The 115343-nt window shown below is 61.9% G+C and carries 74 protein-coding genes and 3 rRNA genes (2 of these 77 cut by a window edge); 41 read left to right on the top strand and 36 right to left on the bottom strand.

Translation table 11 applies throughout. The annotated features are described in order from the left end of the window. Positions 1 to 606 carry the start of a DUF1501 domain-containing protein gene (locus BUS42_RS08180; protein WP_143206269.1) on the bottom strand. Its footprint begins 804 nt before the window's first position, so only the first 606 of its 1410 coding nucleotides appear in the window; the start codon lies at positions 604 to 606; its stop codon lies off the left edge, out of view. Between the two features lie 254 nt (positions 607 to 860). On the opposite strand from BUS42_RS08180, the gene BUS42_RS08175 reads away from it, so the two are divergent. After that, entirely contained in the window at positions 861 to 2174 is a 1314-nt protein-coding gene (locus tag BUS42_RS08175) for a B12-binding domain-containing radical SAM protein (protein ID WP_074306490.1), read from the top strand. 112 nt (positions 2175 to 2286) lie between these two features. On the opposite strand, the gene BUS42_RS08170 is transcribed toward BUS42_RS08175, so the two are convergent. The 4 genes from BUS42_RS08170 to BUS42_RS08155 all read right to left on the bottom strand — a co-directional run bounded on the left by BUS42_RS08170 (position 2287) and on the right by BUS42_RS08155 (position 7887). Then, the gene (locus BUS42_RS08170) at positions 2287 to 2940 is read right to left on the bottom strand and encodes a LutC/YkgG family protein (protein WP_074306489.1); all 654 of its coding nucleotides are present in this window, start codon (positions 2938 to 2940) and stop codon (positions 2287 to 2289) included. After that, on the bottom strand, positions 2937 to 4373 hold the full coding sequence (locus tag BUS42_RS08165) for a LutB/LldF family L-lactate oxidation iron-sulfur protein (protein WP_074306488.1): 1437 nt from the start codon (positions 4371 to 4373) through the stop codon (positions 2937 to 2939). The genes BUS42_RS08170 and BUS42_RS08165 overlap by 4 nt, the downstream gene beginning before the upstream one ends. Beyond that, positions 4370 to 5113, bottom strand: coding sequence for a (Fe-S)-binding protein (locus BUS42_RS08160; RefSeq protein WP_074306487.1), 744 nt, complete (start codon positions 5111 to 5113; stop codon positions 4370 to 4372). The genes BUS42_RS08165 and BUS42_RS08160 overlap by 4 nt, the downstream gene beginning before the upstream one ends. Before the next feature lie 314 nt (positions 5114 to 5427). Then, the gene (locus BUS42_RS08155) at positions 5428 to 7887 is read right to left on the bottom strand and encodes an alpha/beta hydrolase family protein (protein WP_074306486.1); all 2460 of its coding nucleotides are present in this window, start codon (positions 7885 to 7887) and stop codon (positions 5428 to 5430) included. A gap of 197 nt (positions 7888 to 8084) precedes the next feature. Here BUS42_RS08155 and BUS42_RS08150 point away from each other — a divergent pair, with 197 nt between their 5' ends. Further along, the gene (locus tag BUS42_RS08150) at positions 8085 to 9017 is read left to right on the top strand and encodes a GNAT family N-acetyltransferase (protein WP_074306485.1); all 933 of its coding nucleotides are present in this window, start codon (positions 8085 to 8087) and stop codon (positions 9015 to 9017) included. A 7-nt stretch (positions 9018 to 9024) separates the two neighbouring features. Here the strand turns inward: BUS42_RS08150 and BUS42_RS08145 are convergent, their stop codons facing one another. The 6 genes from BUS42_RS08145 to BUS42_RS08120 form a co-directional block, all read right to left on the bottom strand. Further along, positions 9025 to 10056, bottom strand: a complete 1032-nt coding sequence (locus BUS42_RS08145; RefSeq protein WP_074306484.1) for a hypothetical protein — start codon at positions 10054 to 10056, stop codon at positions 9025 to 9027. A 203-nt stretch (positions 10057 to 10259) separates the two neighbouring features. After that, positions 10260 to 11684: an MBOAT family O-acyltransferase gene (locus BUS42_RS08140; protein ID WP_074306483.1), complete on the bottom strand. Its 1425-nt coding sequence runs from the start codon at positions 11682 to 11684 to the stop codon at positions 10260 to 10262. Positions 11685 to 11859: 175 nt separating this feature from the next. Beyond that, positions 11860 to 12720: a metallophosphoesterase gene (locus BUS42_RS08135; RefSeq protein ID WP_074306482.1), complete on the bottom strand. Its 861-nt coding sequence runs from the start codon at positions 12718 to 12720 to the stop codon at positions 11860 to 11862. Between the two features lie 151 nt (positions 12721 to 12871). Further along, positions 12872 to 14782 carry an ABC-F family ATP-binding cassette domain-containing protein gene (locus BUS42_RS08130; protein WP_074306481.1) on the bottom strand — a complete coding sequence of 637 codons (1911 nt, stop codon included), beginning with the start codon at positions 14780 to 14782 and terminating at the stop codon, positions 12872 to 12874. Between the two features lie 187 nt (positions 14783 to 14969). Beyond that, the gene (locus tag BUS42_RS08125) at positions 14970 to 16337 is read right to left on the bottom strand and encodes an excinuclease ABC subunit UvrC (RefSeq protein ID WP_074306480.1); all 1368 of its coding nucleotides are present in this window, start codon (positions 16335 to 16337) and stop codon (positions 14970 to 14972) included. Between the two features lie 78 nt (positions 16338 to 16415). After that, positions 16416 to 18248: a phospho-sugar mutase gene (locus BUS42_RS08120; protein WP_074306479.1), complete on the bottom strand. Its 1833-nt coding sequence runs from the start codon at positions 18246 to 18248 to the stop codon at positions 16416 to 16418. 654 nt (positions 18249 to 18902) lie between these two features. On the opposite strand from BUS42_RS08120, the gene BUS42_RS08115 reads away from it, so the two are divergent. The 9 genes from BUS42_RS08115 to BUS42_RS08075 all read left to right on the top strand — a co-directional run bounded on the left by BUS42_RS08115 (position 18903) and on the right by BUS42_RS08075 (position 30439). Beyond that, positions 18903 to 20147: a CAP domain-containing protein gene (locus tag BUS42_RS08115; protein WP_074306478.1), complete on the top strand. Its 1245-nt coding sequence runs from the start codon at positions 18903 to 18905 to the stop codon at positions 20145 to 20147. A gap of 832 nt (positions 20148 to 20979) precedes the next feature. Further along, complete coding sequence (locus BUS42_RS08110) at positions 20980 to 21312, top strand: ArsR/SmtB family transcription factor (protein ID WP_074306477.1); 333 nt, start codon at positions 20980 to 20982, stop codon at positions 21310 to 21312. A gap of 13 nt (positions 21313 to 21325) precedes the next feature. Further along, positions 21326 to 21814 carry an SRPBCC family protein gene (locus BUS42_RS08105; RefSeq protein WP_074306476.1) on the top strand — a complete coding sequence of 163 codons (489 nt, stop codon included), beginning with the start codon at positions 21326 to 21328 and terminating at the stop codon, positions 21812 to 21814. Between the two features lie 69 nt (positions 21815 to 21883). After that, complete coding sequence (locus tag BUS42_RS08100; protein WP_074306475.1) at positions 21884 to 22348, top strand: GyrI-like domain-containing protein; 465 nt, start codon at positions 21884 to 21886, stop codon at positions 22346 to 22348. Between the two features lie 362 nt (positions 22349 to 22710). Then, complete coding sequence (locus BUS42_RS08095) at positions 22711 to 24012, top strand: esterase/lipase family protein (RefSeq protein WP_074306474.1); 1302 nt, start codon at positions 22711 to 22713, stop codon at positions 24010 to 24012. Between the two features lie 166 nt (positions 24013 to 24178). After that, entirely contained in the window at positions 24179 to 25768 is a 1590-nt protein-coding gene (locus BUS42_RS08090; RefSeq protein ID WP_074306473.1) for a peptide MFS transporter, read from the top strand. Positions 25769 to 25793: 25 nt separating this feature from the next. Beyond that, positions 25794 to 27872 (top strand): dipeptidyl-peptidase 5, encoded by a 2079-nt coding sequence (locus tag BUS42_RS08085; protein WP_074306472.1) that lies wholly within the window; start codon positions 25794 to 25796, stop codon positions 27870 to 27872. A 178-nt stretch (positions 27873 to 28050) separates the two neighbouring features. Beyond that, positions 28051 to 29700, top strand: a complete 1650-nt coding sequence (locus tag BUS42_RS08080; protein ID WP_074306471.1) for a formate--tetrahydrofolate ligase — start codon at positions 28051 to 28053, stop codon at positions 29698 to 29700. Positions 29701 to 29938: 238 nt separating this feature from the next. Beyond that, positions 29939 to 30439 carry a general stress protein gene (locus tag BUS42_RS08075; RefSeq protein WP_074306470.1) on the top strand — a complete coding sequence of 167 codons (501 nt, stop codon included), beginning with the start codon at positions 29939 to 29941 and terminating at the stop codon, positions 30437 to 30439. A gap of 129 nt (positions 30440 to 30568) precedes the next feature. On the opposite strand, the gene BUS42_RS08070 is transcribed toward BUS42_RS08075, so the two are convergent. The 3 genes from BUS42_RS08070 to BUS42_RS08055 all read right to left on the bottom strand — a co-directional run bounded on the left by BUS42_RS08070 (position 30569) and on the right by BUS42_RS08055 (position 37803). Continuing rightward, a complete protein-coding gene (locus BUS42_RS08070; RefSeq protein WP_254053380.1) occupies positions 30569 to 33337 on the bottom strand; it encodes a beta strand repeat-containing protein in 2769 nt (922 codons plus the stop codon). Positions 33338 to 34720: 1383 nt separating this feature from the next. Then, positions 34721 to 35743, bottom strand: coding sequence for an aldo/keto reductase (locus tag BUS42_RS08060; RefSeq protein ID WP_074306468.1), 1023 nt, complete (start codon positions 35741 to 35743; stop codon positions 34721 to 34723). A 149-nt stretch (positions 35744 to 35892) separates the two neighbouring features. Next, entirely contained in the window at positions 35893 to 37803 is a 1911-nt protein-coding gene (locus BUS42_RS08055; RefSeq protein ID WP_074306467.1) for an ABC transporter permease family protein, read from the bottom strand. Positions 37804 to 38300: 497 nt separating this feature from the next. Here BUS42_RS08055 and BUS42_RS08050 point away from each other — a divergent pair, with 497 nt between their 5' ends. From BUS42_RS08050 to BUS42_RS08015, 7 genes are all read left to right on the top strand, one after another. After that, positions 38301 to 39203 (top strand): cation diffusion facilitator family transporter, encoded by a 903-nt coding sequence (locus tag BUS42_RS08050; protein WP_074306466.1) that lies wholly within the window; start codon positions 38301 to 38303, stop codon positions 39201 to 39203. Positions 39204 to 39219: 16 nt separating this feature from the next. Then, complete coding sequence (locus BUS42_RS08045; protein WP_074306465.1) at positions 39220 to 40245, top strand: LIC_10091 family protein; 1026 nt, start codon at positions 39220 to 39222, stop codon at positions 40243 to 40245. A gap of 208 nt (positions 40246 to 40453) precedes the next feature. Next, positions 40454 to 42085 (top strand): DUF6599 family protein, encoded by a 1632-nt coding sequence (locus BUS42_RS08040; protein WP_074306464.1) that lies wholly within the window; start codon positions 40454 to 40456, stop codon positions 42083 to 42085. A gap of 57 nt (positions 42086 to 42142) precedes the next feature. After that, complete coding sequence (locus BUS42_RS08035; protein ID WP_074306463.1) at positions 42143 to 43252, top strand: DUF362 domain-containing protein; 1110 nt, start codon at positions 42143 to 42145, stop codon at positions 43250 to 43252. Positions 43253 to 43293: 41 nt separating this feature from the next. Next, positions 43294 to 44976, top strand: coding sequence for a 4Fe-4S binding protein (locus BUS42_RS08030; RefSeq protein WP_074306462.1), 1683 nt, complete (start codon positions 43294 to 43296; stop codon positions 44974 to 44976). A gap of 150 nt (positions 44977 to 45126) precedes the next feature. Beyond that, positions 45127 to 46803, top strand: a complete 1677-nt coding sequence (locus tag BUS42_RS08025; RefSeq protein ID WP_254053379.1) for a hypothetical protein — start codon at positions 45127 to 45129, stop codon at positions 46801 to 46803. Between the two features lie 1801 nt (positions 46804 to 48604). Continuing rightward, positions 48605 to 49825: a glycosyltransferase family 87 protein gene (locus BUS42_RS08015; RefSeq protein WP_074306460.1), complete on the top strand. Its 1221-nt coding sequence runs from the start codon at positions 48605 to 48607 to the stop codon at positions 49823 to 49825. 119 nt (positions 49826 to 49944) lie between these two features. On the opposite strand, the gene BUS42_RS08010 is transcribed toward BUS42_RS08015, so the two are convergent. Further along, complete coding sequence (locus tag BUS42_RS08010; protein ID WP_074306459.1) at positions 49945 to 52008, bottom strand: carboxy terminal-processing peptidase; 2064 nt, start codon at positions 52006 to 52008, stop codon at positions 49945 to 49947. Positions 52009 to 52364: 356 nt separating this feature from the next. Here BUS42_RS08010 and treZ point away from each other — a divergent pair, with 356 nt between their 5' ends. From treZ to BUS42_RS07980, 6 genes are all read left to right on the top strand, one after another. Further along, positions 52365 to 54209, top strand: coding sequence for a malto-oligosyltrehalose trehalohydrolase (gene treZ / locus BUS42_RS08005; protein ID WP_074306458.1), 1845 nt, complete (start codon positions 52365 to 52367; stop codon positions 54207 to 54209). Between the two features lie 285 nt (positions 54210 to 54494). Further along, entirely contained in the window at positions 54495 to 57146 is a 2652-nt protein-coding gene (gene treY / locus BUS42_RS08000) for a malto-oligosyltrehalose synthase (RefSeq protein WP_074306457.1), read from the top strand. 125 nt (positions 57147 to 57271) lie between these two features. Then, positions 57272 to 60589 (top strand): maltose alpha-D-glucosyltransferase, encoded by a 3318-nt coding sequence (gene treS / locus BUS42_RS07995; protein WP_074306456.1) that lies wholly within the window; start codon positions 57272 to 57274, stop codon positions 60587 to 60589. 64 nt (positions 60590 to 60653) lie between these two features. After that, complete coding sequence (locus BUS42_RS07990) at positions 60654 to 62642, top strand: alpha-1,4-glucan--maltose-1-phosphate maltosyltransferase (protein ID WP_410001700.1); 1989 nt, start codon at positions 60654 to 60656, stop codon at positions 62640 to 62642. A 135-nt stretch (positions 62643 to 62777) separates the two neighbouring features. Further along, the gene (locus BUS42_RS07985; RefSeq protein WP_074306455.1) at positions 62778 to 64367 is read left to right on the top strand and encodes a DUF2271 domain-containing protein; all 1590 of its coding nucleotides are present in this window, start codon (positions 62778 to 62780) and stop codon (positions 64365 to 64367) included. Continuing rightward, positions 64312 to 65040, top strand: a complete 729-nt coding sequence (locus BUS42_RS07980; protein ID WP_083670103.1) for a PepSY-associated TM helix domain-containing protein — start codon at positions 64312 to 64314, stop codon at positions 65038 to 65040. The genes BUS42_RS07985 and BUS42_RS07980 overlap by 56 nt, the downstream gene beginning before the upstream one ends. Before the next feature lie 374 nt (positions 65041 to 65414). Here BUS42_RS07980 and rrf read toward each other — a convergent pair. The 3 genes from rrf to BUS42_RS07965 all read right to left on the bottom strand — a co-directional run bounded on the left by rrf (position 65415) and on the right by BUS42_RS07965 (position 70722). Next, a 5S ribosomal RNA gene (rrf, locus tag BUS42_RS07975) occupies positions 65415 to 65523 on the bottom strand. A 251-nt stretch (positions 65524 to 65774) separates the two neighbouring features. Then, positions 65775 to 68586: ribosomal RNA gene (locus BUS42_RS07970) — 23S ribosomal RNA — on the bottom strand. 622 nt (positions 68587 to 69208) lie between these two features. Then, a 16S ribosomal RNA gene (locus tag BUS42_RS07965) occupies positions 69209 to 70722 on the bottom strand. The 16S, 23S and 5S rRNA genes sit together here, the layout of an rRNA operon. A gap of 818 nt (positions 70723 to 71540) precedes the next feature. Here BUS42_RS07965 and BUS42_RS07960 point away from each other — a divergent pair. Together BUS42_RS07960 and BUS42_RS07955 are read left to right on the top strand one after the other, a co-directional pair. Then, positions 71541 to 72254, top strand: coding sequence for a 7-cyano-7-deazaguanine synthase (locus BUS42_RS07960; protein ID WP_074306454.1), 714 nt, complete (start codon positions 71541 to 71543; stop codon positions 72252 to 72254). 24 nt (positions 72255 to 72278) lie between these two features. Beyond that, positions 72279 to 72686 (top strand): 6-pyruvoyl trahydropterin synthase family protein, encoded by a 408-nt coding sequence (locus tag BUS42_RS07955; protein ID WP_074306453.1) that lies wholly within the window; start codon positions 72279 to 72281, stop codon positions 72684 to 72686. A gap of 205 nt (positions 72687 to 72891) precedes the next feature. On the opposite strand, the gene BUS42_RS07950 is transcribed toward BUS42_RS07955, so the two are convergent. The 5 genes from BUS42_RS07950 to BUS42_RS07930 form a co-directional block, all read right to left on the bottom strand. Continuing rightward, the gene (locus tag BUS42_RS07950; protein ID WP_074306452.1) at positions 72892 to 73704 is read right to left on the bottom strand and encodes a DUF4190 domain-containing protein; all 813 of its coding nucleotides are present in this window, start codon (positions 73702 to 73704) and stop codon (positions 72892 to 72894) included. Between the two features lie 147 nt (positions 73705 to 73851). Then, positions 73852 to 74382, bottom strand: coding sequence for a hypothetical protein (locus tag BUS42_RS07945; RefSeq protein WP_074310833.1), 531 nt, complete (start codon positions 74380 to 74382; stop codon positions 73852 to 73854). A 196-nt stretch (positions 74383 to 74578) separates the two neighbouring features. Further along, positions 74579 to 74779 (bottom strand): hypothetical protein, encoded by a 201-nt coding sequence (locus BUS42_RS44900; RefSeq protein ID WP_254053377.1) that lies wholly within the window; start codon positions 74777 to 74779, stop codon positions 74579 to 74581. A 130-nt stretch (positions 74780 to 74909) separates the two neighbouring features. Further along, positions 74910 to 75944 carry an SMP-30/gluconolactonase/LRE family protein gene (locus BUS42_RS07935; protein ID WP_254053376.1) on the bottom strand — a complete coding sequence of 345 codons (1035 nt, stop codon included), beginning with the start codon at positions 75942 to 75944 and terminating at the stop codon, positions 74910 to 74912. Positions 75945 to 76136: 192 nt separating this feature from the next. Beyond that, positions 76137 to 78992: a tetratricopeptide repeat protein gene (locus BUS42_RS07930; RefSeq protein WP_254053375.1), complete on the bottom strand. Its 2856-nt coding sequence runs from the start codon at positions 78990 to 78992 to the stop codon at positions 76137 to 76139. Positions 78993 to 79217: 225 nt separating this feature from the next. Between BUS42_RS07930 and BUS42_RS07925 the strand changes: the two genes are divergently transcribed. Then, positions 79218 to 79763, top strand: a complete 546-nt coding sequence (locus BUS42_RS07925) for a peroxiredoxin family protein (RefSeq protein WP_074306451.1) — start codon at positions 79218 to 79220, stop codon at positions 79761 to 79763. A 49-nt stretch (positions 79764 to 79812) separates the two neighbouring features. Here the strand turns inward: BUS42_RS07925 and BUS42_RS07920 are convergent, their stop codons facing one another. Together BUS42_RS07920 and BUS42_RS07915 are read right to left on the bottom strand one after the other, a co-directional pair. Next, on the bottom strand, positions 79813 to 80361 hold the full coding sequence (locus BUS42_RS07920; protein WP_074306450.1) for a hypothetical protein: 549 nt from the start codon (positions 80359 to 80361) through the stop codon (positions 79813 to 79815). An 85-nt stretch (positions 80362 to 80446) separates the two neighbouring features. Next, entirely contained in the window at positions 80447 to 81196 is a 750-nt protein-coding gene (locus tag BUS42_RS07915; protein ID WP_254053374.1) for an SDR family NAD(P)-dependent oxidoreductase, read from the bottom strand. Positions 81197 to 81687: 491 nt separating this feature from the next. On the opposite strand from BUS42_RS07915, the gene BUS42_RS07910 reads away from it, so the two are divergent. Together BUS42_RS07910 and BUS42_RS07905 are read left to right on the top strand one after the other, a co-directional pair. After that, on the top strand, positions 81688 to 82296 hold the full coding sequence (locus BUS42_RS07910; RefSeq protein WP_254053373.1) for a sigma-70 family RNA polymerase sigma factor: 609 nt from the start codon (positions 81688 to 81690) through the stop codon (positions 82294 to 82296). A 71-nt stretch (positions 82297 to 82367) separates the two neighbouring features. Beyond that, positions 82368 to 83657, top strand: coding sequence for an anti-sigma factor family protein (locus BUS42_RS07905; RefSeq protein WP_254053372.1), 1290 nt, complete (start codon positions 82368 to 82370; stop codon positions 83655 to 83657). Between the two features lie 350 nt (positions 83658 to 84007). Here BUS42_RS07905 and BUS42_RS07900 read toward each other — a convergent pair whose 3' ends face one another. Both BUS42_RS07900 and BUS42_RS07895 read right to left on the bottom strand, forming a co-directional pair. Then, entirely contained in the window at positions 84008 to 85009 is a 1002-nt protein-coding gene (locus BUS42_RS07900) for a hypothetical protein (protein WP_074306448.1), read from the bottom strand. Positions 85010 to 85254: 245 nt separating this feature from the next. Then, a complete protein-coding gene (locus tag BUS42_RS07895; protein ID WP_074310823.1) occupies positions 85255 to 86673 on the bottom strand; it encodes an IS4 family transposase in 1419 nt (472 codons plus the stop codon). A 547-nt stretch (positions 86674 to 87220) separates the two neighbouring features. On the opposite strand from BUS42_RS07895, the gene BUS42_RS07890 reads away from it, so the two are divergent. Then, entirely contained in the window at positions 87221 to 88612 is a 1392-nt protein-coding gene (locus BUS42_RS07890; protein WP_074304409.1) for an IS701 family transposase, read from the top strand. A gap of 669 nt (positions 88613 to 89281) precedes the next feature. Next, on the top strand, positions 89282 to 90223 hold the full coding sequence (locus tag BUS42_RS07880) for an IS630 family transposase (protein WP_074306078.1): 942 nt from the start codon (positions 89282 to 89284) through the stop codon (positions 90221 to 90223). A gap of 90 nt (positions 90224 to 90313) precedes the next feature. Here the strand turns inward: BUS42_RS07880 and BUS42_RS44100 are convergent, their stop codons facing one another. The 4 genes from BUS42_RS44100 to BUS42_RS07860 form a co-directional block, all read right to left on the bottom strand. After that, complete coding sequence (locus tag BUS42_RS44100; protein WP_173878228.1) at positions 90314 to 90661, bottom strand: DUF7683 domain-containing protein; 348 nt, start codon at positions 90659 to 90661, stop codon at positions 90314 to 90316. Continuing rightward, positions 90573 to 90752, bottom strand: coding sequence for a colicin E3/pyocin S6 family cytotoxin (locus BUS42_RS46380; protein ID WP_074306445.1), 180 nt, complete (start codon positions 90750 to 90752; stop codon positions 90573 to 90575). Before BUS42_RS46380 ends, BUS42_RS44100 begins: the two co-directional genes overlap by 89 nt. Then, a complete protein-coding gene (locus BUS42_RS44895) occupies positions 90718 to 91956 on the bottom strand; it encodes a hypothetical protein (RefSeq protein ID WP_254053371.1) in 1239 nt (412 codons plus the stop codon). Before BUS42_RS44895 ends, BUS42_RS46380 begins: the two co-directional genes overlap by 35 nt. A gap of 276 nt (positions 91957 to 92232) precedes the next feature. Further along, positions 92233 to 93330 carry a S49 family peptidase gene (locus BUS42_RS07860; protein WP_074310819.1) on the bottom strand — a complete coding sequence of 366 codons (1098 nt, stop codon included), beginning with the start codon at positions 93328 to 93330 and terminating at the stop codon, positions 92233 to 92235. A 684-nt stretch (positions 93331 to 94014) separates the two neighbouring features. Between BUS42_RS07860 and BUS42_RS07855 the strand changes: the two genes are divergently transcribed. From BUS42_RS07855 to BUS42_RS07810, 10 genes are all read left to right on the top strand, one after another. Next, positions 94015 to 95757, top strand: coding sequence for a glycosyltransferase family 4 protein (locus BUS42_RS07855; protein ID WP_074306444.1), 1743 nt, complete (start codon positions 94015 to 94017; stop codon positions 95755 to 95757). Positions 95758 to 95781: 24 nt separating this feature from the next. Next, positions 95782 to 98025 (top strand): GumC family protein, encoded by a 2244-nt coding sequence (locus tag BUS42_RS07850; RefSeq protein WP_074306443.1) that lies wholly within the window; start codon positions 95782 to 95784, stop codon positions 98023 to 98025. A gap of 72 nt (positions 98026 to 98097) precedes the next feature. Continuing rightward, the gene (locus BUS42_RS07845; protein WP_254053370.1) at positions 98098 to 99609 is read left to right on the top strand and encodes an O-antigen ligase family protein; all 1512 of its coding nucleotides are present in this window, start codon (positions 98098 to 98100) and stop codon (positions 99607 to 99609) included. A 183-nt stretch (positions 99610 to 99792) separates the two neighbouring features. Next, entirely contained in the window at positions 99793 to 102855 is a 3063-nt protein-coding gene (locus BUS42_RS07840) for a tetratricopeptide repeat protein (RefSeq protein WP_254053369.1), read from the top strand. Positions 102856 to 102928: 73 nt separating this feature from the next. Next, the gene (locus BUS42_RS07835; protein WP_074306441.1) at positions 102929 to 103894 is read left to right on the top strand and encodes an exosortase/archaeosortase family protein; all 966 of its coding nucleotides are present in this window, start codon (positions 102929 to 102931) and stop codon (positions 103892 to 103894) included. Between the two features lie 82 nt (positions 103895 to 103976). Continuing rightward, positions 103977 to 104642: an EpsI family protein gene (locus tag BUS42_RS07830; RefSeq protein ID WP_254053368.1), complete on the top strand. Its 666-nt coding sequence runs from the start codon at positions 103977 to 103979 to the stop codon at positions 104640 to 104642. Between the two features lie 79 nt (positions 104643 to 104721). Next, positions 104722 to 105738, top strand: coding sequence for a GDP-mannose 4,6-dehydratase (gmd, locus tag BUS42_RS07825; protein ID WP_074306439.1), 1017 nt, complete (start codon positions 104722 to 104724; stop codon positions 105736 to 105738). Between the two features lie 189 nt (positions 105739 to 105927). Beyond that, the gene (locus BUS42_RS07820) at positions 105928 to 107358 is read left to right on the top strand and encodes an alkaline phosphatase family protein (protein ID WP_074306438.1); all 1431 of its coding nucleotides are present in this window, start codon (positions 105928 to 105930) and stop codon (positions 107356 to 107358) included. 50 nt (positions 107359 to 107408) lie between these two features. Continuing rightward, complete coding sequence (locus BUS42_RS07815) at positions 107409 to 108305, top strand: FkbM family methyltransferase (protein ID WP_410001681.1); 897 nt, start codon at positions 107409 to 107411, stop codon at positions 108303 to 108305. Positions 108306 to 108550: 245 nt separating this feature from the next. Beyond that, positions 108551 to 109663 (top strand): glycosyltransferase family 4 protein, encoded by a 1113-nt coding sequence (locus tag BUS42_RS07810; RefSeq protein ID WP_074306436.1) that lies wholly within the window; start codon positions 108551 to 108553, stop codon positions 109661 to 109663. Here BUS42_RS07810 and BUS42_RS07805 read toward each other — a convergent pair. The 5 genes from BUS42_RS07805 to BUS42_RS07785 form a co-directional block, all read right to left on the bottom strand. Next, positions 109636 to 110601 carry a glycosyltransferase family 2 protein gene (locus BUS42_RS07805; protein WP_074306435.1) on the bottom strand — a complete coding sequence of 322 codons (966 nt, stop codon included), beginning with the start codon at positions 110599 to 110601 and terminating at the stop codon, positions 109636 to 109638. The two genes, BUS42_RS07810 and BUS42_RS07805, sit on opposite strands and share 28 nt — an antisense overlap. A gap of 137 nt (positions 110602 to 110738) precedes the next feature. After that, positions 110739 to 111959, bottom strand: coding sequence for a glycosyltransferase (locus tag BUS42_RS07800; protein ID WP_074306434.1), 1221 nt, complete (start codon positions 111957 to 111959; stop codon positions 110739 to 110741). 73 nt (positions 111960 to 112032) lie between these two features. Then, positions 112033 to 113256: a glycosyltransferase family 4 protein gene (locus tag BUS42_RS07795; protein WP_074306433.1), complete on the bottom strand. Its 1224-nt coding sequence runs from the start codon at positions 113254 to 113256 to the stop codon at positions 112033 to 112035. A 58-nt stretch (positions 113257 to 113314) separates the two neighbouring features. Beyond that, positions 113315 to 114706 carry a hypothetical protein gene (locus BUS42_RS07790; RefSeq protein ID WP_254053367.1) on the bottom strand — a complete coding sequence of 464 codons (1392 nt, stop codon included), beginning with the start codon at positions 114704 to 114706 and terminating at the stop codon, positions 113315 to 113317. Continuing rightward, a protein-coding gene (locus tag BUS42_RS07785) for a glycosyltransferase family 4 protein (protein WP_254053366.1) crosses the window boundary here: on the bottom strand, positions 114684 to 115343 show its 3' portion. The gene runs 624 nt beyond the window's last position; only the last 660 of its 1284 coding nucleotides appear in the window; its start codon lies beyond the right edge, outside the window; the stop codon is at positions 114684 to 114686. The genes BUS42_RS07790 and BUS42_RS07785 overlap by 23 nt, the downstream gene beginning before the upstream one ends.

Raw genomic sequence — 115343 nt, 5'->3', positions numbered from 1 at the left:
CCCATGCTGGCCAGGTGCCTTGCCCCCCGGAGCGGCCGGGTGTGCCACCGACCAGGGCATCGTCACCGTTTGAGGCATCACCCCTTTGCTTGGCCGACACTTCGCCAGGATCGCGCCCAGGTGAGGCCAGTCGTTGGGCGACGGACCGGCCGCGTCGGAATAGGGGGTGGGTGCCAGATGGCCGGTCAGGAGTCGATGGGCCGTCGAAAGATGGGCGGGATCGTCGTGGCTCATCGAGCGGACGATCGCCAATCGGTGGGACTGAGCGGCGAGTAAGGGAAAGTGCTCGCTGATCCGGACACCCGGCGTTCGGGTGGCGATCGTACCGAACTCTCCCCGAATGTCCGCGGGCGCATCGGGCTTGGGATCCCAGGTGTCGAGCTGACTGGGACCGCCCCACTGAAAAATCAGGATGCACGATCGAGCGCGACCAAAGCCGTGGTTCGTCGCAACGGTCTGGGCTGCCGCCCGACGACGGAAGAGCTCCGGCAACCTGAGACCGGTCATCGTCAGGGCACCCGCTCGCAGAACCCCGCGCCTCGACATTCCCAACTGGCGAAAGCCTTCGCAGCCAAGTCGTCCCGTGGATCCCCGTTCAGCCTTCAAGACCCCACCTCCCTCAGTCAAACGGGACAAGCGACGTTGTTCAACTTTCGCTCAACAACCTGGTCCACTCTAGCGAATCGTGTGGTTGATGTCTACCCAGCGCAAAGGACCAAGGCCAGGCCAATGTTTGGGTTCAAGGGGGCTGGCCCCTTGATTTCCGAGGTGGCAGCGACGTTGATAAGTCAAGACGCACTCTGGTCCGTACCTCAGTCGGCCTCGAATTTGCTTCGAACGCCTCGCACGGAGGATCCACCATGAAAGTGTTGCTCGTTCAGCCGTCGCGCTTGGAGCCCGATGGATCGGTCTACCGCAACAAGACACGATGGTTGCTGGGGATGACGCTCCCCTACCTGGCGGCATTGACTCCGCCCGGGATCGACGTGGCGATCAAGGACGACCTTTACGAAGACATCGACTTCGGCGAACCGTGCGACCTTGTGGGCTTGACCTGCATGTCGCATCAGGCGTCACGCGCTTATCAGATTGCCGATGAATTTCGGAAGCGGGGCGTGCCCGTCGTCATCGGCGGCTTTCACGCGACGCTGGCGCCCGAGGAGGCGCTCCAGCATGCCGATGGCGTGGTCATCGGCGAAGCGGAGGGCGTCTGGCCCAAGGTGCTCGAGGATGCCGCGTCCGGCCAACTCAATGGGCGTTACCTCAGTTCCCAACTCTCCGACCTCCAAGGGTTGCCCACGCCGCGCTACGACCTCCTCGACCTGAGCCGATACCGGATCCCCAACCTGCCCGCCCAGACGACGCGAGGCTGCCCTTACGCCTGCAGTTATTGCGAGGTCACGCAAGTCTACGGCGCCCGGTTTCGCTACCGACCACCCGAGGAGGTGGTGGAAGAGGTCCGGGTCCTGATGTCGTTGGGCAAGCGTAAATTCGTCTACTTCGTGGACGATATTTTCAATGCCCATCGCAAGCATGCCTTCGCGGTGATGGAAGGCTTGCGTCCTCTGAACGTCGCCTGGACCTGCCTCTGCACGGCCAACGTGGGTGACGACGCGGAAATGCTCGACCTGATGCGGGCCAGCGGCTGCCGACACATCAACATCGGCATGGAGTCGGTCAGTCCGGAGAGTTTGAAGTCGGTCAACAAGAAGCAGAATCACGCCGACAAATATGCCGAGCAGTTCGCCGCGATCAGAAAACGGGGGATCGAGTTTTCCCTGAACGTGATGTTCGGACTCGATGGCGATACCAAGGATTCGTTCGATGCGACCGTAACAAAGTTGATTGAGTACCGGGCTCCACTCTCCTTTATGTTTATTCTTTCGCCGCGGGTCGGGCTGAAAATCCGCGACGAACTGATGGCCCAGGGGAGAATCGACCACAGCGATTGGGACCGCTATCACAGCTACGAGTGCGTCTTTGAGCCCAAGAATATGACGCGACAGGAGCTCGAAGATGGTTTTTGGCGCGCCCAGAGGCAATTCTACTCGTACGGCTCGATCGCCAAACGAATCCTGTTCCCGCCGAACCGGCACACGCTCCAGTCGCTGATTCCCAACCTGTTCTTCCGGTGGGGGGTGAACCGGAAGATTCATCCGCTTACTTATTATTGATAAGTGAAAGTGAGAATGCGAAGAGTTGGGCCGTGCCCACCCTACAAGACGGAGGAATGCTCTTGTAGGGTGGGCACGGCCCAACTGGGAATCTTGCGGCGACGCTGCTTTTTCAGCCGACGACAAGCACGTCGAGAGTCCGAGGGCCGTGAACCCCTTCCACGCGGTTCAGCTCGATGTCGGAGGTGGCCGAGGGACCCGAGATCCAGGTGAGCGGGTGACCTGGCGCTCGGACGGCCTCGTTGAGCTGAGCAACGGCTTCAGGCACGAGGCCGACGATCTGGTCGACGGTGATGACGCACAGGTGGTAGTCGGGGAGGAGCGTCAACGCCCGCCGCCCTTGACCGGGGCCGGCGTCGAGAACGATCGTCCCGGTCTGGGCGATCCCGAGGCGACAGGCGGTGAGGACACCGTCGCTGTTGTCGAGCTGTTGATTCGTTAATCCAGGGTCGCGCAGGACCTCGACAACGGCGGGAATCCAGGCTTCCGGCAGGTCGTTCGGCACCACCAGCCGGCGCACCTTTCGACCGGCGCAGGCCGCCGCGATTGCGTTTGACAAGTCTTGGGGCGCAACTCTTCGGACCGTGGCCTTGTATTCGGTCACCCGCTCGATGAACTGCTCGACCTGCTCCTCGTGCGGGGCCGGATCGGAGTGCAGATAGCCTTGCGGGGCGGTTCGTACCGGTACCCGGTCGGCGGCTCGGGGCGGAAGATCGCCGAGGGCCTGACGGATCCGATCGAGAATCTCCTCTTTGGCGGTCTTCATGATCGCGTCTTCCACCACTCGCGAAAGGTCTGGGGAGCCACCGGATAGATATCGCGCATCGCCGTCCAGCCACCGAGCTGGCCCGGAAGATGTTCGATATATCCTCCACGCATCAGAAAACGCTGGCCGAACCGGCCAAGCTTTTGGGAACGTTCATAGCGGCCGCGGTCGGCGAAGACGCCGGCGAGAAACTTCATCCCGAGGCTCTCGGGGTTTGACCAGGGACTTCCCTCTTCCAGATCCTGCTTATGGCGGACGACTTCACCGCGCAGATGGATCAGGACCTCGGGGATGTTGATCTTGACCGGACAGACCTCGTAACAGGCGCCACAGAGCGTGGACGCGTAGGGGAGCGACCCCGCGTTCTCGACTCCCGCAAGTTGCGGCGTCAGGATGGCGCCGATCGGCCCTGGGTAGACGGAATGATAGGCGTGACCCCCGGTGCGTTCGTAGACCGGGCAGATGTTCAAGCAAGCGCTGCAACGAATGCAGAAGAGTGCCTGTCTCCCGATCGGATCGGCCAGGACCCGGGTGCGGCCGTTGTCCAGGAGGATCAGGTGGAACTCTTGCGGGCCGTCTCCCTTGGTCACTCCCGTCCAGAACGAGGTATACGGGTTCATCCGCTCCCCGGTGGACGAGCGGGGGAGGAGCTGGAGAAAGACCTCGAAGTCATCCCAGTGGGGGACGATTTTTTCGATGCCCATGACCGAGATCAGGACGGGCGGCAGGGTCAGGCACATTCGCCCGTTCCCCTCGGACTCGACGATACAGACCGTCCCGGTGTCGGCGACGGCGAAATTGGCCCCGCTGACCGCGACCTTGGTTTCCAGGAACTTCTTGCGCAGGTGGGTTCGGGCCACGGCGGCCAGGGCGCTCGGTTCGTCGGACAGGGACTTCACGCCGAGCTTGCTCATGAAGAGGTCGCGAATCTCGGAGCGGTTCTTATGGATCGCGGGAACCAGGATATGGGACGAGCGTTCGCCGGCGAGTTGAATGATCAGTTCCGCCAGGTCGGTCTCGGTCGCCTCGATACCGGCCGCCGCGAGCGCCTCGTTCAGCGCGATCTCGTCGGTGGTCAAAGACTTGATCTTGACCACCTCGCGGGCGCCGTGCCCGGCGACGATCCCGGTGATGATCTGGTTCGCCTCGGCGGCGTCCCGCGCCCAGTGAACGTGTCCCCCCGCGCGCTGGACGGAGGCCTCGAGCTGGGTCAAATAGAATTCGAGATTTTCGAGCGTCTGTTCCTTGGTCGCGCGCCCGGCTTCGCGGAGCGCCTCCCAGTCGGGCAGTTCATTCACGACCGCCGCGCGTTTGCCGCGGATCGTCTGGGTGGCTTTGCCCATGTTGCGGCGAAGCTGGGTGTCCGCCAGGGCGACTCGCGCTGCGTCTTCGAACCGGATCGCGGGTCGTGTCGGGATTGGCTCGTGGCTCATCGGCTCACACTCGATTCCGTGGAGGCGAGAATTTCCGCGAGGTGGACCGTACCCACTCCAGCTCGCTGACGGTGCAAAGCGCCGCCGATGTGCATCAGGCACGAGGTATCGGCCGACGCGCAGAATTCCGCGCGGGTGTCGAGCACGCACCTCAGCTTGTCGCCCAGCATGGCCATCGACGTATCGGCATTTTTGACCGCGAACGTGCCGCCGAACCCACAGCACTCCTCCGCGCGTGGCAACTCGACCAGGTCGATGCCACGGACCGCGCGGAGCAGTTTCAGTGGGGCGTCGCCCACCCGGATCATTCGGAGCGAGTGACAGGTCGGGTGGTAGGTCACGCGGTGGGGGTAGTAGGCGCCGACATCTTCGACGCCTAGCTTCTTGACGAGGAACTCGGAGAGTTCGAAGACACGAGGGGCCAGGTCCGCCACCGCTTGTCCCAGTTGGTGGTCCTCCGCCAGCTCGGCCGCTCTGGGATAGAGGTCGCGGACCATCCCCACGCACGAAGCCGAGGGGGAGACGACGACCTCGGCATCGGCGAACACCTCGGTGAATCGCCTGACCATCGGAATCGCTTCGCGCTGATATCCCGTGTTGAAATGCATTTGCCCGCAGCACGTTTGCTCGAGCGGGAAATCCACGGTGTGGCCGAGTCGCTCGAGGAGCGTGACGACGGCCCGTCCGGTCTGGGGAAACAACGTATCATTAAAGCAGGTAATAAACAGAGAAACCCGCATCGCGCACTCCGCTCCCGTACTCCGACCCGCGTCCGCGTGTCCGCGTCACGCACTTCAAAAAGGCCCGCGTGCGGAGTCGACAGCGCGGCCAAACGGCCGTCGCGGCCCCGCTCGGGCCTTTGGCGACGACGAGCATCGTTCTGAACCGATCACCCTGAGGGCTCGGCCCTTGGGGGTAGGGCCTTTCGCCTCAAGATCTTACTCGATCGGGCCCTCGGCCGGCACCCCACCGGGGCCGATCTCGCTGGGAACCTCTCATTCCCAGATCGTCGATCGGGAACCGCGTCCCGCTCCCGATCGACAGGGACGCCCGATTATTTGCCGGTGTCGATCCAGGTCGCCAGCGCTTCCGGAGTGGCCGACTCAGGCGTCAGGCGGAGGACGTGGGCCACGTCGGCAAGTGCGTAGGCCTTCTCAGGCCAGCTCGCCTCAAACGATTTCCCGGCCCGCTGGATCCAGAGCGGAGCCGGTGCCGTCAATGCCGCGGCGGCCTTCAACCCGCCGAATTGAAGGAGCCCCGGCAAGTCGAGACTGGCCGGGAGATCGACGGATCCGTCCTTGGGGTCAAACCGGTTAAGGTCGACCGCGGTCCGGCTGACGCCTTCAAGGGCCGGCCGGGCGAGAAGCACCTGCGGACCCGCCTGACCGAGTCCGATCAGGCTGACCTCGCGGACATCGGGCTGAGACCGGGCCCAGGCGACCACGGTGGCCAGGTCCTGGATCTGGTCGCCGGCCAGGGCCGGGTTATAAGTCTCGTAGTGGTCGGTGTTGGGCCGATGGAACGCCGGGGACGCGGCATTGAACGACTCGCCGACGAAGAGCGGGTCATAGCCGACCACCTCCAGGCCACGTTCGAGGAGGGCTTTGACCAGCGGAATCGGCTCACCTCGGGGCGTGATGAGTCGCGCTTTGCCGTGGGCGGTCGCGATGACGGTGAGTCGGCCGCTCGACTGCGCGGGGCGGAACCGGACCACCGGGATCTGATCCCCGGCCGCCTTGCGACCGACGCGTGAATGGATGACCGTGAACTGTTCGCGGCTCGACTGGCGGACGGTCGTCGCCTCGAGTTCCGCGGGAGTCGGGTTTTTCAGGCCGACGCGGACCTTGAGCGCCTTGAGCAAGAGCGCTTTCGATGCCTCCCAGGCGGCTGAGCGGTCCGCGGGAGCCAGACCGTCGATCTGGCTGGCGAGCGTCTGCACCAGGGCCGCTTCCAGTTGCTCGGGACTTTTCCGATCGGAGGGGGCGGGGTGGCTCTCGTCGAAGGTCCAGAGCGCTTCGGGTTTCTCGGTTGTCTGCTTTCCTTCGCGCGTGCTTTCCGGATCGTGGATCCCAAGCAGCCAGCGACCCATAAACGCATAGACGGCGTTGCGGGTTGTCTGGTTGTAGTTGTGCGGGAAGTCGAAGACCTCGGCATGGACTCGGTCGGTCGACCCGACCAGGTCGTAGACGTCTCGGATCGCCGGATAGGCACGAGTCAGGGTGAGCTTGGTCCAGTCGCCCGATGCGCCGACGAGCTTGAGGGGGCGCGGGGCGGTCAAGGCGGCGAACTCGACGTTGTCGGTGCCGATTCGCAGCCCGGCGGCGTTTTCGCAGACGCAGCCCCCTTGAAACGAATCCGAGACCATCACGACGGGCGCAGAGACTTTGATCCGATCATCAATTGCCGTGAGCAAGAACGTTTGCGTCCCTCCGCCCGATTCACCGGTGCAGCCGACCCGCGCAGGATCGACGTCGGGGAGGCTGGTCAGCCAGTCGAGGGCGCGGATGCTGTTCCAGGTCTGGAGTGTAACGAGGCTCAGCCCCCAGCGGCGGAGCCGGTCGTTCAGGAAGCTGTGGCCGAATGCCTTACTGTCGTTGTATCCGACCATGTCGTAAAGGAAGACGACGGCGCCCAGCTTCGCCCACTGAATACAACGCTCCTGGACTTCGGGGTTCACTCGTCCGTCTTCCCAGTGGCCGTGCGGGCAGAGCACGATGGGAAGCTGGCCTGACTTCCCGCCGGGACGATAGAGGTTGCCGCTCAAGGTGAAGCCCGGCAACGTCTCGAGCACCACCTTCTCGATCGTATAGCCGTCACGCTCGAGCTTGCCGTAGACTTGCGGGTTGAGCGGAGTCTTGGGAGGCAACGGCCAGAGCCCCAGTGTCACCAGCAGGTGCTCGCAGACGGTCTGGGCCCGTTCCCGCCACTCGTGCGCCGAGTGAGGCGCATGGAAGTCGGCCCCTTCCTTGTTCGTGCGGACGCGGACGCTCCGGAGATCGAGCGGCGGTGCCGTCGAATCGATCCGGCCTCGGATCAGGTCGAGCGCGGGGGAGGGATCAAACTCGGGATCGGTCGTGAACACAATCGCCGCGGGAACCGGCTTCGAGATTGCCGTGCCGCCGTGCTTGGATTTGGAGGTTTTGGTCAGCGCGTTTTTCGCGTCGGGCAGTGGGACGAGCAGGCGAACGCGCCCATCGGCCTTGAGATCGACACTGCCGACGTTCTGCCAGCGTGGGGTTTCATCGGGGCCGTCGAGCTTGGCTTCGAGCGTCAGAGTTTGTCCGTCGACCGCGAGGCTCCAGGTCTGTTGGGCAGGGGCCCACACCTTCACCGTGTATTGGGCCTCGGGCGGGAGCTTGATTCCGCGCGCGAGTTGAGGGAGGTCGCTTGCGCTATAGAGGCGAACGACGGGAGGCACCGGCGCGGCAGCCACCACGTTCGGTAATCCAACGGCGGTGACGATGCCGAGTGCCGCCATCATCGACCAGGGAAAGAGCAGGGGGGGCATCGCCATCGTTCGGTATCTCCCAAAGGGCGGCAAGGCTTGTCATTGACCGTCGCCACTTATCGTACTCGTCGCGGAAGACATCTCAAGGACGAAGAGTCAACCGTCGCGGATCGATCGGCTGCGAGGCCTTGCAGCTTCACGGTCGGAGCAGGCATAGTGCGTTCGTGAGGTCCGCATGTCCCCATTTTTGGAGCGAGTCGAGCATGGTCATCCGCCCCTACCTGGCAGGCGACGAAGCGGCCCAGGCGCGTATCTATAACGCGGTGGCCGGTCCCCTTCCCAACTTCAAGTCGGCGACGTCGGCGGAGATCGCCCGCCGGCACCATGGCACCGACTCGTTGGCCGCCTCAACCTTCTACGCGGTCGAAGCGGGTGAGATCGTCGGCTACGCCGTGTTCGACCGCAACAATGGCCGGATCAGCTATCCGTGGTGCCTGCCCGGTCACGAATCGGCGCAGCGGCCACTGCTGGAGACGGTCCTCAACGCGATGAAGGGCCTCGGACTGTCCCAGGCCTGGGCGGCCTACCGGGCCGATTGGACCACGATTCTCGACGACCTTCGCGCGCAAGCGTTCCTCTCGACCCGGGAGATGATCAATTACGTGGCGGAACTGAGTGCGATTCCCCACGAACCGGTTCCTCCGGGCTTCTCGATAGGGAGCCTCCAACGTGACGAGAGTGCGCCGCTCCTCCGCTGGCTCGGGGGGATGGATTCACCCGCGAACCGCGCCTTCCTCGAGCACTTCTTCTGGGAAAACCCGTACTTCAGCCCCGAGAGCCTGTTCGCAGTCCGGCGGGAGGCCGACGGCCAGGTCGTCGGGGTCGCCCTAGTCGTCCAGCGAGACGGCTTTGCCGACCCGACCAAGCTTGACTCGGCGATGCCTTGCTTCCGGCTGGGCGCGTTTGGAGTCGAGCGGGAGCGTCACAAGCGGGTCAACGGCCTTTTTTCTTGTCTGAGCGATTCGCCCGAGGTGAGGACGATCCTCCTCGGCGAGGCGGTCCGTCGTCTCGAGCAGGCGGGGCTCAATCACATCGCCGCCCAGGCGTCGTCTGACCAGCCGGAGCTCGTGGCGTTCTATGATCGCATGTTCCAACGCCAGGGGTCGTTCCCGATCCTGTCCCGCCGCCTTGCGTGATCGAGGCTCATCTCCGGATCGGAGTGGGCGCCTCGGCCAGCAGCGGTTGAACGACGTCTTGGCCGAGGCGGCGGGTAAAGACGGCGGCCCCTTCGGGGAGGAGGTGATGACCGTCCATGAAGCCGTCGTCGCCCACCCAGTCGCGGGCGTCGACCACTTCGACCCGACAGTCGCGACGGATGCCTTCGAGGTAGGCCTTGACGTCGCGCAGTGCATTCTCCGGGTAGAGATCGCGAAAGACTTGGCCTTCCGGCAGGACGACCACCGTGGCCCTGATCTGCTCCCGTTGACAGAGCGCGATGATTTCCCGCAAGGCGCGGTCGGGAGTCTTCGCCACCTGATAGCGGCGCAGGCGGTGTTCGTAGACCCGGCGATAACGCTCGACCAGACGGCCTCGTTCTTCGGGAGCAACCGAGGTCATTGGGCTCCACCATCCGAGCCGATCGAGGTTCCGACACCTGCGGTCGGGCTCGCTTGGGTTCAAGACCCAGCTTGGAGCGAAGTGGCGAAGCAGTGGCTCGCGCTGGGTCACGAGTGGAAAAAGCTGCATGTTCCACCACTGGCGATCGAGCTTCCGCGGGCGAGAAACATATCCCCCGAGCAGCTTCAAGCTTTTCCAATCGAGGCAGCCGACGTTGATTTGGTCCATGAACTCCTTGAGCCCGCGCTCGGCTCCCCAGGTCGGCGGCCAGAACTCGAGGAAGACCCAGTCCGGCTGAATTCCCGCGTCGAGCAGTCGTTGCAAGCTGAGGTGAGCCATCTCCGGCCCTGAACCGACCTGGGCGAAGTTAAAGACGAGGGGGGCCTTTGTGGTGGGCGCCTCGTGGCGGGGCAGCGAGTCCGGGCGAAAGCCGGTGGCGACACGTGAGCTGCCGAGCATCAGCACAAGCGGCCGATCCGGCTGCGCGGCGACCGCCAGGCGGAGGTCGGCCAGCTTCCGGCCGAATTCCGCGTCGGCGATTTGGAGTTCGGATTGGAGGAGGGAGCGCAAGGCGACCTGGCTGGCGACGAACCAGACCAAGGCCCAGGCCAAGGTCATCCAAGCACGGCGGGACAGGCACGGCCAGCGCACATCAAATTGCCCATGTTTCCAGGGAAAAGTCGGCCGTTTGGCCTCAGAAGAAGCCGATTTTCTACGACAGAATTCGCAGAAAACCCTTGATTTCAAGCAATTTGATGTGCGCTGGCCGTGGCGGGACAGGGGAGACTGCGCTGTCATCTCGTCCTCCTGATCCCTTGACCTCAGAACTGGAAGTAGACGAATGGCTTCCCCGCGTCGGGAGCCAAGACGAGCGCCACCATCAAAATCGCGGCGTAGCCAAAGCCAAGGACCGGCGCGGGCAAGCGGTCCATCAACCGTGTCGTCAGCCCACGAACCGCCAAGATATGACAAACTACCACCACGAGAAGCGTGATCCAGAAGCTCGTTTCGGCCGCGGGTGTGCCGGCCCCACCGTGGGGGATGAAGAGGCGGCGGAGCATCGCGAGGGCGAGGCCGAACGAGGTGGCGCGGAAGATGACCCAGCCGACGCAAACCGTCAAGAACGTCAGACCGATGCGTGCCAACGTTCCCAAGGGGTGGTCAAACATCGCACGTACGGTCGGCCTGGCGTCGCAGAGGTCGCGGAAGAGGCGGTGACCGATCAGCAAGAACCCATGGAATGCGCCCCAGATGACGAACGTCCAGCTCGCTCCGTGCCAGAGCCCGCCCAACGTCATGGTCACGAGCAGGTTCAGGTAGGTCCGTCGCCGGCTTCTCAGGCTTCCGCCGAGTGGGATGAACAGGTAGTCACGGAGCCACGTGGACAAGGAAATATGCCAGCGCCGCCAGAACTCGGAAACGTTCCGTGATAGATAAGGAAGGTCGAAGTTGGCCGCGAGCTTGTAGCCGAGCAGGTGGGCGCAACCGATCGCCATATCGGTATAGCCCGAGAAGTCACAGTAGATCTGAACCGTGTACGCCAGCGCCGCGACCCAGACCGCATGAGTACTGTAGTCGCTGGGTTGGGCGAACACAGGATCCGCAAACGCAGCCATGCGATCGGCGATCGCCAGCTTTTTGAACAGGCCGAGCAGGAAGTATTGGGCACCAAGCTGCATTCGGGCCCAGTCCCACCGTTTGGTCTGGCGGAGTTGGGGCAAGAAGTCACGAGCGCGAACGATCGGTCCCGCCACCAGGTGAGGGAAGAACGTGATGAAGAGCAGGAAGTGGCCCAGGTTCCGTTCGGCCGGAACTCGCCTGCGATAGACGTCGACCGTGTAGTTGATCGCTTCAAACGTGTAGAACGAAATGCCGATCGGAAGCATCACGCGCAGGACCGGGAGCGAGGCTTCGGAACCGAGCGCCCGAAGCATGGCTTCCAAGGAACCGAGGAAAAAGTTCACATACTTGAAGTAAGCCAGGAGGCCGAGATTGGCCACGAGGCTCAACCCGAGCAGGAGCGACCGTTTACGAGCCGACCGGGAACGGTCGAGGCCGAGTCCCACGGCATAGTCAAACGTGGCGGAAAGCCCGATCAGGGCGGCAAGCCACCGGTTCCAGGACGCGTAAAAATAGAAGCTGGCGACGAGCAGGAGGCCAATCCGGGCGCGTGACCAGGGAAGAGCCCAGTAGGTGGCGAAGACGATCGCGAAGAAGAGCAGGAAGGCTTGCGAACAGAAGAGCATGGCATCCTGCCACCGGCACGCGGACTTGGCGTCATGAGTACGAGGCAGCACCGCGCCGGAATCGGCCCGGCTCGGCCCACCGCGAAGGCGGGCGAAGTGTACTCGTTGTCATGCCCGCGTCAAGGCCGGCTTGTCCAATGGCGGTCCGAGAAGTGACCGGCTCGGCCGAGCGCGGTCAGTCGATGACTCCGAAGACATGCACCCCCTTCAGGAGCGTTTCGATCGAGACCGGCGCGCGTGCGGGGAACAAGCAGTAAGTGGGGTAGGGGTCGGTACCGTCGATGATCAGCTGACGGTGATTGGCCTGGCGGAACCCCTCGTCGCACGGTTGGTGGCCGGTGATGAACCAGTCGGCGTCGACCATCCCGGCGAACTGGTCGATCGTTGCGGGGTCGGTATTTCGACCCCAGGTCATCGCATAGATGGTGCCATGCCGGGCCATCGCTTCGCGTGTCCAGGTGTTCGCCTTGAGTAACTCGAGGTCGAGGTGGTCGAGATCGACCGGGTCGGGAATCGTGTGGCAGAGGAAAACGCGATTGGGCGTCCTGACGGCGATCGGCAGAGCCGCGAAGAGTTCGAGATAGGCGCTGTAGACCTCGGCGTCGCGCGGGGCGTACGCGGTCGTAATCCCCTGGCGAAAGAGGGCGTTGAGCGCGATCCCGTTCTTGCCGATCATCCGGCCGGTGATTTCCGACAGTTCGTGGTTGCCCAGGATCAGGTGGACGCGATCGGGGAACTGACACTTGAGGGCGGACACGACGTCGACGAGTTGGTGCGATCGATCGCCGCCGTCATCGGGATAGCAGCGTATCCCATGAACGAGTTCTTGTAAAACCAGGTGTCGTGCCGGATTTGTGGTGAGTGCGGCGGCGTCGAGGACCTTGCGGAACGCCGGGATGTTGCCGTGCAAGTCGCCGACGACGAGGACTTCCTCGGCCGATTCCAGGGTGATAATGCCCCCAGATCGGCCCGGGGTCGCGCGGAATAGCTCGGTGGCGCGGCGGATGGTCTTGAGCAACTTCTCGGGATCGGGCATCGGCGGCGTACTCGCTGCAGGTCGGGCAAGCGGCGTGAGCCAACGTCGGGTCAGGGAGCCATAATTTAACAAGGAAGTCGCGGAATGGGGAGTCTGCGGGGATAATTCAATGGCAGCCGATCGAGGGTTGCCGGAGGTTTCCCCGCGGCGCTCAGGAGTTCAGCTCCAGGGCCTCCTCCCAGTGTTCGTAGAGGTTGGCAAGCGACACCTTGAGGTCGGCATGGCGGCGCTGGAGTTCGACGGCCTTGATCGCGTCGCGCCAGACACCCGGTTGGGCGAGGAGATCCTCGAGCCCGGCGACTTCCGTTTCAACGTCCGCGATTTCACGTTCGAGGTCCGCCGGCTTGCGATAGGGATATTTGCGTTTCTTGCGGTCGGAACGCTCGGAAGTGGGCGCCTCGGTCGAGGAGGAAGCGGGCAGGGGGGCGACGTTTCGAGCTTTCGCCGCGGCGGCCTCGGCCTCTTGTTGCGTGATCCGTTGGTACGTCTCGTAGTCGCCTTCGATGACCCGCGTCTTGCCGTCGCCCAGAACGATCAAGCGATCGGCCACCTGGTTGAGGAAGTAACGGTCGTGGCTGACGACGAGGACCGTCCCCTCGAATTCACGGATCGATCGTTCTAGAGCCTCACATGACCAGATATCAAGGTGGTTTGTTGGTTCGTCCATCACGAGCAGGTTGGCCCCGGTCGCCGAGAGCCGGGCGAGCGCTGCCTTGGCCTTCTCGCCGCCGGAGAGTTGCCCCACGTTTTGAAAGACGATTTCTCCGCTCAGGCCGAACCGAGCGAGCACGTCGCGCACGTCCCCTTGCACCCAATCAGGATCGTCGTCGGGCCAGACCGCGCGGACGACGGTGGTATCGGGGGCCAACGACTCGAGTCCTTGGTCGTGGTAGCCGACCTGGACCTTGTGCCCGAGCTTGACCTCGCCCGCATCCGGCTTCTCACGGCCGATCAAGGTTTTGATCAGGGTCGACTTTCCCGACCCATTCGGTCCCATGATCCCCACGCACTGACCGCGGAGAATCGACAGGTTGGAGTTTTGGAACAGCGGTTTGTCGAACGATTTGGAGAGGAGCCGCGCCTCGATCACGATGTCGCCCGAGCGATCGACCTCACCGAAGCCCATGACCGGGCCGACGATCTCGCGCATCGTTTCGACGCGTTCGATTCGCGCCAGTTTCTTCTCGCGGTCGTGCGCCTGCTTGGCCCGCTGCCCTGCGCCATACTTGCGGATATAGGCTTCGAGGTCGGCAATTTTCTCCTGCTGCCGCTCGGCCTGGCGTTCCATGACCTTGGCCTTCTCGCCCCGAAGCTTCCAGTAGTGGGAATAGTTTCCGGGGTAGGCACTGATCTGCCCTTCGTGGAGCTCCCAGATCTTGGTGACGACCTTGTCGAGGAAGTAGCGGTCGTGGCTGACGACCACCATGGCGACCGACTGTCGAGATAGGTAGCTCTCGAGCCAGGACGTCGTTTCGATGTCGAGGTGGTTCGACGGCTCGTCCAGGAGCATCAAGTCCGGGTTTTCCAGCAGCAGCTTGGCGAGCATGAGCCGCGACTGCTGGCCACCCGAGAAGGTGCGGGCCTGACGCCCGAAGTCGCTGGTCGGGAATCCGAGTCCGGTCAGGATCTCCTCGACACGATGGTCGACCGAGTAGGCGTCCTGATGCTCGAGCCGGTCGTGAATCTCCGCATAGCGGCGCGTCGCACGCTCGCGCTCGGCGTCATCCTCGGCCTCGCCCATCTCCTGTGCGGCCTCCTCCAACTCGGTCTGGAGTTCGAGCACCGAGGCGAGGCCCGAACGGGCGACGCTCATCAGCGTCTCGTCGGCCGTAAAATCGGGGTGCTGGCGGAGCAGGCTGATCCGGATTCCGGAACGTGAGTAAAGACTGCCATAGTCGGGCTTGTCTTGAGCGGCCAAGATCCGCATCAGCGTCGTCTTGCCAGCGCCGTTAGGGCCGACCAGACCGATCCGCTCCCCGGTCCGGACCTCGAACTTCAGTTCCGAGAAGACCGGGTCGCCCGCGAATTGTCGGCCCAAACCATTAGCGGATACAAGAATCATGAACTTAATCTTCTCTTTCCGTCACTCGTTGGCTTCACTGGCCTGTCGGACGCACGTCGAGTGGGCGTCGCCGCGACTGCTGGCAAACTTTGTGTCTCGGGTTCAAGCGACCGCCAGAGGCCCGTGATCGGCGGCTCCCATGGGGCGTTCCAAGCCAAAAGGCCGTCCGGCACCGCTGGCTCGCCCGTCATTTCGAGGAGTCTTTCGGTTTCTTCGGCGGCGGTGGAACGTCCTCTCCGAAGGTTCGCTTGTGGCGGAGCATATGGTGATAGTGTTGCGCGAAGCGGTGGGCCTCGTCACGGGCATATTGCAGCAGACGCAGCGCGAAGGAGCGACGGCTCAGGACGATCGGATCGGACCGCCCCGGGAGGTAGATTTCCTCCTCGCGCTTGGCCAGGGAAATCACCGTGGGAGGGACGACCTTCAGGGTCTCAAAGGCGTCGAGCGCCGCACTGAGTTGCCCCTTGCCGCCATCGATCAGGAAGATGTCGGGGAACGGCTCGTCGCGTTCTTGGAGCCCGATGATTCGTCGGCTCACAACCTCCCGGATCGAAGCGTAGTCGTCGACTCCTTTGACGCTCTTGATCTTATACCGGCGATACCCGGGCTTGAACGGGAGCCCGTCGATAAACGTGACCAGCGAGCCGACCGTTTCGGTCCCGCCCAGATGGGCGATGTCGACACAGTCGATCGTCCGCGGGATCGAATCCAGCTTAAGCACGTTCTTGAGACCCTTCAAGCCTTTCCGCGGGTCGACGTAAAAGACTTCCGGCTGAGCATGCTTGGCGAGGTCCCCTCGGAGGTTCAACGTCTCGAGCGCCTTGATCTCATCGCGCAGCCGCGCGGCCTTTTCGAACATGAGCGCCTTGCTTGCCTCGCGCATGTCGTCGCCCAGTTCCTTGAGGACGACATCTTTCTTGCCATCGAGGAAGAGCCGGAGCCGGCGAATGTCGGTGCGATAGGCGTCCTTGTCGATTTTGAGATTGCATGGGGCGGTACACTGGTCGATGGAGTGGAGCAGGCAGGGGCGAAACCAGCGCCACCGCGGGTCGCCTTCCTCGATCTCCAGCGAGCAGGTCCGAAACTTGAAAATCCGCTGCAAGACCTGGATCGCGCCTCGCAGGCTCTTGGCTCGCGGAAACGGGCCGTAGAGCTTGACGTTGCGGTCCTGCGGCTCGCGCGTGAAGTTGACCCGAGGGAAGTCCTCACCCGTCGTGATCTGGAGGTACGGAAACGACTTGTCGTCCTTCAGGTCCTGATTGTGCTTGGGCTGGATATCCTTGATGAGCCGCGCTTCGAGGAGCAGGGCGTCGACTTCGCTATCCGCGGCGAGGTAGTCGATGTCGACCACCTCGCCGATCCAGTCGCAGATCCGTTTATCGGTTTCGGCCGTTTTTTGGAAGTAGGAGCCTGCCCGACTTCTCAGGTTTTTGGCCTTACCGAGGTAGATGACACGCCCTTGCGCATCCTTCATGACATAGACGCCCGGCGTCGTCGGAAACGTGCGGACCTTCTCGGCCGGGCTGGCCGTCGCGGAACTCGGCTCTTCAGACATAGCGGCCTCGGGGATCCGACCCCTTCGATCTCCAAACGGGTCGGAGGGGATCAAGACCTGTGGCTTCCTCGCCCTTCTTTAGGTCTTAAGAACGTCCTGAATGTATTGTTCGATTGCCTTGGAGATTCCGTCAAGCCGCTGGAACGTCTTCTCCTTGATTCGCTCGAGCGGTTCCGTCCCCGAGGTCTCGGTCCGCGCGAAGAGATAGAACTTGATCTTGGGCTCCGTCCCCGAGGGACGAACGGCCACCCGCGTACCCGGTTCATCGGCGAGGAAGATCAGCAAATCGCCCGAAGGCTGGGGCAGGGGGCGTGGCGGCTCGGTCCCGGCGACCGACCGGATCTCGTGCAACTTGTAGTCGTAGACCTCGGTCAGTTCCACGCCCCCCAGTTGCTTGGGCGGATTTTCGCGGAAGGCCGTCATCAGGGTCTTGATCTGGGTGGCCCCTTCCCGACCCTCGAGCGTCTTATTGATGAGCTTCTCGGCGTAGTGGCCCACGTCGTGATAGAGGCCGTCGAGATACTCGAGGACCGTTTGCTTGCGGGCTTTCACCGTGGCCGCGAGTTCCGCGAAGAGAAGCGCCGCGACGGCCGCGTCCTTGTCGCGGACGTGATCGCCCTTCAAGTAACCGTGCGACTCCTCGAATCCGAAGAGGAAGCCGGCGGGACCGACTTCATCGATCCGCTGCCCGATCCATTTGAATCCGACGAGCAAGTCATCCTCGACGCGAACCCCCTCACGCTGGGCCAGGGCACGCGCCATCTGGGTGGTGACCATGGTCGTGACCAGATAGTGGTCCGCGCGAAGTTGCCCGTTCGCCTTCGTCTGCTTCATAACGAAGGCCGCGAGGAGGGCGCCGATCTTGTTGCCGTCGAGTGTGGTCCAGTCTCCCCTGGGATCGCCCGACACGGGGACGGCCACGCCGATCCGGTCGGCGTCGGGGTCGCTGCCCAGGACGAGGTCGGCCCCCGTCGCCTTGGCCTCCGCGATCGAGGCCTCGAGCGTCTTGGGGATCTCGGGGTTGGAGACGTGTCCGGGGATGTTGGGGAAGTCGCCGTCGGGCGTGCGTTGCGAGGCAAGGATGTTCACTTGCGTGAACCCTGCCTTGGTGAGGGCAGCCGCGACCGAGGTCTCGCCCACGCCATGCATGGGGGTATAGACGATCGAGAGGTCACGCGCCGGGCTGACCGACTCGCCGACGACGGCCGCGATGTAGCCGTCATCCACCTCGGCACCGGCCAGGACAATCGAGCCGTCGGCGATGGCCTCGTCGAACGGCTTCTCGGGAATCGCGCGGTCGGAGGCTTCTCGGACGCAGTCGATGATCCCTTCATCGTCGGGCGGGATCACTTGCCCCCCGTTCGAGGCATAACATTTGAAGCCATTATCCGAAGGCGCATTGTGCGACGCCGTGATCATGATGCCGGCATCGCACTTGAGGTGGCGGACGGCGAACGAGAGCAAAGGGGTCGAGCGTGGCTCGGAGAACAGGTAGACCTTGAAGCCGGCGGCTGCCAGGACTCGGGCACAGAGCTGGGCGAACTCCGGGGAGTTGTGCCGGGTGTCGCGTGCGATGGCACAGGAGTGAGGACGATCCGCCCCTTGGCGTTTCGCGATGTAGTCGGCCAACCCGCGCGCACTCTCGGCCATCGTCCGCTCATTGAGGACGTTAGTTCCGACCGGATACATCTTGCCGCGTCGGCCGCCGGTACCGAACTCGAGGACGGCGTAGAACGCGTCGTCGAGCGTCTTCCAGCGACCAGCTTCAATGTCTTCGAGGAGTCGAGGGCGGTATTTCTCGAACGGGGGCTCGGTCAACCAGCGGCGGATATTCGCGGCCGCCGATGCCGAGACGAGCCCTTGGGATTCGGCCTGGGCGATTCGCTCGAGAACATCATGGGCCGGCGGCATGAAACAGTCTCCGGATGCGGTGCGAGAGGTGATTCTCAGGAGTGGCTCGTAAGCGTCTTGGCGACGCCGCGGCCGGGTCATTCAGGGCACCCGGCCGAACCGGGTCTTCAAGCTATCTCGATTACGCCGAGGGTGCAAGTCAGGAGGGAGGCCCTGCCCGACTTGAGTCCTCCTGAACGGTGCCGACGCCCGATTTTATCGGCACAATCGAACGCGGTTTCCGGGCTCAACCGGTCGCCATAACCTGAATCTTTAGAAAACTTTCTGTAAATTTTCGTCGTGTGTGTTTCTTGTAAAAAGCGGCAGATTGTAAGTTCGGCAGGTCGGTCTTGGGAAAGAACTCCGCCGGCCCCTATAGAGAACGTCAAGAGGGTTTTTTCGGAATTATGGGCGATCGCGAACTCTAAGCCGATGTGTGAAGGCGACTTCCAGTTGGTGGGGACCGCCGGGGCGAAATGGGAAGTCGTGTTGGCACGTTGATTGCCTATAGACTCTTCGCCAAGCCGACAGCGACCGATACCCACCAAGAATTTTCTCCTCAAGTCGGAACGGCCCCAAATGCAGCCTTCTCCTCGGTGAGAGAAGGTCGTCATCAAGACCGAATGCCCCGCGATGGATAGGGGGGCATTTTCCGATAAGGCATGGAGGTCCGCTATGACTCGGCCCACGTTTCGTCGAACCCTGCGGCTTGAGAATCTGGAATCGCGAGAGCTTTTGACCGCTGGTGGGCCGACGTCGCAGCAGCAGTACATGCTCGAGCTCTTGAACCTCGCCCGTACCAATCCCGCCGCCATCGCCGACAAGGTCACCTCGAACCTGGATGCCAACGTTCAGGCGACGATCAAGCATTATCAGGTGGACCTGAACCAGGTCAAAGCGGCCATTTCGTCCGCCCCGGTCAAGCCTCCGCTCGCCTGGAACGCGGAACTCGCCACCGCCGCTCAAGACCACAGCCAGGATCAGGCCAACACGGGAGTGCAGTCGCACGCCGGTTCCGATGGGTCGACCATCACCGACCGGCTCGATCGCGTCGGCTATGACAATCGGACCACGGCCGGCGAGAATGCCTTCGCCTACTCCACCTCGGTTGACGAGGCGATGGAAGCGTTCATGATCGACTGGGGTGTGGACTCCGCCGGGCATCGTAGCAACATTCTTCAGCCTGAAACGCCGACGGACAACGCCTACCGCGACGTGGGAATCGGCATCGTCAAGACCCCGACGCCGTCAAGCGTCGGACCGATCGTCATCACGCAGAACTTCGGTGCCCAGGCCAATGCCAAAGCGCAGCTCCTTGGCGTTGCCTACAACGACCCGAACCACAAGGATTTTTACCAGCCGGGCCAGGGACGCGGTGACGTCACGGTCGAAGCCGTCAACGATGCCACGGGCCAAGCGGCCAGCGTTCAGACCTGGGATTCTGGCGGCTACCAAATCCCGCTCGACCCGGGCAGCTATACGGTAACCGCACGCGTCGGCGATCAGGTGGTCCGCTCGCAGGACGTGAAGATCGACAATGAGAATGTCAAAGTCGATTACGACCTCAGCAATCCCTGGCAGCTCACTCCCCCCGTCACGAAGCCGACTCCCGTCGCGGTTCCCGCGACCCCGCCTCCGGCCCAAGCCCACATCACCATGCTTCAGAGCACCGCGGCCGTGCCGGTACAGGCCGCGCCCGTCGACGCTCCGAAAACCGAGTCGGCTCCGGTCGTCGTGTTGAGTGCTCCGCCGACCAAGCCCGAAGTCGCGCCCGTCGCCACAGTCGCCTCTGATGCCTCGAAGACCGAGGTGGTTCAGGCCGACACCCAGCCGGATCACGCGCCGGTGGCTCCTCCGACCGCCGATGACTCGTTCAGCCTGAACTGGATCTCCTGGAAGGCCAAGAAGTCCGCGGCCTAAGTCGGTTTCGATCGCGACCCGTCTGTCGACCGAACAAACCCCGCTCGTGGCAGCCGGCCGCGAGTGGGGTTTGTTCGTTGCGCACCGCGAACTCGATCCCCGGCCAATTGGACCATGCGACATGGAGCACGCGTGCATGTACACGATTTTGGTTCGGGTTGGCGACCGTGGCAATCGGTCTCGTGTCGACTGGCTCGTGTCCCGCCGACATGAGTCGAGTCCGGCGGGTTTCACGCCCAGGCTCATGAGGACACGCGCCGCCCGCCGTTCAAGGCGCGTTCGTTGGGCGGGTCCAAGACCCGTGGTCCGTCTCCATTCTTTGTCAGGTTCCGGGTCGTCGGCGGTCGCAATGGATCTGACCGTCGGCCCTTCGGATTGGGGGCGCTCGTGTCCCGATGGAGGCCACGAGCGGGGTGGACATGGGAACGGTTCGGATTTTGACATTCACGGGGTCTGTAATGACCAGGTAGGGAGGCCGATGCCCTGAGTCGAACATAAGAACGATTATCAGACGCAGTATCTCGGTTCGGGCTCGCTCCTCCTCCCTGATCGACGAGCGACTCGGGATCGGCCGGCCCTCGGTGCGACGCAGCTTGGCCGCTGGCTGACGACCGGTCGGTGCTGCGCCCAGGTCGCCCGGGTGCCAAGAACGGCCTTCACCGCACACTTAGGGTAAGCCAGCAAATCGATCTCCTGGACCTCGCTTGACCCCCGGGCGGGGCCAGCCTGTCAGGCCCCGGTTACCGCTCGCAAATCTTCCAACACCGATTGACGGACCATCGATCCGGCGGTAAATTGCCTTTCGGCTATACAACCGCGAGGCTATGGACCGATGGTAACTGCAACGCTCGACTCCACGTTTGCGGCCCTGGCCGACCCGACCCGTCGGGCGATCCTCGCCCGGCTGGCCAAGGGCGAGGCCACGGTGAATGAGTTGGTCGCCCCATTCAAGCTGAGCCAGCCTGCGATCTCCAAACACCTCAAGGTTTTGGAGAAAGCAGGCCTGATCACCCGAGGCCGAGACGCCCAGAAGCGGCCGTGCCGGATCGCGGCCGAACCGCTCGCCGAGGCCAACGGATGGTTGGAGGACTACCGGAAGATCTGGGACACCAACTTCGACCGCCTCGACAACCTCCTGGATGAGCTAAAACCCAAGAAACCCTAGAGGAACCCTGCCGATGCGAAATGCGATGAAGGTCACGACGCCGACCGACCGCGAGATCGTCATCACCCGCGAGTTCAACGCCCCACGCGAGCTCGTCTGGGACACGATGTCCAAGCCCGAATTGCTGAAGCGGTGGCTGCTCGGGCCGCCCGGCTGGGAGATGACGATCTGCGAGGAGGACGCCCGCGTCGGCGGAAAGTTCCGCTGGGCCTGGAGCGGCCCGGAGGGGGCCTCGATGTCGATGCACGGCGTCTACCGGGAGGTCTCCCCGCCCGAACGATGCGTCCGCACCGAGGTGTTCGACATGGGGTGCGTCCCCGGCGGAGGAGGGCAACTGGCGACGCTCGTCCTCACCGCACTGGGCGAGAGGACGGCGCTGACGATCACTCTTCTCTACGATTCGAAGGAAGCCCGCGACGGGGCCGTCGCATCGGGAATGGAGCAAGGGATGGCCGCTGGCTACGAGCGACTGGACGAGATCCTCGAAGCTGCCGCGGTCTGATGTGAAGGGGGAGCGGGACCGACTCGCTCCCCTCCGGCTTGAAACTCACGTCCCCAGAAGGAGTTCCTCGTGCTCGACACGCCGCAGATCACGGTAACCGCCGATCAGTTGACCGCCTTCATCCCCTTGGTCGTCCCCCGGGCCGAAATTCAGTTGGTGATGGGTCCGAGCATCCGCGAGGTGTACGCCGCTCTCTCCGCCCAGGGGATCGCCCCGGACGGGCCGTGGTTCACCCACCACCGGCGGAGGCCCAATGAGACTTTCGACTTCGACGTCTGCGTGCCGGTCGCCACGCCAGTGGCCGCAGCGGGGCGGGTGAAGCCGGGCCTGCTTCCCGCCGCTCGGGTGGCCCGGACGGTCTACAGCGGGCCCTACGAGGGGCTAGGGGCCGCCTGGGGCGAGTTCTGCGCCTGGGTCTCGGCCAATGGGCTCACGCCGCGGGCGGACCTGTGGGAGCGATACGTCGTCGGCCCGGAGTCAGGTACCGATTCGAACGCCTATCGGACAGAGCTCAATTGCCCGTTGGTCGGCTAAGCGATTCCGAATGATTCGCGCGAATCGGAACACCCTCGCCGCGGACCGGCCCCAGGGAGCGCAAAATCGAGGGGGAGACGTTCTCCCGAACTCTCCCCTCTGGCCTACTTGCTCTTCGGGCCGTCACTAAGAGGGCATGCGCGACGACGCCCGCCCCATCACCCCTGAGACCCCTGCCGATCCTACGGCAACGTTGCCCAGTGATCCCGCCTTCCTTCAGCAGATGATCATCTGACTTGGTCCATCGCCACGGTGAATCGACGGTCAGAGTCACCCGGGGTTGTCGCCGCCTCTTCACGGGATCCGGTCCTCGCGATAGTCTTGAGATGAGTCAAGGAGCAGCACCCGCGATCGATTCGAGGATGGCCGTGGTCACTTTTCTCGCACTGATGGTGAGCGTCGCGACGGGCTTTGCCGCGGCCGCGGATCAAGAGCCGATCGAGATCCGGATTCCGCTCGCGAACTCGCGCGAGCTCGACGTCGGCGTGTTGGTCGCCAAGCTCTCGGCTCTGACAGGCGTCCGAGTTAAGCCGCCCGTGGGCAAGCTTTTCCTGCCGGTGGCCGGCGTCGGCGGCGGCTTGTCGCGGACGACACTCGCGACGATCCTTGGTGACGACATGCGGCTCGAGGTCGATCAAGGCGTCCTGATCGTCGAGGTCGAGCGGCGCGTGCTCGACCCGGATCGACTCCACGGGTGGACCGAGTCGGTTCAACGTCTCGCAGAGCATGTTGACCGCGAGGCAAAGCGCCGCGCCAAGTACGGGATGCGTGCCTTGAAGTCGTACCGGCCCAATGACCCGGGTCGGCCGACCGTCTGTCTCGTTCACGGCCTGAATTCCTCCTCGGGAGGATTCGTCCACATGATCACGCCGCTCGAGGAGGCGGGTTATGGGCTGGTCGTCTATGACTATCCGTTCAACCGGAGCCTGGCCGAGTCTTCCGCCCAATTTGCCCAGGACTGGCAGTCGTTTCGGCGGTCGGTGGGTGAGAAGCGTCCCTGGGCGATCGTCGCCCATTCCATGGGGGCGTTGGTGGCCCGGTCGTTTGTGGAAGACCCAGAGTCGCCGGTGAGTGACTTCTCAACCTTGATCATGGTCGCCCCGGTGAACCAGGGTTCGAGCCTGGCCAAGGCGCAGACGTTCTTGCAGCTCTTGAACGGCGTTCAGGCGATTCAGAACAAGAAGACGACCGAGGCGCTGGCCCACCTGGGGGACGGCCTTGGCGAAGCCGCTCAGGATTTGACGCCCGGCAGCGCGTTTCTGACGGCTCTCAACCGACGGCCCCGCCGCGAAGGCGTTTCCTATCATATTGTCGCGGGTGACGCTGGGATCGTGTCGTCCGAAGCCCGACGGACGGTTGAGGCGCGGATCAACGCAATGCGGAAAGAGGGGGGGCTCTTGGGGGGCCTGACCCGATTCGCCACGGCCGATCTCTCCACCCGACTCGACGAGGTGAGCGACGGGTTTGGCGATGGCTGTGTTTCCGTTGCGAGCAGCCGTCTCCCGGGGGTCACCGACCACGTCGTCCTTCATGCGAATCATGCGGAGCTCATTCGGGCCCCTTTGCTTTTCGCCGACCCAGGCCCGGTCGCTTGCATGCCCGACCTCCTGCGATGGCTCGACGCGAGTCGCATACCGACCAAGGGCGCAAACCAAGGTCGATGATCTCGGGGAAGAGCGCTCCGCCACTACCGACCGCCAGGGGCTTGGGAACCGCCCGACCATTCGTTACTCTTGTTCGACGGCCCAGTTTGGTACGGTCGCCGTCCTTGGCAAGCCCGTCGCGTGGTTTCCGATTCGCCCACCTTATTTCCAAGATCAGGTGTTTTGAATGACGACTACGGCCGACTTTGGAGCGACGGTAGGCGCCGCCAAGCGGGGGCATCCGACCGGACTCTACGTTTTGTTCGGCGCGGAGATGTGGGAGCGGTTCAGCTATTACGGGATGCGGGCCCTGCTCGTGCTTTACCTCACGAAGCACCTGCACTTCGAAGAGAATGATGCCTTGACGGTGTACGGGACCTACACGGGCCTCGTCTACTTGACTCCCTTGCTGGGAGGCTACCTGGCGGACCGGTTTCTCGGCCAGCGCAAGGCGATCTTGATCGGTGGTTCGTTGATGGCACTGGGCCACTTCGCCATGGCCATCGAGTCGTTGCTCACCCTGGCACTGGGTTTGATCATTCTGGGGAATGGGTTTTTCAAACCGAATATCTCCACGATGGTCGGTCAACTCTATCCGCAGAACGATCCGAGGCGCGATGGTGCCTACACGATCTTCTACATGGGAATCAACCTCGGGGCATTCTTCGCTCCCTTGGTTTGCGGCTCGCTGGGTGAAAGCAAGACATTCGGCTGGCACTACGGGTTCGCGGCCGCCGGCGTCGGGATGATCCTTGGCCTGATCACGTTCACGGTGAAACAGCGGGCGCTCGGAACGACCGGATACCCGCCGAATCGGTCGGTGAGTGGGGAGGATCGACTGGTCGCGATCGATTGGGTCCACGTCGCGGTGTTGACTCTCGTGGGGGCAGGTCTCGTCTACCTTGCCATCCTTCCCGCCAAGGCGATCGAGCATTCGATCCCCTCCCGTGGCTGGTGGCTCGTGCTCGGCTACTGGATCATGCTGGCGTTTGCCATGATCGGATTGACGGGACTCATCACCCGCCAGCGCCGATCCGGACCGCCGGCGCCAGAGAACGATGCGGAACGTGCGGACCTCCCTGCTCAAGGTTCGGGACGAGTCGCCGAAGTGATCCGACCCACCGAGCCGTTCACCAGCGTCGACATCCAACGCGTGCTCGTGATTGTGATCGTCGCTCTGTTCTCGATCCTCTTCTGGATGGGATTCGAGCAGGCCGGCGGGACATTCACGCTCTTCGCCGATAAGAAGACCGCGCGGGTGATCCTGGGGAATCCGTTTCCCGCATCCTGGTATCAGTCGATCAACCCTTTGTTGATTTTTATCCTGGCGCCACTCTTCTCGATCCTCTGGACCACCCTGGACCGGACCAAGTTGGCACTGGGCGCGACGGCCAAGATGGGCTTCGGCCTGATTTTCCTCGGGCTCGGATTCGTGGTGATGTCCAAGGCCGATCAGAGAGCGGTGGGCGGGAGCCTCGTCGGTCCTCAGTGGCTGGCGTTCGTTTATGCTCTGAATACGCTGGGCGAACTCTGCCTGTCCCCGATTGGTCTTTCACTGGTCAATAAGCTTGCGCCGGCGCGGATCGCCTCGTTGATGATGGCGGTCTGGTTCCTCTGCACGGCGGTTGCCAACTATCTCGCGGGCATGCTTCACCAGTGGATCGAGCAAACGGATGTGAATCTCTGGACGTTCCTGATCTACACGTCGATCATTCCCGGCATCATCTTGCTGGCATTGACTCCCGTCCTCAAGCGGATGGGCCATGGTCGGATCTGAACCGAGAATCGGAGGACAGTTCGTGATGCGACCTCTCCTGGGCACCCTGGCGATCCTGATGCTAACAACACCGCTGATGGCAGCAAGCCGGCCCATGACGATCGACGACCTTCTGGCCGTGAAGTCGGTCTCCGAACCTCAGGTTTCGCCGGACGGCCAATGGGTCGTCTACGTGGTCTCCGAGCTCGATCGAGCGACCGAGAAGACGAATAGCGACCTCTGGCTCGTCTCCACCAAGGGCGGCGAACCGAAGCGGCTGACCACCGCGCCCGGAGCCGACAACCACCCGCGCTGGAGTCCCGACGGCAAGACGATCGCGTTCACATCGACCCGAGGAGGCTCGTCCCAGGTCTGGCTCTTGCCCCTCGACGGTGGTGAGGCGCGGCCGCTCACCAAGCTGCCGATCGATGTCGCGGGCCCGATCTGGTCGCCGCGGGGCGATCTCATTGCCTTCGCCGCCGAGGTCTATCCCGGCAAGACTCCGGATGAGACGGCCGCAGCGGACAAGGAGAAAGAGGCGAACAAGAGCAAGGCTCTCGTGTTCGACCGCCTGATGATCCGCCACTGGAGTGCGTGGGACACCGGGAAACGGAACCATGTCTTTGTTGCCGACGTGAAGACGGGTGAGGCTGTTGACCTGACTCCGAAGCTCGAGGTCAACACCCCCCCTGGCCCGTTCGGCGGTTCGGAGGAGTATACGTTCTCACCCGATGGGACCGAGATTGCGTTTACCGCCGAGCCACTCAAGGATCATGCCTGGTCGACGAATACCGATATCTGGGTGGTTCCCACCCGCGGGGGCGAGCCGAAAAACCTGACGGCTGCGAATCCAGGCGGAGACGCTCAGCCTTCGTACTCCCCGGACGGAACGCGGATCGCCTATCTCAGCCAGGCTCGTGCTGGTTTCGAGTCCGACCTCTGGGTTCTCACCGTCCGCAACCGCGACGATGGGTCGGTTGACTATCAGAGCAAGGCACTCGATCAACCGGTGCTCTCCTATCGATGGGCGTCGGGTCGTTCCAACGAGCGGAAGTTCGAAGGCCGAATCTTCGCGGTGGTCGATGACCGAGGTACGGAGTCGATCCTCGAGTTTGCCTTCACCACACCTGCCAAAAATGAGCATCAGAGTCATGTGCGAGTCAAAGGAGGAATCAACACCTCCGTCCAGTTCGCTCAGCCCCAGGAAGAACTCGTCTTTCTCCGCGGCGATGCCGCCCACCCCAACGAGATCTACAAGGCGAATGCGAAGGCAAAGGCGGACGCCAATGGCCTGACCCAGCTCACGAACCATAACGCCCCCCTGCTCTCCTCGCTTGACCTGGCGACTGCCGAGCCGTTCCACTTTTCGGGTGCCGACGGCGATCAGGTCAGTGGCTGGCTGATCCGTCCCCCTGGCTTCGATCCGAACAAGAAATACCCGGTTCTGTTCCTGATCCACGGCGGCCCGCAAGGCTCGTGGCACGACGAATGGCATGCCCGCTGGAACTACGCGATGTTCGCAGCGCCCGGCTACGCGGTCGTGGCGGTCAACCCACGGGGATCGACCGGCTATGGTCAGAAATTCACCGATCAGATCAGTCAGGATTGGACCGGCCGGGTCTACGACGACCTGATGTTGGGGCTCGATCATATTCTTAAGAAGTATTCATTTCTCGACGCGTCATGGATCGCGGCGGCGGGCGGGTCCTATGGCGGCTTCATGGTCAACTGGATCGCCGGGCACTCCGATCGGTTCAAGGCCCTGATCAGTCATGCGGGGGTCTTCGACCTGACCAGCAAGTATGGCACGACCGAGGAACTCTGGTTTCCCGAGTGGGAGTTCGGCGGAACGCCTTGGGACAAGCCCGAACACTACCGCGATCGTTCTCCGAGCACGTTCGTGAAGAACTTCAAAACGCCGACCCTCGTGATCCACGGCGCACTCGACTACCGAGTCCCCGATGCCCAAGGACTCGGTATGTTCACCGCGTTGCAGCGTCGAGGTGTCGCCAGTCGCTATCTCTTCTTCCCGGACGAAGGACACTGGATCGTCAAACCGGCCAACCGCATCGTCTGGTGGCGCGAGGTCTATGGCTGGCTCGCCGAGCACCTGAAAAATCATTAACTGTTTGTGGATTGCTTCAGATGGTCTCAGTGCCTTGTGGCCCCGGGGGCGGCTGTTCGTCGCCGGGGACGCAAGCCTCGAGTCATCATGCTCAAGTAAGCTGTCTGCGATCCGTGGATGGATCCGGAACCAGAAGCCGCGGGCCTTACCCGCACTCTCAAGAGACGAGTCGAGATTGATGGCGAACACGCAAGCCGAACTTCGACCCATTGCCGATGTGGCCCGCGATCTTGGGATCGCCAGCGAGCACCTTGAACCTTACGGCAGCGACAAGGCCAAGATCCAACTGGAAGCGCTTGCCAGCGCGGAGCGTCCTCCGGGCAAGTTGATCCTCGTCTCCGCCATCACCCCGACTCCGGCGGGCGAGGGCAAGACGACCGTCTCCATTGGCCTGGCGCAAGGGTTGAGGAAGATCGGACGGCGCTCGGCCCTCGCGTTGCGACAGCCCTCGATGGGCCCGGTCTTCGGCCGAAAAGGGGGTGCGACGGGGGGCGGCGCCAGCCGTCTTGAGCCGTCGAACAAGATCAACCTTCAGTTCACCGGCGATTTTCACGCGATCACGGCCGCTCATAATCTCCTGGCCGCGGCGATCGACAATCGACTCCACTTCGAGGACTCGATGCTCGACCCCAGGAGCGTGCTCTGGAAGCGTGCGCTCGATGTCAACGACCGAAGCTTGCGGCGCATCATCCTGGGGATGGGGGGACCTGGTAACGGGGTTCCTCGTGAGTCGGGGTTCGACATCACGGCCGCCAGCGAGATCATGGCGATCCTCTGCCTGGCGGATTCACCGGCCGACCTTCGTGCCCGGCTCGACCGAATCCTGATCGGCTATACCGGAGAGGGCCGGCCCGTCCTGGCGGGCGAGATGGGGGTCACCGGCTCCCTGGCGGCGATCCTCAACGAGGCGATTCTTCCCAACCTGGTCCAGTCGCGTGAGGGGACTCCCGCGTTCGTGCACGGCGGTCCGTTCGCTAACATCGCCCACGGCTGCAACTCGATCCTCGCCACAAAGATGGCCCTCGCCTTCGCCGACTATGCGGTGACCGAAGCCGGCTTCGCGTTCGACCTCGGCGGCGAAAAGTTCTTCGACCTGAAGTGTCGCGTGGCCGGCCTGAATCCCTCGGCCATTGTCATCGTCGCCACGATCCGTGCGCTCAAGATGCACGGCGGACTCGCCTTAAACGCATTGACAGATCCCGATCCCTCGGCCGTCACGCGAGGGTTGGAGAACCTGGCCGCCCACCTCGATAGCGCGGCTCACTTTGGCAAGCCGACCATCGTCGCGATCAATCAGTTTGCCTCCGACTCGCGCGAGGAGCTCGAAGTGGTTCACGCGTTCTGTCGCGGCCGGAAGATCGCCAGCTCCACGGCCAATGTCTTCGGCGCGGGGGGGAACGGTGCCACTGAACTGGCCGAGTTTGTGGTCGAGGCCACCGAGGCGCCTGCGACGCCCTATCGGCCGCTCTATCCACTCGAGTGGTCCGCCGAACGGAAGATCGAGCGGATCGCGAAGGTCATGTACGGCGCGGACGGGGTCAACATCCTTCCCGGAGCCGAGGCCAAATTCCGCAAGGCGCGTAAGCTCGGTTACGGCTCACTTCCCCTCTGCATGGCGAAGACCCAGGATTCGCTTTCGGATAATCCCAAGCTGAGGGGCCGGCCCAAGGGTTTCACCCTCACCGTCCGCGACGTCGAAATCGCCGCCGGAGCCGGCTTCCTGGTCGCCTTGACCGGGGAGATCGTGCGGATGCCCGGTCTTCCGGAACGCCCCGCCGCGGAACGCATCGACGTCGATGACTCCGGGGAGATCACAGGGCTGGCCTGAGTAAAATCCGCTTTTGTTGCATCCCTATGCTGCGCCCGCAATTCGATGGAATTCAATCCCATGATTCCATCGAGTGTGGGCGGAGTGTCTTCTTGAAGATACGTCCTCGTTTGGCGCGGGGTTTGCCCTCTTGAGAGGACAATGGCATTGCCGGAGCCCAGGTTCCTGGCTTCCGGCGCGATGTCCTGAGCTTCGGCACCGGGTTATGCCGAGCCGCTCCCCCCATGAGGATTTTCCGATGAAAAACATCGTTGGTCTGTTCGAGTCGCGCGCTGAGGCCGAGAACGCGATCCAACGGTTGAAGACGACCGGGATTGGAATGGACTCGGTCAGTATCGCGATGCGCGATCGCCAAGAGGCGGCGGCACTCGTGGAGACGACGGGCGCGGAGGACTTGGGCGGTGAAGGGGTGACTGCCGGAGTCGTCTCTGGCGCGGCGGTCGGCACGCTGGTCGGGCTCGCCCTGGTCGGCAGTACCTTCGTGCTGCCCGGAATCGGCACGTTCCTGATCGGCGGTCCGCTCGCGGCGGCATTGGCCGGAGCGGGCATCGGCGCCGCGTCCGGTGGACTCCTTGGTGCCTTGATCGGGGCTGGAATTCCGGAAGCCGAAGCCCAGCACTATTCCTCGGGGATCGAGCAGGGACACATCCTCGTTTCCACCCAGGTTTCCGACGACTTGGCTCCCGCCGTCGCGCGCATGTTTGACGAAGAAGGCTCACGACGGACTCACATCGCCTAATTGCATTGCCGAGTCATCGTCCATTCCACCATGGGGAAACCGCCCCTTCCTCGAATTCGAAGAAGGGGCGGCCTGGAAGATGGCTGACCCGATCAGGAGTGCCACGTCCCGTTGCTTGACATCCTCTTTTTAGACGATGCTCGCCGTCGCCGTGGGCTCGGTCAATGTGTAATTCCCTGAATCCACTCCAGTGATGGTCAGCCCGGTGATGAGCACGAGCTTGTCATTCCCGATTTCCGGGGATTCAAAAACGCCGACGGCACGACTGACGTCGAGTGTCACGTCGTCCCCCGCCACGTAACCAACCAGGAGGGCGTTGGTGGTGTCGAGCGTGGCGTCGGTGGTGTCATCGTATGCCTTGTCGTTCGCCGTGATGCCACTGACGGTCAAGGTGGCGGCCGAGATATCCGCCGTCGTCGTGGGTTGAACCAGGACGTAGTTGGCCAAATCGGCGCCGCTCAGGGTCAGGCCCGCGACGGTCACCGTCTTGTCCGTACCGACATTCTTCGAGTCGAAGTTGCCCGCGGCATTGCTGACGTCGAGTGTCACGTCATCGCCGGTCACGAAACCAACGAGGAGGGCGTTGGTGGTGTCGAGCGTAGCGTCGGTGGTGCCGTCGTAGACCCTACCACCCGCCGTGATGCCGCTGACGGTCAAGGTGGCGGCCGAGATATCCGCCGTCGTCGTGGGTTGAACCAGGACGTAGTTGGCCAAATCGGCGCCGCTCAGGGTCAGGCCCGCGACGGTCACCGTCTTGTCCGTACCGACATTCTTCGAGTCGAAGTCGCCGGTGACGCTGCTGACGTCGAGTGTCACGTCATCGCCCGCCACGAAACCAACCAGGAGGGCGTTGGTGGTGTCGAGCGTGGCGTCGGTGGTACCATCGTAGAATTTGCTACCCGCCGTGATGCCACTGACGGTCAACGTGGCGGCCGTGATATCCGCTGTGATCGTCGGCAGGACAAGTGTGTATTTTCCGGCGTCTGCTCCGCCCAGGGTGAGCCCCGTGATCGTCACGGTCTTGCCCGTTCCCGCGTCCTTCGTATCGAAGCTGGCAGTCACGTTGCTGACGTCCAGCGTCACGTCATCTCCCGGCGCGATTCCCGACAAGGTGGCGCTGCCGGTATCAAGGATGACGTCGGTGGTGCCGTCGTAGACCTTGCCGCTCGCTGTGATCCCCGCGACCGTGATGGTGCCGATCGACGCGGTGGTCGTTGGCGCCACGAGCACGTAATTCCCAGCATCCGCTCCGCTCAGCGTCAAGCCGGAGATCGTTACGACCTTGCTCGGTCCGATGTCCGGTGAGTCGAACGTCCCCGTGACGCCGGTGAGGTCCAGCTCAACCTGGTCCCCCGCAATCCCGCCCACCAGCGCGGCATTGGTGATGTCGAGCGTCGCGTCGGTCGTGCCGTCGAACCCTTTATTGTTTGCCGTGATGCCGCTGACGGTCAGCGTTGCCGCCGCAATGCCCGCCGTCGTCGTGGGTTGAACCAGGACGTAGTTGGCGGCGTCGCTACCGCTCAGGTTCAGGCCCGCGACGGCCACCGTCTTGCCCGTGCCCACGTTCTTCGAGTCGAAGTTGCCCGTGGCGCTGCCGACGTCGAGTGCCACGTCATCGCCCGCCATGAAACCAACCAGGAGGGCGTTGGTGGTGTCGAGCGTGGCGTCGGTGTCGCCGTCGTAGACCTTGTCGTTCGCCGTGATGCCGCTGATGGTCAGCGTCACCGCGGCAATGTTCGCCGTTGTTGTGGGATGAACCAGGTCGTAGTTGGCCGCATCGGCCCCGCTCAAGCTCAGGCCCGCGACGGTCACCGTCTTGCCCATCCCTGCGTTCTTCGAGTCGAAAGTGCCGGTTGCTCCGTCCGACTTGAGTGCCAGATCGTCGCCAGGAACCACACCCGCCAGGGTAAGGTTGTTGAGATTTAGCGTCGCGACCGTTGTGCCATCGTACCCCTTGTGGCTCGCCGTGAGGCCATTGACCCCGATCTGAGCTTTGGCGATGTCAAGGTTGCCTGTCGCGACCCCGTGGTAGTTGGGGTTGGTGATCGTCGCGGTTGCGGTGTAGCGTCCCGCGGCCGTGGGACTCGTCACCGGATTGCCGTCCGCATCCATGTACGAGAGGGTATATGCCAGACCCGACGGATTGGTCGTGACGGTGATCGACTTGGCCGACCCGTCGTAGGTTTGGGTGCGATTCTCCAGATTCACCACCGCCTGTGCCTGACTGACCGTCAGGGGGCCACTGGCGGCGTTCCGCTGGAAGGTGACTCCACCCGCGTAGCTGGCCGTGACCGCGTTGGCATAAACCCCTGTGTTCAGGCCCGCCAGACCGACGTTTGCGAGGGTTGCGACCCCTTGATCATTGGTTGTGGCATTGCCAACGCTCTGGCCGTTGAGTTGGAAATTGACGGCCTGACCCGCCAATGGAGCGCCATTGGAGGTCAGCGTGGCCGTGAAATTGCCGTTGCCACCATATTCGCCGCTGGCGGACACGTTGCTCACGCTGGTCGCAAACCGGCTGACCGTCAGTCGACCTCGGCTGGAGCTCCGCTTTTGAGAAGCATCACCCATGAAGGTGGCGACAACTCCGCCCGCATAATCACCTGCCTTGACGCCCCTCAGATTCGCGTTGGGCAGGATGGCGACCCCCTGCTCGTTGGTCGTGGCTCTGCCGACGACACGGCCCCTGACCTGGAAGCGGACCTGCCTATCCGTCAGTGGATCGCCGGTGGAAGAGGTCAAGGTGGCTGTGAGCGTGACTGAGCCGTTCCGAACCCCACTCCCGGAAACGCTGGTGAGCTGAGTCGGGCTCTTCCTGAGCCGATAAACCTCCGCTCCAATGTCCGAATTCGGAACGCTTGCGGCGGCCGCCAACGAGGCGAGGTGGGTCGTGCTCAAGACAACACGCTCCTCCATCGGCTCCATTGATAAATGGGTTTTTGACCGATGACGTCGCGCCGCTGTCTCGGCCTGGGACGACCTTCGGAGCCGATTCCTTCCGGGGCCGGACTGCTGCCAGAACTGGAGCCATTCGTTGGCAATTTTAAGGAATCGAGACATCGGAATGATCTCCGGGAATGATGAATGTAAGTGTCTGAAGCTCGCACTGGCTGGAAAAATCGGGCAACTCCGCGCAGACCGCGATCGGTTCGGACCTTGTCAGGTCGTCGACCCCACGACGGTGCGGATTTGCCGTCCTGGCGGTTCTCGAATGATGTGTGACTCGTCGGAATCCAACAGCCATCGACCTCGATTGAGTTGCGTGAACTCGCCTGAGCCACGCGTCCATCGACCGGGGCGATCGGAGGGCGGTGCGGAAGCTTGGTGAATAGGCCCAACGAACTCCCCTGCAAGCTGCGGAAGCGGCGTGCCGGCGAACGGGTCGTGGAGCGTCAGATCAGGGAGTCAGGACCGTTGCGTCCGAGAAATTGCGGGAGTGATCGATCGCAGCACAGCGCCGTACCGCCACCAGGAAAGGTGCGAATCACCGACCGAATTTCGGTTCAAGAACGGGATGGCGCCGGTATCCCTTAACAAAGGAACCGGCAGAGTTGAGTGAGGAGGGAAGCACGACTGATGATGGGGAAATGCAATTCTTGAACGTGGCTGACAAGCCCCGGCCAAGGTAGAGCCATCCAAAAGAAGGTGTCCACGAAGGCAAGGCTCGACACGTTCGTCGGTGCCCGAACGGTGACCGTATCGTCGATCTCGGGGATTTCGTCGAGGTGCGACGGACCGTCGGGTCGCTCTGGCTGCGCGCCATTCCACCGTGACCGCTGAACTGGCGTGACGGTCGCGGTCGAGTCGATTGGGTCCCGATCTCCAGGATCAGCCGAAACGGGCTCCGGAGCATCGAGAGGCCGCAAAATCCGGTGAAGAATCAGCGTTGGGGCGAAGGGGTTGCAAAGGACGTCGAACTCCAGTCCCAACACCGCCAGGACGGCGATGATAAGATGCGGAAGCCGGCGCTTCTTGGCGTAAAACCACCCCATGAACGAGACCCCGGACCAATGAAATTGCACCTTGGATTCACCCAATCCCTCTTCCCGTAATTGGGTCGGAATCCGATGACTCCAAGATGCAATGAATTTCTTAGTTCAGGGACCATTCCGTCACCCGCGAGCCACCGGATCCTTCAACTCCATCGACTCCGCCGAGTGGCTTTACTCGACCCATGCCCTCGCTCCACTCATGTTTTCGCGAGTAACACCGATCTCGATCTTCGAGAACGGGGGGGATTCTCGGAAGTCGTCGAACCTCACGAGCCACTTGACCAGGTCATCAAGAAATAGCGGTGTCGAATCCATGCTGCTTGCGGTGCACGGGGCCGTCGAACATTTTTGATGACTTGAACAACTCGAATCGCCCGTCACCCGCGACCTCGATGGTCGACTGTTCGATTCGCGCCTTCTCCTCAGCGGAGAGCGGCTTGAATTCGCGGACGATCTTGAGGTTTTGGTCGAGGACCTGTTCCGAATCGATCCCCGAAACCAAGGTCGAGATCGGCAATGAGAGGACGTAGCGAAGGGCATCCTCGACCGAGACTCCGGCCTTGGTGACGATCGAGCCGGTGCCCCCGAGGCTTTTCATGGCGAGCACGCCGATCTGGCGCTGGAGGAGGACGGGCAGGACTTTCTTCTGGAAGCTGCGGTAATGGACATCCATCACATTCAGGGGCATCTGCACCGTGGCCCATTCGTAGGGCTTGCTGAGCATGTCGAGGTGGATGGACGGGTCTTTGTGTCCCGTGAAGCCGAGGTAGCGAACCTTCCCTGTTTTCACGGCTTGCAGGCCCGCGTGAATGGCGCCGTCGTCGGCGAAGACCCAGCTCGGGTCGCTGTCGTAGACGATCTCGTGGAATTGCCAGAGATCCAGGTGGTCGGTTTTGAGCCGACGGAGGCTTTCCTCGAGATTCGCCTGCGCGTCCTTGACGTTTCGGCCACAACACTTGGTCATGAGGAACGTTTTGTCACGTCGTCCCCCCGCGGCGAGGGCCTTGCCCATTCTTTCTTCGGCCACGCCGTTATGATAGTCCCAGCAGTTGTCCATGAAGGTGATCCCTTCATCGACGGCCCGCTGGATCAGTCGAAGGCTGTCCGCCTCGGACATCTTTTGGGGATTGGTACTGGCATGGCCCCCAAGGCAGAGGAGGCTGACCTTCTCGCCGGTCCGACCCAGGGGGCGGAGCGGAATGCCTCCGGGGTTGGTGGCGTCGGGGGCCGCGGCCCCTGAGAGAGCCGCCGCCGCGACACCCGCGGCACCCGTTTGCAGAAACTGACGACGACTCGAGGAGTGTGCACGCATCGGGATCGATCTCCAGCGAACCAACGGAGCGAACAGGGATCCACGGCGGAGCGCTCTTGTGGAAAGCAACTCCTGCGCCGCGGATCCCGGGTTCGCTTCGCCGCGCGGTGTCAATGCGCGCTTGCGAGTCGAGGTCGTCGCTGAGTTCGCTACCCTTGGATGGCGTTGGTCCGCCCGAGTGCGATATCGAAGTCGCTGACGGCGGGCACGAGCATCGCCAGGCAGGCGAAACCGTAGATCCCGACGCTGAAGAGAAAGGCGGCCAAGATGTCGCCGTTGAGGAGACTGATCACGCAGTAAAACGACCAGAATGGCGTCAAGAGCGCGACCAGGGCGATGGCCCGAGACGGGTTTCTCGCGCCGAGGGAACCGAAGAGCGCGACGCTCCCCGCGCCAATGAAGATGAGGAAGCTCAGCAGTTGTCGCCCGAACTCCCGGTCGCTCAGCAGGATCAAGCTGGCACAGACGAGGATCCCGACCATCAAGAAGAAGATCGTTCCCAGACTGTTCGCAACCGCGGTCCTGCTATTGGTGTATGTGATCGCCGCATGCAGGCCGAGCATCGCCGAGAAGTGGACGAGGAGCGCGAAGTCGATGACGACGTAAAAGGCGGATTCATACGTCATGGCGCCTGAGATCGCGAACCAGATGGTCAGGAGGATCGGGAGAACGACCATCTCCTTTGCGTTATAAAGGACGCCGTAGAGCTTGCCGTAGATGAACTGCTTGGGAGTCAGTTCGGTCACGAGCAAGAGGTCGAGGGCCCCCGTATCCCGTTCGCTGGTCAGGGCGGTCACACCCTGCGCGTTGATCAAGACGAGGCTCAGGATCGCTAACGGGATCAAGGTCTTGGCGGCCCGCCAGCTATCCTCGGCGACATCAGGGTTGCCGTAGTAGAAGGCCACACCAAAGGCAAAGGCCAAAGCATAGGCACCTTTGATAATGAGTGGCTTGGTCCCGTAGGCTCGAGTCATCAACTCGCGCCAGAGGATCGGCCACTCGCTCCAGGGCTGACGGTACGAGCCGGCCCGTTTCAGGATTCGCCGGTGGCTTCGCCTCGGGACGTGCAAGCCGGTCGTCGCTTCTCCGACCTCGGCGCCCGCTCGAGCCTGGCGATCCCGCGCGTCGGTCTGACCCGACTCGATGCCGGCGGCCATTGATGATGCTGCGGCGCCGACGAGGACCGGTTCGGCGATTTCCTCGATCGCGACCAGCGATCCGACTTGCTCGCCGCCCGCCTCCCCTTCGCGCTGTTCTCGCGGCTCGTTCTGGCCCGGATTCCAGACGCGTAACAGAAAGACGCCGGCCAGCAGAATGGCCGCGGCGATCGAAGTCGCAACGAACATGAAGACGAGACTTGGTCGGGCCAGGGCCTGCAACGACCCCTGATCCTTATAGAGGATCGAGAAGACCGCGCGGTAAGGGTTCAGTGCCGTTGCCAGCGGAACGCCGAACAGATGCAGGTTCGGGAAGAGATAGCCAATCGCCTCGACGCCCCCCAGGGAAAGGACGACGAGCAGGACGGTGAGCGCCAAGGATTGAAACGTCCGATCGCGTTCCAAGGCGACGAGGAGACCGAGAGCGCCGCCCGCCAGTCCGGCCGCGGCGGTCACACCGAGGATCTCGAAGATTTGCCCGGGCGCGATCCCGCCGAGAAGCATGCAGAGGAAGAAGACAGGCGCCGCAAGCGCCAGGAGTGTGCCAATCTGAAGGAGGCTGGCCACCAGCTTGCCGAGGACGATCTCCGTGTCTCTCAGATCGGTCATCAGGAGCAGGATGAATGTGCGCCTGTCCTTTTCGTGCGCGACCGCCGTGGCGGCCGAGAGCGGCGCGAAGAAGAGCATCAGGGTGAGCTGGATCAGCACAAAAAACTGGAATAAGATTCCGCTGAACCGGGCGAGAATGCCGAATTCATGGATTTCACGCCAACCGATCAGGGATTGCCAGACGGTCCACATCAGGACGAAGAGCAGCCCGACGTACGCGGCACGTGCGACGTAAAACCGAGCGGGGCGTGGAGCGGTGATGACCTCGCGAGCAATGATGGGTCCAGCGAACAAGAGCAAGCCTCCCAATGTCGACGGCGCGGACGTACCGACAAGAAACCCTCGACGAGCCCTGGCGGGGTTACGATCCCAATCGGAAAAATGTTCGGCCGCTCGCGAACGGCGACCGGAATCAACCACGCTCAAAGGCTCGACGCCTCGGGACGTCCAGGCACCTTAATCGGCGTGGCACGAGGCGGGTACTCCTCAACGGTTCCCACCATCGAGCTTACCAAACTTGGGGGACGATACCAAAGTCAAGCTCACTCTAAGTGGTTCGAAACGCATGCCCCACGGAATGATCCAGCGACCAATTCGGGGCGAGCGCTCCGAGTCGAGTTGCTTCGAGCTCGAGGAAATGACAGACTCGGTGCAGAGACAGGGCCGTTGACGACCGGCCCGAGTCACCATCGACGTCTTCGAGGAACGATCAAGGCGCCTCCGTCGTCACCTCCCTCGGACTGCACCGATCGAGTCCGGGTTCGAACCCGACCGGAAATCACTGAATCTTCATGGGCGACATCGCGAATCTCTATCAAAAGGCACGCCGGGCCGCCCTCTGGGGCGTGGCCGTGAACTCCGCCCTGGGCTTGATCAAGCTTCTGGGCGGGATGTATGGCCACTCGTTTGCGCTTGCGACCGATGGGGCTCACTCCCTGGTCGACGCCTTGATCTCGGCATCGCTGGTCGCCGCCTTGTTCTTCGCGCAGCGGCCCGCGGATCGCGAACATCCCTATGGTCACACCCGGGTGGAAGCCCTTGTCGGAGCCGGTGTGGGCCTGCTCTTGATCTTGCTGGCGCTGGCCTTGGGCTGGGAGGCCTGGACCACGAGGAAGCTCGCTCATCCGGCCCCGCACGCGTTCACCTTGGTCGTTGCCGGGTTCGGCGCGATTTGCCAAGAAATGCTCTCGCGGTATGCGATCAAGACCGCAAAACGCACCGGTTCAGGTGCCCTTCTGGCGACGGCCTGGGACTACCGCCTCGACGTCTTCGGCTCGCTCCTGGTCCTGTTCGGCGTTGCCCTGACGAAGTGGGGCGGACCGCCTTGGCAAATGGCCGATCGGATCGCCGCGGGGCTGGTGGCAACCTTGATTATCTGGGTCGCATCCAAGCTCCTCTGGGAAAATGTCCAGGACCTCATGGACCGACAGGCCAACCCCTTGGTGCTCCACGATGTCAGACACGAAGCGCTAGCCGTGGCGGGCGTCCAGGGCGTTGAGAAGCTCAGGATCCGCAAGGCGGGGCTCGAATACCTGGTCGACATCCACGTCGAGGTCGATCCCGATCTGACCGTTCGGGAAGGTCACGATATCGCCCACGCCGTCAAGGACCAGGTGATCACCCACGTGGATCCGATCCGGGATGTCCTCGTCCATATCGAGCCGTCCCGGATGCAACCGCCATTGCCCGATTGACAAAAGGGGCCGAACGATGTCCTCCCCCCCTACCCTCGCCGACTTGCTCTTCCCCGCCCGTGACGCAACCTTTGCGTCGATCATTCGCGAACTCTCGGAGCGCGAGACCGGGCCCGCCGCCGATAACCTCGTCAGCAACGAGGACTCCTATCCTCGGGTGACCGCCGAGGTGGCCCGGCTTTGTCCGCCGGGTCAGGTCTATCTTGGGGTCGGTCCGGATCAGAATTTCACGATCCTCGCTCAGGCCAAGCCACGCCTCGCCTTCGTGATGGACTTTCGCCGCCGCAACCTCCTGCTTCATCTGGTCCATAAAGCGCTCTTCACACTTGCCGCCAACCGCGTTGCCTACCTCACGCGACTCACTGCGCGAAGTCCCGGCCCCTTGGGTCCCGATCCCAGCGCCGACGAGCTCGTCACGGCGTTCTCCGAAGCGAAATTCGACCGCGAACGGCTTGAGGAGTCCATCGTCGAGGTGGCAACGATCCTCCAGCCGCTCGGAGTGGTTGCTGAACCTGAGTGGAAGGCGCTCGCGACGATCCAGGCGAAGCTCGCCGGGCCGGGGATGAATGCACGCTTTCTTGCCCTCCCGATGTATCCCACGTTGGGCCAACTCGTCCGAACTCGCGATCGGCGAGGAGCCCCGGCGCACCTGCTCGCCAGCGAGGCGGGTTACCAATTCGTTCGCGAACTCCAGCAGGGCGATCGGCTCATCCCCTTGGTCGGTGACTTTAGCCGCCCTCCCAGCTTGTCCAGGCTGGGTGACTGGCTGCGGGCCCACTCGCTTCGGCTCTCCCTGCTTTACGTGTCGGACGTTGAATTCTTCTTGATCCGCGCGGGGCGATTCGCCCGTTATGTCGAGAGCCTGGCGGGCCTTCCCTGGCACGAGGGAGCCCAGGTGGTCCGCACGAGCACTCGTGAGATTACCCATCCCGACCGCGCGCCCGGCGATAGCGCAACGACGGTTTTGCAACCGGTCGCCACGTTCCTCAGATCGGCCCTTGCAGGAAAGATCAAGACGGTCGAGGACCTGTTTCAACCCTGAAAATGTGGCACGGTGCGCTGAACAAACGAGCCGTCCTTGGCGGAAAAAACGCTCTTCTCCGAGGGGAAATCCTCCAATCGAATCGAAGGAATTCGATCTCTGTTAAACAGGGCGATTGCTGATTTCCCGTGGGATTGGTTATAATTCGCTTTAAGTCGGACATTCCTAATCAGAGGACAACTCCTCTGCGTCTGAGGCTCTTCGCACGATGAATTCCACGGCGACCGCAGCCCGGCTTCGAGACTACTTCCTGAGTGATCCGCTGATGGCGACCGCGGTCGCCGCCGCGCTTTTCGCTCTGGCGACGACCCCCTTGGCGTTCGCGATCCTGGGCCGGCTGAGCTGGTTCAAGGCGCGGCGGGGCCGGGTGATGCAGCGCCCGGAGTTTTCCTCGATCGTTTGTGCCATGCTCCTGGTAATGGGAATTCCGGCCATTTTCATGGCCTTGGTGGTCAAGAGTCAGCACTTCGACGAGGATCGCTACGAATTCGACCCGAATAAGACCTGGTCGGTCCTGGAGCAGGGTCGCGGCTATCACACCGTGAAAGAGGCCGACGAAGCGGTCAAACGTGAAGCCACGCGGCTCGCGGAAGTTCGCAAGAATCTGGTCGAGAGCGTCAAGAAGCTCGACGAGTCGATGCTGGCTCTTCGCGCTGTCGCGGGCACATCCCCCGCCGTGGCTCAGGCCATTCCCACGGTGCTTCAGCGCTTGGCCAAGATTCACGAGAGCATCGGGCTCGACGGTCCCCAGCAACTGATGGATTTCACCGCCCCGCCGGTCGCCATCGCCGCCATTCCCGCTTCGTCTCCGTCACAAGGGCCCGTGGCCAATCTGGCCCCGGCTCCCGCCCTCGTGGCCCCAGCGGCCGTGACCGGGTTGACGAAGGCCCAGGTCGATGCGGAACTCGCGGCCGTGCCGGAGCCGCAACGGCCCCTGGCGGCCATGCTTCCGCTGAGCGACTTGCCCGCGGAATGGACGGTCGGCAAGCTGGGCGATCGCCATCTCGAGAGCTTCAACGCGGACAACCTCTTCGAAAAGATCGACGGTCGGGCCGAGAGCTTCCTCCAGTACAACGTCAAGGGAATGGCCTACGCAAACCTTCATCCCACCGGGGATGAATCCAACGAGCTGCAAGTCTACATCTTCGAGATGAGCGACCCGCTCAAGGCGCTCGGGAAATATGGCTCCGAGAAGTCGGATGATGCGAAGCCGTTGACGATCGGTTCCGAAGGCTACACCGCGGCGGGAAGCACCCTGTTCTACTCGGGCCGCTATTACACGCAGATCGTATCGACGACCGACGACCCGAAGTTCTCGGCTTTCGCCGTCGAGCTGGCCAAGCGGATCGCCGAGAAGCAGAAGCCGGATGCTTCCGGACTGGCTCCCGCCGAAGATCCGTCGAAGGCCCAATCCACGCCTGACAGCCTGTTCGCGCTCCTGCCCAGTGGCTCGGGCCGGGCGACGCCCAAGTATGCGGCCCAGGACGTTTTCGGGTACAGCTTCCTCTCCGACGTCTTTATGGCCGATTATCAGGAGGGCGGGATCACCTGGCAGGGCTTCCTCCGGCCCTACAAAGATGCCAAGGAGGCGCAGGCCGTTTTCGACAAGTATGTCGAAGGCGCCAAGCGGGACGAGGCGGAGGTCAAGACGATCGATGCGGAAGGGGCCGATCGGATGATCGTCAGTTCCAATATCGGCCTGGTCGATGTCCTCTTTCTGAAGGGTAACGTGGTCGGCGGGGCCAACGGTGCCACCGAAACCAAACCTGCCGAAGCGTTCGCTCGGGCCTTCGTGAAAAGCTTGCCCAAGACTGTGCCCGCGATCGCAACGGGTCCGTGACGAGATCCCCCTCAACGCGTCGAGCCTCCGGTCTTCTTGCCCAACGAGAGGATAGCGATGAGCGAAAAGCTGACCCGAACTCAGCTCAAGAATCTGGAACGGCTCGGCGGCGTCAATCCGGCCGATGAGTCGTTTTCACGGAGGCAGTTCCTCACCCAAGCCGGTGGGACTGGCCTGGTGATCGGTGGTGCCGTGGCGGGCGGCCTGCTCGCTCGTGATCAGTGGGGCATGGAAGGGGTCAAGCCACCGCCCCCGGTCCGCCTCAAGGACTATTCGGTGGTCCTGTCGCCGAGCAAGCCGAGCCTCGTCGTGGTCCGTTCCAGCCCCCCACGCGCGGAGAATTATGCGTCTCGCGAAGAAGAGCTCCATGCTCGCGAGGAACAGGCCTTCACCATGGTCAAGGCCGCCCTCGAAGCGATGGGGGGCGATCGAGGCGTCTCGGCGTTCATCAGCAAGGGTGACGTGGTCGTCATCAAGCCCAACGTCGCGTTCGACAAGAACCCGGACCTCGCCGCCACGACCCAGCCCGATACGGTCTCCGCGGTCGTCAAGCTCTGCTTTGGCGCGGGGGCGCGGAAGGTGATCGTCGCCGATAATCCGATCAATAACCCCGAAAGCTGCTTCTTCAAAACCAAAGTCGGCGAGGCCGCGATCCGCGCGGGGGCCGAGCTCATGATGCCGCAGGATAGCTACTTCGAGCAGCTCTACGTCGGTGGCGAGACCATCACCGGCACCTGGAAGATGTTCTATCGCCCCTTCCGCGAGGCGACCAAGGTCATCGGGATCTCACCGGTGAAGGACCACAACCTCTGCAAAGCGACCGTGACCATGAAGAATTGGTACGGCCTGCTGGGCAATCCGCGCAACCAATTCCATCAGAATATCCACGGAATCATTTCTGACTTCGCCTTGATGATGAAGCCGACGTTCGTGATCGCCGACGGCCGCAAGCTCTTGATGCGCAACGGACCGACCGGTGGCAGCCTCAACGACGTCAAGAAGGGCGACACCATGGTGATCGGCACCGATTGCACGGCGGTCGATAGCTGGTGCGTCAAAGAACTCCTGGGTAAGCAACGACACGAGATTCTCTACCTCGATAAGGTCATCAGTCGTGGTTTGGGCAAGGACTGGCGTCCGCAGTGGACCCGCGAAATCACGGTCTGATTCCACGAAGAACACCCTTTTTCGTCACCGAGGCAGGACTGATGGTCAAGATCCGACGCGCCTATGAGGCCCTGTTTCTCGGTCTCTTCCTGTTCTTCTTGCTCATCACCGACCTTCGCTATTTGAAGGGTTGGCCCGTCTCGCTGTTCCTCGAAGCGACGCCCCTGGTCGCGGTCTCGACCGCCCTGACGACGCACACCCTCTATCGCAACCTCACCTGGGGCCTCCTGATTATCGCGATCACGATGATCGTCGGACGCGTCTGGTGCAATTGGATGTGCCCGTTCGGGATCTTGCACCACATCTTCGGGGTGATCGGCAACCGGCGCAACACCAAGCAGATGATCGAGGTGAACCGCTACCGCAAGATCTATGCCCTGAAGTACTACATCCTCGCCGCCATGCTCGCGATGGCCAGTCTCTGGATCATCCCGACGACACTCTCCTCCCCGGGCCGGATCTATGCGGCCTACGCGGGGAAAGAGCTGCCTCAGAAGGGGATCGCCCGCATTTTCGCGGCCGTCACGACCGGGGTTGCCGAGGCGGCGGAAGAACACAAGACGGGCAACAGCACGCTCCAAATCGGGTTGCTCGACCCGATCGCGCTCACGGTCCGGTCGATGACGACCAGCGTGCTCCCGACGGCTCAGAAGGCGACTGAGAGTATCTACACCGAGCCTCGCGAATACTGGCAGGCCTGGATCGTCGGCCTGATCTTTATTGGTCTGCTCGTCGCCAACTGGTGGATCCCTCGATTCTTCTGCCGAGCGCTCTGTCCGCTCGGTGCGCTGCTCGGCGTGTTCAGCCGGTTTTCGCTCTGGCGAATCGATCGCGATCCGGTGCGGTGCACCGACTGCGACCTCTGTCTCAAGAGCTGCGAAGGGGCCTCCGACCCGCATACCGACCTGCGCAAGAGCGAGTGCTTCGTCTGTCTCAACTGCATTGAGGACTGTCCGCACGATGCGCTCTCGTTCCGCTTCTTGCCGCGGAAGGCGAGCGAGGTCACCTATCCGGCTGTCGGCCGTCGGCAACTCATCCTGGCCGGGCTCTTCGGCGTCTTCTTCTTCCCGATGGCCCGGCTCTCGGGCGGGGTTCGCAAGAACTTCAACAAGGCGGTGATCCGACCTCCGGGCTCGGTGGCCGAAGACGAGTTCCTGCGGCGTTGCATCAAGTGCGATCAGTGCATCCGGGTTTGCCCGACCAACGTCTTGCAACCAAGCCTGTTCGAGGCTGGGGTGGAGGGACTCTGGACCCCCATCATGATCTCGAAGATGGGTTGGTGCGAGCTGAACTGCACCCTCTGCAGTCAGGTCTGCCCCACGGGCGCGATCCGCGAAATCTCAATCGCCGAGAAGCTGGGTGTCGGGCCGTTCGAGAGCAAGGGACCGATCAAGACGGGCACGGCGTTCTACAACCAAGGGCGCTGTCTTCCTTGGGCGATGGATACCGATTGCGTCGTCTGCGAAGAGGTTTGCCCTGTCAGCCCCAAGGCCATCTTCACGCGGAACGTCGAGGTGACCGATCGCTGGGGCGGGAAGCTCGAGCTCAAGCGACCGTTCATCGACCCGAACCGGTGCATCGGCTGCGGGATCTGCGAGCACGAGTGCCCCGTCAAAGACGATCCGGCCGTCTACGTCACGGCGATCGGTGAAACGCGGGATAAGTCGCGCTCACTGCTTCTCTCCTTGGTCGAGGACAACGCGCAAGACCTGGTCTCGATCTGAGCGTCGAACCGACAACCGCAAGCTCTGAATGACGGCCGGGCCAGAATCACCAGGCCCGGCCGTCCTTCCTTCGGGTTCCCGACATCCAGAGGGGCTTATGGCACTCGATCCCAGGACGAGTGCTTTCGCGTTCTCGCAACGGAGTGCGGGTTGGCTCTACCGATCAACCAATGGCGATCTTGGGGGCTCATCCGGGGCTTGCTGGTGAGCCTCTTTGTCTGTCGGGGGCTCGTCTATCTCGGCGTCATGCCGATCTTTGAAGGCTGGGATGAATACCAGCACCTGGGCTATGTTGTCCATGTCCTCGAGACCGGACAACCCGCGGTACTTGGCCGGACGAACTTCCCTCAATCCCTCTTGCGGGAACTGGTCAGGTATCCTGTTCCCAGGCGTGTGGCCGCACTCCAACTCGGCCCCTTCGGCGCAGTCGACTACAAGACGTATTGGAGTGGCGAGCCTCTTCCCCCACCGCGTCCCGGTGCATTACTTCTCTATGAGGCGCAACACTCCTGGTGGTACTACCGCCTGGTTGCGCCCCTGTTCTCATGGCTGGGCGGAGTCCCGAAACTGCCCGTGGCTGTGGGGGGCCTTCGGCTCTTGAATCTCGGATTCGTTGCGGCCGCGGTCTGGCTTGCGCTGGGGGTCGTCGGACGAGTGGTTCGAACGCGGGGTGATGCGCTTCTGATTGGCCTCGTGATCGCCGTCCACCCCTTGTTCTTGATCAACGGCGTGCGGGTTGCGAACGATGCCCTCGGGGTCTTGTTGGCCACCGCGGCAATCGCCCTCGCGTTTTCCTCGAGTGGCTCGCAGGGGATCGGACGCGGTGCCACGATCGGATTGGTCACCGGTTTGGCGATCCTCGTGAAGGCCGTGAACTTCGGCCTGTTGCCGTTCGTGGCATTGGCCTGGATCCGTTCAGCCGCTCATGATCGCCGTGCCATCCTTCGCGCGATTCCAGGGGGCGCGGCGCTTTTCCTGACCCTGCTGTTGGTCATCCAAGGCGAAGTCCGTTCCAACCTCAGGCTCTACGGTGGTCTGACGACGATGCAGGAGGCCGTCCGCAACCGGCACGAGGGGCGAACCAACGCCGAGTTGATCCAAGCCGCCCGATCATTCCGTTGGGAGCTGCGGATCCGTCGGCTCTGGCTCTCAGAGTCATTCCTGGTCGGCGGGTGGAGTCGCCAGGGACCTGGCAAAATCTGGGTTAATGCTTATGCCTGGATCGTGGCCGCGGGACTTTTGGGAGCGGTCCTTGCGATAGCCGGATGCTTCAAACGGACTGAGCCCGTGCTTCACTCCCGGCTCACGGTTCTCCTCTGCGGCTTACTCTGCTCCAGCTTTACGGGTGCATTGGCTTATCATATGGTCCAGTCAAAGCTCGCCTGGGGCGAGCCGACCACCTGTTCCTGGTACGCCAGTGCCGCGTTTCCGTGGTTCCTGATCGTCGTCGCGGCCGGCGGCCTTTCCTGGCCGGCCCCTCAGCTTCGACTCGTTGTGCCCCTCGCTTTGACGGCGACCTGCCTCGGGGCAGAGTGGCTCGTGATCTGGAGTCGAATGCTCCCGACCTACTCCGGGGGGGCGACGGGCCAACTCGCCTTACACCGCCTTGCGAGTCTCCAAGCTCCCCTCTTCGGCTCGGCGACGATCATCGTCGCCGAGGTCGGTGTGGTGCTCCTCGCAACGCTCCTTGTCGGGATCGCCCTCAGAATCCGCTGTCCTCAAGCGCTGTCGCCCACGTCATCGGTTGCGACCTTGGCGGAACGGTCCGGTTCACTGGGGAAGGCTCGGGGCGATCGAGCCGGGCCGATGAAACGCACTCTGGCTTGAGCCCGGCCTCACGTCGGAAGAGGATCGAAACTGCGTCGCGATGAAGGATCTTCCAGTCCGGATGACCGGTCAGGAGGCGCGCCAAGCCGCGAGTGGGTCGGACCCAGACAAGTTCGATCCGTTCACGATCGCGGATGGCCTCCCAGACGGGCCCACCATGCAACGCGTCAGCATACTGTAAGACTTCGGCCTTGCCGAACAATTCGAAACGGTCATCAATGAACGAGCGTCGGGGAGGCCGACATTCCGATGCGATCATGCCACCCCAGTCCTGCTCGTGGAACAGGCGAGTCTGGAGCCGTTGGCGATTCAGGCTCGCGACCGCGTCGATTGGCCAGACCGTGGGATCGAAGTCGCCGAACCGGGCGCCGAACCCGGCCATCAGGACGACGGCCAAAGCCATCGCGACTGGCCAGACCGACCAGGTCATCCGATCCTGCCAGGTCGATCGCAACTCCGCCGACAAGCCGTCGAGCAATTGGACCAAACCTGGAGCCATCGCCAGCGCGAAGATTGGCGCGTACCTGACCGAGGCCAGCGCCAGGTGCAGCCAGACCAGAGTTTGCACCAGGTTGTAGCGGTCCATTCGCCTGGTCGTGAAGCAGGGCAACGCGATGAGCGCCATGAGGACCCACTCAACGACGCGGGCTTGGCCACTTCCGAACTGGATCGGCTGGAATTCGACGATCAATGTCGTGACACCGCTGGTGAACAACAGGTTGGCCACATGCCGGTAGAGGCCGATCCCGTATGGGTTCGCCAGAGGAGTGAGCAAGCTCAGAACCAAGACCGCTGCATACTTTTCGAGATTGCGTTGTCGGGCTTTGTCCCAAGGGCCGGAGAACGCATGTCCGAACGCGGCCGTCAGGACGATGAAGGGACCCGCTAAGAAGCCGCCGTGGACGTTCGCCCATCCCACCATCAAAAGAGGCACGATCGCGATCGCCCAGCCGCCTCGGTCGTGTTGCGCGCGGCAGGCCCGCATGGTCCACCACGCGAAGGCGAACGTCAGGAGGTGGGGACGGACCAGGAAGTGTATTGTCCCGATCAAGAAGACCGGGATGATCACGACCACCGCGATCATCGGCGAGGCGCCCTCACGCACCAGGCCGCGGATCACCGTGGCATAGAACGTAGCCAGGCCGAGGGCGGTCGCCGCGACCGCTGCCGACCAGCCCCAGCGATCGACGACCGCCGCGAGGAGGAGATCAAACCCCCACGACTGATCCACCCAGGCGACGTGGTCGCGGGTGTAGGTCAGCGTATCCACGCGCGGAACCGCGCCGGTGCTCGCGATCTCGCGGCCGAGTCGGGCGTGCCAGAACGTACCGGGGTCATTCAGAAGCCCTTGACTCCGGATCAGGATCGTAACCAGGACGAGTCCGAACACCAGGTCCGGAACCCCAAGCCTGATTCGCCGCGACCATGCCATGCAGTCCCCCGTCGTCGACTCCCGCGAGATCCCCTGTGAGTTTGCCTGCTGAAAGCTAGGACACGAACGCAAGATTGCAATTCCGCACAAACTCCGAGGCTCCCGGATCTTACCGCTTCGTCCGAACCGTTCGCCAATCCGTCCTGACAGTTCAACAGCCTGAAATTGAGGAATTCGACCTCGCTCACTATACGCATTTCGGCCGCTCGGCTGGGGCGATCCGATGAGTGGATCGCACGCTTGCCCCCACGTTAGAGAGCGCGGAGCAGGCGCACTCATGATCTATGCTGTACTTGGCGGCCGAAACGACAACGGGCGTCGTGGCTGTTACTTCGTTGGAGCGATCTCGTCGTTCCGGAGCCTCTCCGCATGGACTTGCCGCTCGACCCTCGCGTTCTCGCTCGCCCGCGCCCGCGCTGGGAGCTGATCCGACGCTTCGCGATCCGTCTTTTGTCCCTCGTTTTGCCCGCGGTTTTGCTGACCGTTCACGCCGTCGGAAGCCGTGCCGGGCACGACTACATCGAGTTCCATGCAGCGGCCCGGCTGCTCGCGAAGGGGGAAAACCCTTATGGAATCGAAGAGCAGATCCGCGCTCAGCGACCGTTCCGCTCGGGCCCGATCCGGGCGGATGCCGATTCAAGCGATTACTTGCAGAAATATGGCTATCTCCCGTATTTCTATCCACCCTGGCTTGCTCTGGCCTGTCTGCCTTTGGGGGCGCTGAGCTTCCCGGTCGCCAAGGCGACCTGGATCTATCTCGGTTCTCAAAGCCTGGTGCTGTCCGGCTACGGGTTGCGCCAAGCCTCGAGACGTTTGCCAGCGGCCGTGTTCATTGCCATGTCTTTGATGTTTATGCCGTCGTATGACGCGATCATGGTGGGGCAGACGCCACCCTTCATCTTACTGTTGCTGGTCACGAGTTGGTGGACACTCGTACGCGACTGGGATTGGGGGGCTGGGGTCGTACTCGGTTTGCTCACCTTCAAGCCCCAACTGACCGTCGTGGTCATTCCAGCGGCCTTGCTCTGGAGCGTCAGGCGGGGCCGGTGGCGGGTTGCCGTCGGCTTCGCGGCCACGCTCGCGCTCCTCTGCCTCGTTTGTGGACTACTCGTTCCCTCCTGGCCTTTGGAGATGCTCCTGGCAACTCGGCGCACCCCGATCCCGATCGCGATCAATCCTGCGGTCGGCGTGACCTGGCTCTCCTTGTTACGAAGCCTGGGCATGACGGGCTGGCCCCTGGCTTTGGGCTATGCGCTGGCAGCCGTGCCGGCGGTGGCGCTCACCCTTTCACTGGCCTGGGATCGAAAACGTTCCCTTGCTCAGGCGATGAGTTTGGGTATTGTCGCCGCCTTTTTCGTTTCGCCCTACGCGCTTTGCTACGACCTGACCGTCTTGCTATTCCCCTTGCTGCTCCTCGCGCCGCGGCTCACGGAACGGGCGGCCCTTGGGTTCCTTGGCGTCGTGGTCGTCGGCTCTTATCTTCACCTCGCCGCGATCGTCGGGGGCGTCCCACAGGTCACCTTGTTCTGGATGCCGGCGGGGTTGGCGCTGCTCTTGGTTCGTCCGAAGGCGCCTGAGAGTCCTGGTTGAGAATGGCTTGGGTGGCGAGGATCGACCGGCGCGGACTTCGAAATGAAACGAGGGCGAAGCTTACGCTTCGCCCTCGTTTCCTGATCGCTAAGTGAGGCAAGGTGGGATGCCCAGCTAGCTCACCGACTGTTGGTCACGGGACCGGTCGTGGTCGTGGTCAGGACCTTTGATCCAAGCGTGAGATAGTCGGCAACGATGCTGGCGACCTCGTCGTTGTAGTAGTCGGACTCCCAGGCGGGATGCTCCGTGAACTTCTTCTTGGCCTTATCCTTCTTCGGCTTGTCCTCGTCCTTCGTGATGTCCTCATCGGGCACGAATTCCGAGCGGAACTTCTCTTCGTTGAGCGAGATCGAGTGCCGAGCTTTTCGCTCCACGAACTTGGCGATCCGCTCTTCCTGCTTCTGGAACTTCACGTTGGCCTTGCGGCGGTCGAGTGACCGGGTTTCGAGCTCGCGGACCAAGGAGGGATTCACCTGCTTGAGGCCGGCAATCGGCAACGCATTGACCTTATCGAACTTCAGGGCGTTGTCCATCTTCCCCTCGCCGAAGTCGGCCTTATCACGGATCGAGGGGATGTGGATGTGCGGGGTGACTCCCAGGACTTGCGTGCTCTCGCCGTTCACCCGGTAGAACTGCTGGATCGTCAGCTTCAGCGCACCGAGGTTCGCGTCGTCACGACGGCGAAGCTGCTCGTTGATCGGGACGATGCTCTGGACCGTTCCCTTGCCGAAGGTGCTGGAATCACCAATGATCAAGCCACGATCATAGTCTTTGATGACCCCCGCGAAAATCTCGGAGGCACTCGCACTCAGGTGATCGATGAGGACCACGAGCGGGCCGGTCCAGGCCGCCCCTTCGTCCTTGTCATCAATGTGCTTGACGCCGGAGGCATCCTTGACCTGAACGATCGGTCCGCGATCGATGAACAGGCCGGAGAGCGTTCGCGCCTCTTCCAAGAGACCGCCGCCGTTGCCACGGAGGTCGAGGATCAGGGCGTTGATGCCCTTCTGCTTGAAGCTGTTGATCAGCTTTTTGGTATCCACGGTGGCGCTGACGGCGTCGGGGTCCTGAGCCATGACCGCCTGGGTATCACCGTAGAAGGCGGGCAGGTTGATGACTCCCACCTTGTAGACCTTGTTTTCAGGGTCCTTGACGTCGATGATCTGACCCTTGGCGTGCTGCTCGACCAGCTCGATCTTCTGGCGAGTCAACTCGTAGATCTTCCGATCCTTGGTGCCGGTGGGCTGCACGATCAAGCGAACCTTGGTCCCGCGAGGGCCTCGGATAAAGCGGACGACATCGCTGAGCTTCTTCTCGACGAGGTCGGTCTCGGATCCATCCTCATTCTGGATGCCGATGATCTTGTCCTCGGGCTGCAGTCGGCCATCCTTGTCGGCCGCCATCCCGGGGACGACTTCTTTGACGACCGCATAGCCGTTCTCGGACTGGAGCGACGCCCCGATGCCCTCGAGCGAGAGGTGCAGCGTCTGGCCGATCGTGTCCTCGAGCGTCTTGGCGCTCATGTAGCTCGAATGCGGGTCGAAGGTCCGGGTCAGGCTGCTGAGATAGACTTCAAGCAGTTCCGACATGTCGAACTGGTGAAAGAGTCGATTCCGGTCCTTGTAGCGAATCTTGACCTTATCGACGGCTTCCTTGTCTTCGGTCTTGTCGACCTTAAGCTGGAGCAGGTCGAGCTTGATCCGCTTCCTCCAGCGTTCCTTGGCTTCACCCTCGGTCGCCGGGTAGTCGATCAAGTCCGGATCGTCATCGATCGCCTCGTCCACCGTGAAGTCGGGCTTCTGGTCGAGGTATTCGAGGGCCGTTTTCAGGCGCTCGTCGGTCCGCTCGAGGAACCGAGCGAAGACCTTCTTGGGAAAGTCGAGGTTACCCTCCTTGATCTTGTCATCAAGAGTCGTGGCCTCGGCCATGAACTCATCGATATCCGCCTTCAAGAAGTAGTATTTCTGGGGATCGAGGTCCTTGAGGAAGTTGTGACACCACTTCTTGGCGATTTCGTCGTCAATCTTGGGCTTGGCCATGTGGCCGAGTTCGAGCAGATTCACGACGACCCGAGCCGTGTCCTCGTCCAACGGTTTGGACGTCGGCGTTTGGGCACCCACGACTGCCGCGATGAAGCCCATGATCGCGATCAGCGCCAGGGGACGGAATGCGAGTCGAGGCATGAGAGTTGGTTCCGAAGGGCTAGATGGGTCGTCGTGCGGAACGCATGGTTCAACACCTTGCCATCATATCCGTCGATTGAGTCAACGACAAGGCCGACACTGAGGGTTGAACGATCTGGATGGGGCGGTGCTCGTCGCGACGTTCAATCATCGAGATCGAGGGCCGGTTCACGTCATCTGGACTGTGACTACGAAGTCAGTCAGACGTTGGTTCGCCTCGGCTATCCACGGTGGATCTGGTCATTCACTCGACGCGAATCGTCGTTCTCTTGAGTCTCAGGCGCGGGGATTGCTCTACAGCCTCCCTCAAGCTTCTCTTGGGCGTGGAAAAGTGACGGGCTTGAGGATTCTCCAACGTGATTGATGACCCCGAAATTCCGTCGACCGGTATTTCATCGGTCGCTGAAAACCAGACAAGCTGGCGAGTTTGGGCTCCGAAGGCCGATCGAGTGGAGCTCGTCCTGGGTCTGGGCAGCGACGCCCAGCGATTCCCCATGGAATCGATCGGTCGGGGCTTTTTTGAATGCGTTACCGCACACATCGAAACAGGTGTGCGCTATGCCTACCGGCTCGATGGCGGTCCCCCCCTGCCCGACCCTGGTTCGCGATCGCAGCCCGATGGAGTCAACGCGGCTTCGGCGGTCTGGTATCCTGAAACGTTCCGATGGAACGAAGGCGCCTGGGGCGGGGTCGATCGATCGCGGCTCGTCGTTTACGAACTCCACGTGGGCACGTTTACCCCCGAGGGGACCTTCGACGCCCTGATTCCGCGGGTTGAGACCTTGCTCGAGCTCGGGATCACGGCCATCGAACTAATGCCGGTCGGCCAATTCCCAGGGACGAGAAACTGGGGTTACGACGGTGTCTTCCCGTTCGCCCCCCAGAACAGCTACGGGGGCCCTGATGCGCTCCAGCGGTTGGTCGACGCCTGTCATCGGTTGGGGATGGCCGTCTTTCTTGACGTCATCTACAACCATTTCGGTCCGGAAGGGAACGTGTTTCCGCAGTTCGGCGACTACCTGACCGACCGCTACAAAACCGCCTGGGGACCCGCCCTCAACTTCGACGGGCAGGGGAGCGACGCCGTCCGCGCCTTGGTCCTCGAAAACGCCCGGCAGTGGATCCGCGACTATCATTTCGATGGTCTGAGACTCGATGCGGCCGACCAGATTTTCGACCGAAGCCCGCGCCCCATCCTCGAGGAGATCGTCGAGGTCGTTCACCGCGAGGCGGCTCGACTTGGTCGTCCGGCTCACGTGTTCGCCGAGACCGACCTCAATGACGCGCCTCGGTTCCTTCTTCCCCGCGATCGCGGAGGGTACTCACTCGATGGCCAATGGAATGACGACTTCCATCACGCGGCGCACGTAGTATTGACCGGCGAGACGAACGGATACTATGCCGACTTTGCCAACGGGCCGGCCGCACTCGCCAAGGCCTACGAATGCGTGTTCGTCAATGATGGAAATTACAGTCCGTTCCGGGGGCGGCGCCACGGCACAACGGCGACCGAGTTCCGCGGCGATCGCTTCCTCGCGTTCACGCAGAATCACGACCAAATCGGGAATCGGCTGAAATCGGACCGGTACGCGTCATCGCTCGCCCCGTCCGCCGTTCGCCTGGCCGCGGGGATCCTCCTGCTTGCGCCCCGGATTCCGCTTCTTTTCATGGGGGAGGAATACGGCGAGACTCGCCCCTTTCCGTTCTTCTGCGACTTCCAGGAGCCAGGGATCATCCAGGCCCTCCGCGATGGGAGGAAAGCCGAGTTTGCCTACTTGGGCTGGGAAGCCGAAATCCCCGACCCGTTTGCGCCCTCAACGCGCGACGCGGCCGTCCTGAGCTGGTCCTGGGACACAGCGCAACGGCTTGGCCTGCGCAACCTCTACCGCGACCTGCTCCGACTGCGACGCGAACTGCCGGCCCTGGCGGACTTTTCTCATCCCCGAACGCGGCTGATCGAGGGCGGTGATCCCAACTCGGTCCTTGCCGTCCTCCGGGGCGGATCCAATCCCGAAACGTCTCCTGAAGTTCGGATTTATTTCAACCTGGGCCCGGATGAACAGCCCCCACTTGAAGACTGGATGACTCAACCGCTGCTCTTTCGGTCGGAAATCGAACGATACGGCGGCCCCGGATCCGAACCGAATTCCTGGGACGGCCGCCTTCGACCTCATGAATTTGTCCTCCTGGGGGCTGGGTGACCGCTTCGGTCCGCCCTGGAACGTGAGCCGCGTGCCTTGAGAGTCTCGGCGGCATTGTTTTTGCAACCTTGCCGTTACTTCGTCCAGGGAATTGGCGGGTCGGCTGGTTGCGGAAGCACGGGCTTCCGCATACTGTTGCGGTTGGGCGATCGACCGAGGTGGTTCTTGACCCATGAAACGGTGGAGGATCCGGGTCGGACAATTGGCTCTTCGTGCGTGCAAAGGTTGATCGGTCCGCCCCTGCCCTGTTATTGAAACATTAATATAACCGATTTGGTGAGCCTAATGCCGGTCCCCTTGGCCACGTATCGTGTCCAGATGCATGCGGAGTTCGGATTTGAGGCGGCGGCGGCGATCGCCGACTACCTGAGTGCCCTGGGGGTGAGCCACCTTTACGCCTCGCCTTACCTTCAGGCGAATCAAGGGAGTACGCATGGCTATGACATTCTCGACCATAGCCGGGTGAGTGAAGAAATTGGTGGGGCGGACGCACACGCCAAGCTTTGCGAGACGCTCGGGCGGAACAATCTCGGGCAGATCCTCGACGTGGTCCCGAACCACATGAGCATTTCGAGCCGGGACAACGTCTGGTGGTGGGATGTCCTCGAGAACGGTCAATCGAGTCTGTACGCGCAGTACTTTGACGTCGACTGGCAGCCTCCCGAACAAAAGCTCCACGACACGGTCTTGCTGCCGATTCTCGGCGACCACTACGGGCGGATCGTCGACGCCGGGGAAATCCAGCTTCAGTACCACAACGGCAGTTTTACCTTCCATTATCACGATCATGTGATGCCGGTGGCCCCTCGTTCGCTCAACGAGCTGCTAGAACGGGCGGCGCGCCGAAGCGATTCTCCCGACCTTGCCTTCATCGCCGACTCGTTCGGCAACTTGCCCCACTCCACCGCCACCGACGGGCCGAGCGTGACGCGGAGGCACCGCGATAAGGAAGTGTTGCGCAGGCAACTCGCCCGCCTCTGCGCCGAGAACCCGGCGATCGCCTCGGCGATCGACAACCTGGTCGAGGAGACCAACGTTTCGCCGAACGAGATCGACCTCTTGCTCGACCGGCAGAATTACCGGCTCGCCTATTGGCGATCGGCCGGTCAGGAGCTCGACTATCGCCGTTTTTTTGATATTAATACACTGGTAAGCATGAAAGTTGAGGATGAGCGTGTTTTTTCCGACATGCACGTTCTCGTTCTGAAATGGGTTCGCCAGGGGGTGCTCGACGGCTTGCGGGTCGATCACCCGGACGGCTTGCGCGACCCTGCCCAGTATTTTCAGCGGCTCACGCAAGCGGTGCCTCACGGTTGGATCGTCGTCGAAAAGATTCTCGAGCCCGGAGAGACACTTCCCGAAGACTGGCCAGTGGCCGGCACGACCGGGTACGACTTCCTCAATCGCCTGGGAAGCCTCCTGGTCGACCAGGAGGGTGAGAGACCGATCAGCGAGTTCTACACCCGGTTCACCGGGGTGTCGACCGACTACTTGAGGATGGTCCACCAGAAGAAGCACTACGTGCTGAAAAAGCTTTTCGGGAGCGACATCAATCGGCTGACGTTTCTGCTCGCCAAGGTCTGCGAGCGCCAGAAACGCTATCGCGACTACTCGCGCCGTGAACTGAACGCGATGCTCCGGGAAGTCATCGCCTGTTTCCCGGTCTATCGGACTTACGTCCGAGCCGAAGCGGGGCAAGTCAGCGACCGCGATACCCTCTACGTCACCCAGGCGATTGAATCGGCGAAGCGACACCGGCCGGATATTGATGAAGACCTCCTCGACTTCTTGCGCGACTTGCTGTTGTTGCGAGTGCGCGGGACGCTCGAATCGGAACTGGTGATGCGGTTCCAGCAGCACACCGGCCCGGTGATGGCCAAGGGGATCGAAGACACCGTCTTCTACAACTACAACCGGCTCGTCGCGCTCAATGAGGTGGGGGGAGATCCCGGGCGTTTCGGCCTGTCGCTCGACCAGTTTCACGCGGACTGCCTCGAAACCCAGAAACGGTGGTCGCAGTCGATGATCGCGACCACGACCCACGACACCAAGCGAAGCGAAGATGTCCGCGCTCGAATCTCCCTGCTCGCCGAGATTCCCGACCGCTGGGCCGAGACGGTCGAGCGCTGGGCGGCGCACAATGAATCGTCCAAGACCGGCGGGTATCCCGACCGCAACATCGAGTATCTCCTCTACCAGACGCTCGTCGGGGCCTGGCCGATCGATACCGCTCGCACCTTGGAATATGTGCAAAAGGTGGCGCGCGAGGCCAAGGCCTATACGTCCTGGACCGACCCGGATAGGGACTACGAAGCAGCGCTCCGCTCCTTCGTGGTGGCGCTTCTCGCCAATCCCGAGTTCGTGGCGGACTTGACCGGATTCGTCACGCCCTTGATCGAGCCCGGTCGGATCAACTCGTTGGCCCAGGTCCTCATCAAATTGACCGCTCCGGGGGTCCCCGACATTTACCAAGGGAACGAGCTCTGGGACCTCAGTCTGGTCGATCCGGACAACCGACGCCCGGTGGACTACGTCGTTCGCCGCCGCCTCCTCGACGCCTTGCGAACCGCGACCGCCGAGGAGGTGCTCGCCCGGTCCGATGAGGGGTTGCCCAAGATGTGGGTTACGAAGCAGGCTCTCGGCGTTCGAAAACGACGGCCCGCCCTTTTCGGACCGAACGGGGAATATCGCCCGATTCGTGCCGCGGGAGCCCGCGCCGATCATGTCGTGGCGTATTCACGCGGCCCCGGTTGTGTCGTCGTCGCTCCTCGACTCCCGCTTCGGCTCGACGGTCGCTGGGAGGAGACTTCGCTCCCCCTCCCCGACGGAGAATGGTACAACGAGCTCACGGCCGACGTGGTCTCAGGCGGCGTAACTCCGTTGAAAACGCTCCTGAAGCGGTTTCCCGTCGCCCTGTTGACACGACTCGATCGCTGAGAGCGGAGAATTGGGACGGCTGGGCGGGTCGCCTTGATCGCGATGACGACTCGGGTTCGTCGAAGCTTGGAAAGGTTTGGAACGAATGATGGATCATACCAAAGCGGAAGAATCAGGAGATCTTCATGGCCGAGTCTGACCCGCTCTGGTACAAAGACGCAATCATCTACGAACTGCACGTGAAGGCGTTTTTCGACAGCAACGAGAACGGCCTGGGCGACTTCGCCGGCCTGATGCAGAAACTCGACTACCTGCAAGACCTCGGGGTGACTTGCCTCTGGCTCCTTCCCTTCTACCCTTCACCGTTGCGTGACGACGGCTACGATATCGCCGACTACTTCAGCGTTCACCCTGAATACGGCACGGTGAAAGACTTTCGCCAGTTGGTCCGCGAGGCGCACCGGCGCGGGATTCGCGTCGTCACCGAGTTGGTGATCAATCACACCTCCGACCAACACCCCTGGTTCCAGGAGGCGAGGAATGCTCCGCCAGGCTCGGCGAAGCGGAACTTCTATGTCTGGAGCGACAGTCCCAAGAAGTACGCGGCCGCTCGAATCATTTTCACGGATACGGAGACGTCGAACTGGACCTGGGACCCGGTGGCAAAGGCCTACTACTGGCATCGGTTCTTTCACCACCAGCCCGACCTCAACTTTGACAATCCCCAAGTCCTCCGCGCCGTGTTCAAGGTGATGCGGTTCTGGCTCGACATGGGGGTCGACGGTATGCGGTTGGATGCCATCCCCTACCTCATCGAACGCGAGGGGACGAACTGCGAAAACCTGCCCGAAAGCCACGACATCCTCAAGAAGTTCCGCAAGGAGATGGACGAGCACTATAGCGACCGGATGCTGCTCGCCGAGGCCAACCAATGGCCCGCCGACGTGCTCGACTACTTCGGCGACGGCGATGAGTGCCACATGGCGTTCCACTTCCCGCTCATGCCACGCATCTTCATGGCGCTTCGGCAAGAGGATCGCCATCCGATTGTGGAAATCATGCGGCAGACGCCGGACATCCCCCCGGACTGCCAATGGGTCACGTTTCTCCGGAACCATGACGAGCTCACGCTCGAAATGGTTACCGATGATGAACGTGACTACATGTATCGTGAGTATGCGGCCGACCCGCGAATGCGCCTCAACCTGGGAATCCGCCGCCGCCTGGCCCCTTTGATGGGAAACAACAGGCGCAGTATTGAACTGATGAATAGCCTGCTCTTCTCGCTCGTCGGCACCCCGGTCATCTACTACGGCGACGAGATCGGCATGGGGGACAACATCTATCTGGGAGATCGCGACGGCGTTAGGACTCCCATGCAGTGGACCGGCGACCGCAACGCGGGATTTTCGAGGGCCGACTTCGCCAGGCTCTACGCCCCACCGATCATCGACCCTGTCTTTGGCTATCAGAGCATCAACGTGGAGGCCCAGCAGCGCGAAGCCTCCTCGCTGCTCAACTGGATGAAACGGCTGATCACACTCAGGAAGCGATTCCAGGCGTTCGGGCGGGGAACTCTCGAGTTTCTCCACCCCCGGAATCGCCAGGTCCTGGCCTACATCCGGAGCTACGGTGATGAACAGATTCTCGCCGTGGCCAATGTCTCTCGTTTCGTCCAGCCGTTCTCACTCGACCTCGAGCGATTCCAGGGCTATACACCGGTGGAACTCTTCGGCGGAGTCGAGTTTCCGACGATCGGCGAGGCGCCCTATTTCCTTTCGCTCGGCCCTTATGCCTTCATGTGGTTTCGGCTCGATCGATTGACCCATTCGATCGATCGCGGCGTCGTTCGGGCGCCGGCGCTGGCCGCTGAGGCACTCCCGAGCCTCACCCTGGCGGGGGGATGGGACACCTTGATGGAAGGGAAGGCACGGGCCACGCTCGAACGAACGGTCTTGCCCAACTATCTCTTGCGCCAGCGCTGGTTCGGGGCCAAATCGCGGACCCTTGAAACCGTGAGCATCCGCGATTGGGTGACCGTGAGTGGGGCCACCTCCCCTGCCCTGCTCGTTTTCATTCGCGCCTATTACAGCGATGGGCACTCGGATAAGTATTCTGTGCCGCTTGCAATCGCCGAGGGGGTCGCGGCCGAGTCGCTGCTACTGAACCAGCCGGCGATGGCCTTGGCCTTCGTCGCGGCGGGAGACTTGGCGGGGGTTCTCTACGACGCGGTCGCGAACGATGAGTTTTGCGAACGCTTGCTCCAGACGATCGAGGGGCCGAGCACGATCAAGACCCGCTCGGGAATGATCCAGGGAATCAGGACCTCGGCCTTCGACCAGATCGAAGGGGCACCCACACCGCTCCAGCGCGGCTCGGCCGAGCAAAGCAATTCCACCGTATTCTACGGCAGACGCTTCTTGATGAAGCTCTTCCGGAGACTCGATAGCGGCGTGAACCCCGACCTGGAAATTGGCCGTTTCCTTACGGAAAAGGCGGAATTCCCGAGAATTCCCAAGACGACCGGGGCCCTGGAATATCGCGCGAGTCGCGCCGAACCCATCACGATCGCGCTCTTGCAAGAGTATGTGTCGAACCAGGGCCAGGGGTGGCAACTGGCTCTCGACGTCCTCGGTCGTTATTACGAACATGTCAGCACCCAGGAACATCGGCTCTTCAAGATCGAGATCGATCATCGCTCGGTGCTTGAACTCGGTTCCATGGAGCCGCCCCCGGTAGTCTTCGAGGTCGTCGGCGCAGCTCTGAACACGGCGGGAGTGCTCGGCAAACGGACCGCGGAAATGCACCTGGCCTTGGCCAGCGACGGCGAGGATCCCAACTTTGCGCCCGAACCGCTCGAGCAGGACGAGCTTGCCGAGATGGTCAAGTCGCTCCAGGTGCAAGTTCGGATGTCGCTGACCCTGCTTCGCGAGAAGCTTGATTCGCTGCCGGCGTCACTTCAACCCCTGGCGCACGAGATTCTCGACACGGGGGCGGGGATCGCCGCGCGCTTCAAGCCGCTGGCCGAGGGCGTCGGCCCCTTGGTCAAGATCCGCTGCCACGGCGACTATCATCTTGGCCAGGTGCTCTGGCATGAAAACGACTTCATTATCCTCGACTTTGAAGGGGAGCCCGGCCGACCCGTCACCGAGCGGAGGGCGAAGAAGTCCCCGCTCCGCGACGTGGCCGGAATGCTCCGCTCGCTCGACTACGCGGTTTACAGCAAGCTGATTAGCGTCAGCCGCGACCAGCCGGAGAGTTTCGATCGCCTCGAGCCCTGGGCCAAGGTCTGGAAGAACTGGACGTCCGCCGCCTATTTGCGAGAATACCGCGTGACGGCCGCCTCGTTGCTGCCCGACGATGAGGCCCTGATGTCGCTCCTGCTTGAATTCTTCATGCTGGAGAAGACCCTCTTTGAATTTCAGTATGAACTCAACTATCGTCCCGACTGGGTTCGGATTCCCATGCTGGGCATCCTCCACTTGATGAAGCCTGGCGGTTGATCCCGTTCCGACGACGGCAAGAGTGAGCCTTGAGGAGTTTTCAGTCGTGAAGTCAGCGCAGAGCATGGTGGTGAAAGGGCAGACACAGCCGGTCCACGTGAAGGAGAAGCCGGTGCCTCCTCCTCCTCGGGTTGTGATCGAAGGGGTCCAGCCCGAGATCAATCACGGCAAGTTTCCGATCAAGCGGACCGTCGGCGAGGATGTGGTCGTCACGGCCGACATTTTCGCCGAAGGCCATGACCTGGTCGCGGCCGTCCTTCGTCATGGCCCGATCGGTGGCGCGGACTGGACCGAAGTGCCCCTGTCGGACCTGGGCAACGATCGTTGGAGCGGAACGTTCACCGTGACCACCCAGGGGCGTTACGGGTATACGCTCCAGGCGTGGGTCGACGCTTTCGCGACCTGGCGGCGGGACCTTTCCAAAAAGGTCGATGCCGGCCTGAACGTCTCGAGTGAGCTTCTGGAAGGTGCGGAACTCGTCAAGCAGGCGGCGCAGCGGGCCGGCGGAGTCGATGCCGAGCGACTTCGCTTTCAGGCCGACGTGCTGGGCCATGGCGGTGATAGCGGTGCCCGCGTCAAGCTCGCCCTCGACCCTGAACTGACCTCGTTGATGACGCGTTACGTCGATCGCAGCGGAGCGACCACGTATGAGCGGACACTTGCCGTCACGGTCGAGCGTGAACGGGCGCGGTATGGCGCCTGGTATGAGATGTTTCCCCGTTCGAGCTCGCCCGATCCGGGTCGACACGGGACGTTCAAGGACGTTGAGGCGAGGCTCCCTTACGTCGTCGGAATGGGGTTTGACGTTCTCTATCTGCCCCCGATCCATCCGATCGGCCTGAGCTTTCGCAAAGGGCCGAACAATACCCTCACCCCTGGGCCGAACGATCCGGGAAGCCCCTGGGCGATCGGCTCCCCCGAAGGGGGGCACAAGGCCGTCTTGCCGGAGCTCGGCACCTTGGAGGACTTCGATCATCTCGTCGCCCGGGCCCGGGAACTCGGCCTCGAGCTTGCGCTCGACATCGCCTACCAGTGCTCGCCCGACCACCCCTACGTCAAAGAGCACCCGGAGTGGTTCCGCCACCGACCCGACGGCTCGATCAAGTACGCGGAGAATCCCCCCAAGAAGTACCAGGATATTTATCCGATCGACTTCGAGTCGAGCGATTGGCAGACGCTTTGGGAAGAACTTCGGGATGTCGTGCTCTTCTGGGTCTCCCACGGTGTCACGATCTTCCGGGTCGATAACCCGCACACCAAGGCCTTTCCGTTCTGGGAGTGGATGATCCGCGAGGTCTGGGATCGCCATCCCGACACGATCTTCCTCGCCGAGGCATTCACCCGACCGAAGGTGATGAAGTACCTGGCCAAGTCGGGCTTCTCTCAGTCGTACAGCTACTTCACCTGGCGGACGACGAGGGAGGGCCTGACCGAGTACTTCACCGAGCTGACCCAGACCGAAGTGGCCGAATACATGCGGCCGAACCTGTTCGCGAACACCCCGGATATTCTCCACGAGTCGCTCCAACACGGGGGCCGACCCGCGTTCCAGGCCCGGCTCGTCCTGGCGGCGACTCTGGGGGCGACCTATGGCATTTACGGCCCGCCGTTCGAGCACTGTGACGGCACGCCGGTGCGCCCCGGGTCGGAAGAATACCTCGACTCGGAAAAGTACCAATGTCGCTATTGGAACCTTGATGAGCCGGGAACGCTTCGGTACTTCGTGAGCCGGGTGAACACGATCCGCCGCGACAATCCGGCCCTCCACTTCGATCGCAACCTGCGCTTCTTCTCCACCAGCAACTCGGAGTTGATCGCCTATGCCAAGACCACACCCGACCACTCCGACATCATCCTGGTCGTTGTGAACCTCGACCCGTTCCATGTCCAGGAAGGCTCGATCCAATTTCCATTCTGGGAGTTTGGACTGAACGATTCCTATCAGGTCCACGACCTGCTCTCGGACGCACGGTACGACTGGCGAGGGGACTGGAATTTCGTCCGGCTCGACCCGCATGTCTGCCCGGCGCACATCTTCCGCGTCTGGCGATGAGCTGCGCGACCGCGGCGGAGGATTTTTCCGAGACTCAACGACGCTCGCATGCGATGATGACGCGACCCGGGGCCCAACGGCCCCGACCTTCGATTGCTCTCGATAACGTCGGGGTTGTCCCTCGGAGATCGCGTCATGAGCCCCTGTTCATCCCTTGGACTCCCGGCCCTTGTGGTCTGGGGGTCCCTTCTTTGTATTCTCAATCCCGCAATTGCGGAAGAGTTCACGTTCTATCACGAGAACGTGTTGGGAACCTCGCTCGAGTTGCGCACCAAGGCCGACACGGCCGAGGCAGCGTCCTGGGCCGAGGAACGGGTCTTACGGGAAATCGATCGCCTTTCGGCGATTTTCAGTGGATATGACCCGAACAGCGAGTTCAGTCGTTGGCAAGCGACGGCCAACGTCGCGATCAAGGTCTCGCCGGAGCTCTTTGCGGTTCTTCAGGCGTGCGATGAATGGGCCGCTCGCACGGGAGGAGCGTTCGACCCACGCGTGGAGGCGCTGACGCAGCTCTGGTCGAAATGCGCCAAGCAGAATCGGATTCCGACCGCCGCCGAACTGTCCGCGACCAAGACGCTGATGAGTCGACCCGCTTGGCAACTGGACGTCCAGGCCCGGACTGCGGAACGGTTGGGCGCTTGCCCACTGAGCCTCAACGCGATTGCCAAGGGGTCTATCGTCGAATTGGCCTGCAATGTGGCGCTGGACCGAGGTCGAGGGATTCGTGGGATTCTGCTTAATATCGGCGGCGACTTACGGGTTTGTGGTGACTTGGGGACATCGATCGCCATCGTGAATCCAGCGAGCGACTCCGAGGGGGCGGAACCGCTGTCTCAGGTGGAAATCAAGGCGCGTTCGGTCGCTACCAGTGGGAATACGCAGCGCGGGTATCGAATCGGAGGTCAGTGGTACTCGCATATTTTTGATCCCAGAACCGGGCGACCCGTTGAGCAGATCACGAGCGCCACCGTCATCGCAGATCGAGCCGACGTGGCTGATGCGCTCGCGACAAGTTTCAATGTTCTGCCGGTCGCGGAGAGTCTTCGCCTGGCCAACGCGCTTCCGGACGTCGAATGTCTCCTGGTCGAGCGTGACGGGAGCACCCACCGGAGCAACGGCTGGCCGGAGGAAGCCAAGTCTGTGACGCGATCCACCGCGATCGCCGCGCCCTTGGCCATCGAATTGAGCGGCCCAGCCAAGGAGCGGGCGGAGCCGAAGAAGCCCGGGTCGGGCCGGTTGTGGAATGAGGATTTCGAGTTGCTCGTCGCGTTCGAGATCCAGAAACCGGAGGGGGCCCCGGGACGATATCGCCGCCCCTATGTCGCGGTCTGGATCGAGGATAAGGACGGCGCGTCGGTTCGCACCCTGATCTTGTGGGCTCAGAAGAATGCGCGATCGCAGTGGGTCGCTGACCTGCGACGCTGGTATCACGGCGACCAGGCTCGCCGGCTTGTGGACGGGTTCGACCTTCGCAAGTCGTTGTCCCGGGCAACACGCCCGCCTGGCAAGTATGATGTGGTCTGGGACGGGAAAGATGACCAAGGCCGTCGACTTCCCGCCGGCGACTATACGGTCAGCATCGAAGCCGCCCGCGAACATGGCACGTATCAGAGTATCCGCAAACGCGTGACCATCGCTGACACGCCGTTCGTCGAGGACCTCAAGGGTAATGTCGAGATCAAATCCGCCACGCTCGCCTATCGTCGAAAAGGTCAGGAACGCTAGCGCACTGGCCGGGCTGACGGCCTCACCGGATCAACGCTCGTTTCGACGAACGTTCAGTATCCGGCTCGCGGCCTCCATCCGTTGGCTCCACATCTACCTGTCCATGTTCGGACTGGCGGCCGTTCTCTTCTTCAGCGTGACCGGGCTCACGCTGAATCACCCCGACTGGTTTTACGGCGAAACCGAGCGTTCGGTCCAGTTTCAGGGACAGTTGAGCCTGACCTGGCTTCGCCCCAAGACGACGGAGCACGAGAACAAAGGCGATCTCGCGACGGAGCCGCAAGTCAACAAGCTTGAAATTGTCGAATTTTTGCGGTCGTCACACGGGATTCGTGGTGCTCTGGCCGATTTCAAGGTGGATGAGAGCGAGTGTGCGGTCACCTTCAAAGGGCCAGGTTATTCGGCTGACGCCTTCATCGATCGTGAGACAGGTCATTACGAATTGACCGAGACTTCCCATGGTCTCATTGCAATTATGAACGACCTGCACAAAGGACGGGATTCGGGAGCGGTCTGGTCGGTCCTGATCGATGTCTCCGCCGTGCTGATGACCTTGATTTCGCTCACAGGTCTCGTCTTGCTGTTCTATCTGAAACGGCGACGCATCCCCGGCTTGGTCGTTTCGGTGGTCGGCGCGATCGTCGTCGTTGTTGTTTATATGTTTTTTCAATGAGACGAGTCGAGAGCGTAAGCTCTCCCATGAATTCGCTCGTCCGTAAGGTGAGCGGGGAGCGGATCGCTCCCTGTCCCCCTCCGCAAAACCATTCCCTATGATTTCCAGCCAGGAGCTCCCTGGAACCGTGGGCGTCCCGCCCGCTCTTCGATCAATTCCCCTGGGACCACGGGCGACCCGCCCGCTCTTGTATTGAATTGAAAGATCAAATTGAATTGCGGGCGGGTCGCCCGCGGTCCCAGGGGGGGCGATCGCTGACCTGCGGGCGGGATTCGCTCACCTGGGGAAGGCGAGCGAAAGCTTCACGCAAGCTAGCGCGCAATAAAAAACGCCCCGACCCTTCGATGAAGAGGGATCGGGGCGTTGCTGAAGGATTCCGGCGATCACCGACTTTCGCGCCAAAGGCACTATCATGGGCCTGACGGGCTTAACGGCCGTGTTCGGAATGGGAACGGGTGGGACCCCGTCAGTATGTTCGCCGGAAAAGCACTCGGCAAGCGATCAAGCCTGCCGAGCACGTGTCGGTCGTTCAGGTTCGTGTGGTCATCACGCAAGCTCAAACCGCGCGTTTCGATGGGCATGACCAACCGTCTTCGAGTCTCTTCACGACGCGTGGTCCCCGTATTGGATGGGATCCGTCGCCGTGTGATCGATCGAATGCGATCGGTGAATGATGCAACCCTGATTCCTGTCCGATTCGAGTCCCGATCAAGGGAGCCGGCGGACGGATCGGGGTGGTCAAGCGATCGGCTGTTAGGACCGGTCGGCTGCGGCGATCACTCGCCGTGCACTCCCGGCCTATCGACCTGGTCGTCTTCCAGGAGCCTTCGCACTTGCGTGCTGGAAACCTCGTCTTGAAGAGGGCTTCGCGCTTAGATGCCTTCAGCGCTTATCCTTTCCCGACCTAGCTACCCGGCGATGCCCCGAGCGGAACAGCCGGTACACCAGAGGTCGGTCCTCCCCAATCCTCTCGTACTAGGGGAGACCCTTCGCAAGTTTCCTACGCCCACGGCAGATAGGGACCGACCTGTCTCACGACGGTCTGAACCCAGCTCGCGTACCGCTTTCATTGGCGAACAGCCAAACCCTTGGGACCTTCTCCAGCCCCAGGATGCGATGAGCCGACATCGAGGTGCCAAACCTCCCCGCCGCTATGGACGCTCGGGGGAGATCAGCCTGTTATCCCCGGAGTACCTTTTATCTGTTGAGCGACGGCCTTTCCATCCAGCACCGCCGGATCACTAACGCCGACTTTCGTCCCTGCTCGACTGATGGGTCTCGCAGTCAGGCACCCTTCTACGTTTGCGCTCATGTTGCCAGATTGCCGACCTGGCCGAGGGTACCATTGCACTCCTCCGTTACTCTTTGGGAGGAGACCGCCCCAGTCAAACTGCCCGATGAGCATGGTCCCGGTCCGGGCTACGGACCGGTGAGGATCAGAGTCATTTCAGGGTGGTATTTCACCGATGGCTCCCCGACGGCTGGCGCCGCCGGATCACGGCCTCCCACCTATGCTACACAGAAAGGACGCTGACCCAATGCCAACCTGCAGTAAAGGTTCACGGGGTCTTTCCGTCTGACCGCGGGTACGTGGCATCTTCACCACGGCTACAGTTTCACCGGGTCCCTCGTGGAGACAGTGCTCCAGTCGTTACGCCATTCATGCAGGTCGGAACTTACCCGACAAGGAACTTCGCTACCTTAGGACCGTCATAGTTACGGCCGCCGTTTATCGGGGCTTCGGTCGCCAACTTCAGCTTACGCCTCATCGGCTCCCTTAACCTACCGACACCGAGCAGGCGTCAGACTCTATACGTCCTCTTGCGAGTTGGCAGAGTCCTGTGTTTTTGATAAACAGTCGCTAGAGCCGATTCTCTGCGGCTCTCCTTACGGAGAGCACCCCTTATACCGAAGGTACGGGGTCATTTTGCCGAGTTCCTTCACGAGGGTTCTCCCGAACGCCTTCGGATACTCGCCTAGCACACCTGTGTCGGATTGCGGTACGGGCCGGATGGTTCGTCCCGACAGGGCTTTTCGTGGCCGGCTTGGCATCAGGCTTCCAGATCGAATGCTGTCGGCCTTGCGGCACGGAGTATTCTAGCACCCCGACCTGACTGAAACCGGCGTCCTCTGTCGTTCAACCTTACCATCGGGTGGCGGAATATTAACCGTCTGTCCATCGGCTACGCCCTTGGGCCTCGCCTTAGGTCCCGACTGACCCTGGGCGGATTGACCTTCCCCAGGAAACCTTGTGCTTTCGGCGGACAGGCTTCCCACCTGTCTTGTCGTTACTCGTTCCGGCATTCGCACTCGCCCACGCTCCACAGATCGTTTCCATTCTGCTTCGTTGCGGTGGGCGACGCTCTCCTACCATCAGTTTTTAACCTGATCCGCGACTGCGGCACGACGCTTAGTCCCCGTCATTTTCGGCGCGGGATGGCTCGACCGGTAAGCTGTTACGCACTTTTGAAATGATGGCTGCTTCTAAGCCAACATCCCGGCTGTCACCGCGATCCCACTTCCTTTGCCACTGAGCGTCGATTTGGGGGCCTTGGTCGGCGGTCTGGGTTGTTTCCCTTTTGAACGTGAAGCTTATCCCCCACGTTCTGACTCCCGGGGTCCGTCACGCGGTATTCGGAGTTGGGTTTCGGAGGGTAGGCGGGAAGCCCCCCTACCGAATTCCGTCGCTCTACCCCCGCGTGATATGTCCCGAGGCTGGCCCTAAAGCCATTTCGGAGAGAACGAGCTATCTCCAGGTTTGATAAGACTTTCACTCCTCCCCACGGGTCCTCCCCCAGTTTTTCAACACTGGTGGGTTCGGTCCTCCACGACCGGTTAGGGTCGCTTCAACCTGCCCATGGGTAGTTCACCTGGTTTCGCGTCTACTGCACCCGACTATGGCGCCCGATGAAGACTCGCTTTCGCTACGGCTCCCCCCCTGAAGGGGTTAACCTGGGGCCGGATACAGTAACTCGCCGGATCATTATGCAAAAGGCACGCGGTCACGCGGTCTCCGAAGAGACATCGCGCTCCCACCGCTTGTAGGCACGGGGTTTCAGGTTCAGTCTCCTCCCCTAATCGGGGTTCTTCCCACCGTTCGGTCGCCCTACTGGGTTCGCTATCGGTCGTCATCGAGTGCTTAGCCTTGCGGGATGGTCCCCGCCGATTCAGGCCGGGTTTCACGTGCCCGACCCTACTCGGGTACCGAAGAGGGGAGGTCGCATCGTCGCTTACGGGGCTATCACCCGCTCTGGCGCTCCGTTCCAGGAGACTTCAGCTGACGCTCACTCATCCCATGTTATCGGCCCCACGACCCCGAGTGGTGTCCCACTCGGTTTAGGCTGATCCCCGTTCGCTCGCCGCTACTGAGGGAGTCTCGGTTGATTTCCTTTCCTCCGGGTACTGAGATGTTTCAGTTCCCCGGGTCTCTACAGGCATTCCAGGATCGACGTTCGTTAGGCAACTCCCCTGGACTTATCGCAGCCTTCCACGCCTGTCTCTCTGATGACGCCTAGGCATCCCCCCCGTGCCCTTAGGAGCTTGACCACGCCGATCCGGACGCCGCGGTTTCCCGAAAGAAACTCGACTGCCGAACTGGCGAGGGGTCAGTCCCCGATCTCTCTTCGATCGAGTGCCCAGCGTCTCGCGACGCAGGAGTCACTCTCACTTGGGTAACGATCCCAATGTGAGGTCGGTTGCCTCGCGGCAAGCGACTCTCACGCATCCGTAAGGGTTCCACTGTATTGTGGAGAGATTCTTCTACTTTGGTCTGCCACGACCACTTCGTTTGCGGTTCTCACTTGCGTGATCTAACCACCGAATTGAAAAAGAGCTGACCGAACTCCCACGACGGACCCGCAAGGCCGAAGCCTTGAAGTTCCCTCCTGAGAATCCGCACTGGCCGCTGGCCAGGGGGCGAGACCGCGTACGGTCCCGCCCCGCACCCAGCAGTGCAACGCAAACGGAAGAAAGCGAAAGGACCCCTCGGATGAGGGGTCCCCTCTCTGGTCGATCGTGTACGTGTGGTTTGAGAACCTTCGTGGGAAGCCGGCGTAAATACCATCTGATCAAGGAGACGGTGCCGATGCGGCCCTTCTTGAATCGGTTCCATCGCCGAAGCGATGTTCCACGATCCTCAGAGCCGAGATTTTCTAAGAAAAATCCTTAGAAAGGAGGTGATCCAACCGCAGGTTCCCCTACGGTTACCTTGTTACGACTTAGTCCCCATCACGGGTTTCATCTTCGGCGCCTGCCTTGCGGCTCCGGCGACTTCGGATGCCCCCCGCTTTGGTGGCTTGACGGGCGGTGTGTACAAGGCTCAGGAACACATTCACCGCGGCATGCTGATCCGCGATTACTAGCGATTCCAGCTTCATGCGGGCGGGTTGCAGCCCGCAATCCGAACTGAGGAACGGTTTTTGCGATTAGCGTGACTTTGCAGCCTAGCAACGCTCTGTCCGCCCCATTGTAGTACGTGTGCAGCCCCAAGCATAAGGGCCATGAGGACTTGACGTCATCCCCGCCTTCCTCCGGCTTAACGCCGGCGGTCTGTCTAGAGTTCCCACCATAACGTGCTGGCAACTAGACACAGGGGTTTCGCTCGTTAGGGGACTTAACCCAACACCTCACGGCACGAGCTGACGACAGCCATGCAGCACCTGTGCACGTTGTACCTTGCGGCCTCACCGACGTTTCCGCCGGCTAATCCGTGCATGTCAAGCCTGGGATAAGGTTTTGCGCGTAGCCTCGAATTAAGCCACATACTCCACCGCTTGTGTGAGCCCCCGTCAATTCCTTTGAGTTTCAGCCTTGCGACCATACTCCCCAGGCGGGGTACTTCACGGTTTCCCTACGACAGGGAGCCCATCGGCGAGCCCCCTATCCAGTACCCATCGTTTACGGCCAGGACTACCGGGGTATCTAATCCCGTTCGCTCCCCTGGCTTTCGCGTCTCAGCGTCAGTAGGCATCCAGGACCTCGCTTTCGCCACGGGCGTTCCTTCCGATCTCAACGCATTTCACCGCTCCACCGGAAGTTCCAGGTCCCCCTATGCCCCTCCAGACTCGTCGTATCCGCGCCCCTTCCCCGGTTGAGCCGGGGGATTTCAGCGACAGACGCACGAACCCGCCTACACGCGCTTTAAGCCCAATGATTCCGAATAACGTTCGCACGGTTCGTCTTACCGCGGCTGCTGGCACGAACTTAGCCCGTGCTTCCTCCAGGGATCAATCAAGGCCTTTCGACCCTTTTTCCCCCTCGACAGGAGTTTACAACCCGAAGGCCTTCATCCTCCACGCGGCGTCGCTCGGTCAGGCTTGCGCCCATTGCCGAAGATTCTCGACTGCAGCCTCCCGTAGGAGTCTGGGCAGTGTCTCAGTCCCAGTGTGCCGGGCCACGCTCGCACGCCCGGTAGGCATCGCAGCCTTGGTGGGCCATTACCCCGCCAACAAGCTAATACCACGACAGCCCGTCCCAAGACGCCGAAGCTTTGGCAAAACACCGATGCCGGTGTCGTTGCGTCGCTGGGGATTACCCGCGGTTTCCCGCGGCTATACCCAATCTTGGGGTTGGTTACCGTCGCCTTACTCACCCTTGCGCCACTGGCCTTGCGGCCCGTTCGACTTGCATGCCTAATCCACGCCGCCAACGTTCATTCTGAGCCAGGATCAAACCCTTCGAGATTGGTCGTCTCCCTTGCTCCGAAAAGCAAGAGATCCGGTCCTCACCTTCTAGGGTTGAGGAATTTGCTAACTGGTCGCAGCTCGAGGGCACCGGGGCAAGCCCCTGCTCCCTCGTGCTGTTGGCTGTTGGATCCGTCTCCGTCGCCATTCGACCTCCAACCAAACGGGGTCGAGACGACTCAAACGGCTCCACGCCGGCTTCCCTCAAAGGTTCTCTGTTAACCACAGAACCACGATCGACCGGATTGTCAAAGAACGAAGTTGCTATCGATGCGATTGGCCGGAGCGACTTGCCTGTGAAGGCGTGTCACGCCGGCCGACCCTACCGACAACATCGCGGCCCGCTGTCTTGGTCGTCGGTTTCCCGCAGCCAGGTCAGCCGGCCGTTTCGTTGTCACCCGTGGTGACACAGGCGACAAGGGAGATAATAGCAGGTTGGCTCCGAAGGTCAACAGTCGAGTGGTCCCCGAGCGGCCGTTTTTAAAAATCCAAAAATGAAGACGTGAATGGGTGGTCTTGCGCAGGAACGTTGAATCATGACATCACGGACCTTGTGGCGGCTTACTCCCCTCTCTGCCGGGATGGTGTTCCGAGCGATTTTCTCCGTCCGCTTCTCGTCTGGGGAGGCCTGGTCGTGCGAGTTGGGCGGGCTCTGCGTGGTTTGGAGACGAAGGCCGTTCGGTCAACCGGATTGCGTCGTGGTCCACTATCCCTCGGGATGAGGGCGTCTTAAAATGCTTCGGTTGGTCTGATGCGTGGTCCGTTCGTGTCGGACGTAGGTCGCATTTGACGTCAAGACCGGCAGGCAGGTTACAGACGATGTCCGAATTAGACGCGATCCCTGAAGTCGCTGTGCTAGTCAGCGGCGGCTTGGAGAGCGCGATCCTCTGCGTCGATTTGCTCCGGCAGTTCCGTCGGGTCCGCCCGCTCTACTTTCGGTTTGGGCTCCACTGGGAAGAGGTTGAGCTGGGCTGTTTGCGGCGTTACCTCCAGGCTGTCGAGCACCCGGGGCTCTTCCCTCTCGAGATTCTGGACGAGCCGGTCGCCAATGTTTATGGCCGGCATTGGAGCGTGGAGGGAATTGCTGTTCCCGACGCGACCTCGCCTGACGAGGCGGTTTACTTGCCCGGTCGCAACTTGCTGTTCATTTCCAAAGCGGCGGTGTGGTGCCGGCTGCGGAATGTCGAGCATCTTGCCTTGGGCAGTCTTGGCACCAATCCGTTCCCGGACAGTACGCCGACGTTCTTTGAACAGATCGAGGCGGCCGTGAACCAGGCGATGGACGGCCGGCTCCGAATTTTGCGACCGTTTGACCGGATGCATAAGGACGAGGTGTTGAAGCGAGGCCGCGACCTCCCCTTGCAGTTTACGTTTTCCTGCCTGAGTCCGGTGGACGGCCAGCACTGCGGACGGTGCAATAAGTGCGAGGAGCGTCGCAACGGATTTCGCGATGCGCGCTTTCCCGATCCAACGAATTACGCCGCGACTTCTCCTGACGGCCCGAATGGAACGGCCGCGGGAACTGACCTTTAGACTTTAGACGAGACGAATCCCACGATGTACCGAGTGACGCGCGAGATCGCTTTCTGCTATGGGCATCGCTTGCTCAATTACGAGGGGAAGTGCAAGCATCTTCACGGCCACAATGGCCGAGCGGTGATCGTGCTCGAGGCCAATGCACTCGACTCACGGGGCATGCTCGTCGACTTTGTTGAGATCAAGCAGAAAGTTCAGCGCTGGATCGACGAGAACCTCGATCACAACATGCTCCTCTGCCGCGACGACCCGATTCTGCCTGTCCTGATCGAGCAAGGTGAGCGCGTCTTCGTGATGGACGCGAATCCAACGGCCGAGAACATCGCTCGACTGATCTTCGAACGCACCGCGGACGAGGGGCTTCCGGTGGTCGAGGTCATCCTTTGGGAGACGGAGAAGTGCTATGCGGCCTACTCGGCCTCCGGCTGAGCTTCGGCATCAGTGACGTTCCGTTGAATCGGCTTTCGAGTGTATGACACGTTGAAGTCGACCTGATACGGAAAGAGGTGGTGGGTTGTCCCCACCACCTCTTCGGAATCATCGGCTTGCTTGGTCGTTCGCGGGAGCGCTCGTTGAATTTCAAGCAAGGGATAGGGCCATTGGGTCGTGCTGGGTCCCTCCACCCACTGGTGAGTTAGTGAGCGTGACCCTGCCCCTGTCCTTCTTCGGTGGTTGATTTTTGTTTGTGCACGTAGGAAGCAGGTTCATACGGGAATTTCGAGTTCTCGACCCACCACTGCGTCCGCCCCTTGATCGTCGCCCCCTTGATAAAGATCAAGGCGTACTGCTCTTTCTCGGGGAATTTCTGGTTTCCGGGGCCTTGAAGCCGGTAGAGGGCGGAGGCGTACGGATTCATGCCGTCGAGGCCGTGCCCTTCCAGTCTTTCGAAGACGATGGCTTCGCCAGGCCCGCTGGACAGACGGTCCTGAAGATTCCGCAACGCGGCAAGCTGTTCGTTAGGCATGCCGGGTTGGGCCTGGGCGGAGATTTCTTTGTAGATCTCGGCCGGCTTCTTTCCCTCGCGAGCGAGCGGCGAGACCGTATAGAACACGGCGTCCTCGATACTTCCCTTTTTCAAGACGTCGGCATATTGCGATGCAAAGTGTCCCGCGCCTCGCGAGCGGAGGAAATCTTGGACCAGGGTGCTCGTCACCGCGGCCAGACCGAAGACGAGGCCGAGTGCCATTCCGGCTTGGGCCATCTTTCGGCCCGTCCAGATCTCGGGATCGCGACGAATCCGCCGTTCGGCGCTCAGGCCCAGAACGATCGCGGCAACCGTGAACGCGAGAAAGAACCAGCTGGTGAAGCAGAGGACGGCCACTAACCCGCAGAGCAAGCTCAGAATCGCTGCCGGGCTGATCGCTCGGTAAGCGGCAATTTCGTTATCAATGCCCGAGATCGGCGCTGATATTGATACGGATGGCTTCTGATCTTGATCGAGCGCCACGTTCAAAACTCCTGCGGCGGGGAAACGGTCCGGTCTGGATTGGGCTCGACCCGGTGCGGGAAGAAAAGCTCCGACAACAAATCCGCGAACCGGCCGACGGACCTGACGTCTTTGAGGCTAATCAGACCTGAGTTAAGCGTCAAGTGTTCAGCGCGACGCGAGGCCCGGGAATCGAGCGGGCATGAAGGTCGAAAAGGCCATGGCCACCCAGAAGAGCCCGAGGATCCACCCGGTGACGTTGGTCCAGGACCAAGAACGACTCCCCAGGCGGCATCGCCAACCGGCGAGGAGCACCGCGAGCATGGTCATGCCCATCGCTTCGTATCCGAGCGGCGTCGCCCAGGCTTCCATCCGCCAGGAACCGCGGGCCATCGCCGTGGCGTTGAACACCCAGAGCAAGAGACCGCCGGTCATCCAGAGCAATTCCCCGAGTCCGCGCTCGCCGGAATCGACTCGGGCCAGCACGACGGGGCCCACCAGCGCGAGACAGCCCGCGAGCGTATAGATACCGGCGAGCAAGTCATGAGGGGGCCAACTGACCCTCCCTCGCTGAACGAGAATGTAGAGGCCATAGCTGACGGCCACGCTCAGCAGGACGGCATTGACGAGTTGCGGCGACGTGGAGTTTCCCGCGGGCGAATTCGCGGTCGCCTTGGTCCCGGTACGTTTCGGAGGCATCGGTGGTCGGCTTCCCATCGGCGAGGTGGTCGTGCGCAGGACGAACCCCGACTCAACCCAGTTGAGGAACAATTGGCTGCCGACTCTTTCCTTCGACGTCGGGAGAAGGCCGCGATCAGTCGAAATCGGCGATTTGGCCCACCCCCGCGCGGGCTTGGTCGGTCCTTCGCCCGTTGCGGGTTGCGACGATTGTCACTCATTGCGGAAAGAGCGGTTCCGCGCGATCATGCCTCGACTCGCCAGCCGTTGTTCGGCGAATCGAGGATGCGTTCGTGTCGTCGACCCCCCAGGGCCCCGAGGTGTCGAGAGCGGAGTGAGCGCGTTGGAGTTCGACCTCCAACGCGTCACGCTGAAATTGCGGTTGGCGTCTGGATCCCGGGAAACGACGGACATCCACAACCAGGCTGATCGACGACGCCTCAAGGAGCCCGAGAAAGACGCCGAACTCCCGATTCGAGTCGAGTGGCCAATCGTTCAGATTTCCCGGGTTATCCCTTTCTTAACGCAGGCCTTGGAGTCTCGTTCGCTCAGAACCCGAGTCCCTTGGTCGTCAAGCGGATCCGGGCGAGATACATATCGGCGTTCACATAGAGCGTCGAGCCATCGTCACCCCAGGCGCAGTTGCCGTTGGCCTCGCCCGTGGCAAGTGTTCCGAGGTGGGTGCCGTCGGGGCTGAAGATGAAAACGCCTCCCGGAGCTGTGGCGAAAAGATTCCCCGCTTGATCGACTTTCAGACCGTCGGGCAATCCTTTCAAGGCCTTGTTCTTGGCCAACGACGTGGCGTCGAAAAAGACTTTTCCTTGGCCGAGCGTGCCGTCCTGCTTGACGTCATAGGCCATCCAAAGGGCTTGATCTGGGTCGGAGTTCGCCACGTACAACGTCTTCTCATCAGGGGAAAAGGCGATCCCGTTGGGATAGGTCATCTTGTCGGTCAGGAGGGTGACCTTACCGTCCTTGGAAAGGCGGAAGACGCCGTTGAACCCCAACTCCTTCTTCGGATCGTCGTTCTTCCCGAGCAGACCGTAGGGGGGATCGGTGAAATAGAGGTCGCCATTCGACTTGAAGACGGCGTCGTTGGGGCTGTTAAATCGTTTCCCCTCGTAGCGATCGGCGAGGACTTTGAACTTACCATCGGGTTCAAGCCGAGCGATGCAACGGTCGCCATGCTGGCAGAGAACGAGCCGGCCCTGGGCATCCATGGTCAACCCGTTGGAGCCCGGTTCACCGCCTCGCGGGACGGAACCGGTGTATCCGCTCGGCTTGAGGAAGACGCTGGCCCCCTCCCCTTCCTTCCAGCGGTAGACGATGTTCTGGGGGACGTCGGAGAACAGAAGAAACCGACCTTGCCGGTCCCAGACGGGTCCCTCGGACCAGTCGTAGCCGTCGGCGAGCCGTTCGATCTTCGCCTCGCTCGGGACCAAGCGATCGAGACGTGGATCCTTTCGCTCGATCGTGCCAAGGGAAGGGTATTCCTTCTTCTCCTCCGCCGGCGCGTCCCGGCACATAAGTCCGATCGCGGTCCAGGCCGAGAGAGCAATGATTTGCAGCCGGATTGCATTCATGAGCATACCACTCCGCGGGAAGAGCCGGGTCGCGAAGACCGATTTGTGAGGGCCGAGGCCTGAACTTAGCCCTCCCGGAAGTCGCTGACAATCATCTCCCGAGCCAACGGCTGGTTTTCGCGTGGGTGTTGAGCCGTGGAATTGCACGGAGCTCGGTCATCGTTACAACCCGTCCTGAAGTCGGGCAGAATCTCAGAGCTCGGCAAAAGGAAGGGTTTCGCCCACGATCGTTTGGGCGGCCGCCTTGGCGACATTATTCCCCTTCGGTGCATGGTCGGCCGCCATGCGAGCATGGCGGAGGGCTTCGGTCGCGCGGCCCGCGTCCTGCTCGAGAATGGCCAGGCCGTAGTGGGCCTCGAAGAGGTCGGCGTCGTCGCGCAGTGCCTCCTGATAATGCCGACGAGCCTCATCGAACACGCCTTCCACCAAGTAACTCACCGCGACCCGGGCCGAGCGGATCGCGGGCTGCGATGGATTGCTCGCCTTCTGCCAGAGGACGCGGGCGCGTTCGGCTTCTCCGAGGTGGAGTCGGAGGGTTGCGATGCGATCGGTAATCTCCCAGGGCCTCGTCTCGCTTGGGTAGGCCCGCTCGAGGAGATCGGCCGCCGGTTCGGCCCGACCCGAGTCGAGCATCGATGCAACGATCCGGTCGAGTTCGCTCAGGTTCTCCCAGGTCGTACCGATCTCCGGCCCTAACTGTTCGCGAAGCTTCGCGAGCTCATTGGCGGACTTGGCCTGGGTTTCGCTCTGATTCGGGTTGATCGGTCGCAGTCCAATAAGACGCTCGTGCAACGGGGCGGCCGCCTCGTTCATGAGCCGATCCTGGTATTGCTGGCTCAAGAGAAGGAGTGTGAGAAAATCGTTCGGTGCGGCCAGATGAGCACGTCTGAGCGCATAGGTCGCACGGACCGCAGAGAGGTCGAAGACCGGATCGAAAGGGAGCCGGTATCGCTGAACACGATGCTTCGGCTCGATCGCAGCCTCGCGGGCCGACTCGAGCTCACCGATCAACTTCCAACCGTTCGGCGACTCAAGGTCGGCCTGATGAATCCGCCGGGCGTAGTCGAGGCCCAGGAGAACCATCGGCCTGGCCAGGTCGGGTCGCTGATGCGCTTGCAAGACGCCAGCGTAGGCCCAGATGGCTTTGGCCGAGGCGATTAACGCATCAATCCCTTGAGGGATCGTTGCCGAACTTGGTTGAAAATGGCGCGCGGCGAAATTGACCTGAGCGGTGCGGACGACCTCCGCATTCGAATCGTGAACGAAAAGCGCCACGATGGGATCGAACCAGACGCAGCGCCAGTGCGGTGTGGTCATGAGATTCGCGCCGATCATCGAATTGGCGGCATGTCCCACCAGGATGACGGGCCGACCGATCTCGTCGAGCTGGGCAGGCCAGTTCGACGATTCTTTCAAGCCCGCGATCTCGCTCTGAAGGTTGAGATAACGCTCATATAACTCGGGTCCGACCACCTCGAGTCGAGCGTCGACGAACACCTTCCGTTCGAGGCCGGGAGTTCGCTCCGCGCCGTGGTAGTAGTCATAAAGTGCGGCGTAGCCGTCGTGAAAACTGAGGAAGCGATTGGGCATCCCCGGTTTCCCGGCGAACTTGACCGCCTCGTGCGGGAACCAGAGCGGTTCCTCTCCCAGTCCGATCCGTCGGTCCTCGCCGGTCCAGGCGTAAAGTCGGCCGGTGGCGACGATCGCGAACACAAATGCGATGCAGCCGAGCGTGGCCAACCGTGGGAGGATGAACGGAGCGAGCGACTCGCCCTCGATTCTGGGCCGGCGCCGGCGGATGGCGGCCGCCCACTCCGCGAGATTCCAGGCGGTGATCGTGCCCACCACGGCCGCGAACTGATGGCTATTTCGGGTGGCCTGCCAGCTCAACCGACAGAAGGCGGCGAACAGCAAAAACCGGAAGAGCGTCATCGACCAGTCTCGCACTCGTTCCTGCGAAGGCTCTTGGGCCGGCTTCGTCCGTTTCGCCGACTTCCGTTTCGGCTTGGACGCGTCTTTCGTGGAAGTTCCTTGAGCTGACGGGTCGACTTGCGGATCGATCGGCGGGGATGAGGCCGGAGTACGCGCCGCGACCGACCAGAGGATCGGAACAACGAAGCTCAAGGCGCCCAGGATGATGGTGAGAAGTTGGAGGCAGAGCGGCAGGTTGTACCAACCCACATTCCGTCTGATGAACTCCGGGATTGGGGTCAACTCGGCAATCGACTTCGAGAAGATCGGATTCCCCATCGTCTGCAAGAGCTGGAGGGGGTAAATCGCTCCCATCAGCCCATACGGATTGAGCAGGCAGGCCGCGCCCGTCAAGAGTGTTGCAATTCCGACGGTGCGCCACCAGCGCGTTCGCGACGGAGCAAACGCACCCGGTCGAAAAATCGCGGCGATGAGGGCAAACCCAATCAGAATCGGGCCGAGAACGAAGAGTCCTTGCGAGTTGACCCACGCCACCTGAACGATCGGCAGCAGAAACGCAAGCCTGGGGTGTTTGTCCCAACGAAACAGAATCGCCAGGTCCGCGCACAGGTAAAGGAGGGTAAACGTCTCCGGCCGTACATACATTCGACCGCTGAGGACGAGCAAGGCGGGCAGCCAAGCCAGGAGCATGACCCAGACCGGCCAGTCCCGTTTCTTGGTGGTGATGACCAGAAGGAGTGCGATGCAGGTGATCACGCACTTGGCCAGGTTCAAGGCCACGACCCCGCCGTGCGCGTAACCCCAACTCAGAGCGACTTGAAATCCCCAGTGCAAGTCGATCCAAGGATGGTCGGGCACCGTGAACGTATAGAGGTCGGAGACGGGAACGGTGTGGTGCTCGCGAATCCAGTCACCGGTCCGGAGGTGCCACCAGAAGTCGGTATCTTTGAGCGGGAAGATGCCCAGGAGGAACGTGAGCGCCAGGAAGGACGCGATCAGGATCCAGTCGAGCACGCGAAGAGTGGCCGGGAGCGGAGGGTGTTCGTCGATGAGCGGGGGGGAACCTAGGGCCGGCTTGGACCTCGGCTTTCGCGCCGGCGGACTCTCCGAAGACATCGGCGAACCTCGAGAGGGAAACAGGGGAACGGGGGATTGGCCCCCGCCAGTTTAACCGAGTCGGAGGTCCAGGGTCGAGTCGTTACGTGACGTTTGATGCGACTGGCGAACCGAACATGTCGTTGAATTCTCAGGTTCCCGCTGCTACGCTCGACACCCTTCCCAGGCGCCACCGGGCGTTGGGGAATGGGCCCACCATCCACTCACACCTTCGAGGAGGTCGTCATGAGTCGTTTTATCGGAAGCGTTCCCGCCCTGGGATTGGCCTTGGCCATGTCGTTGGCAGGCGCGGCCGCGGTGCAGGCCGAGGACCTGAAGGTTGGCGACAAGGCCCCTGATTTCTCGCTCCAGGGGACCGACGGCAAGACCTACTCGCTCGATCAATTCAAAGGCAAGAAGGCGATCGTGATCGCCTGGTTCCCCAAGGCTGACACCCCCGGTTGCACCATCGAGTGCAAGTCCCTGAAAGAGAACGGTGACGCCCTCAAACCCTTGAACGTGGCTTACTTCACCGCCAGCGTCGATACCCCCGAGGACAACAAGAAGTTTGCCGAGAAGCTCGGCCTCGATTACCCGATTCTGAGCGATCCCACCAAGAGTGTGGCGCAAGCCTACGGGGTCATCAACCCGGCGAATGGGGTCGCAAGTCGGTGGACCTACTACATCGACAAAGAGGGCAAGATCAAGGAGATCGACAAGAAGATCACCACCAAGAGCGCGGGCCAAGACGTGGCCGCGAAGGTCAAATCGCTCGGTCTTTCGTCCAAGTAATTGGATTCGGAAACCAGGGCGTCGACCATCGTCTCAAATCCGTCGGTGATCAATCGCTACGGCGCTGGAGCTCAGCCCAGCGCCACTTCAAATCACCGAGGATCTTCCAGAAGAGTCGACTGTGCATCCGGCCCGGAACCCGGCCGCAAGCGGCGGCATGGTACGAGTCGGGTTCGGTGTACTCGATGTGGTGCGCCATCTCGTGCAAGTAGGTGTCGAAGAGCTCGTCGAGGGGTCGGCGGCCGAGTTGGCGATCATGCGAATAGATTCGCACAAGCTTGCGCGTCTTGTAGTAGCCACCCAGGACGCGAGTGGTCGGCCTGATGTTGATCTCGAGCTCGTAGTCAGACTGGCAGCAATAGATCTTGGCGAACCGGTCGCAAAAGAGCGGTCCAAGGGCCGAGATCGGCGGCTCGAACCGCCGCGGTGGTGCGGCGATTGAAGGTTCCGCGTTGGCTTCGCGGTACGAGTCGGGTTCGACGATCAGACGCCCGCCAATCTCTTGGACCTGTTCGGCCAGGCGCTCGACGTCGAACTGGCGCGGGTCGATCAGTTGACGGCCCCCATTAGGATGGACGAGCCAATATCGCTCCGACATTCGACGTCCCTTGCGCGTTCAGGTCGAATCGTCCTGCCGTCTCGTCGTTTCCGGAGACGGCAGGCGCGGTCAGTCAGTCGGTCAATTAATAGGTCGCTCGACCGCCGCTAATATCGTAACACTGCCCGGTGGTATAGCTCGCTTCCGAGCTCACCAAGAAATGAACCAGGGCGGCGACTTCCTCGATGGTCCCGGTACGGCCCATCGGGATCTTGGAAAGCATATAGTCAACCGTGCTCTGCGCCATTCCCGCCAGGATCGGCGTTCGGATGACGGCCGGAGCGATCGCGTTGACTGTCAGGTCGCCTCGACCCACCAGTTCCTTGGCGAGCGACTTGGTCATCGCGATGACCGCGGCCTTCGAGGCGGAGTAAGGAAGCAAGGTGGGGTTCCCTTCCTTGCCCGCGATCGAGGCGACGTTCAGGATCCGACCGTACCTCCGCTCAATCATGCCCGGCGCAACCGCCTTGCAGAAGAGGAACGGCCCGAGGACGTTCACATCAAGGACTCGTCGAACGTCCTCGAGGGCGAGGTTCCAACTCACGTCAGTCGGTCCGGTGATCCCGGCGTTGTTCACCAAGATCGAAACGGGGCCGAGTTCGTCCCGGACACGTCCGACCGCGCGGGCCACGTCGGCCTCGGAGGTGACGTCGCCCACGACCGCAACGCCTCCGAGGGAGTCCGCGACCTGGGAAGCGTGATTCGCGTCGACATCGAAAACGGCGATTCGAGCGCCGGCCTGATGAAGACGGCGGGCCATCCCTTCACCGATCCCCTGCCCCGCCCCCGTGACCAAGGCAACCTGACCCGAGAGATCAAAGAAATCCGCCATCATTTCGTCTCTTCAAGAGGATCTGCGGAGAGTGAGTCGCGAGGTCCGTTCGACCCGACAAAACGACTCTCCGTTCATCAGGAATCATGGGTTGAGCACAGTCGGTATGCCACGCTGTGCCATCGGGAAGTGCAGTCACCATAGCACGCCGGAGGATCGCCGGCCACATCGTCTTGAACGAAACCTTCGGAGCGGGTTTTGCCGAAAAATGGAAAACCAACACGCCGTACCGCCGCTCCGCGGCCGGAGAACCAACAGGCCGCCAGGAACGTATTGAGGTGGTTCTCGAGAACCGGCATGATCTGATAAGATCAAAGGGGACAAGTCCAGGGGATCGGTGTGGGCCAATGGTGTGGGGAGTTCACCGCGGGTCGACCTGGGCAACTTGGGAGGATGCTCCCACTTTTTCATGCCGAATCTCGCCTCGGATCCAGTGTTTCCAGCAAATCGCGCTTTCTTTTGGAACTCTCTCGACCTCACGGCGTCCAAGGATAATGATGTCCGGGTGTGACGACGACAAGTCCCTTATTGACGCTTGTCGCGCGGGAAATACGGAGGCGTTTGGCGTCCTGGTTACCCGTTACCAGGATCGACTTTACCCCACCATTTTCCGCCTGACCGGCTGCGCGGATGAAGCTCGTGACCTGTTGCAGGACGCATTCCTGCGTGCCTTCGAAAAGCTTGATCGTTTCCAGGGTGAGAGTTCGTTTTACACGTGGATTTATCGGATCGCGGTCAACCTGGCCTTATCTGGCCGTCGGCGTCGAAGGCCGGTACTTCGGCTCAATCTCGACTCGGGTTCCGCGCCGATCGACCCGCCGTACGACGTGGCTGAGAGCGACCCTTCGGCCCCTCTGCAACGGGCTGAGCGCGATCGGCTGATCCAGGACGCTCTGAACGCATTAGCCGCCGACCATCGGGCGGTTGTGGTCATGAAGGAGTTCGACGGACTTCAGTATGAAGAGATTGCCGCGATGTTGGAGGTTCCCATTGGGACGGTCCGGAGTCGGTTGCACCGGGCTCGTTGCGAATTGCGCGATCGGCTCCGAAGCCTCGTCGATGAGGATGTGCACCTTCGCCAATCTTCGCAACATTCGCCATGAGCGTGAGACTGACGAGACGTGATGGGGGGCACGAGGCCCATGCCCGATTGGCCCTGACCCGCCGAGTGACCATGAAGACCGAAGACGAAATTTTCCTGTCCGCTTATCTCGACGGCGAGCTCGACCCAGAGCAGCGATCCAGCGTCGAGTCGGCGTTGCTTGCCAACCCGGCCCTGGCCGAACGCCTCCGTCAGTTGACCGTGGTCCGCGATCTCGTCGCGAACTTGCCGCGATTGGCGCTTCACGAGGATCTCGCCTCGGCGATCGTGGCGCGGACCCGTTCCCAAGGGCGGGGCTCACTTGTGTCGCGCCTCCGACGCTTGCCGATCGTGAGGATCGGTCTGGCCGCGGCGGCTTTGGCCGTCCTGTCCGTCGGCCTCGGTCTGCTCACGGGCCGAGCCCGACCGACCCCCGCGACTTCGGCTCCAGCCCATCAGCCCATGGCGGTCGCGACCACCAGGCCGGCGAAGGTTGACTCCACCCTCCACCGTCCGCTCGAGGCGGTTCCCTCGAGCACGAGTGTGGTCAGTCGATCCGATGCGCCCACGGTCTCCCCGCGCCATCGCCTGGTTGGGTCGGAACGCAACGAAACCGAGCTCCAAACCGACCGCGAGCAAACGCGGATTCGCCAACTTCTCGACAGCCCCGACCTCAAGCACGTTTTCGTCGTGGTTGATGAGTTTGGTGGTGACATGCCCGGCCGGGTCGAAGGTCTCGTTCGCGGCATCCCGCGCCTCGATCCGCTTTTCGGTAAGATCACGGTAAGTCAGGGGATCGTGATCGATCCCAAGCACCCCAATCAGGCGACCGTTTTCGCGCTCGTGATGGATCAGGACGAGGTTGAACAATTCCGCAATCGTTTGAAACTTGATTTTCCGGCCGAGTTTGAAGAAATCGTACCTGATCCCATGGTGGTGACTCAACTTTCCGGTATCGGACAGGTCGCCGTCTCGACTGGGGCTCGAGCGACCGCGCTGTCGCCGCCACCGGCGAAAGAGGATCTGAAGTCCGCGATCCGGGCTCGGGCCCTCCCCAAGAATCAGGCGGTCGTCTATCGCCGAAGTCCCGAATTCGATGGGATTCCAGTTCCCGAAGTTTCGCCCAGGCCCCCCGTCTCATCCGACGATTTGGCAGACGCGAAACCGGCCAACGAACGGGACGCGACCGGTCTTCAAACCTCCACCGCCAAGTCGATGGATTCAACCGAGTCACTGACCGTGGCGCAGGCAGGCGCCGCGACGGTGACGTCACCTGAGAATTCAGCGAACTTGGAGGCGCGGGACAAGGCTCGTCAGCGGCCGACTTCGGTCGTCCTGGTTTGGGTGACGACGCGCGATCCCGTTCAGACAGGCCGGCGATGACTTGTCAGCGACTCATTTGATACTCTCACGCTCAAAACGGAGCTCAGGACTCAGAAGAGACCGCCATATAGGAATCGGGCGGACTCAGAAAAGGGGTCAGGAGCGAAGGGTACGAGGATAAGGATTCCGTACAATACCTTTTCAGGCTCCTGCACACTGTTTTTGCGACGAAAACCAGTGCACACCCGCTCTTAACCTCGTGTCCTTCGCTCCTGACCCCTTTTCCTCTCCCGTGAGAAGCGAACCGCCGGCATTGGCCCGACGTTACTGGATTGCGTACCATCGAGGTGACTGGGGCCGACTTCGGACCCCAGCCACCCGGCTCACGACGTAGCCGGACGAAGACCGCTCTAGCCCATCGGGCTGCCGTCTATCGCCGTGGTTCTCGACCGTTTCAAGGAGCGCCACCCTGCAACGCTGACCAGAGCGAACCAGCAGGCCATCGAGGCTGGCTCGGGGACCGGTTGCGGCCAGTCAAGCCCCGACTCAAAAGTGGCGCTGTAGCCCGCATCGACGACCGAGGTACCGTCCGATAGGACGAGGTCATCCAAAGAGACTGTGATTGCGCCGAGGCCTATATATGACCACGAGTTGCTTTCGAGTCCGGTGGCGGCGATGGCTTTGAGGCTCAGGTCGAAGGGATCGCTCCATCCTTGGTGATCAATCGCGAGGTCCACGAACGCCTTGGCGTGAAAGTAAATGGAGTCCGGTGCGACTCGCTCGGCCGAGTCGAAACCAAGTTGGACGAGCTGGGAGGAAATGTCATCCCTGGGCGAGTCACGGCGGAAACCCCCGCCGACGCTGAGGAGTCGGTCGCCCAATTTCAGGTCGATGTTGCCAACCCCGACTCCGTACCCACTTGCCTCAAGCCATGGATTCGGTAGCTCAAGCATCACCCCAAGGCGAACATGTTCGGGTATGACCCCATCTGGGCCTGGTGCGATATGGATTCTATCGCCTACCCAGGATGCTTCAGCGGATGCGTACGCAGGCGGATCGCTGTGACCGAATAAGGGATATGTTCCGGGATTGTCATTCCTGTGGGTGACGCCGACGCGTAGCAGGGCGTCGCGCGTGCCAATGGCTTCCGCCTTGGCGGTGCTTCGCGCTTCAACACTCCAGGCGTCGGGCTCGTATTGCGCATTCGATGAGGTGTAATAGATACGAGTCTTGCCCGTGGCGCTGGCTTCCGCGACCGCTCCTTGCTGTGACGCTTCCGTGCCACTGGCATAGACCTGAGCTTTAGCACCTTGCCACGTTTCGATAGGTTCAGCGAGAAGTATTGGGCTGCTCAGGAAAGCGATGCAGAAGGCGGGGTAGGATAAGCGTTGAGGATTTATTTTCCAGTCCATGGAAATCCCTTCTCTACGGAGAATGTGAGCGTTATAGGTGGATAATGCCGTGTGATCGGCACTGACGCTTGTCCCATATCTTGTTCATTGTGTCAATCCTACGATGCTTGGGTGGAGCATGCCGGGCTGGCCGAGCTCCAGCCCTGGGCTCAGAAAAGGGGTCAGGAGCGAATGGCACGAGGATAGCGTAAACACTGTTTTGCAAAAAGCTTACGTCGACTAATTGCTAGTGTGCTTAGGCGATTTTATGCTTTGTTGTATGGGATCATCCCTCGTTTTATCAGACGCCTGGCTGCCCACCGCGGCATCCTCAACAGCGGCTTGGGCTTGGGCCGCTGCTTCGCCACCCGCGGCTCACACCGGTCCGGACGATCTGCCAACTGCTTCTCGCCAATCAACTCCAACAGTCGCGGCAAATCCGCTTCGATCCACGTGGGATCGTACAGATGACTTTCCTCGAATGCGCACGTCGTGTGGACCGCTCCCATAAAGCTCAGCGTCCGCGGCTTCGCCTGCTCGACCCGCGCCGCCTCGGCCATCAGCCCACGGATCAAGTTGTACGCCAGCAGATGCGCTCCGATCTCCTTGCGGACCATCTCCGGACTCTTGGTCCGCAGCATCTCCATGTTCATGTGAGTTTTCAACGCGCGTAAATCTAATTCTGCGTGCCACCGTTGGCGGAACAGGTCCCCCAACTCCTTGGCCGAGTAGGTTTTGGCATCCGAGAGGGTCGAAACGACGACCAGTTGGCGAACCCGCTTGGTCTTGTCCCTGACCTGGACACGCAGTTCCCGGATCGTCAATTCGGCGGGCATCGCCTCGTACTCGGCTCGACTCATCCAGTCGGGTATCGCCTTGAGCTTTGACCAGGTGACGACGTGGTCTTCCCGGCCCAGTCGACGGCCGCGGCGAAAGTCCGCCGAGCGACACTGATGGAGCCGCACCACCACATCGACGCCACGCTTCTGAAAGTCTGCGATTACCCAGTAAGAACAGAAGAATCGGTCGCCCAGCAGGATATCGCCGCTCTGGAATTGGCCGGCGATCTGGCGGAGCAAGGCCAACTCACTGGTCTCCTTGCCCTGATAAGGACCGACCGCGGCATCGAGCACCGTCCCCACGGCCAGGCTGAAGATCACCAGGATGCGGGCGATCGGAAACCCCAAGCCGGGCGCCTGGGAGTTCGGCTGGGGATAAGCCTTTTGGTTGCTCGGAGTGTCCGGCATCACGACAGACGAGCCGTCGGCGATCTTGACGGCTCGTCCGTGAAAGAGCCAGGACGGTTTCGCCTTCTGGAGGATCGAGGCCCCGGTCCGTCGGACCAGTTCACCGATGAGTTCCTCGGGCAAGCGCTGGCGGGCCTCGCAGTAGCTGGTGGTGTCGGTAGCGACCTTGGGCAGTTTCTGATCGTAGCGGCATTTTTGAAATCGATCGATCGCCTGATCGCACGACTGTTCCGCGGCGAGGACCTGGGACAGGAAGAGGCTCAGGGTGATCCAAGGCGTGTAAATCCGGTCGCGCCATCGATGGCTGAGGTGACAGCAAGTGGCCGCGACCATGGGTTGGGAGAGGAGTCTGAGGAAGGCGAGACCTTCCGCTTGGGCGAGTTGATTGCGGACCGAATCGAATTGGCGAGTCGGGGACGAGGGGGTAGACTGATCCACAGTGACCTCCTTGGTGCGGTAGCCGGTGGAGTTGTTCGAACCACCAGGATACCCGCCGAGGAGGTCACTCTCGTTCCGGAGACTGCGCACGCGTGAACAATGCAAGTCAACGCGAGCATAAATACCAATCATGACGCCATGCTTGACGTTAGTGATCGTGCTGATTTAAAATATTGCTAATTAGAGAGTTAGGCTATCCTCGTGCCATTCGCTCCTGACCCCCTTTGAATTCTCCCAAGCTTGGCATGTTGACACGCCACCCTTCGCCACACATTATCAAGGCATTGCCGTTAGAGAATCACAAGTTAGGCGGAAGGCCATCGTCATGCTGGACAATCCGTATGAGGCCCCCGCGACATCGGACCGTCCTAGCGGAGGAAGCCTCGATCATATTGAGGCCACGTCGTCATTGCGCCCACCCGCCATAGCGTTGATCGTGCTTGCCGTTCTGGCGATGATTCTAGTACTACAGCGCCAAGTTGTACCGTCTTGATCCGCCAGCCATTGCGAAAGTATGCTCGCCTTCATGGTTTATGGAGGGACGAGTATGGATATCCCACAGATCCGCAAGCTCAAACCCGCGCTGAACAAGTTCCTCAAGCGGTTCGATGACTGCTTCCCGCGCAAGGACACGCGGTCCCATTTGCCGGTGTACGTCTCCGGGCAACTCTCGGACATCCCCGAAAAGAGTGTCGAGCCGATCGCCATCAATGCCGGCGTCCCCGTCAGGACCCTGCAGGAGTTCCTCAGCCAGCACTGCTGGGACCAGGACCGGGCGCGCGACCGGCTCCAGCACATCGTCCGCGACGAGCACGCCGGCCCCAACGCGATCGGCGTCTTCGACGAGACCAGCGACGTCAAGAAGGGGAACAAGACCCCCGGCGTGCAGCGGCAGTGGTGCGGCTCCGTCGGCAAGAAGGAGAACTGCATCGTCACGGTCCACCTCGCCTACGCCCGCGACGGTTTTCACTGCCTGCTCGACGGCGAACTGTATCTGCCGGAGTCCTGGTCCTCTGACCGCGACCGCTGCCGGGAGACTGGCATCCCCGACGCTATGGTTTACCGGCCCAAGTGGACGATCGCCCTGGAACTCTACGACCGCGCCATCACCAACGGTCTGCACTTCGACTGGGTGACCTTCGACGAGGGCTACGGCAGTAAGCCCGAGTTCCTGCGGGGGTTGAGGGGCCGCAGCCAGAAGTACGTCGGCGAGGTGCCGCGGAGCTTCATGGGCTGGATCAAGGCACCGCGTGTCGTCACCAGGAAGTATCGCAAGCACGGGCGGGGCCGCGGCCGCAAGACGCCTCGCCTGGCGAGCGGCAGCGCGCCGGCCCGGCGGGTCGAGGCGATGCTCGATCAGGACGGGTTTCGCAACCAGCCCTGGGTCCGGTGGCGGGTCAAGGACGGGCACAAGGGGCCGATGGTCTGGGAAGTCAAGCACTTGCGGTTTTCCCCCGTGGGCGCGGACGGGTTGCCGGGCGAGCCGCTGCACCTGGTCGCCGCCCGCGACGTCTTGAACCCGGCGGAGTTGAAGTTCTTCGTCGGCGACGCCCCCGAGGAGACGTCGGTGCAGGTGCTGTTGCTCGTCGCATTTTCGCGGTGGCGAGTCGAGCGCTGCTTCGAAGACCAGAAGTCCGAGATCGGGCTGGATCAGTACGAGGGCCGACGCTACCAGGGGCTCAAACGCCACCTGATCCTGAGTTGCCTGAGCTACCTGTTCCTGTCGCGGATGCGACAGGAGTTCGGGGGGGAAAAACCTGGGCCTGACGGAGTGCCAGGTACACACCGCAGTAGCGGCGTTGATCCCATTCTGGTGGTTGGGGCTGAGTGCTCCGCGGAAGCTACTGGAGCGAACCTCCGAAGAGATCGAGCGGGCGCAACGTCGAAACGCCGTGGCACAGCGGTGCCACACCAAGCGGACAAGGCGAAGGCTGCATGAGTTGGGCATCAAACTCACAGAGTTGCCCCGATGCAAATGGGATACGACTTAGCGCTGTAGTACTAGACGGCGCCGTCCTCACGCACGCCATCGTCGGCGACGTACCAAAGATGCTGCGCGATGAAGGGCCGGAGAGAGGCGGGGAACTGATCGCTGCCAATATCGTCGCCAACGGGTTGCTACTTGGCATTCACGCAAGTGTCTTGTACGGGGCCCTGCAGATGCTTGAGGGCCGATCGTACGCCAACGCGATGACGGCAGCGATCGTGTCGCTAATCCCATTCTGTTCCCCTGTTGTGCTCCTTGGACTCCCTTTCGGGATATGGGCGCTGCTGGTCCTGCGTCGCGACGATGTCAAAGAGGCGTTCCGTGGAGGAACCGGGGCGGGCGTTGCTAGCCCATGATATCTCGGGATCGCGCCTAACCTAAAGAGAATTTGAGTTCGCTGCCGAACTTCAAATCCTGGGTTTAAGAATCCCGGTGGAGCGCTCCCGCCCATGTCTTAGGGCGACATAAGGACATGCATCGCGCTCTTGGGATCGCGATGCATGTCCTTGTTCCCCCCCTGGCCACTGCCGAACAGCCCCTCCGGACGGGACGTCAATACTAGAGCGCCTAACAGTTGGATGGCACTCCATTTGAAAGGAGATCTGAGTTAGGAGGTGGCCGATGACACCCTATTCTCAAGATCTCCGACTGCGGGTCCTCGAGACGATCCAGCGCGGTGACGGGTCGGTACGCCAGATCGCGAAACGGTTCCTGGTCAGTATCTCCTTCGTCACACGCTTGCTCCAACTCCATCGCACGACCGGCTCGGTCGAACCCAGACCGCACGGCGGTGGCAACCCCGCCGTGCTCGGGTCCGAGGACTTGGAACGGCTTCGAGAATTGATCCGCCAGCAACCCGATGCCACACTCGAGGAATGCCGCCAACGACTCGGCCTCTCGTGCTGCCTGATGACCATCTCGCGCGCCTTGAGCCAATTGGGGCTGCCGCGCAAGAAGAAGGTGCCCCGTGCCCAGGAGCAGGACCGCCCGGACGTCCAGGAGCAGCGGCGCGAATTCTGCGAGCGACTCGCTGGCGTGGACCCGAAACGCCTGGTTTTCGTGGACGAATGCGGGGCCAACACGGCGATGACCCGGACTTACGGCCGCGCCCCGGTGGGAGAACGCGTCTACTCCACGACGCCCGGGCACTGGGATTCGATCACGCTGACCAGCGGGATGGGCCTCTCCGGGGTGACGGCGACGTTGGCCTTCCCGGGCGCCACCAACACCGACGTGTTCGAGGCCTACGTGGAACAGGTGTTGGTCCCGGAGTTGAAGTCGGGGGACGTGGTGATCTGGGACAATCTCAAGCCGCACCAGTCGGAAGATGCGATCGAGGCCGTCGAGACGGCCGGAGCGGAGGTGGTGCCGTTGCCGCCGTGGAGTCCGGACCTGACACCGATTGAGGAGATGTTTTCGAAGGTCAAGGGTGCGATGAGGTCGGCGGCGGCGCGAACGAAGGAGACGGTCTATGCGGCGTTCGGTTCGGCCTTGCATGACGTCACCCCCGAAAACATCGCCGGATGGTTCCAGGACCGTGCGGCGTATGCTATGCAACTGTGAGGCGCTCTAGCTGCGTCCCCGTTTTTGCCCCACGTCCTCGGTCTGTGCGCCAGGCGAACGGCCAGCGCCCTAATTAGGCTTGTTTTAGGTCTAGTCAGCCGACTCGCATGACACCTGATAATCAAACTGAGCAAGATTCAGTCGAATTCCAATATCCTTTTCAATAGATGCTCTCTGTGCTTCGGTCACGAGATAACAGTCGAACATGGGATTTGACTCATCAATTCCAAACAAGCTTTGGAGGTCGTTGAGTGTAAGTCTGTTGATGCTGTGTTGGGTCACGAAGGTGCCGTCTCTATCTTTTCTGAAAACCAATACGATGTATTTGTGCACGGCGGCCACCTTTCTTTCAGAGGTAACGTCTGATGTTCCTACTCGGGTCAGCGTTTTTCGTCCGAGATCCCGTTGTTGGATCGAATTCCCCGAGATGTCTGCCATTGGAGTTGTATTTCTCCCAGGCACCGTGCTGCGAATCCCATAAAAAATGCTGACCGTCACGGATTTTGGGGGGTGGCCGACCGGTAGCCACCGAGGGAGGCAGAGATCAGCAGGTTCTGGAGCCAGTCGTCGTGGTAGCGATGGCGGTTGAGGCGTTCGGCGGGGCATCGCCATCCCTCGTTCGCGCTCGCGACGGCCGGGTGCCAGGGGGCGTAGTTCGCCAGCAGGGCCCAGGCTCGGCAGGCGGCGGGCGAGCCGTGGAGGTGCTGGCCGCGGTCGAAGTAGCGGTTCATCCCTCGCATCATCCGGTCGAGCATGTTGCTCGTGCGGTGGCCGCCGGGGTGCGAATACGCCTCGCCGTACTCCTTCGACCGGCCGCACAGCTTCTCGACCTGCTCCAGCAGCCACGCCGACATCCCTCGTCCTTGAGCCCATTCACGCAGCCGCCGCAGCCGTTGCGCGAGACTTCGGCGGGACGGCGCGTGGTACGACTCCCAGACCCGCTTCGACAACTCCCGGAACGACTCGCTGAGCTTTCCGCGGCTTCGGATGTTCAGCCAGCCGTGCAGGAAGCAGCGGAGCAGCACGATCAGGGGGAACAACGCCAGCCACGCCTGATGCGTCGAGGTCCAGCCGTCGACGCTCACCGTCCGCGACGCGTACGTCGGCTCGACGTCGCGGGCCTCGGCCTTGAAGACGCCGTAGGCCACCGTCAAATCGGCGGTCCCGGCCGCCGCTGCGGGCTCGGCGCCCAGGACGCAGCCGTCGCCGACGGTCGTGGCGACGTAGACCTTCTCGCCGTCGATCGTTTGGTGGTGCTCGTCGGCCAGGAGGTGGATCGGGATCTCGACCCGCCGCACGGTCGTCCCCGCAACGCTCGACCGTCCCAGGCCGCACGTCAGCCGATACCAGTACATCGGGTCGCGGCCGAAGACCCGGGCCAAGGCCCAGAACGGCACGCCGAAGGTTCGCAGGAACAGCGGTGCCTCGACGTCGCCCGTGCGGGCCGCCAGGTACGGGGTCAGGAACGACGGCCGCAGGCTGTAGGCGACGCCGTCGCGTAGGAGGATGCGACGGATCGGCAGGCCGCGCTTCGCCGAGATCCGGTGGTCCTTCAACTCGTAGCCGTGGGCGAAGCCGGCTGGGAACAACTCGGGGGCGTCGCGGAAGCAGGCGTCGACGACGCGGCGGAACTCGGCCGGGTCGCCCACGACACGGCGGTAGGATTCTTCCTCGAAGGGCAGGCAAAGGGTACGATGCCCTCGCGACGCCTGTGTCGCGAGCGATTCGGCCATGATCCACCTCCTTTCGGTGTTGCACCGTGGATCATGGTCGTTTCGTCTCCTCACGTCATCACGCCGCCGCCCTCCCCCCAAAATCCGTGACGGTCAGGACAAACGAAGGCCAAGTGAAGCCTTCTCTGGGGTCTCATGGCCTTTGCCCCGGGGGCACAGACCCCAGCTAAAAGGGGCGTGAACGACTCGAGGGTAAACCGCTGGAGAACATCAACGAGGTGGGGGGACGGCTGGTCCGTCCGAATGGCCTTGGGCCGTCCGCCATCTAAACCAGCGTTAGCGACCGCTCAGTTTTGTGATCGTGGGATCAGGCTGCCAGAGATAGAGGAAGGTCGGCAGCTTACTCCGTTCCAGGCCGGGGTAGCTGAAGGGGATTAGCTCGCTCTGAAGGGGGACATTCGGCACGATCGAGTAGATCGATCGGGTGGGATGACCTGCCCGCTCGAAGAAGACGACTTCCGATCCCGGTACACCTGCGAGTCGCTCCGCCTCGGCGATCGCGTCGTCGACATAACCCAGCTGGTCAACCATGTGAAGCTTGAGTGCCCGCGATGCGGCAACGATCCGGCCGTCGGCGATCGAGCGGTGATCGTCGACGGTCATCATTGGCCGGGATTGAGCGACCCGGGTCGCGAACCGGTCACGGAATCCGTTGGCCATGTCCTGGAAGAGGCCCCGCGCCTCGTCCGAGAGGGGGGCTGCTACTGATCCCATGTCGACGAGTTCACCCGCTTTCACCGGCTCGACACGGAGGTTGAGCTGGGCCATCGCATCTTCCAGATTCGCGTGGTTGATCAACGCTCCGATTCCCCCCGTGATCGACGTGGGGAGCGCGATGATTCGGTCGGAACCGACGGCCAGGTAATAGGCGCCTCCGGTCGCGACATCCATCAGGCAGGCGACGACCGGTTTCCCTGTCGCCTGGCGGAATCGTCGCAGTTCCTCGGCGAGGATATCCGAGGCCGTGACGCCGCCGCCGGGACTGTGAACGCGAAGCACGACGCCGCGGACCCGAGGATCCCCGGCCGCCATCTCGAGTTTTTCCCGGAAGGCCGAGACCGGGTTCTCTCCGACCGAGTAGATCCCGGTGAGATTCTGGTTGAGCAAAAGGCCGTCGACGTCGACGATGACGATGCGAGCCGCCTCGCTACCGGCCGGGGCTCGACGCACCACCACCGGGATCATCGGGCCCGGGTCGGTCGCGGACGGCAGGTGGACGTCGACCGTCCCTTGGAAGTTCGCCGCAACCTTGGCGTTGGTGTCCACCTGGCCGGTAATCGGAATGGCGTGGCATCCCGACAATGCGATTAACCAGGCGAAAAGGATCCAGGCTCGATCAGCTTTCGTCCTCGGCCATCCTTTTTCCCAGCGCATGGCGAAAATATCCTTGCCAATCCGGTACACGCCCAACCCTTCCTGGCGTCGGGAAAATCGCGTTCACTAGCTTAATCGGCACAAGCCTGCCAGAACTTCGCCAGCAAACGGGTTCTTCCGTACCGCGCTCGCCCGTCGCCGGGTGCGGGGCGCGCGGGATCTCGGTTTCGGAGCCGCGCGACTGAGAATCGATCTTGACCGGCGCTGACAAAACCTTGATACTTTTCGGACCAGGAAAGCTCCGCCCTCGATGGACAACAGGGCGGTTATCGCCCGATTGAGTCAAGGAAGACGAGTCATCATCGTGAAATCTGGCGCTTGCTCCAAGAGTCGGTCCTGCTCAACTCACGCTCTCCCACCTTCCGACCGCGGGTTTTCGCGATCCTCCTCAACGAGGTCCATCGCCCCAACCGGGACGGTCGAATCGGTCACTCCTCGGCTTTGCGAACAATCCGGTGCGAAGGTCGAGCCTGGATCGTATTCACAACATGGTGTGAAGTCCGATGGGCTCGCCGGTTCAGCGCGTCAGGGGCGTGCGGGGAAACCCGGAACGCTTTCGGCGGCGTAATCAGGCTTGGCTCGGATGCTCTCGGCGTGTCCGATTGCTGACTCGCTGGCGGGCGTCATCCCGAGAATGACTTTCGGGCGGACATTTGATCGAGGGCGATGAGGGTGTTCCCGTCCATGATGATTTCCAACTCCTTCTTGCTGATCTTCGCGGTCGCGTTCATGGGGTGCGTCTTAGCCACTCCGATGGTGACGCGGATCGCGATCTGGGCCGGCGCCATCGACCGGCCAGACCAGTTCCGCAGGATTCACAAGGGAGCGACGCCACGGCTGGGTGGCTTGGGGCTGGCGTTCGGCCTGGCTTCAGCCATCATGCTTGTGGGATATGGTGGCTACTTGAACGACTGGCCCGGCGTCCAGGAATGGTGGGCTTGCCAGTGGGCGGTCTTTTTGGCCGGTCTCATCGTTTTGCTCGTCGGCTTCGTTGACGATACGCGTTCGATCGCGCCTCGCATGAAGCTCGCCGGCCAAGCGGTCGCCGTGATGATTCTCTTCATCGGCGGTATCCGCATTCAGCGCTTCGATATTCTCGGCATGGCCATCGATCTGAGCCATCCCGTCATCAATTTGTCGATGATGGGCCTCACGTTGCCGGTCTCGATTCCGAGCCTCATCGTCACGATGCTCTGGTTCCTTGCCTGCATGAACATCTGGAACCTCATCGACGGGATGGACGGTTTGGCTTCGGGTGTCGGCCTGCTCGTCAGCGGTACGCTGACCTTGGTGGCGATCCACAACCAGAATGTGGGCGTCGCGATCATGGCGGCCGCGTTGGCGGGTAGCCTCGCCGGTTTCTTGCTCTACAACTGGCATCCCGCTTGTATCTTCCTTGGGGACAGTGGGAGCTTGTTGATCGGACTCTTGATTGGGATCATCGGGGTTCAAGGATCATTGAAGGGCCCGTCGACCATCTCGATCCTGTTCCCGATCCTGGCGATGGGGCTGCCGATCTCCGACACCGCCATGGCGATCTTTCGGCGCTGGGTGCGAAACCTGCCTCTTAGTTCGGCCGATCGACGTCACGTTCATCACCTTTTGATTGGGCTGGGGCTGAATCCGCGTCAGGCCGCGCTCCTGCTCTACTGCTTCTCGGGGTTCCTCTGCGGTGCAGTGCTGCTTGGGGTCTGTCTCAAGAACGAAATGCTCGCGCTGATTCTCGGGATGTCGGGTTGCCTCGCCTTTCTCCTGATCCTGACCAGTCGGATGGACGAGTTCGCCAATCTCCGCGGCGATTTCAAGGCACGAATCGCGCGGGGCCGCCAGGAGCGAGCCGCCGCGAAGCTGACCTGGGAAGCGATTCAGCGGATCGAGCTCTGTGAACATGTTGCGGCGATCCGAACGCTGCTGGAATCCACGGCTCATGAGCTTGGCTGCAAAGTCGAGCGGGTCTCCTGCACTCGCAACGGTGACGAGGTCTTCGTTCAGGACGAGGGTCGTGAGGAGCCCGCGTCGATGTCCGCGCCCCTGTCGGGACCTTCCGCTGTCTTCCGACTCTCCAGTGGCAAAGACCTGCTTTTGACCGTCTCGCTTCATCAGACGCCGGAGGCCACGACCGAGGCCGACATCGCCTTCCGCTTCCTTCAGCGACTCTCGCTGGCCACGGCCGAACGGGTGGAGCGGTTGTTGTTGACCCAAGAGGAAGAAAGCCACGATCGGGGTGAGGAGACTTCGGGATCGCTGGGGCACGGGTCGTCGCCGGAGCCTTTTTCAAGCGGCCCCCGCCTCTCGTCACAGGCGACGCCGGTCCTGGCCATCGCGACTTCCCCGTCTTTGACCCGCGTCTCGCTGAACTGGCTCCGGATGACGTTGAGATGGAGTGCTCGACCCGTGGTCCACCACTCCACTCTGGGCGACAAATAATCTTAATGGAGCAGGAATATCATCATGGATGGCACAATCCAAGGGTATGCCGGGCCGCCTCGCTCTCCGAACTTTCAGACTGCCCCGACCCAGAGCAACGCCGGGAAATCCGCCTCCGACTATCTCCGCGCATTGCGTCGCCGGATTTGGTTTGTGCTGGCGATCGGCGTCCCACTGAGCATTCTCTGCGGAATCGTGATCGCGTATCAGCCAAACGTCTATAGCGCCAAAACCCAGATTGCGATCGAAGCCCCGCACTTCGATCCGGTCCTTTCGTCGTTGGTCTCGCCCACGGTGGGGCATGAAGCGCCTGAGAGCTCGGAAACCTACGGGCCCAACCGGATCGCCATGCTGCGGAGCCCGAGGCTTGCGGATCAGGTGGTCAATGACCCAAGCTTGACCCACGGAGCCGGCGCCTCAACCGACGCCGCGGAGGAACTGGTCGCCGCCATCCAGACCCGGCCGGTGACGGGGACGAACCAGTACACCGTGACGCTCGAAGGCCGCGACCCCGTGCGGGTCGCAAAATCGCTCCAACTTTTGATCGACGCCTTCAAGAATCAAGCTAGCGATGAGATCAACCAGAAAATCGACAATGCCAAGCAGTCCGCCGACGGCTATTTGACGGTTCTTAAGCATGAGCTTAGTGATATCAATAAATCCATCATCGCTATGGTCCAGGATTCGGAAGTGATCGGTCCGGGCGGTAAAAATATCAAAGAGAGAACCTATGAGTTGCTCACTTCGAGCATCCAGAACGATCAAAACCAATTGAGAGACCTCAATCAGCAGTCCTATCTGTCGCAAGCCTTTCCGAACGCGCGCAATCAGGCTCCGTCCGATCCTTATGCAGCCCAGAAGTCCGAGCTCGGTTTGCAGCGAGAAACGCTTGTCGACACGCTGAGCACCTACAAGTCGAAGGTTCGGAACTTCGATCACGATCCCGCGGTTCTCCATACCGCCAAGAAGCTTCAAGGGGTGGTCGCTCGGCTTAAGCGGCTCAATGCCCTGAGCGACTCGTCGGCGGGGGCCGCCGAAGGCAACCCGTATGACTCCTTGGCTGATGCCAAGAAGGAAGAGCTTCGGCAAAAAGAGGAAATGGCCAAAACGCTGCTCGATGAGTTGCAGGCCTCGATGCCGACGTACCAACGATACACCGACTCGATCGATCGGCTCAGGTTGAAGCAGAACCAGATCGCGGAGATGGAAAAGAAGATTTGGGAGTTCTCCGCCATCTCGCAGGGGAAGAAGGACCCGGTCATCCAAGTCGCGAGCGTGGCGGAACCCACCCAGCCGATCCGTCCCAAACGTGCGTTGAACATGATCTTCGCGTTGATTCTGAGCTTTGGATTGGGCATTGGCGTGGTCTGCCTGCTCGAGCACATCGACCATTCGATCAAGGCGCCTGAGCAGTTGACCGCCGCGCTGACCTTGCCGCTCTTCGGAGTCATCCCGAAAATTCGGCGTTCCGCCTTACTCCATCGCGGCGGCCATCTCTGGACCCCGGGAGCCCCCGACTCGATCGAGGCTGACGCGTTTCGTAACTTGCGAGCGAGCCTGATCGGAATCACCGACAAGCGGGGGCCGATCGTTACGCTCTTGGTCACGAGTGCCAAGGCGGGGGAAGGCAAAAGCACCACCGCCCTGAACCTGGCCGCCACCTGCGCCCGTGCCGGCGAACGCACCCTTTTGATGGATGTTGACCTTCGTCGTCCCAGCCTGGCCGGTGTGTTCCAGGATCTGGATGAGGAGGGTTCCGGCTTGGGTCTGGTCGATGTGCTGCGAGGCGACCTGCCCTGGCAGCGAACGGTCGTTCGCACCGACATCCCGAATCTCGACTTTCTTCCCACCGGCGATACCACGGGCGTTCCGATCGAGATTCTCGGGGCGCTTGAGCTTCGCCAGCTGATCATCGGATTGTCGAGTCATTACGATCGCGTGATCCTCGACGGTCCCGCGATTCTCGGCCTGGCCGATTGCCGGATGCTGGGGCGAATCGTCGACGCGTCGTTGCTCGTCGTCCGCTCCGGTTCTCAGGAGCTTCGGCCCCTTCAGCATGCCAAGGCCATGCTTGAGCAGTCGCACGTCATGATCGCCGGCGTCGTGTTCAATGGGCTCTACGAGGATCTTCGCAACTGGTCGAGCTATGGGCCCGAGACGCCTTATGGCTATACGGGCAGCATTACGGGGCGAAGCGCTCCCGCGGCTCCCGGTCTCGACGCTCCCAGCGAAGAGCAGACGGCCCTTCCCATGGCCACGTCGCTGTAGTCCTGAGCCGGAGACGCACCTTTGAACGTTCGCCGACGACTTCAGGTAAAAAACGATCGACTTTTAAGCGTTGTGCTGGCCACGTTGCTGGTCGGCACGACGCTCGCTTTTGGCGGCGCGGTCTGGTGGGCCGGGCCGCTGATTTCGGGGCTGACCTTTCTTTTCGTGTTGGCCTGTCTGCTCCAAATCGCTCTCGCAGGGAAAATGCGACTCCTGAAGAGCCCGCTGACGCTCCTGGGGCTCCTTGCCTTAGTGCTCGGGATCGTGCAACTCGCACCATTGCCGGCCCCACTTGCGTCTCGGTTTTCGCCGCGATCTCAGCAGGTCTATAGCCTGGGCTTTTTCCCCGATCGGGTTCGTGAACTCGATGCGTCGATCCCACTTCCCGATCCGGCGATGAATCGCTCACCGATCACGGTTGACCGCGCCGCCACACTACATTGGATCGTCGGCGCTTCCGTCTGTCTTGCCTTGTTCTGGGGGGTGTCGCACTATACCGACCGGCTTCGTCGTCTCTATCTCATCTGGGGCTGCCTGCTTGGTGTCTTCTTCCTCAACACCTGCTTCGTGGTGGTCCAGGTCGTCGGCCGTAGTAGTGGCCTCTATGGCTTATTCGAGCCGGGCTTTGGACCGATGTGGGCGCCCACGAACTCGGACCTGATGACCTCGCCGAATTCGCTCGTCCTGCGGTCGGTCGCCGGATCATCATCGTCACACCCGTCGTGGGGTCAACTGTTTCCGGACCGACCCTTCTTGGTTGGAACGCTGATGGGAGGGCCCGATGCCTATCTGGCGCTCGCTTCATTCGGTTTGCCACTTGCCCTGGCGATGTTGCTCCAGCTCATCGCGCCTCGTGGCAGCCGCGCCCTGTTGACGGTCCGACTGGCAGAGTCCGGCCAGAGTGGCTTGGTCGTCCTGCTTTCCATCTTGTTGGTCACAAGCGCGTTGATGGTGGGGTTGCTGGCTGGTCCCTTGCTCAGTTTGCCCTTCGCGTTCGGGTTGATTCTGGTGGGACTGCCGAGTGCGTGGCCGACGGGAGTGCGCTGGACCGGGCTCGGTTTGACCTTGCTGGCACTGACCGGATTGGGGAGTGGCATCGGGACGCGATTGATTGTCGAGAAGCTTCCGGATACTCCCGCGCCGATCTCGGCCGTGAGCCTCCAGGCCGCCTCGCGGGTCTGGGCCGATTCTTGGACCATGACCCGTGATTTTCCGATTTTCGGCACCGGACTGGGAAGTTTCACTTCGATCTACCCCTCGTACAAAACGCAGGACGAGACGCGAACGAATGCACTCAGTAGCCTCCTGCAATGGTGGGTTGAGTCGGGATTCGTTGGTTTGGCGCTTTTGCTCGTTGGGATGATTTGGTGCCTTTACCGGTTACCTGGGGCGGTACGTCGAGTAGGGACCGCGGATCGAGCATTGGTGTTCGGCTTGATTGGAGCGGCGGCGGGGTTTAGTTTATACGCGGTCATCCACTGGACCATCGAACTCGCCGCTGTCGCTGTCGCTGTGAGTGCCCTCGGGGGTGTCTGCAACCGCTGGCTTGCGGGCGGGACTGACCTGTTCGTGGAACGTGGGTAGCCGTCAACTCGACGTGCTTCAAGGAGGAGTTGATCCCACGATGCCGGAAACTGCCTGCCTCCATATCCAGGCTCGAGACTCGGACCCGATCCGGGTCGTCGAACTCCCCGGCTCCTCGGTGCGGATCGGCCGCGCATCCTATTGCGAAGTCCGTCTGACCGAACCCGACCTGGCTGACGAAGAATGCCGACTCCGCCGCCGGGGGGGGAGTGGCAGCTTGTTCCCTCGCGCGCCGCCGGGTTCGTCTGGATTGATGGTCGGTCCGTGGAGGCTACCTGCCCGCTTCCTTTCGATGTCCCATTTCGGGTCGGAGAGCACTGGCTCACCTTACGCCCCACCGGCGCGGCCTCGCCGGAGTGGCACGCTTATAAGTCGCCGGCGCCAACGGCCTCGACGATCGTCCGCGAAGAGGTTCGTCCCCCCGTGACGCCCCCGCGAGGTCGTGACGATCCGAGCGACCTGTTCGAGTTCACTGCGCCCCCGCCTCCCCGTCCCACACCCGCTCCGGAATACGACCCTGTGTCGCGCTGGAAGGAGAACGCGGAGAAGCGGTCGAAACGGTCCGACGTCAGTCCCGAGGAACGGCGATGGGAGAACCGCTGGCGAGCGGCCGGCGAGCGTGTCCGTGCACGTCCGCCCGTTGCGGCCACCCCACTGGCCTCTCCTCCTCCCGTGGCGACCACGCCACCAGAAGAATTGACGGTCCGACGCGCATCTCTCGACGCCGCGGAATTGCGAACCCGAACATGGCGAGGAAGCTCGCCCGTCGATCGACGGGCCTCAATCACCGAGATTCCTCCAAGCGTTCCCCCGGTTCCTACACTGACGGCGGCTCCACTGGTCGAGATTTCTCCTCCCAGTACGCCGCCGTATCACGTACCGCGACTTCCCCGCGTCGACCTTCCCACGACCGAGAGTCGGAGCGAGGTCGTTTCCGCGCCGGACTTGCCAGTCGATCCGAGCTCGTCGGCCCTTGAATCGCTCCCTTCGCTGACCCACCTGGAGGTTGGACCCGAGTTTTCGTTCGCGGAGCCGATCGAGGAGACTTTCCTTGGTATCGACAGGCTCGATCCCTCGCCCGCAGTCGAGCAGTCCCGAAGCGTCGAGTCACCGTCGGAAGGAGTAATCGACACGCTGGTCGCCCCTCAGGCTGGGGGCCAGTCGGTCGACGAAATCGATGTCCCAACGGCGGCCGCATGGGAGGAAGACCAGACACTCGCTGCGGAATCCACCGAAACGGGCGTTCTCACCGAGACTTGGGGAGGACCTGATCGAGACGGAGAGGCCCTCACGCCTCCTTCCTTCGCGATTCTGTCGGATCCGGCACCGTCCGTCGTCGAAGCGTCGGCTCTCCTCGAAACTCCTACCGATCCTGTCGGGTTTACCGAGGCCCTCACGCTTCCCTCGGTCGCGGTCTTCTCGTCGCCAGCGGCCGTTGTCGATGACTCGGTTCTCCTCGAAACAGATGCCGATCCTGTGGGGGCCGCCGCTGAGATCGTTACGCCTCTCTCGTCGTTGATTCTGACCGAGCCGGCCGCGGTCATCGAAGAGTCGAGATTTGTCGAAATAGGTGATGATCCTGTCAGAGTCGAAGAGGTCATCACTCCTCCGCCGTCGTTGATTCCGAGCGAGTCGGTCGCAGTCATCGAAGAGCGGAGTGCCGGCGTCTCAAGTGTGGAATCGCTCGTCGAGGCGGGTGGGACCGCACCTGCCTCGTCCGCGACTTTCACGGCGCCGATCGAGTCTCCCGGAATCGTGACCGATTCGCGTCTCGGTGATCCTGCCGGAGTGATTCTCGAGGAGACGACTGTTGATCTGACGACGAGTGTTCACGATGCCTGTGGGCTTTCGAGAACTGCGAAGTCCACGGTCTCCAGTACTTCGATCGAGACCGATCCTGTCGAAGACCCATCGATCGCTGGCGCTCAAGCTTCAGCGCCTACCACTCCACTTGCGGATTGGGCGGTTCGGTTCGATGATTCGGCACGGGACGGAAGTGGATCGACGACGAAGGAAACGATCCCCCCTCCATCGAGTCGCGACTGGCCGACGGTGCGGGATATCCTCGCGTCGCACAACGCGAGCGTGAAACGAGCAACGGCACCGCGAGCGATGGTGCGTCCGGCCCTCATCCAACCGATACTTACGGAACCACGTGAGCCCGCTCACTGGACGTTTCCGCTCTGGTTGGGTTGGCCCCCTGCCCTGCTCGCCGTGCTTGTTTTCGGGATGGCCGGCGTCGCTCTGTCCTGCATCTGGTCGGTCGATGCCCGGTGGTCGGGTTCAGTCGCCAGCCTTCTGGCGGGCGGAGCCGCCAATGTGAAACCACTTCCCGAGAGCGTGCCCACTCCCGGAGGAGCGTGGTGGCGGTCGTCAGCCGCGAACCTCATGCTCTGGTCGCTCTACTTCGATCGTCGGCCAGCCGACGATCCCCTGAACGCTGAGCAAGCGAAGAAGTTGCTCAACGCCGCCTCCCAGGCGTCGCCGATCCAGGCACAAGTGCGATTTGCGTTGGCGCGTCAAGCACGCCTTGATGATCATGTTTCCTCCTTCAACCCGAGCCTCGGTCTGAGCCAAGACATCGAAGCTCAGACTTGGCTTGGGCATCAATGTCTTCAGGCCGGTAAGAAAGAGGCTGCGATCAAGGTCTACCGCCGTGCGCTCGAGATGGCCGCACGCGCCGATCTGTCGCGCGTCGTGACGCCCTCATTTGACGAAGATACGCAAATCCTTCGATATCACCTGCCGAGCGAGGAAATTACCAGACGAGTGATCCGCGACATGGCCGAGCAGACTTCGTGGACGTTCTCTGACTGGAAGGAAGCCCTTCCGCCATTCGCGCCGATTCCGTTGGCCGCAGCGCGATTCCTTCGCGAACGCGGGAGCGCTGACGCGGACGCCGCCTTGGGGCTGATTCTGTCGCGTCTCGATGCCCCTCGGCTCGAGGGAACCTCGGCTTCGCTTCACCTTGCCGCTCAGGCGGAAGCGTTTGCCTTCAAGTCCCTCTGGAACGAGGCGAAAACACGCTATGAAAAGGCGCTTGAGTTGATGTCGATCGATGCGATCAAGCGCTCTTGGTGGATGAATTTGGCAGAGATTGAGCGACGGCTCAATGATGATTCGGGTCGGCTGACCGCCCTGGAACTGGCCAGGGGCAACAACGCTAACGACGAGATTTCTCAGCGTGCCGTCGACCTCATGAGGTACTCGGGAACGCGTACCGATAAGGTTCGCGCTCAACGCTGAGATCATTCAGGTTCGATCAACGATAGCTCCTCTGTCTCTCCCAAGGACGGATTCGGCCCCAAGGATTACGACCATGGCGACGACGCCCCTTGCAACGGTTTGTGTAGCTTCATCAAGCGTTGCCCCGAAGCCCGAAGATCCCCGCGCCTTGCTCTCCACGGCATTTACCGACCCGGAGAAACGGAAGCGGCTCTTGGGCTGGCTCTTTTGTCTTGGGGTACTCGGTTTAATCTTTGGCGTAAACCTAAAGCACTTTGTTCATGCATGGTCGACCGACGAAAATTACAGCCACGGATTTCTCGTGCCATTGATTAGCCTCTACTTCGCCAACCAGGCAGCGCTGCTGGGGCCCGTGAAGCTGCGGGGCGGGACGATCCTCGGAGTCGCGCTTCTGGGTCTGTCGCTCTTTGGGCGATTGGTCATGGTGCTGATCCCGATTCCGTTCCTGGGCGATTTGGCCTTCCTGATTGGTGTGGCCGGCATTTGTGCCCTGCTGGCGGGAACCGATGCACTCCGGCGCTACTGGTTCGCGATCTTCTTTCTGATCTTCATGGTCCCCTTGCCGATTGCTCTCTATACCAGAATCGCGTCTCCGCTCCAGTTGCTGGCCAGTCAACTCGCCACGGTCTTCATGAACGCGACCGGCGTTCCCGTGCTCTGCGAAGGCAATATGATGACCTTGCCCGGCGACATCCAGATGTTTGTCGCCGAGGCCTGCAGCGGAATGCGGCAACTGACCGGGTTCCTCGCCTTGACGGCGGCGGTTGCCTATCTCGCCTCCCGCCCCTGGTGGTATCGGCTCGCGGTTGTTGCCTCGGCGATTCCGATCGCGCTCACCGCCAACGTGGCCCGTGTGATCCTCACGGGGTACGTCATGTACTTCGTGGATCCGCAGTACGCGTCGGGAACCTACCACACCCTGGAGGGGTTACTGATGATGGGGTTCGGCCTGTCGCTCTTGCGAGGCGGTTGCTGGGTGCTCGACCAGATCTGTGCCATGACCGGGCCGACCATCCCCTCCGCGGAGCCAACCTCCTGAGTTTGGTCCTGGAATCGACCTTCGCAGCTCTACACGCGAACCACGGAACCAGATTGGCCTGCGAGGATTTTCGATGTCCCCGATGCGACGCATTCTACTTTGCGGCCTGATTCTGACTTGCGGCCTCGCCGCGCAAGCGAGTCTCGAGTCGTATACGAAAATTGAGCGACCGCCTCTTCGCCGCTCCTTGGCAATCTTGCCTTATCAACTCGGCGGTTGGGTGGGACACGATAAGGTGGTCGATCCTGCGATCGTGAAAGAGTCGCAAGCGACCGAGTACCTGAGTCGGGTCTACGAGAGCCCGGAATACCCAGGGCGTCGTCTCGATCTCTGGATCAACTATTCCGACCGGGGGGACAACCTCCGCCATTCCCCGGTGATTTGTCTCCCTGGGGCCGGTTGGACCTTGATCGAATCGGCTTCCCATGAAATGGCAATCCCTTGCGATTCCGGAAAATCCTTGCCGATCATGCGGCTTGCTTACTCGCAGCGTGATTTGGTGATGGGAATCGGGTTCTGGTATTATATCTTCGGGGAAGGGAAGCTCGAGCAATATGTCCGAGGGCTCCCGATCACGAGTCGGAGCAGTCACGGCCGAACCACTCGTGGATCAGGGCTCACCGTCGAGGTGTTCTGCTCGGGCGAAAGCGACCCCGACGGTAGGGTTCTCAAGAGTTTCGCCGCCGCTTTGCTGGCGGAGTTGGAGCCGATCCTCCCCGAGGACCGGGCTGAATATTTCATCCCATGAGCATGGCTGCCATGGGTCCTTTCCGAAGGGTCGCCCCTAGGCCCGGCCCCCTCGCAGTCTATGAGGAGTTGCTCGCATCATGAAACGGGCCTTGATTACAGGAATCACGGGGCAGGACGGTTCCTATCTTGCCGAGTTCTTACTGGGCAAGCCTGATTATGAGGTCCACGGCCTCGTCCGTCGTTCCAGCAGCCTCAATCGACAGCGGATCGACCACTTATTCGGTCCGGAACCCTCGATCCGCGAACGCTTCCATTTGCATTACGCCGACCTGGCGGATGCGTCGAGCCTCGCGGGCGTGATGGAACGATTGCGCCCCGACGAAGTGTACAACCTTGGGGCCCAGAGCCACGTCCGGGTTTCGTTCGATCAGCCGCTCTACACCGCGGACGTGGTCGGCTTGGGAACACTGCGGCTTCTAGAGGCGGTCCGGCACCTCGCCCTCTCCAAACCGGTGCGGTTCTATCAGGCCTCGAGTTCCGAAATGTACGGATCGGCCGCACCGCCGCAAGGGCCGAATACCCCGTTCCATCCTCGGAGCCCTTACGCGTGCGCCAAGCTTTATGGGCACTGGCAGACGGTCAACTACCGAGAAGCGTACAACTTGTTCGCGTGCTCGGGCATTCTGTTCAACCATGAGAGTCCGAGGCGCGGCGAATCGTTCGTGACCCGAAAGATCACCCTCGGGGCCACTCGGATCAAAGAAGGCCTGCAACAGAAGCTGGTGATGGGAAACCTCGACGCCAAGCGCGACTGGGGTTTTGCCGGCGACTACGTGCGTGCGATGTGGTTGATGCTCCAGCAAGAGACGCCGGACGACTACGTCGTGGCGACGGGCGAAACCCACTCGGTGCGTGAGTTCCTCGAGTTGACCTTCTCACAGCTTGATCTCGACTACCACGATTTCGTCGAGTTCGACACCCGATATACTCGCCCCTCCGAGGTCGACGTCCTGCTGGGCGATGCGAGCAAGGCTCGCGAACGCCTGGGTTGGGAAGCGGAGGTCGACTTTCCAGGCCTCGTCAAGATGATGGTCGAGCACGACCTCGAACTCGCGCGCCGCGAGAAGTACGCGATGGGATACTCGGCCTCCTGACCAGATGGACAGCGCCTTTCCGATCGGCCCGGCAGCGCGACAGCCGCCTGCCGGGCGCTCGACCGGGACCGCTCCGCGGTTCATTGGGATTGGCTTGCTTCCCGTCCGTCGCTCAACCGGGACGGTTCAGAGCCGGGCCCAGCGCCCCGTGAAATTGATATCGACGGTCGAACCTATGAGGAGTCCACCATGACACGGGAACGCGCAACCAAAGTTGTGGTCATCGGACTCGACTGCGCCGAGCCAAGCCTGCTGTTTGAACGGTTCGCCGACCGTCTACCCAATCTTTCCAAACTCCGCGACAAGGGCGTCTGGGGCAAGCTGAGAAGCTGCGATCCCCCGATCACCGTGCCCGCCTGGATGTCGATGATGTCGAGCAAGGATCCGGGAACCCTCGGCTATTACGGGTTCCGGAACCGCGCGGATCGATCTTATGAGAAGATGACCACGGCCACGGCCCTTGCCGTCCACGAGCCGCTGCTCTGGGACTTCCTTGGCGCCGCCGGCAAGCAAGTCATCTTGATCGGCGTTCCCCAAACCTATCCGCCTCGGCCGATCAACGGGCTGATGGTGACCGACTTCCTCACTCCTTCGATCGCGTCGAACTACACCTATCCGCCCGACCTCAAGGAAGAGATCGCCTTGCTTCCCGAGGTCCATCCTTACGAATTCGATGTCAGTGACTTTCGGACCCCTGATAAAGGGAAGATTCGCGACTCCCTGGTTCGGATGACCGATAAGCGTTTCGCCCTGGCGCGTCACCTGCTGACGACGAAGCCGTGGGACTTTTTTATGATGGTCGAGATGGGAACGGACCGGGTCCACCATGCGTTCTGGCAATACATGGATCCGAGCCATCACCGGTACGAGCCGGGCAATCCGTTCGAAACGGTGATCGCCGACTACTATGTTCACGTCGATCGTAAAGTGGGCGAACTCCTCAAAGTGTTACCCGAGGATGCCCACGTCCTCGTTGTCTCCGACCACGGCGCCCAATGCATGGACGGTGGCATCGCCCTCAATGAATGGCTGATTCAACAGGGTTACCTCGTGCTGCACGAGTCGCCCACCACACCCTCACGCCTCGAATCCTTGAAGATCGACTGGTCGCGAACCACGGCCTGGGGCTCCGGAGGGTACTACGGCCGACTCTTCCTGAACGTCAAGGGACGTGAGCCTCAAGGCCTGGTGGCTCCCGACGATTACGAAACGACGCGCGATCGCCTCGTGGCCGAACTCGAAGCCCTGGGCGGCCCCGACGGCAAACCGATCGGGACACGGGTGCTCAAGCCGGAAAACCTTTATCGAACGATTCGAGGCGCAAGCCCGCCCGACCTCTTCGTTTATTTCGGCAACCTGCGCTGGCGATCGGTCGGTACGGTCGGAACCGGCCAGATTCACACCTTCGAGAACGACACCGGCCCGGATGATGCCAACCATGCTCAGGACGGACTCCTGATCGCGGCCGGCCCCGGAATCACTCCCGCCGGACCGATCGCCGACATGCAATTGATGGACATCACGCCGACCATTCTCCGGTTGTTCGGCCTCGATGTTCCCGCGGACCTGCAAGGACGCGTGCTCAAGCCGATCGCCTTACGCGATGAAGCGTTGGCTTGAGCCAGACGAAGCCGCTATGAGCTCACTTCATTGAAAATTCAGAAAGGTTGGTGACTCGCGTGTCTGTATTGAACACATGGAAAGATGTTCAGGGGCGTGGAAAGCGTGCGATGGCGCGGATGGCCCGGCGAATCCTTCCGGGTACGACCATTCGACTCGCTCACGTCGAACCGGGAGTCTCGTTGAAGGTCAATCTCCGACGGCACGTGATGTTTTGGTCGCAGGGGCTGGCGCGATTCGAGCCGTCGACCGTCCGCGCGATTCGCGCGGCGATTCGCGAGGGGGATGCGGTTCTGGACGTCGGGGCGAACATCGGTTTTTTCAGCACCCTGCTCTCGCGATGGGTCGGTGACGGCGGGCGCGTCCTGGCCGTCGAGCCCGAGGTAGAGAACCGCGGGTTGCTGCGTGCGAATCTCGATTCGAACGGCTGCGGCAACGTCACGATTTGCGAGTGCGCCATTGGCGCTGCACCGGGGATCGCGGAGTTCAGTATCGATGCCGCCACGGGCGCAACCGGCCGGCTCGGTACGGAGCTGACCGCGAGCGAGCTCGCGGTGGGCACCGGCAAGGTGCAGGTGGTGGAAACCCGGGTCGAGACCCTGGATTCGCTCTGCGAGGTCTATCAGGTGACCCCTTCGTTCATCAAGATCGATATCGAAGGCGATGAGATCAAGGCGCTTGAGGGGGCGACCCGTATCCTCCGAACCGCCCGACCGGTGATCGTCTCTGAGCTTTCGGGGCTGGGGGGCGCCGAGGTGATCCAACTGCTCAGCCGCGAGAAGTACCGGATGTGGGACCTGGAGTCGAGTCAGATCGTCGGGCCGGAAGATCGACCGTTCATGATCGTGGCGATCCCTGAGGAACAGGAGCAAGGAGAGCGGGCCCGGAACATTAAAGAGGCGATTGGGGCTGAGTCAACATCGCCGGCGAGTTTCCTCCAGGGGTAAACGCACGCTCGCCCAGGCCGAGGGGTGAGACTCGAAGCCTGATTCCAAGGGAGGTTTGGGGACGTACCGCAATGCCCCGAACCTTCCTTGAATTCCCCGGTGGGCGATGCCATTCGAACCCGTTCGCCGCGGCCTTGAGCGAACGCTGCTCGGGAATTCCCCTGCCCTCCGATGCGACGTTGTGATAGGTTGCGACTTGGTCGTCGCGTGTTGGCAGAGCGAATTCCTCGACGAGGAGCCGAGCAATGGGCGAGTCCGCGCGAACACTGCTCCTGCTCGCCGGTCGGCTGGACGCGCAAGGTGAAATCGATTCGATGCGCGCCTTCCTCGACCGGTTGGGCCGGCTCGGCGTCTCGGCGAACTTGCTCTACGTGTCGGCCGGTGAGGGAACCTCGGCCGACGAGCGGTTCATTGAGTGCCCGCGTCTCAATCAGCGCTGGCAACTGGGGCTGGCCGTCCGCCGACTCCGGCTTGGCGATCCCTCCCGCCGGCCCGAACTCCTTCATATCCTCCACTCCACAATGAGCGGCGCCGGGCTCGCGATTGCCGAGCACTGGGGCCTTCCCTACATTCAGACCGTCGACGAGTTTCTTGGTGGTCGCGATCGATTGCGGCTGAGCCGTCGCTGGTGCCGGAGATTGGTGGCGGTCAGCCAGGAACTTGCCAACGATCTCGAAGTGAATTTCGGCGTTCCCGCCTCCTTGTTGTCGGTGGCCAGTCCCGGGATTTCCGCTCCGGAACCGGTCGCTCCGCCCGCGGCCAAACGGCTCACTCCGGTACCTGTCATCGGCACGGCCGGCCCGTTGGTCTCCGCCTCGGGCTTCGCCACGTTCTTGAACGCGGCGCGCCGAGTTCTCGACGCCGGGATCGATGCCGAATTCGTGATCGCGGGAAAAGGGGAGGACGAGGTCGACCTCCGCCGTCGAGCCGACCGGCTTCGGATCACCGACCGGGTCACGTTCGCCAGTCAATCGCTCGAAGGTTTTCGGTTCTGGAGTGTGCTCGACATCTTCTGTTTCACCTCACTGGTGCCAACCGTTGGCCTCTCGTTGGCGAGGGCGATGGCCGCTGGGGTGCCCTCCATCGTCTCCGAAGTCGTTGGACTGCGTGCACTGATCGATCATGACGTCTCCGGCCTCTTTGTCCCGCCGGACAATTCCACCGCCTTGGCGGAGACGATCCTCGCCCTTCTGAACGATCCCGAGCGCGCACAACGCCTTGGGCAGCGGGGACGGGAGCTCGTCCTTCGCGACTTTCAACCCGACGATGAGGCGCGGGATTTGGAAGGCATCTATCAAGCGGTTCTGGCCCTCGACGAGGACGAGATCACTCAGCCGGTTTCGATTCCGATCCGTTGATTCTCCTCGCCAAGCGCTAAGACTCGACGCTCATAGACATTCGCCCAGGCCAGAAAATCGTAGAACGCCAAAAGGGTGCAGAAGACGAGCCCGGGCTTACCGTCGAGAAAACCAAGGCGAACGACGTACGAGTAGACGAAGCGAACGAACGGGCGCATCGGGAGCCGCAGGTAGACTTTCTTCAGGTATCGCTTGAGCCGTTTTCCGGTACCGATCGACGCCGGGATCGGCTCATTGAGGAACCGCTCATACATTTCCGCTTCCCAGCGGGCATAACGATTGTGTTTCTCGACCCAGGCCGAGATGGTTGGGTAGGCGTAGTGGTCGAGTTCGTGGACGAGGCGAAGCGGCTTTCGTGTTCCGCTCAATTCGACGTGCTCGTGCGCCTCGTTGTCGCCCGTCTGAGCGCCTGGCCGGACCGGCATCTTTTCATAACGCCCCAGGCGATGCTTGAAGAGACGAAGGTTCCACGCTTCGGAGTAACCACAGTGGCGGATCCGGCGGCCGAGGAAATAATACTTCATGTTGAGGTAGAACCCATCGGCCTCATCGCTGGCAGTCCGCCTGGCGATCTCGTCGGCCAATTGGGGAATCACCACCTCATCGGCGTCGACGATGAGGACCCAGTCGTTGCGGAACGGCAAGTGCTCCAGTGACCAGTTCTTCTTTTTGGGGTAGGTCCCATTGAAATGAAACTGGACGACGCGGGCGCCATGCTCGGCCGCGACGGCCGCGGTCTCGTCGCTGCTCTGGCTGTCGACGATGAAGATTTCGTCGGCCCACGCCAGCGCCGGTAGGCAACGTCTCAGGTTCTCGGCTTCATTCTTGACCGGAACGAGAACGCTCACCTTCACCTTGCCGGACGTCGGATTCGTGGCGATGTCTGACGTTGCGCGACCGGTATCGGAGCTTGCGGCCGAGGATTCGAGTCGGGACATAGATTTTCGGCTCCACAGGGCTGTCGCGGGCCCATACTTCGTCAAGGGTGGTCGCAATCACCGACGGATCGTCGATCATTCGTGGATCAAAGGGGTCTCGAGCCAAGGTCGGGCCTGGGCCCCGCTGGGACAATGGCTCAGGGCTCCTGGTCGAGACCAAGGACGGCCTCGGGCGGTTGCCCCCCCCCGCTCATCCAGCGATAGACGTCGGCCAAGCGTTGTCCTTGCTGTTCCCATGTGTATTTTTGTTCAACAAGAGCACGGCCGGCCGCACCCAACGCCGCACGCTGGTCGGGAGAGCGTTCCAGCAGGTCTCTCAGACCGCGAGTCACCTCATCGACGACCGGATCAACGACAATTCCGCCTTCGAAGTCCGCCAATTCCGGGAAGTGGCAGGCCGTTGTGATGAGGACGGGAAGGCGACAGACGAGCGCTTCGAGGATCGCCATGCTGAAGCCTTCGCTGTAGCTGGGCAAGATGAACGCGTCGGCGGCTCCCCAGACCCGTCGGGCTCGTTCCCCCGAGACGTGGCCGACCCAGGTCACGCGTGAAGTGAGGCCGTCATCGTTGATGCGGTTCAAGAACGGCCCAAGGGCGCCATCGTCGTTCCCTGCCAGGAGGAGATGGACCTGGGGATGATCGCGCTGAATTCGGGCGAAGGCCTGAGCGAGCAGGTCGAGTCCCTTCTTGACGTGAATCCGACTGTAGAAGAGCAGAACGAACTTGTCCTTCAATTCAGGGAATTCGGCCTCGAGGCAGGATCGATCGGGCAGGTTTTCGAGCGGGACCGGATCGACTCCATTGGGGATGAAGCAAATCGGGGTTCGAGGCGCCAGCGCGCGGAGGTGGCCGATCTCAGGTCGCGACAAGGCGTGGAGGCAGGCCGCGCGTCGGAGGTTTTTGCCTTCGACCAGCGCGGTGTAGACCTTCTTCTTCCACGCCTTCTGACGCATTGCCCAGGGCTCGGCCATGCCGTGAGCCGCGATCATGTAGGGCACGTCGGCCCGCCAGGCGAGCCGCGCACCGCGACGGGTCTGCGCTTGCCAGAGGCCGTGCATGTGGATCACTTCCGCCGTGCGAACGACCGCCTCGAGGTTGGTTTCCGGCCCCTGGAGACGGACGTTGGACGGAATGGGGGTGTCCCCGAGCCGGGATGGGGTCGGGGTGACGATATTGACCGGCCCCCCGATCTTGGCCAGCGCCTTGGTCATTCCGAGAATGCTTGGCACCATCCCGCCGTCACGGATTGGGTCGAGCCCATTGCAGATGTGCAGCCACCCTTCCCGAACCGTTCCGTTCGAGGGGACGTCCGCGGGTTTTCGGGTATTGGCCAGGGTGGAGGAGAACGATTGGCTCATCTTGGGCCTCGATTCAGGACGTGACCGGCGGGCGTCGCCCGCCTCTTCCTCCGTGACGATTGACCACGGCGTTTCAACGGGATAACAACCCACGACTCGAGGAGTCCGAGGACGAAACCGACTTCCGCTTCAAGTTTAAGGCGTCCACGGCAAGGCCGATTGCTTCGAGCGTGCCGGCGGCGAACCGCTCCGGCCCCCATTCCGCGACGACTTCGCGAGCGCGACGGCCCATCGCTTGCCGCTCGGCGACGCTGAGCGCGGCCATCCAGGTGAGACAGAGGCTCATGGCCTCGACGTCGCCTGGATCGAAGCGCCGCCCCGTGGTGTCGGGAAGGTCGGGGACGAGCGTCTCACCGCACCCGGCACGATCCGAGATCAAGAGGGGAAGCCCACATGCCGCTGCCTCGTTGACGACCAGGCCCCACGGTTCCATCAAACTCGGATGGACGAATGCCGAGGCAAACGCATACCAATGGGAAAGCTCATCAGCCTGGAGGAAACCGGGGCGGTGGATCGAGTCGGCAAAACCAGAAGCCGCGATCGCCTCATCAACCTCGGAGGCGCTAGGGCCATCGCCACACAGAACGAGGTCCCATGCCTCGGCCTTGGGGACCGAGCTCCGATAGCGTGCAAAGGCGCGGACCAACCGCACCAGATTCTTCTCGGGAGCGAACCGATTCACCGCCAAAAAATAAGGAGACCGAGGTAGCCCCTGAGCCTTCTCCACGCTTTGGCGGGCGCGCTCGGCCTGCCGCGCATACCGGTCGTTGTCCACGGCGTTGTAACCCAGGACGATCCGGTCGCGAGGCATCCCGAGATCGACGAGATAATTGCGATGGGGAGGGCCGCCGACGAGGGCGCTCGAGAATCGACGCACTCGGGTGCGCTTGACCGCCTCTTTCCACCAAACGCGAGGATGGTCGATCGCCTGACTTTCCGACATCAGGATCGCCGGACGTCGTTCGCGCCCCGCCCAGCGAAGGATCGCGGTGGACTCAGGACGGGAGTAGCCGACGGCCGCCACCACGTCGGGCCGGTCTCGCTGGAGGACTTCCTGCATCGCCTTCGAGCATGCCGACTTCGCGAGCGTTTCCAGTGTTCGGTTCGGAAAGAGCGTGACCCATTCAAACGGTTCCTTCCCCTGCTCACGGACCCAGGGATACAACCGCTCGGTCCCTGCGACTTCGTAGGCGATCAACCGTCCCCCGTCGGCATTGAGGGCGAGGGCCAAGGCTCTGAGCCTGGCGAGATGGTACGGCCCAAAATTCGTAAACGAGATCGCGAGTGTTGTGGACATATGGATGCGAGTTCCCTCTCGTTCCCGCCTGAATCGTGACGAAGCTCGGGTGATCGTTTCAGGCGGAATACGCCGCGACCGGGACGTCGCCTGACGCTCCCCCCCACTTGTTCACGAACCAGAGCAAGGTAATGAAGGGCATGGATGTGAAGCCCCAGTTGTAATAGAACCAGACCAAAGGGTCGTCCGTGACGACCATGAACCAGGCGTTGAAGAAGAAAACCGACCACCACGCCTGAACCCATGGGACGTGTCCGTACAACCGGAAATAGTCGTAGGCCGTTCGCAGAAAGAGCGCCACGCAAGTAAAGACGATCGCCGTCCCCCACGCGCCACCGTTGAGATGAGTCGCGCCGTGGATCCCGATCGCCGGGCCGGTAAAGGTCGAGTCGCGCTTATACTCGGACCCGGCGATCCATGCGTTGATCCATTGTTCCCGTCCAAAGTACGGCTTGCTCGGCCAGATGATTCGCGGGATGAAGGTCGAAAAGATCCGGAGGTACGAGGCACCGTAATCGTACTCGGACATGGATGGCACCGCGGTCATGATCACCAGCCAGGCGCCGTACTCTTCGGTCTCGTGAGAAATCGGTCCTTTCGTCCCATCATCTCCTTCAATGTTCATGTTTCTCAGGATGGTCGCCATGTCGAATTCACTCAGGAACGTGAGGAATTCGGAGGAGTCTCGACCGTGTTGGCGTTCAAATCTCCAACCGATGGCGATGGAAACCGCCAGTGCGCCCGCGAAGGCCGTCGAGATCAGGACTGGCCAGGACGGGCGTCGCAGCCGCGAGATGTAGAACGCGCACACCGTGACCAAAACGCCCATCAGCGAATGCGAACGTTTTCCGTTGAACATCCATACGAGAATATAGAACGCACCCATCAGCAATCCCAGGGCGGTGAACGCCGGGCGATGCTTTTCACCCGACTGGCCGGTGACGATGAGCAGAGCGGCCGCGACGAGCATGACGAACGGGAACGAAGCCAACAGGGCTCCTTCGGGTGTGACATCTCCGCCGCCGCCTCGGCTGATGAGGCCCGCGCTGATGCTCCCCCAGATGAACAGAAAGGGAGTGATGAGACAGACGATCCCCGTGGACCACTTGGTGGGCGGATTCGGCAGGCGTTTCGAGAGGAGTTTGGGGAATCCGCAATGATACACGACCAGGAATAAAGCGAGGGCCCAAAGGGCTCTGAGATTGGCCGTCATGATCATTTTGGGACCGCGAACCTGCATGGCCCAGTCATGGTAGTTAATCGCCTGGAACACGTAAATCTGGACATATCCGACGAGGAACATCCAGATCGGCGCAAACGGGTCGAACTTGCGCGAGATGACGTGCACAAGGAAGACCGCAATGATCAATGCCGCGGTGCCGTAAGCCGGGAGAACTTCCACGCTGATCCCCTTCCTGGGGTTTCCATTAACCAGGACAGTCGATCGCATGCCGGGCCGCCCCGGTGACGGCCGAATGATAGCGAGGCCAATCGAACGACTCAGCCCGGGTTCGCGCCGCGACTGACATCTGCTCACGACGGTTCGGATCCAAGCCCAGTTGCTCCATGGCCTCGGCCAAGCGTTCGACGTTCCCGGGCGGCACGATGAGGCCCTCGACACCGTCGCGGACCACGGAACCGGCGTCGGGAGTCACCACAGAGGCGAGGCCACACGCGAGCGCCTCGTACGTCACCACGGCCGAGCCCTCGAAGAGCGAGGGGAAGACGAAGACGTCAGCCGCCGCCATTCGCGCGGGCATCTCGGCGTGGGAGACTCGCCCGAGGACCTCAACCTCATCAAGGTAGTCGACCAGCGGTCCGGGATCGCTCGGCAGTCCGCCGAGCAGTTGAAGTCGCCAACCGGGACGTCGGATCCGCCGCCACGCTTCCAGGAGATACTTGATCCCCTTGCGTTGCGTGATTCCTCCCGCGAACAAGAAGGTGCATGATTCGTCGTGCCGCTTCGCCGGGTCGGGTCGGAAGTGGTGTGTGTCGGCCGCGTAAGGGATGACGGCGATCTTGTCTCGGTTCGTCCCGTAGCGAATCAGGGTTTCGGCAATATGGTCGGAAGGGACGAGAATGCGGTC

The organism is Singulisphaera sp. GP187 (assembly GCF_900129635.1).
GTDB lineage: Bacteria > Planctomycetota > Planctomycetia > Isosphaerales > Isosphaeraceae > Singulisphaera.
This window is presented reverse-complemented; position numbering and strand designations above follow the sequence as displayed.

What these genes read in the sequence shown, in the direction of transcription:
- BUS42_RS08130 (WP_074306481.1), bottom strand. Translation starts at nt 14,782, where the DNA reads ATGATTCTTGTATCCGCTAATGGTTTGGGCCGACAATTCGCGGGCGAC.
- BUS42_RS08050 (WP_074306466.1), top strand. Translation starts at nt 38,301, where the DNA reads ATGGGCGACATCGCGAATCTCTATCAAAAGGCACGCCGGGCCGCCCTC.
- BUS42_RS08015 (WP_074306460.1), top strand. Translation starts at nt 48,605, where the DNA reads ATGGACTTGCCGCTCGACCCTCGCGTTCTCGCTCGCCCGCGCCCGCGC.
- BUS42_RS07800 (WP_074306434.1), bottom strand. Translation starts at nt 111,959, where the DNA reads ATGAGCCAATCGTTCTCCTCCACCCTGGCCAATACCCGAAAACCCGCG.
- gmd (WP_074306439.1), top strand. Translation starts at nt 104,722, where the DNA reads ATGAAACGGGCCTTGATTACAGGAATCACGGGGCAGGACGGTTCCTAT.
- BUS42_RS07910 (WP_254053373.1), top strand. Translation starts at nt 81,688, where the DNA reads ATGATGTCCGGGTGTGACGACGACAAGTCCCTTATTGACGCTTGTCGC.
- BUS42_RS07860 (WP_074310819.1), bottom strand. Translation starts at nt 93,330, where the DNA reads ATGCGCTGGGAAAAAGGATGGCCGAGGACGAAAGCTGATCGAGCCTGG.
- BUS42_RS07925 (WP_074306451.1), top strand. Translation starts at nt 79,218, where the DNA reads ATGAGTCGTTTTATCGGAAGCGTTCCCGCCCTGGGATTGGCCTTGGCC.
- BUS42_RS07900 (WP_074306448.1), bottom strand. Translation starts at nt 85,009, where the DNA reads ATGGACTGGAAAATAAATCCTCAACGCTTATCCTACCCCGCCTTCTGC.
- BUS42_RS08135 (WP_074306482.1), bottom strand. Translation starts at nt 12,720, where the DNA reads ATGCCCGATCCCGAGAAGTTGCTCAAGACCATCCGCCGCGCCACCGAG.
- BUS42_RS07960 (WP_074306454.1), top strand. Translation starts at nt 71,541, where the DNA reads ATGTCCGAATTAGACGCGATCCCTGAAGTCGCTGTGCTAGTCAGCGGC.
- BUS42_RS44895 (WP_254053371.1), bottom strand. Translation starts at nt 91,956, where the DNA reads ATGGCCGAATCGCTCGCGACACAGGCGTCGCGAGGGCATCGTACCCTT.
- BUS42_RS07985 (WP_074306455.1), top strand. Translation starts at nt 62,778, where the DNA reads ATGAGCCCCTGTTCATCCCTTGGACTCCCGGCCCTTGTGGTCTGGGGG.
- BUS42_RS07920 (WP_074306450.1), bottom strand. Translation starts at nt 80,361, where the DNA reads ATGTCGGAGCGATATTGGCTCGTCCATCCTAATGGGGGCCGTCAACTG.
- BUS42_RS07830 (WP_254053368.1), top strand. Translation starts at nt 103,977, where the DNA reads ATGCGACGCATTCTACTTTGCGGCCTGATTCTGACTTGCGGCCTCGCC.
- BUS42_RS07850 (WP_074306443.1), top strand. Translation starts at nt 95,782, where the DNA reads ATGGATGGCACAATCCAAGGGTATGCCGGGCCGCCTCGCTCTCCGAAC.
- BUS42_RS08010 (WP_074306459.1), bottom strand. Translation starts at nt 52,008, where the DNA reads ATGCCTCGACTCGCATTCCGTCCCCTGGCGCTGATCGCGATCATGGGC.
- BUS42_RS07795 (WP_074306433.1), bottom strand. Translation starts at nt 113,256, where the DNA reads ATGTCCACAACACTCGCGATCTCGTTTACGAATTTTGGGCCGTACCAT.
- BUS42_RS07840 (WP_254053369.1), top strand. Translation starts at nt 99,793, where the DNA reads ATGCCGACTCCGCCGCCGGGGGGGGAGTGGCAGCTTGTTCCCTCGCGC.
- BUS42_RS08035 (WP_074306463.1), top strand. Translation starts at nt 42,143, where the DNA reads ATGAGCGAAAAGCTGACCCGAACTCAGCTCAAGAATCTGGAACGGCTC.
- treS (WP_074306456.1), top strand. Translation starts at nt 57,272, where the DNA reads ATGGCCGAGTCTGACCCGCTCTGGTACAAAGACGCAATCATCTACGAA.
- BUS42_RS07980 (WP_083670103.1), top strand. Translation starts at nt 64,312, where the DNA reads ATGTCGAGATCAAATCCGCCACGCTCGCCTATCGTCGAAAAGGTCAGG.
- BUS42_RS08140 (WP_074306483.1), bottom strand. Translation starts at nt 11,684, where the DNA reads ATGCTCTTCTGTTCGCAAGCCTTCCTGCTCTTCTTCGCGATCGTCTTC.
- BUS42_RS44100 (WP_173878228.1), bottom strand. Translation starts at nt 90,661, where the DNA reads ATGGCAGACATCTCGGGGAATTCGATCCAACAACGGGATCTCGGACGA.
- BUS42_RS07905 (WP_254053372.1), top strand. Translation starts at nt 82,368, where the DNA reads ATGAAGACCGAAGACGAAATTTTCCTGTCCGCTTATCTCGACGGCGAG.
- BUS42_RS08160 (WP_074306487.1), bottom strand. Translation starts at nt 5,113, where the DNA reads ATGCGGGTTTCTCTGTTTATTACCTGCTTTAATGATACGTTGTTTCCC.
- BUS42_RS07930 (WP_254053375.1), bottom strand. Translation starts at nt 78,992, where the DNA reads ATGTCTTCGGAGAGTCCGCCGGCGCGAAAGCCGAGGTCCAAGCCGGCC.
- BUS42_RS08145 (WP_074306484.1), bottom strand. Translation starts at nt 10,056, where the DNA reads ATGACCTTGGCCTGGGCCTTGGTCTGGTTCGTCGCCAGCCAGGTCGCC.
- BUS42_RS07955 (WP_074306453.1), top strand. Translation starts at nt 72,279, where the DNA reads ATGTACCGAGTGACGCGCGAGATCGCTTTCTGCTATGGGCATCGCTTG.
- BUS42_RS07820 (WP_074306438.1), top strand. Translation starts at nt 105,928, where the DNA reads ATGACACGGGAACGCGCAACCAAAGTTGTGGTCATCGGACTCGACTGC.
- BUS42_RS08075 (WP_074306470.1), top strand. Translation starts at nt 29,939, where the DNA reads ATGAAAAACATCGTTGGTCTGTTCGAGTCGCGCGCTGAGGCCGAGAAC.
- BUS42_RS08170 (WP_074306489.1), bottom strand. Translation starts at nt 2,940, where the DNA reads ATGAAGACCGCCAAAGAGGAGATTCTCGATCGGATCCGTCAGGCCCTC.
- BUS42_RS07835 (WP_074306441.1), top strand. Translation starts at nt 102,929, where the DNA reads ATGGCGACGACGCCCCTTGCAACGGTTTGTGTAGCTTCATCAAGCGTT.
- BUS42_RS07855 (WP_074306444.1), top strand. Translation starts at nt 94,015, where the DNA reads ATGATGATTTCCAACTCCTTCTTGCTGATCTTCGCGGTCGCGTTCATG.
- BUS42_RS08030 (WP_074306462.1), top strand. Translation starts at nt 43,294, where the DNA reads ATGGTCAAGATCCGACGCGCCTATGAGGCCCTGTTTCTCGGTCTCTTC.
- BUS42_RS08120 (WP_074306479.1), bottom strand. Translation starts at nt 18,248, where the DNA reads ATGCCGCCGGCCCATGATGTTCTCGAGCGAATCGCCCAGGCCGAATCC.
- BUS42_RS08110 (WP_074306477.1), top strand. Translation starts at nt 20,980, where the DNA reads ATGGTAACTGCAACGCTCGACTCCACGTTTGCGGCCCTGGCCGACCCG.
- BUS42_RS07810 (WP_074306436.1), top strand. Translation starts at nt 108,551, where the DNA reads ATGGGCGAGTCCGCGCGAACACTGCTCCTGCTCGCCGGTCGGCTGGAC.
- BUS42_RS08060 (WP_074306468.1), bottom strand. Translation starts at nt 35,743, where the DNA reads ATGCGTGCACACTCCTCGAGTCGTCGTCAGTTTCTGCAAACGGGTGCC.
- BUS42_RS08045 (WP_074306465.1), top strand. Translation starts at nt 39,220, where the DNA reads ATGTCCTCCCCCCCTACCCTCGCCGACTTGCTCTTCCCCGCCCGTGAC.
- BUS42_RS08175 (WP_074306490.1), top strand. Translation starts at nt 861, where the DNA reads ATGAAAGTGTTGCTCGTTCAGCCGTCGCGCTTGGAGCCCGATGGATCG.
- BUS42_RS07790 (WP_254053367.1), bottom strand. Translation starts at nt 114,706, where the DNA reads ATGCGATCGACTGTCCTGGTTAATGGAAACCCCAGGAAGGGGATCAGC.
- BUS42_RS08115 (WP_074306478.1), top strand. Translation starts at nt 18,903, where the DNA reads ATGACTCGGCCCACGTTTCGTCGAACCCTGCGGCTTGAGAATCTGGAA.
- BUS42_RS07890 (WP_074304409.1), top strand. Translation starts at nt 87,221, where the DNA reads ATGGATATCCCACAGATCCGCAAGCTCAAACCCGCGCTGAACAAGTTC.
- BUS42_RS08105 (WP_074306476.1), top strand. Translation starts at nt 21,326, where the DNA reads ATGCGAAATGCGATGAAGGTCACGACGCCGACCGACCGCGAGATCGTC.
- BUS42_RS08080 (WP_074306471.1), top strand. Translation starts at nt 28,051, where the DNA reads ATGGCGAACACGCAAGCCGAACTTCGACCCATTGCCGATGTGGCCCGC.
- BUS42_RS08125 (WP_074306480.1), bottom strand. Translation starts at nt 16,337, where the DNA reads ATGTCTGAAGAGCCGAGTTCCGCGACGGCCAGCCCGGCCGAGAAGGTC.
- BUS42_RS08155 (WP_074306486.1), bottom strand. Translation starts at nt 7,887, where the DNA reads ATGGCGATGCCCCCCCTGCTCTTTCCCTGGTCGATGATGGCGGCACTC.
- BUS42_RS08095 (WP_074306474.1), top strand. Translation starts at nt 22,711, where the DNA reads ATGGCCGTGGTCACTTTTCTCGCACTGATGGTGAGCGTCGCGACGGGC.
- BUS42_RS07880 (WP_074306078.1), top strand. Translation starts at nt 89,282, where the DNA reads ATGACACCCTATTCTCAAGATCTCCGACTGCGGGTCCTCGAGACGATC.
- BUS42_RS07915 (WP_254053374.1), bottom strand. Translation starts at nt 81,196, where the DNA reads ATGATGGCGGATTTCTTTGATCTCTCGGGTCAGGTTGCCTTGGTCACG.
- BUS42_RS07945 (WP_074310833.1), bottom strand. Translation starts at nt 74,382, where the DNA reads ATGCCTCCGAAACGTACCGGGACCAAGGCGACCGCGAATTCGCCCGCG.
- treY (WP_074306457.1), top strand. Translation starts at nt 54,495, where the DNA reads ATGCCGGTCCCCTTGGCCACGTATCGTGTCCAGATGCATGCGGAGTTC.
- BUS42_RS08090 (WP_074306473.1), top strand. Translation starts at nt 24,179, where the DNA reads ATGACGACTACGGCCGACTTTGGAGCGACGGTAGGCGCCGCCAAGCGG.
- BUS42_RS07935 (WP_254053376.1), bottom strand. Translation starts at nt 75,944, where the DNA reads ATGAATGCAATCCGGCTGCAAATCATTGCTCTCTCGGCCTGGACCGCG.
- BUS42_RS07990 (WP_410001700.1), top strand. Translation starts at nt 60,654, where the DNA reads ATGGTGGTGAAAGGGCAGACACAGCCGGTCCACGTGAAGGAGAAGCCG.
- BUS42_RS08085 (WP_074306472.1), top strand. Translation starts at nt 25,794, where the DNA reads ATGCGACCTCTCCTGGGCACCCTGGCGATCCTGATGCTAACAACACCG.
- BUS42_RS08150 (WP_074306485.1), top strand. Translation starts at nt 8,085, where the DNA reads ATGGTCATCCGCCCCTACCTGGCAGGCGACGAAGCGGCCCAGGCGCGT.
- BUS42_RS07805 (WP_074306435.1), bottom strand. Translation starts at nt 110,601, where the DNA reads ATGTCCCGACTCGAATCCTCGGCCGCAAGCTCCGATACCGGTCGCGCA.
- BUS42_RS08165 (WP_074306488.1), bottom strand. Translation starts at nt 4,373, where the DNA reads ATGAGCCACGAGCCAATCCCGACACGACCCGCGATCCGGTTCGAAGAC.
- BUS42_RS08040 (WP_074306464.1), top strand. Translation starts at nt 40,454, where the DNA reads ATGAATTCCACGGCGACCGCAGCCCGGCTTCGAGACTACTTCCTGAGT.